This is a genomic window from Paraburkholderia kururiensis JCM 10599 = LMG 19447, from assembly GCF_003986935.1.
GTDB classification, from domain to species: domain Bacteria; phylum Pseudomonadota; class Gammaproteobacteria; order Burkholderiales; family Burkholderiaceae; genus Paraburkholderia; species Paraburkholderia kururiensis.
In genome coordinates, this window is the sequence record NZ_RJZE01000025.1 from 1 (window position 1) to 113,265 (window position 113,265).

Below are 113,265 nucleotides of genomic sequence, written 5' to 3' on the forward strand. Positions count from 1 at the left end.
TCAAGGGCGATAAGCGCGTCTTCACCGAGGCGCAATTGCGGCAGTTGCAGTGCGGCGCGTCCGAGGACATGGACTTCTGGCGACCGGATAACAGGCGTGAATCCGGCGTGGACGAACGCGACAATCACGGCAGGCTGTACGTGTATTTCACGCCGCACGACCGCGTGATGGGCGCGGTACCGCTGCAAAGCATCGGTTGGCAGGGCGTGGACGACAGACTGCTCGCCGAGCTGGGCGATACGGTCAAACAGCGCATGCTGGCACGTGGCACGCCAGTGGGCGACGCGCCGGGCGTAAAGAAGTTCGGTACGCTGCCGCCGATTCCCGAAGACAAGCTCGTACCAGGTGCGAAGCCGACAGATTTCTGGAATGGAAACCGCGATATTTTTTCGCCCCTCATGAAACTGTGGGCCGTACCCCATCCCGACAAGACCGTGACTATCAACGCGGAAGAGGTGCCGCAGCCCGTCACGGCGGAAGAAATGCGGCCGTTCGAAAACTCGCGTAAAGGAGTGGATGAAATGGGCAAGTGGGTTTCCGATCCCAATGACCCGAACGGAGGGCATTACGCTGACCCCGATTACCGTTATATGCGCTCGATTTATCAGCCGGAACGTACTGTGACGACAGAGGATATTTATAGCTCGACGCGCACGACCCGGCTTGAAACGCAGGAGGAAATGTTGCAGCGGCTCGATACCTATCACGCCGAGCCGACCAACCACAGCACGCTGCCGCAGCACGAAGCTTTCATGCGTCGCGTGGTGGCCTACGATCTGCCGGTCGGCTTTTGCGATTCGCATGAGAGGCCGGCGCTCTGGACCCGCCTGATGATGCAGGCCGACTGGACACAGGGCTATGACGATTACTTCGGGTCTGGCGCGCCTCAAAGCATCATCAAGCCGCCGCATATCGATTGGGATACGGTCGCCGACGAGCAAAGCAGGGCCGAAGCCGAACAGCTCAGGCAGCAACAATGGAAGGGGGCTTGATGAGATACGTTACAGCCACAATGGCGCTTGTCGCCCTCATGCAAGGGTGCACTGCACAGACGCCGGAGCACGCGAGCTTCGGACTCGGAGATTTCATGAGTTCGGCGCTCAAGGAATTGCCGTATGACTCGCCGCCCCAGGTCATCTACCGGATTGACGACCACCGGTTTGTAACGCTGGAACGTTACCGTGATTGCAACCACGGAGAAACCTACTACAACGACACCCGTGCCGGCATCCGGAAGCACGTGGGTCGAGGTCTGTTCGAAAACTTCCAGGGGCACGTCATTAATGCCGATCCGTCTGGAATGAACATTGTTTTGCCGCTCGCATATCCGGATGGACTGATTTGTGGTAATGGCGAAAAAGGCTGCATCGTGCCTTTATGGTATTCGACAGACGGCGGGAAAACCTTCCATTCCAAGGTGTACATGGATCACAGTTTCAACGCGTTTGAGGACTCGAAACGATACACGGTCGCCGCCACCCAAAATAAGCTCTTTGTAGTTCAGGTCGATTACGGAGACGAGAATGGCGATCCTTATGTGACAGAGTATCCGCTAGTTCCTGATATCGACCTAAGCAAGCCATATCCCCCAGGAATCCACGGCTCTACATTTATGGCCTCGAAGCGACCAGGCATTTTTTCAAAGCTCAAAACGCCATCCGGCCAGGACCGCATCATCTGCGATCCCTCGATCAAGCCGACCAATCCCGACGCGCCGCTGGCGCCGCAGTAAGGCGTCGGGCTTGATTACACAGCAACAGGAAACATCATCATGAACCCCCCCGTATGCCTCGGCGATCCAACCACGCACGGCGGCGTCGTCAAAACCGCGTCGTCAACGTTCAATCTCGATGGCAGAAAAGTCGCGCTGTGGCACGACAACATGGACTTCTGGCGGCCGGATAACAGGCGCAAATCGGGCGTGCACGAGCGCGACAATCACGGCAGGCTGTACGTGTATTTCACGCCGCACGACAGGGTCATGGGTGCCACGCCACTGCAAAGCATCGGCTGGCAGGGCTTGCCGGACAAACTGCTCTCGGAACTGGGCGATACGGTCAAACAGCGCATGCTGGCACGTGGCACGCCCGTGGGCGACGCGCCCGGTGTAAAGAAGTTCGGCACGCTGCCCCTGATCCAGAAGCCCGTGCCCGGTGTCAAGCCCGACGCTTTCTGGAACGGCAACCGGCGCACACCGCTCGGGGACTTGTGGGCAACACCCCACCCCGACAAGACCGTCACGGTCAACGCCGAGGAAGTGCCTCATCCTGTCACGGCGGAGGAGATGAAGACCTTCGAGGATTCTCGCGTGATTGCTCCTGAAATGGCCAAATGGGTGAAAGACCCCGTCAATCCGAACAAGGGGCAATACGCGGACCCGGATTACCGTTTCTTTCGCTCGATCTATCAACCGGAGTGGAAACTGGATGCCAACCCGTTGAGCCCCATTGGCGTGAGTCTGGACAAGCAGACGCAGGATGAAATGCTCCAGCAGCATGACCACTATCACGCCGAGCCGCCCAACCATAGCACCGTACCGGAGCGGCAGGACTTCATGCGCCGGGTGGTGGCCTACGACCTGCCGGTGGGCTTCTGCGACGCCTACGAAAGGCCGGCGTTCTGGACCCGCCTGATGCAACTGGCGGACTGGACCCTCGGATACGACACGTACTTTCAGACGGGCGTACCTAAAACGGTCGAGAAGCCGAAAGCGATTGACTGGGACACAGCCAGCGGCCTGAATGAAGCCGCGATAAAGAAGCTGAACGCCCAGGCGAAAGGACTATCGTCCACCAAGCGCGACGATATCGTTTATGGCGACTAGCCGAATGCGATGTGCAATTGCACTGGCAACCGTGATGGTCGTACTGCAAGGTTGCTCCGGAAAGCCCCAGGAGCCGTATGTTTTCACACTTGGGGATTTTCTCGATGCAAAGGAACTGCCTTACGATTCGCCGCCACAGGTCATTTACCGGATTGACGATCACCGCTTCGTGACGCTTGAACATTACCGGGACTGCAACTACGGACAAGCCTATTACAACGATACGCGTGCCGGCATTAAAACGGGCTTGGGCAGAGCGAGCGTCGAAGACTATCAGGGGCGGCTGATCAATGCCGATCCGACCGGCAGAAATCTGGCGTTCCCCTCAGGCGCTCCGCCTGGATTAGGCACGTCCGATCATGGTGTTGAGGTCGGATTGCTGTATTCAACTGACGGCGGAAAGACCTTTGCGGCGATGGGCTATATGAAGCATAGCTTTCATCCATTCGAAGACTCGAAAGACTATACGGTCGCAGTGACGAAGGACAGCCTGTTCATTTCCCAAAGCATCAGTAAAACAGCAGATGCCGTTGAAGTTGACCGTTATCCGCTTTTTCCTGGTTTCGTTTATGAGTCGAAGGAAAAACTTCCCGAAGGAAAACACATAGAGTTCGACACGAAGATGCCAGATGGACTGCGCACGCCATCCGGACAGGACCGCATCATTTGCGATCCGTCGATCAAGCCTACCAATCCCGACGCACCGCTGGCTCCGCAGTGAGGCATCGGGACCGATTACAAAGCAGTGACCAACATCATCATGAAAACCCCCGTATGCCTGGGCGATGCGACAACGCACGGCGGCGGCGTCAAGACCGCATACCGTTATATACGCTCGATTTATCAACCGGAGCGTACCGTGACGACGGAGGACATTTACAGCTCGACGCGCACGACCCGTCTTGAAACACAGGACGAAATGCTGGAAAGACTCGACGCCTATCTCGCCGAGCCGCCCAACCACAGCACGCTGCCGCAGCACGAAGCTTTCATGCGTCGCGTGGTGGCCTACGACCTGCCGGTCGGCTTTTGCGATTCGCATGAGAGGCCGGCGCTCTGGACCCGCCTGATGAAGCAGGCCGACTGGACGCTGGGCCATGACGATTACTTCGGGTCCGGCGTGTCTCAAAGCATCATCAAGCCGCCGCATATCGATTGGGATACGGTCGCCGAAGAGCAAAGCAGGGCCGAAACCGAACAGCTCAGGCAGCAACAATGGAAGGGGGCTTGATGAGATACGTCGCTGCCACAATCGCGCTGGTCGCTCTCGTGCAGGCGTGCACGGCGCAGCCTCCAGTGCGCCCGGTTTTCAGACTTGCAGATTTTTGGAGTTCGAAGCTCAAGGAGTTGCCGTATGACTCCCCGCCCCAGGTCATCTACCGGATCGATGACCACCGGTTTGTAACGCTGGAGCATTATCGGGATTGTTATCACGGGGACTCGTACTACAACGACACCCGTGATGGCATCCGGAAGTACCTAGGGCGAGGCCTGTTCGAAAACTTCCAGGGGCGCGTCATTAATGCCGATCCGTCCGCAACGAATATCGTTTTACCGCTCGCCTATCCACCGAGAGCCTTTTGCGGTAACGGCGAAAAAGGCTGCGTCGTGCCTTTCTGGTATTCGACAGACGGCGGGAAAACCTTCCATTCCAAGATGTACATGGATCACAGTTTCAACGCGTTTGAGGACTCGAAAGACTATACGGTAGCGGTAACAAAGGACAGTCTCTTCATTTCTCAAAGTATCAGCAAAACGACAGACGCCGTTGAAGTTGACCGTTATCCGCTCGTTCCTGGTTTTGTTTATGGAACGAAGGAAAAGCTTCCTGAAGGAAAGCGCATAGAGTTTGATACCAAAATGCCAGCCGGATTGCGCACGCCATCCGGCCAGGACCGAATCATCTGCAATCCCTCCATCAAGCCGACCAATCCCGACGCGCCGCTGGCTCCGCAGTAAGGCGTCGGGCCTGATTACACAGCAACAGGAAACATCATCATGAAACCCCCCGTATGCCTCGGCGATCCAACCACGCACGGCGGCGTCGTCAAAACCGCGTCGTCAACGTTCAACCTAGATGGCAGAAAAGTCGCCCTGTGGCACGACATCGTGTCGTGCCCGCAGCACGGCGATAACCCGATCATCGAATGCGCGGAGGGCTACAGCGAAGACGGCCGCAAATGGGCCGTCCATCTGTGCCGCACGCGCTGCGGCAGCCAGGTCATCGCCCGCAGCACGGGAATGAACATCGCATGAGCCGGACGTGGGTTATTCCGGACGTGGCCGAGCGCGATTACGACCGGCTGCCGTCGATCTGGCGGTGCGTGGTCGCCTTCATCGTCATCCAGACCGCAGGCATTCTCATCACCGTACTGACGTGGGAACAGGGCAAGCCGGTCATGTCCGGCCTCTTCTTCGTACGCGCCCTGCTGATGCCTCTGCTGGTGTGGGGCGCGGTGTGCGGGATCATCTATTCCGGTTACGAAGATTCCATCGGTTGCGCGGACTGGTGGAATTTCCTGTGCCGCAGCGCGCACGTGGACTGGCGCTACTGGACACAGGCGCATGTCGCCATCGTGCGCAGTATTGCGCTGACGCCCGAGCCTGAACTGGCCGAACGCCTGCTCGGCCTCGAAGGCAGTCCGCCGGCCAATCCAGGCGCGGTGCTGTCGTTACCGGCAGTGGACGGCGCAGCCGGAGTGTCGCGTCTCTCGCTGATCGTTGAACAACTGCTCACGCCGCTTGCGAGCAGCGTTTCGCGGCTTGCACAGAGCCGGACGGTCGAAGTCATCCTGCAATCGGCGGCGAAGGACGACCTCACCGAACTGCGCACCGTATGGCAGAAGCTGAACCTGTCTGACCTGGTGCAGTTTGGATGGCTGCCCTGCGATGCGGAGCACACCCGTATCGAGACATGGTTCGAAGAAGGCTGGAGCGCCGATTTCAGGCTACTGGTCGCCTGCCAGCTCCACGAGGAAGACGCGGAACCGTCGTGGTCGGAAGCCGCGGTGGCGATGCTGCTGACCCGACCCAGCGTCATCGACAGCTTCAAGGGAAAACTGCGGCCACAGGCGCGCCTGTTCCGGCCCATTCCGACGCCCGCCGATTCGGTGGAGGAATCGCTCGGGACACTGCTGGCTGCTGGACAGACGCCACGCGCGCGAATCAGGCAGGGCTGGTTGAGCGGCCTGTCGCCGCAGGGCCGTCATGCGGTGGCCGGGGCGGTGCGCGAATCGGGCCTCGATCTGCAGGTGCATGACGTGGATTGCGCGACGGGTCGACCCGGACCGGTGAGCCCGCTGCTGCTCCAGGCACTCGCCGCACAGATGGTGGCTCATGGGCAGGGCACCCAGCTGGTCGCCGCGCCGGCTGGCCAGAGGCTGACGCTGAATCTCGTCGGCGTGAATCCTTCGCCGGTGCCGGAGGTCGAGCCGCCCTACATGCGCGTGCTGAGCCTGTCGGTCACGGCGGGCGTGAGCTGCGTGCTCGTCCTGATGATGTTCCTGCTTGAGGCGGCGGGGGCATCGCCGGCATGGTTCTGGACGTGCATGTCGGGCTTCGTTCTGACGTTTCTGATCCAGGCCGGTGGTTCGATTCTGCGGCGTCGCCTGCTGGAGGACGACTTCCGCCGTGCGCTGTGGCGCTCTGGAGCGCGCGGGTGAGTGAGCGTGACCTGTGGCGGGAAATCGAGCACCGTAGTCGCACCAGGAACACAGCGCCTGCTCCGATCTCGGCCGCTTCGTCCGGGCCGCTTTCCTGCTGTTCCCGCCCCCCGCCGTGCTCAAGCCCTGAAGATCTGCGCCGTTAACGAGGTTACCGGAGCAGTTATCTGACAACTTTAGGACTTGCCGCAGCATGCGCAACATAACGGTTCGAACCAGCCTCCTCGTCGTACTCGTCATCTTCGGTTTGATGATTGTCGTGGGCGGCGTGATGGGCGTCGTCGCGTTGAAGGTGGCGAACGGCAACGCCCAGCGCCTGCACGAGCTCGCCAGCCAGACGATTCTCGCTAACGACGGCTACAAGGACAGCACTCGCACACGGGCCGCGATGGTGCGGGCCTATTCCGCGCTCAAGGAGCAGAACGACACCGCGACGCGCGATTCGGCGCTGCAAAGCGCAAAGAAGACCTTCGACCTTTCCGCGGCGGAAACCCAGGCGCTGCGCCAGGCGCCTGCCATCGAAGGCGTGCCGGACGACCTGAAGCAGCAGCTCGTGGATTCGTCCACGCAGCTCGCCGCGGTGCTCGCGCGCGCTTCGGACGCGCTGCGCAACGGCGACACGGCGGCCTACGCCGACATCAATGGCCGTGACATCACGCCCGCGGGTGCGGCCTATTCGGCGAGCGTCGAGAAGTTTCAGCGCCTTGCGAACCAGCTTTCGCAGGACACGCTCGCGCAAGGCAACGTGACCTACGCGTGGATTGTCGGCATGGTCTTCGTGGGCGTGGGGCTCGCGCTCGCGCTGATCGTCGTGACGCACTTCGCGTTGCGGCGCACGGTGTGCGCGCCGCTGGCCGAGGCGGCTGGGTTGCTGGATCGCATGGCGTCCAACGACCTGACTGTGCACGTGCCCGAGGCCGGCCGCAACGAGATCGGCCAGCTGTTCGCCGCGATGCTGCGCATGCAGTCGGGCCTCTCGCACACGGTGGCCGGCGTGCGCGACAGCTGCGAGGAAATTCACCGCGCGGCGCGCGAGATCGCGGCAGGCAACCTCGACCTGTCGAGCCGCACCGAGCAGCAATCGGCGTCGCTCGAAGAGACGGCAGCCAGCATGGAACAGCTGACTTCCACGGTGAAGCAGAACGCGGGCAATGCGTCGCAGGCAAGCGCGCTGGCCACGGGCGCCGCGGACCTCGCGCAGCGCGGCGGCGACGTGGTGGGCCGCGCGGTGCGCACCATGAGCGACATCAGCGGCAGCTCGCAGAAAATTGCCGAGATCACCGGCATGATCGACAGCATCGCGTTTCAGACCAACATTCTCGCGTTGAACGCCGCCGTGGAATCTGCGCGCGCGGGCGAGCAGGGACGCGGCTTCGCGGTGGTGGCAGGCGAAGTGCGCGCGCTCGCGCAGCGCAGCGCGAAAGCGGCGCAGGAAATCAAGACGCTGATCGCCCAGTCCATGGACGACGTGCGCAACGGCAACGACCTCGTCACGCAGGCGGGCCAGACGATGAACGAGATCGTGGATGCCGTGCGCAACGTGGCCACCATCATGGGCGAGATCACGACCGCGACGACCGAGCAGACCACGGGCATCGAACAGGTGGGCCTCGCCGTGGGCCAGATGGACCAGGTGACCCAGCAGAACGCGGCGCTCGTGGAAGAGGCTGCTGCGGCGGCCAGTTCGCTGGAGCAGCAGGCGCAGTCAATGAAGGAGGCGGTTTCGGCGTTCCGGTTGGCCAGATAAGGTGAACGTGCGGGCCGCTTTGCCGCGGCCCGTCGCTCACGCTGCCAGTCTGTTCGACGGCGCGGCTGCGTCGTCCGCGTTGAAACCCGTCAGGCAGTTCAGGTCGAGTGCGCGGATCTGCTCGGTCATGAAGTCGATGAACACGCGAATGCGTGCCGGTAGGTGTTGCCGGCTCAGATAGCAGATGTAGTGGCCGCGGTCGTCGGGCGTGTGCCCGGGCAGCGCCGCCACGAGCTCGTGGGACGCAAGGTGCTCGCGTATCTGGTAGCCGGCCATCTGAGCCATGCCCCAACCGTTGAGCACCGCCTGTAGCACCAGGTCGGCATCGTTGAAAGTGAGGCGCGCCGTCGGCATGTACTTGCGCACGCCGCCGTCCACCTTGAACTCCCATTCGAATACCCGGCCGTTGGAAAAACGGAAGTTGATGCATTCGTGCCGACTCAGGTCTTCCAGCTTCTGCGGCAGGCCGTGCCTGGCCACGTAGGATGGCGCGGCGCACAGTGCCATCTGCATCGGAATCAGCTGCTTCGCAATGATGCTGGAGTCTTCGATGCGCCCGTTGCGGAAGGCGACGTCGATGCGGTCCGACACGAAGTCCGTCGGCCGGTCGTCGAGCAGCAGATCGATGACGATGTCGGGATAGCGTTTCGTGAACGTGTCGAGCAGCGGTGCGACGACCTTCCGGCCGAAGCCCACCGTCGAGCTGATACGTACGAGCCCGCGCGGCGGCCCTTGACGCAGTTCGAGCATGTCGTTCATGGCTTCCACGATGTGCGTGACGCCCTGATGGCAGTTGTCGAAGAAGCGTTGGCCTTCGCGCGTGAGCTGGGTTGTGCGCGTCGTGCGCAGAAAGAGCCGCGTGCTCAGCTGAGCTTCCAGCTTCTGCACGTTGCGGCTCACTGCCGACCTGCCGATTCCCAGACGTTCGGCGGCGCGCGTGAAGCTGCCCTCGTTCGCCACCGCCATGAACGCGAGGATGCCCGCGTAGCTCGCGCCGAAGCTGGCGGAAAGCGCCTCGCTGCGAGCGGGCAAGTCGAGACGAAAGTCGCGTTTCGATGTGTCCGATTCACTCATTTCCGCTGCTCCCAGACAGGTCGACAGGTCGTTCATCCCGATCGTGTTCGGGGCCATGCGAGGCGAGGGCGTCAGCCTTTTCGCGCCTGCGCGAGCCACGCTTCGAGGCTGATGCCGCCAAGGCGCGCGTTGCCGAGCGGCACGAGCGACTTCTCTTCGACGTGGCCGCCGTAGTAACGCGCATCGCGATCGGTTACCACTGGCCGTGCGTCGCCCACCGACTTCAGATAGCGCGCGACGATCTGCGCAAACGGCGCGCGGTCCGGCCCGGCGATTTCGACCGTGCCGTTGAGCGGCGCCTCCAGCACAATCTGCGCGACGATAGCGGCGACATCTTCGGCGGCAATGGGTTGAAAGAGGCCGTCGCCGATGCGCACCGTGCCGTCAACCGTGCCGAAGTCCGCAATGCCGCCGATGAACTCCATGAACTGCGTCGCACGCACGGTGGTGTACGGCACGCCCGACGCTTCGATGGCCTCTTCCTGGGCGACCTTGGCCACGAAATAGCCGTTCTCCGGCATGCGGTCGCAGCCCACGATGGAAAGCGCGACGTGATGGCGAACGCCCGCGGCGACCTCTGCCTTGCCGAGATTGCGAGCCGACGTGCGGAAGAAATCGAGTACGGCCTGCGGCTCCCATGACGGCGCGTTGGCCACGTCGACCACGACGTCGGCGTCGGTCAGCACGTCGGTCAAGCCTTCGCCGGTGATGGTATTGACGCCCGTGCGCGGCGACGCGGCGATCGCCTCATGGCCCTTCTCGTTCAGCAACGTGACGACGCGCGAGCCGATCAGGCCCGAACCACCAATGACGACGATCTTCATGTGAGTTCTCCAGTTGGGAAGCAATGGAAGGCGCAATGGCGAGGCCCGTTACACCGTCGCATCGCGTGAGACTTATTGTGGAAGAATCATGTCCTGGCTATAAGGGCCAAGAATTGTCGATTGGCCTGGTCCATGTCGTTTTTGCCTCCTGTCACCTGCGAACCGGTCATGAGTGCGTCATCTGCCCCTTCCGCTTCAGCTTCGCTCACCATCGAGATCGATCGGCGCCATCAGTTGCCGATCTACCTGCAGATATGCGAGCGCTTCAGAGCCGCGATTGCCGCGGGGCATTTGCGGCCCGGCGACCGTGTGCCCGCGTTGCGGGGCCTTGCCACGCAACTCAACACAGCACGCGGCACGGTCGAACAGGCCTACACGATTCTCGTGGACGAGGGGTATCTGCAAATGCGCGGCGCGGCGGGCACGTTCGTCTCGCCGTCTTTGCCGGCGTCGCTGATGCGTCCGCCGCGTGGGCGAACCGGGCCGAGTGCGCAGTGGGCCGCGGACAACGGCACGGCGGGTGAGCCTGGTGAGCCGGACGAGCCGCAGGAAGCGCAAGCGCAGCCGCGCCAGCCGCCCATCGCGGTAGCCATGAGCGGGCAGCCGCGGCCGCTGCAGCCGGGGCTGCCCGCGCTCGACGCGTTTCCGCGCAAGGTCTGGCACCGGCTCGTTTCGCAACGCGCGCGTAGTGGCGAACGCGCGCTGCTGGCCTACCCGGACCCGGCCGGTTACCGGCCGCTGCGCGAACACATCACCACGTACCTCGCGCTGTCGCGCGGCGTGACATGCCGGCCGGAACAGGTCTTCGTGACAGGCGGCTACCGCTCGACACTCGAACTCGTGTTGCGCAGTCTGGCGCGCCCGAACGACCGCGTATGGTTCGAAGATCCCGGCTATCTGCTGGCACGCAGCTTTCTCTCCGAAACCGGCGTGCAACTCGTGCCGGTGCCCGTGGACGCCGACGGCATCGACGTCGAGCGCGGCACGCAACTGGATGCGCAGGCGCGCTTCGCACTCGTCACGCCGTCGCATCAGAGCCCGCTCGGCCACACGCTCTCGCTGCCGCGGCGCATCGCGCTGCTCGATTGGGCCGCGAGGGCGTCGAGCTGGATCGTGGAAGACGACTACGACAGCGAGTTTCGTTACGTGGGCCGTCCGCTGCCGGCGCTGAAGAGCCTCGACCGGCGCGATCACGTGATCTATTGCAGCACCTTCAGCAAAGTGATGTTTCCCGGGCTGCGCCTTGCCTACGCGGTGGTGCCGGAGCGCGCGATCGAGCGCGTCACGCGCGTGGCGTGCAGCATGAACGCCGGTTCGCCGACGCTGCTGCAGGCCGCTGCTGCGGATTTCATCGCGCAAGGGCACTTCGCGCGACATCTCAAGCGCATGCGCGCGCTGTACCTGGAGCGCCGCATGCTGATCGTGCATGCGCTGCAGCAGGCATTCGGTGAACGGCTCGCCGTGGATTTGCCGCCCGGCGGAGTCCAGTTCGCGGTGCAGTTCGCACCCGGTGCGGGCGGCCCTATCGACGACGTCGCCGTTGCCGCGCGCGCCAGCCAGGCGGGCATCGCCGTGGTGCCGCTTTCCATCTGGTATGCGAGCGGCCGTACGGAGCGAACGCCACGCGGTCTCGTCATGGGATTCGCGAACATTGCCGATGCGAGCGAGGCGCGCCGCCTCGCGCAGACATTGCGCGCATGCCTGGACGGCTGAAGTGCGTTGCGAGGGGGCGCTTTGTCGAGGCGCTCCTGGCTCCTCGCGAGGTCCGCTCGTCTTGTCCCCTGGTTGATGATTGGTGCCGAAGCGGCAACAGAGTGCGCGCCTTGCGGGCTCTACTCACCCGCGTGCCCAGAGCCTACGATGCCTGCCATGCATGCCCTGCGCGGCATCTCCCCCGGCGCAGGCTCAACCAGCGAGCACACGCCGCTCACGAGAGGACTTCATGACCCAACGTCTCAACTACTTCCCGCCCCCGGCAGAACTATCCGGAAAGCTCGTGGAGCTGGACGCGCTGAACGTGGCGTTGTGCGTCACGCCCGGTTCGTTCGACACGATGTTCGGGCTCGACAAGACTCGTCAGGAGTGACCCCCATGAAAGCGATCGTCTTCGCTGCGGCGGCCCTGATGTCGTCATGGGTTGCGGCTGTACAGCCGGCCCTTGCCGCGCCGCAGGCCAAAGTCACGCCGCTTACCACGCAACCGTTGCCCGAGTATCCCGGCAAGGAAGCCCAGATGATCGTGGTGGACTATCCGCCGGGCAGTGTGGATCCGGTTCATCGTCATCATGCGCACGCGTTCGTCTACGTGCTGGAGGGCAGCATCGTGATGGGCGTCAACAACGGCAAGACGGTGACGCTCCATGCCGGCGACACCTTCTACGAAGGTCCCGACGACGTTCACACGGTGGGACGCAATGCCAGCAAAACGAAGCCCGCAAAGTTCGTCGTATTCCTGATAAAAAATCAGGGCGCGCCGATTCTCACGCCCGAGCAGTAGTCACGCGGTGCGTCAGGCCCGGCCTGACCTGGCCGGGCCGTAATTTCGCGATCCCACGGCGCCACCCCGCCAAACGCCTCGGCGAGGAAATCGATCATCGCGCGTATCTTCGCGCTGAGATGCCGTCGGCTCGGGTACAGCGCGAGTACGTCGATATCGGGCAAGCGGTACTCCGGCAAGATCTGAACGAGCTTGCCGGCGCGCAGGTCGTTACCCACCAGAAACGTGGGTTGCCAGATCACGCCTTGTCCCGCGAGCGCCGCCGCGCGTGCGGTATCGCCGTTGTTGCTGCGCATGTTGTAGTTGACCTTCACGGCGTGCGCGCGGCCTTTGCTGTCGATGAGCTGCCACTCGTCGCCCGTGGATGCGTACAGGTAGCCGATGCATTGATGCCCGGCGAGGTCGGCTGGCGTTACCGGGTGTCCGCACCGCTTCAGGTAATCGGGCGACGCGCAGACGATGTTTCTCGATGTCGCGAGCTTGCGCGCGGCGTGGTTCGTCGAGCCCGTGCGGGAGATGCGAATGGCGAGGTCGTAGCCTTCATCGACGATATCGACCACGCGGTCAATCAGCGCAACGTCGAGTTCGACGCGCGGATACCTGCGCATGAACTCGGGCCACAGCGGCGCCAGATGCAGAATGCCGAAGCTCACAGGCGCGTTGATGCGCAGCCGTCCGCGCGGTTCCACCGACGCCGACGAAACGAGCCCTTCGGTTTCCACCACGTCGTCGAGAATCGATTTGCAGCGCGCGTAAAGCGTTTCTCCGCCTTCGGTGAGCGAGAGTCTGCGCGAGGTGCGATTGATGAGACGGGTGCCGAGATGCGCTTCCAGTTCGTTCACGTAGCGCGTCACGTTGGCGGGCGAGGTTTCGAGCGCATCGGCTGCGCGCGTGAAGCTGCCGCGGCTGACCACGGTCACGAAGACTTCATAGGCGCGCAGTCGGTCCATATCCGTCTCCGATCATTCAAGGATGCTGAATGATATACCCACGTTTTATGCCTTCTTGCGCCGGTTGCCCACGCCTATAGTGCTGCTCACCGGCCGGGGCATGGGGCTCCTGCCAGCACACTGCAGCAGGAGATGAACATGCAACGCTTGACAGGAAAAGTCGCCATCGTGACCGGCGCCAGCGCGGGAATTGGCCGTGCCACGGCGAAACTGTTTGCCGCGGAAGGCGCAAAGGTGGTGGTGGCGGCGCGCCGCGAATCCGAACTCGAAACGCTCGTTGACGAGATTGCCCGCGAAGACGGCGAGGCCGCGTTTCTCGCGGGCGACGTGCAGTCCGAGGACTTCGCCAAAGCGCTGGTCGAACTCGCCGTGAGCCGCTTCGGTCGCCTCGACATCGCCTATAACAACGCCGGCACGCTGGGCGAAATGGGCCCGACCACGGGGGTGTCCGAGGCGGGCTGGTCCGCCACGCTCGCCACCAATCTGACGAGCGCCTTCCTCGGCGCGAAGCATCAGATTCCGCAGATGGTGAAGCAGGGCGGCGGGTCGGTCATCTTCACGTCCACCTTTGTGGGCTATTCGTTCGCGTTTCCGGGTACTGCGGCCTACGCGGCGAGCAAGTCCGGCTTGATCGGCCTCACGCAGGCCCTCGCTGCGGAGTACGGACCGCAAGGCGTGCGCGTCAATGCCGTACTGCCCGGCGCCGTGGATACGCCGATGTACCGCGGCATGAACGACACCGCCGAGTCGCAGGCCTTCGTGACGGGGCTGCATGCACTCAAGCGCGTGGCACGGCCGGAGGAGCTGGCGCGCTCGGTGCTTTATCTCGCGTCCGACGATTCGTCGTTCGTGACCGGCACCGCTTCGCTCGTGGATGGCGGCGTGTCGATTACGCGGACCTGATACGCGCTTCGCGATATCGATTGGGGGCTTCTGCGTGTGCTGATGTCTCTGCCTCTGCTTTGCCTTGCTGCGCAGCGCCCCGCCTCGCAGTGCCCTTTATCCCATCGCCACGATCACATGCGCCTGAATCTTGCCGGCCACCGGGCCGTTGCCGTAGCGGTCGGCAAGGGCCTGGGCGGCGCGCTGCGTAGCGAATTCGAGCAGGCCGGCGTCGCGTGCCTCGATTTCGTTGCGCAGCGGCGTGCCTTCGCAATAAGCGATGGCGACGTCGTGTGCCGAGGCCGCGCAACTTAGCTTCTCGTGCGTCTCGATCTGGATCGTGGTGAACCCGGCTCGACTCAAGTCGTCGCGAATCAGCGCGACGTCGTGATAGCCGTGCGGCGTGCGGGCGAGAAACCGCGGCGGGTCGTGCGGAAACACGGCGGCGAGTGCGCGCGTGACCTCGTCGGCGAAGGCGTTTTCTTCGATGCGGTCCCACACGTTGAAGACGAACCGACCGCGAGGCTTGAGTACGCGACGCGCCTCGGCGTAGCCCGCTGCGCGATCGGGAAAGAACATCGCGCCGAACTGGCAGCAGACCACGTCGAACGCGGCCTCTTCGAACGGCAGGTGAAGTGCGTCGGCCTGTTTCCATTCGATGCGGCTGTCGGCGCCCTGCCGCCCGGCGGCATAGTCGAGCATGGGCTGGTTGAGGTCGGTCACGACATAGCGTGTGGTTGCGTCCAGCCTGGGCGCAAGCGCGCGCGTGACCGCGCCGCTGCCCGCCGCCGTTTCGAGCACCGAGCGAGGCGAGGCCGCCGCGACAAGCGCGGCTAGGTCGGCGGCGTAACCCTCGAAGACGAGGGGCACCATCAGCGTGTCGTAGAACTTCGGGATGGAGCCTGAAAACACCTTGTCGCGCTCGGTCATGATGCCTCCTGTGAAGGCTTTCGATGATGCCGTCGAGCATGCGCTGTGGCGCGGGCATGGGCGGCCCATGCGCTATGGTGGGCGCCCGCATGGGGCGCGTCAATTTGGGTTTTGGAGCTGGGTTTTGGCGCGGTGCCGCAGCGGGCGCGGCGGCGCGAGCCGGACCTGCGCTCGCGAGTCGACATGTCCCTGCACGGCGTGCGGCCGTGCAGGGACGGCGGGAGAGGGCGTTAGCGGTCTGCGCTGTCGCCGGAGTCCTCGGCTTGCATGAGCGCGTTATCCGACGTGACGAACATGCCGTTGGCAGTGGCCGTCGCGAAGACGATGGCTCGCGTGCCCATCACGTAGTAGGCCGTGCCGCTCACGGGCGTGGCCGAACCGGTATTGAGCGCGAAGCTCGCTGAGGCGCTCGTCAGAATGAACGGCGCCGAGCTGGCCTGCGTCCAGGTGGCGGCTGTGAGCGTGGGCGTAGCGGTGGGCGTGTTCTTCGCCGCGAAGTCGAAGTCGAACTCGCCCTGAACCGATGTGGGCGCCGACATGGCCCATCCCGACCCGCTCGGCACGATGCATTCGCCCAGCATGCCGCCGCCTACGCCGGGCACGAAGCCGCTCAGACGAACCGGCTGGCCTGCCGCGCAGGTGACGCCCGCGCTGCTGCTCGTCGCCGTGGGGACGGCCACGCCGTTCCACACGGGCGCTGCGCCGCTCGCGGCCAGCACCGCCGAGAAGTTCGTCAACACGTTGGTCCCCGTGTTCACGCCGCCGCCTTGCATCGAAAACGCGCTGCCGCCCGTTACGAGCGCGCTCGACACGGTGCCCAGCTTGCCGGCCAGTTGCCAGGTCTGCGTGCCGTTCGTGATGGTCAGCTTGATAAGGCTGCCGCGAATGCTGCCCTTCACGTTGCCGTCGGTGGAGGTGATGGTGCCGTCGCTTGCAACCGTGAGCGCGGTGTCGGCGAAAACCGCTGCCGGCGTGACGTTCGTGGGTGCGCTCGTGATGCTGGCCGCTGTCAGCTTTGTGCCAAGTCCGGTTTCGGCCACGAGCGCCTGAAGCTGATACGCGCCGGCCGGCACCACGGAGGAGGCCGCTTCCACGGCGTCGCCCGTGGAGAGTTGCGGGCCGAACACGTCGTCGGAGCTGATGGCTTGCTGAAGCGTGGTGAGCGCTGTCGTGCAATTGCCGCCGAGCGCGGCGGCGGCCGAGGCGAGCGTCGTCGAATTGCCTGAGGTCAGGTTCGACGCCGCGGCGATGGCAGCGGCAAGGTTCGTTGTCGAGGTGATCGTGGTGGACGGGGTGCAGAGATTGTCCCCCACGGCCTTGATCGCCGATGCAATGACGAGAATGTCGCCACGATAGGTGCGCAGCGTCGTGCGGTAGCTGCTGTGCGTCAAGGCCGCGTACGAGCCGCCGTTCACCTGCGCGTAGACGGCGAGCGCGGACGTGGTGACGGGCGTGATGTCGAGGTCGGGCAACTCGTTCGCGCTGAGCTTGCCGGCTGCCACGATAGTGGCGCCGGAGCCCAGGTAGCTGGAGAGCACGAGCGAGGTTTGATTCGGATCGGTCGCGTTCGCGAAGATGGGCGTGGCGGTGGAGGGCACGTTCACGCTGCCCGTGAATGTGCCGTCGGCGCCTGCCGTCACGGTGCCGATGACGGTTGCGCCCGAGTCGCCTTGCGGCGCGCCGGACGTAAAGACGATGCGCGCGTTCGCAATCGGGCTGTCGATGGCCGCGCCGCTCAGCGCCGCCGCTGCAACGGGCGTGGGGTTCGACGCGGTCGTTCCGCTGCTGCTGCCGCCACCGCCACCGCCGCCGCAGGCGGCAAGCACGGCCATGGATGCCGCGACGGGCAGCCAGGTCAGGCGTCGAGCAACGTCGCCAGACGGCGATTGAAAACGCAAACGATTGCGTAAGCCTGCGCACTGCAGGGTCTTGATCATGGAGTCATCCTCCTTGTTATGGATACCCCGGGTAACGGCACCCTTTTTTAGAACTTCAATTAGTGGGACGAATAAAGATCGCGAGGCAGCTATCGCTACTGCGCGATACAAGGCCACGCGCATTTCCGGCAAGTTGCCGTTCATTTCGCACAAGGTTTTCTGCGCCGCTGCTGTCGATTCCCGTTCGCCCCATTCGTCGTCGTAAGAAACCGATGCGAACCTGACGAGTACCCAACGAACACCCGACCCGCACCCGACCCAAGGGAGGCCCCATGCCGCAGCAAAACGAGCAACCGGTTTCCGGCGCGACCGGTTCCAACCCCGACCCCCGGCGCTACCGCTGGACCATCGTGATGGCCGGCGCCGTCATGACCTGCGTCGCGATTGGCGCAATGTTCTCGCTCGCCATCTTTCTTGCGCCCATCACCGCCGACACGGGCTGGTCGCGCGCCGGCATTTCGAGCGGCATGACGCTCAACTTCCTCGTGATGGGCGTAAGCGGTTTCGGCTGGGGCGCGCTCAGCGACCGGCTCGGCGCGCGGCCCGTGGTGCTGGCGGGCGCGGGATTGCTGGGACTGGCGCTCACGCTCGCCAGCCGCGCCCAGTCGCTCATGCAGTTTCAACTGGCTTACGGCGTGCTGGTCGGCATGGCCGCGAGCGCGTTCTTCGCGCCGATGATGGCCGCCACCGCGGCCTGGTTCGACCGGCAGCGCAGCCTCGCGGTCTCGCTCGTATCCGCCGGCATGGGCGTGGCGCCGATGACCATTTCGCCGCTTGCCCGCTGGCTGGTGTCGGCCTACGACTGGCGCACGGCCATGTTGCTGATCGGCGTGCTCGCGTGGGTGACGTTGTTGCCGGCGGCGCTGCTGGTGCGCCGTCCGCCTGCCGTGCCCGCTGCGAGCGCCACGGCAGCCGTGCCGCTCGCCGAGGCCGAAGGCATGCGCGGCGTCGATGCACTACGCACACGCCAGTTCCTCGCACTGGGTCTGACCTACTTCGCCTGCTGTGCCGCGCATTCGGGTCCCATCTTCCACATGGTGAGCTACGCCATGCTCTGCGGCATCACACCGATGGCGGCGGTGAGCATCTACAGCGTGGAGGGGCTGGCAGGTCTTGGCGGCCGCCTGTTGCTCGGTGTGCTCGCGGACCGCTTCGGCGTGAAGCCTGTGCTCGTGGCCGGGCTGCTCGTGCAGGCCGTGGTGATCAGCGGTTATCTGTTCGCGCGCCGGCTGGAATCGTTCTATGCGCTCGCGCTGATTTTCGGTGCGGCTTACGGCGGTGTCATGCCGCTTTACGCGGTGCTTGCACGCGAGTACTTCGGAACGCGAATCATCGGGACGGTGCTGGGCGCGGCGACGCTGCTCTCGAGCATCGGCATGGCGCTGGGGCCGGTGGTGGGCGGCTGGATCTTCGACCTCTCCGGGCGCTACACGTGGCTTTATCTCGGCTCGTCGCTGGTGGGGCTGGGGGCTGTGGCTATTGCACTCGTGTTTCCGCCGCTGCCGGACCGCGAGCGGTCGGCGCAGTTTGCATAGCGCTGCGGCGTTGCACAACGACTTGCACGACCCGCGCAGCGGCCGGCCGCCACGCCATTTCCAATGGCCTGGATTTTCGCGCGCTATGCCGTCCTATCAAGGATTCCCGCAGCTTGAGCCGCTGCCATACCGCGTCGTAGAATCGCTGCACATTGCCTTGGGGGAGCCTCATACGCGCCATGATCCCGCTCATTTCCGTTACGAAGCTCAGCAAGAGTTTTCCCGGCGTGAGGGCGCTTCATGAAGTGCAGTTCGAACTCATGGCCGGCGAGGTGCACGCGCTGATGGGCGAGAACGGCGCGGGCAAATCGACGCTCATGAAGATTCTCGCGGGCGTTTATACGCGCGACAGCGGCGACATCCTCTACGACGGCCAGCCCGTCCACTTTCAAAGTCCGCGCGAAGCGCAGGCGCTCGGCATCGGCATCATTCATCAGGAACTCCAACTGATGAATCACCTCACCGTCGCGCAGAACATGTTCATTGGCCGCGAGCCGCGCAAGGGTTTCGGCCTGTTCCTCGACGAAGACCGGCTCAATGCGCAGGCACGCGAAATTCTCGCGCGCATGCACGTGAAGATCGATCCGCGCGCCATTGTCGACACGCTCACGGTCGCGAAGCAGCAGATGGTGGAGATTGCGAAGGCGCTGTCGTTCGATTCGCGCGTGCTCATCATGGACGAACCCACCTCGGCGCTCAACGACGCCGAGATTGCCGAACTCTTTCGCATCATTCACCAGTTGAAGAGCCGCGGCGTGGGCGTGATCTACATTTCCCACAAGATGGACGAACTGAAGCAGATTGCCGACCGCGTCACGGTAATGCGCGACGGCGAATATGTGGCGACCGTGAGCGCGCAGCAAACGAGCGTGGAAACGATCATCGGCATGATGGTGGGCCGCACGCTGACCGACGTGGAGCCGCCCGACAGCGCGGCCAGCAAGGGCCAGGTGGCGCTCGAGGTGAAACGGCTGAATGCCGGCCCGCTCGTGAAAGACGTGAGCTTCACGCTGCATAAGGGCGAGATACTGGGCTTCGCCGGTTTGATGGGCGCGGGCCGTACCGAAGTGGCGCGCGCGGTGTTCGGCGCCGACCCGATAGAGTCCGGCGAGATCGTGGTGAAAGGTGCGAAGGCCACCATCAGGCGGCCCAGCGACGCCGTGCGCCACGGCATCGGTTACCTCTCCGAAGACCGCAAGCGGTTCGGGCTCGCCACCGGCATGGACGTCGAATCGAACATCGTGATGTCGAACCTGCGCAAGTTCCTTGTGTTCGGCTTCTTCCTGCGCCGCGCGCAGATACGCAAGACCGCATCGCATTTCATCCGCCTGCTCGCCATTCGTACGCCTTCGGCCGCGCAGGAAGTGCGGCTGCTTTCGGGCGGCAACCAGCAGAAGGTGGTCATTGCGAAATGGCTGGAGCGCGACTGCGACGTGCTGTTCTTCGACGAACCGACGCGCGGCATCGACGTGGGCGCGAAGACCGAGATCTACAAACTGCTGCGTGCGCTGGCAGCGCAGGGCAAAGCGATCGTGATGATCTCGTCGGAGTTGCCCGAGATTCTGCGTATGAGCGACCGCATCGTCGTGATGTGCGAGGGCCGCATTACCGGCGAACTCTCCGCGAATGAAGCAACGCAGGAGCGCATCATGCAGCTCGCCACGCAGCGCGAAACGTTGAAAGCGGCGTAAGCAAAAAGAACTTCATGAGAGGTCCATGACATGACAGTGCCTACGGAAAGTTCAGCGCTGGGCGACGAGCGGCGGCCAGCGGGGCTGAAGGCGCTCAGGGCGCGTATCTTCGCGCCCGCGGCGCTGCAGAAGATGCTCGCGTTCGCAAGCCTGATCCTGCTGCTGCTGTTCTTCAGCTTCGCGTCGCCGGCCTTCATGCAGATGGACAACATCCTCGGCATTCTGCAGGCCACAGCGGTGAACGGCGTGCTCGCCATTGCCTCCACGTTCGTCATCATCACGGGCGGCATCGATCTTTCCGTGGGCACCTTGATGACCTTCACGGCCGTGATCTGCGGCGTGTTCCTCACGTACTGGCATCTGCCGATGTGGATCGGCGTGCTGGCCGCCATCGGCACGGGCGCACTGTGCGGCACCGTGTCGGGCACGCTCACGGCGAAGATGAAGATTCCGCCGTTCATCGCCACGCTGGGCATGATGCTGTTGTTGAAGGGGCTGTCGCTCGTCATCTCGTCGGACAAGCCCATCTATTTCAACGACACCGAAAACTTCTACATGATCTCGCAGGACTCGCTGATCGGTTATCTGCTGCCGAGCGTGCCCGTGCCGAACGCGGTGCTGATCCTTTTTTTTCTTGCCATCGTGAGTTCCATCACGCTCAATCGCACGGCGCTTGGCCGCTATACATTCGCACTGGGCAGCAACGAGGAAGCGGTGCGCCTCTCGGGCGTGAACGTGGACCGCTGGAAGATCGCGATCTACGGTCTGGGCGGCGCGATTTGCGGCATCGCCGGTTTGCTCATTGCCTCGCGTCTGAATTCGGCGCAGCCCGCGCTCGGGCAGGGCTACGAACTCGAAGCCATTGCGGCGGTGGTGATCGGCGGCACCTCGTTGAGCGGCGGCTCGGGAACGATTCTCGGCACCATCATCGGCGCGTTCATCATGAGCGTGCTGACCAATGGCCTGCGCATCATGTCCGTCGCGCAGGAATGGCAGATCGTGGTGACGGGCCTCATCATCATTCTCGCGGTCTACGCCGACATTCTGCGGCGCAGAAAGCGGTGACGCGCGCATCGTTCATCTGAACAAGGAAAAGACTCGAAGATTGGGAGCGGTTCAACGCGCCCACATACGGCTGGAGGTTGATAGTCCACCTTAGGAGGAGATGTCCATGTTGAGAACGAAAAGAAGAGTGATCGGCGTCGTGGCCGGGATCGGCGTGCTCGTTGCAGGAGCGGGCATGGCGCGTGCGGAGGAGCCCTATATTCCGCTCATCTCGAAGGGTTTCCAGCATCAGTTCTGGCAGGCCGTGAAAGCGGGCGCGGAAGAGTCGGCGAAGGCGCACAACGTGCGCATCACGTTCGAAGGCCCGGAAACCGAGGCCATGGTGGACAAGCAGATCGACATGCTCTCCGCCGCGCTTGCGAAGAAGCCCCAGGCCCTGGGGATTGCGGCGCTGGACAGCAAGGCCGCGATTCCGCTGCTCAAGCGCGCCCAGGCATCGAAGATTCCCGTGATCGCGTTCGATTCGGGCGTGGATAGCGACATCCCGCTCACCACCTGCGCAACGGACAACCTCGCGGCCGCAGGCCTCGCCGCCGACAAAATGGCCGCGATGATCGGCAATGCCGGTGAAGTGGGCGTGATCGTGCACGACCAGACGAGCCGCACAGGTATCGACCGGCGCGACGGCTTTCTCAACGAGATGAAGGCGAAGCACCCGAACGTGAAGATCGTTTCGGTGCAGTACGGCGGCGGCGACCACTTGAAGTCCGCGGAAATCGCCAAGGCCATGATCGAATCGCATCCGAATCTCAAGGGCATCTTCGGTGCCAACGAAGGGTCGGCGGAGGGCGCGGCCATTGGCGTGAAAGAGTCGGGCAAGAAGCTCGTGCTGATCGGCTACGACTCGGGCAAGGAGCAGAAGGACGACATCAACTCGGGGCTCATGGCGGGCGCCATTACGCAGAACCCGGTCGGGATCGGCAAATGCGTGGTGGACTCCGCCGTGAAGGCACTGAAGGGCGCGAAGCTGCCGAAGAAGGTGGACACCGGTTTCTACTGGTACGACAAGAGCAACATGAGCGACCCGAAGATCGCCGCGGTGCTCTACGACTGATCGCCTTCGCTGAACAGGCGGCACGAGAGGAAGGGCGGCTCGCCCTTCCTTTCCTTCAAATGGCACGCCATCCGCATCCGCCCCGTGCGGCGGCTTGCGACTGATCGACTACTGCGGTTCTTGCGGAGAATGCCCAGATGACGACGATTACACGGCTGTCCGTGCGGGACATCCGCTTTCCGACTTCGCGCTCGCTCGACGGCTCCGACGCGATGAACGCGGCGCCCGACTATTCGGCCGCTTACGTCATGCTCGAAACCGATTCGACGCAAGGCTTCATCGGGCACGGACTCACCTTCACGATCGGGCGCGGCAACGAAATCTGCGTCAGTGCCGTGCAGGCGCTGGCGCCGTTGATTGTCGGCAAGTCGCTCGAACAGATTGCGGCGAACATGGGCGCGTTCTGGCGCGAGTTCACCTCGGACAGCCAGTTGCGATGGATCGGCCCGGACAAGGGCGCCATTCATCTGGCCACGGCCGCTGTGGTGAATGCCGTGTGGGACCTGTGGGCGAAGGCCGAAGGCAAGCCCGTGTGGAAGCTGCTGGTCGACATGCGCCCCGAGGAACTCGTGCGTTGCCTCGACTTCCGTTACGTGACCGATGCGATCACGCCGCACGAGGCCATCGCGCTCTTGCATCGCCATGCCGCGACGAAAGGCGAGCGCGAACAGGAGATGCTCGCGCACGGCTACCCCGCGTACACCACATCCGCAGGGTGGCTGGGCTACGACGACGACAAGATCCGGCGGCTTGCGCGCGAAGGCATTGCGCAGGGCTGGACGCACTTCAAGCAGAAGGTGGGCGGCAATATCGAAGAAGACGTGCGGCGCGCGCGCATTCTGCGTGAAGAAATAGGCGAGCGCTGCAAGCTGATGATGGACGCAAACCAGGTGTGGGATGTCGATGAAGCCGTGACAAACATGCGGCGCCTGGCCGAATTCGACCCGTGGTGGATCGAAGAGCCCACGAGCCCCGACGACATTCTCGGCCACGCGGCCATTCGCCGGCGCATTGCGCCCATTGGCGTGGCCACCGGCGAGCACTGCCATAACCGTGTGATGTTCAAGCAACTGCTGCAGGCACAGGCCATCGATTTCTGCCAGGTGGACAGCTGCCGCCTGGGTGGCCTGAACGAAGTGATCGTCGTGCTGCTCATGGCCGCGAAATACGGCGTGCCCGTGTGTCCGCATGCGGGCGGCGTGGGGTTGTGCGAGTACGTGCAGCACATATCGCTCTTCGACTACATCTGCGTGTCGGCGTCGCTGGAAAACCGCGTGCTCGAATATGTAGACCATCTGCACGAGCATTTCGTCGACCCGGTGGTGATCCGCAATGGCCGTTATGTGCCGCCGCAGCGGCCGGGCTATGGCATCGAGATGCACGCGGCGTCGCTCGAGCGGCATCGGTTTCCGGATGGGCCTGTGTGGCAGGCGTAAGTGGGGTTGCCGGGCTTACCTGCTTGAACGGCCGCTTGAATCCGCCGGGCTGCCGGCACCAAACCGCTCCACCACGAAATCGATAAAACTGCGGAGCTTCGGCGACGTCTGCCGCTCGCGCAAATACAGCAGATTGAGCGGCCTTTCAGGCGCCGGAAAGGCCGGCAGCACTTCGACCATGCGCTTTGCGCGGATATCGTCGCCCACCAGAATGCTGGGCAGCATGGCGATGCCGAGGCCGCCCAGCACGGCGCGGCGCAACGCCTCGGCGTTGTCGATCCTGAGCTTGCCGTCGATGGCCACGCTCACCTGTCCGTCTGGTCCGTGAAAGATCCATTCGGGCTGCGTGGCGTGCCATTCCGAGCGCGGCGGGAACGCGTAGGTCAGACACTGATGCGAGGCTAGCAACTCAGGCGTGGAGGGCGCGCCATTCGCTTCGAGATAGGCGGGCGATGCGCAAAGCACCAGCCGATATGAGGCGAGAGGACGCGCCACCACATCGGGATTGCGCAGCGTGCCGATGCGAATGGCCGCTTCGAAACCATCGTCGATCAGGTCTGAAAGCGCGTCTGTGGCCACGATATCCAGCTTCACTTCGGGATAGCGGCTGCAATAGTCCGCCATGGCGGGAATCAGGCATTCGTTGCTGAAGACCACGGGCGCCGTCACGCGCAGGCGTCCGCGCGGCGTCGCGAGATGGTCGAGCGCAAGGCGTTCCGAGTCGTCCACGAGCCCCAGAATTTCGACGCACCGCTCGTAATACGCCTGGCCGAACGCGCTCACCTGCTGCTTGCGCGTGGTGCGGTGAATCAGCCGCGTGCCGAGCCGCGCCTCCAGCGCCTGAAGATGATTGCCGACCATGGTCGGCGACAGATCGCAGGCCACCGCAGCCCCCGTGAGGCTGCCGGTTTCGACCACGCGCACGAAGACGGTCATTGCTTTGAGAAGGTCCATTGCCCAATATTAGTGGGTTCTGTTGCAAGCTGCCCTGCGTTTATCCAGCCGCACTACGGGAATAGAGTGGCCGTGCACGATGAGCGGATCGCCCGGTCCGCATCGTTTTTTGCGCAGACCACGATGCAGAGAGACCTCAACTCGTTCAACCCGTCGCCACGGCTCGCCTTGCTCGCGACGAGCCTCGGCTTCGTCATCATCTGTCTCGACGTGACGGTCGTGAACGTCGCGCTTGCGCGCATTCGCGAGAGCCTTGCCGTTGATGCGACCGCGCTCGAATGGGTCGTCAACGCTTATACCCTGGCGTTTGCGAGTCTTCTGCTCAGTGCCGGCGCGCTGGCCGACCGGCTCGGCGCGCGGCGCGTGTTCGTGAGCGGCTTTGCGGTGTTCACGTGTGCGTCCGTGGGATGCGGTTTGTCGTCTGGCGCGGCGATGCTCGTCGTCTCGCGCGTGTTGCAGGGCGTGGGCGCGGCGTTGTGCGTGCCGTCGTCGCTGGCGTTGCTGGGCGCTGCGTTTCCCGAGGCGCAGGCGCGCGCCAAGGCCGTGAGCATCTGGGCCGGCACGGCGGCGCTCGCGCTGGGCGCGGGGCCGCTCGTGGGCGGCGTGCTGGTGGACCGTTTCGGCTGGCAGGCCATCTTCCTGATCAACGTGCCGGTTGGCGTGGCCGGTATCTGGCTCACCCTGGCCCATGCGCCGGATACCGTTCGCCAGACCGCCCGCCGCATCGATCTGTTGGGGCAGACGCTCGCGGTCGTCACGCTCGCGGCACTCACGTATGCCGTCGTGGAAAGCGGCAGGCTGGGATGGACGAGCTTCACCGTCATGACGGGGCTTATCTGTTCGCTCGCCATGGGCGTGCTCTTTGTGATCGTGGAAGCGCGGCAGGCGCAACCGCTGCTGCCGCTCGCGCTCTTTCGCCATGCCGCCGTCAACGTGAGCGCGCTGACCGGTCTCTCGCTGAACTTCGGTTACTACGGGCTCATGTTCGCAATGAGCCTGTTTTTCCAGAACGTACGCAACGACACGCCACTCGAAACGGGCCTCGCCTTCCTGCCGATGACCGCGGTCGTCACGGTCGCGAACATCGCCTCGGGCGCACTCACCGCGCGCTTTGGATACCGGCTTCCGATGATCGCGGGGCAGGTGCTGGCGGCAGCAGGGTATGGGTCGCTCGTGTTCGTTCACGCGGATAGCGGCACGCTCGTCGTCTCGCTGCCGTTGCTTGCGGTGGGCGTGGGCGTGGCGCTCGCCGTGCCGTCCATCAACACGGCGGTGTTGGCGCATGTGGGTGCATCTTCGTTCGGCATTGCGTCCGGCGTGTTGAACACCGCGCGTCAGATTGGCGGCGTACTGGGCGTGGGCGTGTTCGGCTCGCTGACCGGCTTGGCGGCGCGCGAGTGGGTAGGTGGACTGCACGTTGCGGTGGTGCTTGCGGCAGGGGTGACGCTATTCACTGCGGCGATTGCCGCGGTGGCGTTGGGGGTATCGCGGCCAACGGCCCGCGCAGGCGCGTGCGCCACGCGAGCAATTCGCAGTGTGGATTAGGTGCACGACGGCAGGCCCACGGTTGCGACCCGACGCTACGACCGGTCCAGTGTCTTCACCACCAGCGCCGCCGCAGCCGCACGCGTTTCCACATGCAGCTTGCGGAACAGATGTTCGAGGTGCTTGTTCACCGTGCGGGCCGCCATGCCCAGAATGTCGCCGATATCGCGATTGGTCTTGCCTCGCGAGACCCATAGCAGCACCTCGGCCTCGCGCGCCGTCAGCCCGAAGCGTGAGACGAGCGCGTCGCGGTGCGCGGCGTCGTCCACTTCAGTCAGGATGACGATCCATTCGCCCTGCTCGGGCGCGGGCGCGACGGTTGCCGAGCGCCGCACGTCGCCCTCCGTGAATTCGTGCACGGCCTTGGTGGGGCACCCGCGCGCGAGCCAGTCTGCGAACCAGCCGCGCAGTGTGGGCGGCAAGCGCGGCTGCGCGACGGCCTCGCCGGACGGTTGCCCATCGCGCGCGCGATAGGCTTCTATCTGACGCGCGGCCTGCGGGCTTTGCCAGCGAATCGTGCCGTCTGCCGCGACGACCAGCGCCGCGCGCGTTTCCAGCGAAAGCGCCGCATTCGCATAGAGCTGCGCGCGCGAGCGTCGCACGTGTGCGCCGATGCGCGCGCAGACTTCCTCGGGCCGCACCGGCTTCGTGACGTAGTCGATGCCGCCTACGCGAAAACCACGCACCACATGCTCGCTCTCGGTCAACGCCGTCATGAAGATCACGGGCAGATGCTCGTGCCGGCTGTCCTGCTTCATGCGGATGCAGGTTTCGAAGCCGTCCATGCTGGGCATCATCGCGTCGAGCAGTACGACGTCGGGCGTCACGCGCGCAAGGCATTTCAATGCCGCCTCGCCGCTCAGCGCGACGAGCACCGCATAGCCGTGCGCCTGCAACGTATCGGAGAGGAATGCCAGGTTGTCGGGCGTGTCGTCCACGATCAGCACGACGGGACGGTTGCCGAGCCACGCGGGCGGATCACCCACGTCGGCGCGACGATCGTTCTCGTCATGCAGTGCGGCTGCCGGGCAGTCTGTCGAGTTCATTCTCTAGATCCCTTAACTGAAAGCGCTCGGCCAGTGCGCGCAGGGCGTCAACCTGCGCGCGCAAGGCAGGGTAAGCGGCATGTGCCGCGTCGAGCTGTTCGACCACGCCTTGTACGTAGCCCACATCGAGGTGCGCGCGTATGCGTTGCAGAACCGGCTCGGGCAACGCGACCCGTGACTCGGTGCGTACGGGGCCTGCGGCGTCGGCGAGGGCTGGCACAGGCGAGGCGATCCATTCGATTGCGAGCAGTTGCGCGAGTTTGTCGAGCAGCACGTTCACCTGCAACGGCTTCACGAGATAGCCGGCACAACCGGTGGCGCTGGCGCGTTCGCGGTCGTCGGCGAACGCGTTGGCCGAGAGCAGCACGATAGGCGCGCTCGACAACTGGTTTTCGCCGATGAGCCGGCTCGTCTCGTAGCCGTCCATGAGCGGCATGGAGATGTCCATGATGATGGCGTCCGCCGCGTGCGTGCCGAGCCAGCGCAGCGCCTCGGGGCCGCTTGCTGCTTCGGCCACGTCGAAGCCGAGCGGCGTGAGCAACTGCGCGACGATGCCGCGCTGGTCCGCCAGGTCGTCCACCACGAGAATCGTGCGGCGTGCGCCCGCATAGCCCTGAATGGCGGCGAGTTCGGTGCGCGCGTCTGGCGCGCTGTGCACGGCGGGCGCGAACAGCTTCACTACGAAGCGCGTGCCGCGGCCCACCTCGCTTTCTACTTCGAGGCTGCCGCCCAGCGCATGGGTCAGCAGGCGGCAGATCGTGAGGCCGAGCCCTGCGCCGTGATCGTGCGCGTGCGCCGCTTCACCGCGTTCGAACGGCAGAAAGAGCCGCTCCATCTCGGCGGCGGGAATGCCGGGGCCGGTGTCGACCACTTCGAATTTCAGCGTATCGAGCGCGTGGCTCACGCGCAGCGTGACGGTGCCCGCAGACGTGAAGCGAATAGCATTGCCGATCAGATTGGTGAGGATCTGACCCATGCACTTCTGGTCGGACTTCACGGTGGCAGGTAGCCGCCCGATGGTCTGCACCTCGAACGACAACGCTTTTTCCAGCGCCTGCGGGCGCAGCATGGACGTGACGTGCGCAACGAAGTCGGCAAGCGGCACTTTCGCGATGTTCAGTTGCAGCTTGCCAGCCTCGATGCGCGCCACGTCGAGCAACCCGTCCACCAGCGCAAGCAGGTGCTCGCCGCTGCGGTGAATCGTGCGCACGGCGTTGTAGCGCAACGGCGAGAGTTCGTCTTTCGCCTGCAGCAGCAATTGCGCGTAGCCGAGGATGCTGTTGAGCGGCGTGCGCAGTTCGTGACTGAGGCCGGAGACGTAGCGGCTCTTCGCCTGGTTTGCGGATTCGGCGGCGGCCGTGGCGCGCTTCAGTGCCGCGTCGGTCTTCTGGTGCGCGTCGATTTCCTGCATCAAGAGTTCGTTTTGCCGTTGTGATTCTTCCTGCGTGACGCGACGGCTTTCGCGCTCCAGCACAAACCACCAGGCCGCGATGCAGCCCACGAGCGAAAGCGCGAAGAAGATCTTGAGGAAACTGCCTGCAATGGCTTGCCCCGCAGGTGAATCGGCAGCGGCGAGCGACGTGATGCTTTGCGACCAGATCAGATAGAGCACGCTGGCCAGCACCGTGAGCATCGCGAGCACGAGGCTCGCGTAGTGGATGAGCCGCATTGCAGCCGGCCCGAGCCGTGCACGCGGAAATACGCGGTGCAGGGCGAGATCGACCTGCGTGGCAAGGCGCGCATGCGGCTTGCAGCGGTCGTGGCAGCGCGAGTCGAGCGAACAGCAGAGCGAGCAGATGGTGCCGCCGTAAGCGGGGCAATGCGCGGTGTCGTCGGGCTCGAAGGTGTTTTCGCAGATCGCGCAGCGCAGCGATGTGGCGTCGCCCGTGGGCTGCGCGGCGCGCGCGAGGTAATAGCGTCCGCGTGTGGCAATGGCGAGCACCGGTGCACAGACAAACGCCACGCCGAACGCGATGAACGACGACATGGCTTCGCCCAGCGCGCCGAACGCGCCGCCGTGGGCCAGCATGCCGACGGCCGCGGCGATCAGCATGGCGCCTACGCCAACCGGGTTGACGTCGTAGAGATGCGCGCGCTTGAACTCGATGTAGCGCGGGCTGTAGCCGAGCGGCTTGTTGATGACGAGATCGGCGAACAGCGCGCCTATCCAGGCGATCGCCACGTTGGCGTACAGCGAGAGCACTTTGCCGATGGCGTCGAACACGCCCATTTCGACGAGCAGCAGCGCAATCATGACGTTGAAGACGAGCCACACCACGCGCCCAGGGTGACTGTGCGTGAGGCGCGCAAAGAAGTTCGACCACGCGAGCGAGCCGGCATACGCGTTCGTCACGTTGATCTTCAACTGCGAAACGATGACGAACAACGTCATGGCCGGCAGCGCCCAGTTGGCGAGGCCCATGCGGTCGAGCAACTGGTGATAGGCCACCAGATACATCTGCGTGGGCTGCGCGGCGTGCGCGATATCGACTTCGTACTGGATCGCGACGAACGCGAGAAAGGCGCCGCCCAGCATCTTGAGCGCGCCGGGCACGATCCAGCCGGGCCCTGCGGAAAGCAGCGCGAGCCACCAGCGCGTGCGGTTCTTTTCGGTAAGCGGCGGCAGGAAGCGCAGGTAGTCCACCTGTTCCCCTACCTGCACGATCAACGCGAACACCACGGTCGCGGCCTGGCCGAACGCGATGAGGCTGAACGCGCGGCCTTGCGGAGCAAAGCCCGCGAAGGTGGTCCATTCGGCGACGAGACCCGGGTGGTGCCACAGCACCGCGGCGTAGGGCAGCACGAACAGCACGAGCCAGAGCGGCTGGGTCCAGCTTTGCAGGCGGTTGATGAGCGTGATGCCGAACATCACGATCGGAATCACGACGAGCGAACTCAGCACATACGCGATGGCAAGCGAGATATGCAAGTACAGCTGCAGCGCGAGCGCCATGATCGCGGCTTCGAGCGCGAAAAAAATAAACGTGAAGATCGCGTAGAACAGCGACGTCACGGTGGAGCCGATATAGCCGAAGCCCGCGCCGCGCGTGAGCAGGTCCATGTCCACGCCGTAGCGCGCCGCGTAATAGCTGATGGGCAGGCTCGTCAGATAGATCAGCACCGAGACGGCGGCAATGGCCCAGAACGCGTTGGTGAACCCGTAGTTGATGACGAGGCTGCCGCCTATCGCCTCGAGCACGAGAAACGACACCGCGCCAATCGCCGTATTCGCGACGCGCAATTCCGACCAGCGGCGAAACGAGCGCGGCGTGAAGCGCAGTGCGTAGTCTTCGAGCGTTTCGTCGCCGACCCACGCGTTGTAGTCGCGCCGAACCTTGACGATGCGCTGCGTGCCGGGCGTGCGTACTGAACTCTGGTGCATCGGGTGCATCTGGGACATGAGGATGATCCGGATTGGTGCCCCACAGGTGCCGCATGGGCCGGCAAGCGGCGGGAGCCATGCCCGGAGCAAGTTACATTCCAGTGCGATAGCCGGGAATACGTCAATCGACGTATTTCGATCGTCAATTTGGCTTCCTACATTGCGTCCAACCCTCGAAACCCGTCCGCAGCACCTGCGCTGCGGGCCCACGACAAGGAGAACGTGATGTCCGCAGACGATCGAATCGACGACGACGCCAACATGCCCTCGCCGCTGCGCCGGCGCCTGCTGAGCGGCCTCGCCGCGGCCCCGCTCATGGCGCTTGGCCTGCCGCGCACCTCGTTCGCGCAGGTGCCGCCCACGGCCAAGGTGAACACGACGCATCTCGCCGTGACCGACACCACGGTGACCGTCGGCCAGTTGCACTCGGCAACGGGCACGATGGCTATTTCGGAAACGGGCTCCATTCAGGCGGAGCGGCTCGCCATCGAACAGATCAACGCGATGGGCGGCGTGCTGGGGCGCAAGATCCAGATCATCCAGGAAGACGGCGCGTCGGACTGGCCGACCTTCGCGGAGAAGTCGAAGAAGCTGCTCGAAAACGATCATGTGGCGACCGTGTTCGGTTGCTGGACCTCGGCCTCGCGCAAGGCCGTGCTGCCCATCTTCGAGAAGGACAACGGGCTGCTCTACTACCCCACGTTCTACGAAGGCCTCGAACAGTCGAAGAATGTCTTCTATACCGGCCAGGAAGCCACCCAGCAGATTCTCTGGGCGCTCGACTGGGCATCCAACACGAAGAAGGCCAAGACGTTCTTCCTGATCGGCTCCGACTACATCTGGCCGCGCACGTCGAACAAGATCGCGCGCCGCCATATCGAACAGCACCTGCACGCGAAAGTGGTGGGCGAAGAGTATTACCCGCTCGGCACCACGGAATTCAATTCGCTCATGAACAAGATCAAGCTGGCGCGCCCCGACTGCATCTTCGCAACGGTGGTGGGCGGTTCGAACGTAGCCTTCTACAAGCAGTTGAAGGCCGCGGGCATCACGCCGCAGAAGCAGTTCCTGCTCACGCTTTCCGTGACGGAGGACGAAGTGCTCGGCATTGGCGGCGACAACTTCGCGGGCTTCTATTCGTCGATGAAGTATTTCGAGTCGCTCGATAACGACAACAACAAGAAGTTCGTGGCGGCATTCAAGGGGCGCTACGGCCCGAAGTCCGTGATCGGCGACGTGACCCAGGCCGCGTACCTGGGGCCGTGGATCTGGAAGGCGGCCTGCGAGCGCGCGGGCAGCTTCGATGTGGACAAGGTGGTGGCCGCTTCCGCGGGCATCGAGTTGCCCAATGCGCCGCAGGGCTACGCGAAGGTGGACCCGAACCATCACCTGTGGAGCCGCTCGCTGATCGGCGAAGGGCAGGCGGACGGGCAGTTCAAGGTGGTCGCGCAATCGGCCCAGCCGATTCAGCCCAATCCGTTCCCGAAGGGCTACATGTAATCCCGCAACCCGCCACTGCGCGGCGGCTGCGCGCCGCCGCGCGAGGAGCGCTCGATGTCCGCTACCGACATTCTCAACATCACGCTGATGCAGGGCTTCGCGGGTCTGAGCCTCTTCAGCGTTCTGCTCCTGATGGGGCTGGGGCTCGCCGTGATCTTCGGCCAGATGGGCGTCATCAACATGGCGCACGGCGAATTCATGACCATCGGCGCCTACACGGTCTACATGTTCTCGTGGTTCGCGCAGAACGTGTGGCACGCGTTCACGCCGGTCTACTTCTTCTTCGCCATCGTGGCGGCCTTCGTGCTGGCGTTCGCAGTGGGCTGGCTCGCCGAATGGGCGTTGATTCGCCATCTCTACCGGCGCCCGCTCGACACGCTGCTCGCCACCTGGGGCTTGAGCCTCGGCATGCAGCAGGTGTTTCGCTCGACCTTCGGTCCGAAAGAAGTGAGCCCCGCGCTGCCCGACTGGCTGATGGGTTCGTGGGAACCGGCGCCGGGTCTCGACATTCCGGTGAGCGGCATGTTCGTGATGGGCCTTGCGCTCGTCATGACGGGCGGCCTGCTGCTCGCGCTGTACCGCTCGCGTTGGGGGCTGCGCGTGCGCGCCACCGTGGCTAACCGGCCCATGGCGAACGCGGCGGGCATCAACACGCGCCGCACCGACCGCATGACGTTCGCCATTGGCTGCGGTATTGCGGGCGTAGCGGGCGCGGCGTTCACGGCGATCGGCTCGACGGGGCCTACGAGCGGCTCGCTCTACATCGTCGATTCGTTTCTTGTGGTCACGTTCGGCGGCGCGGCGAGTTTGCTGGGAACCGTGGCGTCGGCATTCGGCATCGCGCAGATGCAGTCGATCAGCGAGTTCTTTCTCTCGGGGTCCATTGCGCGCGTGCTCACGCTGCTGACAGTCGTGGTCATTCTGATGCTGCGCCCGCAGGGGCTGTTCGCCTCGAAGGTGCGGCGCGCGTGAGCGCAGGGCGGCCTGCGCTGCGCTGAAGCCTTCATCGATTCACTTGTACGGAGAGAGGCACATGGAACCCATCCAACCCGCAGCGGGCGGCGTATCCGGCCCGAATGCCCGGTCTGCCCCATCCGCGCGACCCGGCCCGGAGCGCGGCGGCTGGCGCGCAGTGGCCGCGCGGCTCGATGCGTCGGGCTATGCGGGCATCGTGATACTCGCGCTGCTCATCGTGGTCGTGTTTCCGCTTGCACTCGACACGTTCCGCCTGAACCTGATGGGCAAGTACCTGACGTACGCGTTCGTCGCGGTCGGCCTCGTGATCGCGTGGGGCTACGGCGGTGTGCTGAGCCTCGGGCAGGGCGTGTTCTTCGGGCTGGGCGGCTATGCAATGGCGATGTTTCTGAAGCTGGAAGCATCGGACCCGGTGGCCACGCGCACGCAGACCACGCCAGGCATTCCTGACTTCATGGACTGGAACCAGGTCACTGCATTGCCCATGTGGTGGAAGCCGTTCCACTCATTGCCGTTCTCGATTCTCGCGGTGCTCGTGGTGCCCACGGCGCTCGCGTTCGTGATCGGCTACGCGATGTTCAAGCGGCGCGTGGGCGGCGTGTATTTCGCGATCATCACGCAGGCGGTGGCGCTCATTCTTTCGGTGCTCATCATCGGGCAGCAGGGCTACACCGGCGGCGTGAACGGCATGACCGACCTGCGCACGCTGCTGGGCTGGGACATTCGCACGGACCACGCCAAGCTCGCGCTGTACTTCGTCAACGCAGCGCTTCTGATCGGTGCGCTGCTGGCCTGCCGATGGGTGCAGCGCGGCAAGCTGGGCACGCTGCTGCTCGCCATGCGCGACAAGGAAGACCGCGTGCGCTTTTCCGGCTATGACGTGGCGATGTTCAAGGTCTTCGCGTTCTGCTTCGCGGCGCTGCTGGCAGCCATTGGCGGCGCGATGTTCACGCTGCAGGTGGGCTTCATGTCGCCGTCGTTCGTGGGCATCGTGCCCTCGATCGAGATGGTGATCTATGCGGCGGTGGGCGGCCGCATGTCGCTGGTGGGCGCAGTGTACGGCGCGATTTTGGTGAACCTCGGCAAGAGCTGGTTTTCCGAGAGCTTTCCGAACCTCTGGCTCTATCTGATGGCCGCCATGTTCATTGGCGTTGTGATGGTCTTTCCGAACGGCCTCGCGGGGCTCTATGAAGAGCACGTGAGACCGCGCGTGCGGCGGCTGCTCGGGGCGGAAAACAAGGAGGCGTGAGTCATGAGCAATACCGATTTTCTGCTGGCGATCGAAGACCTGACCGTGTCGTTCGACGGCTTCAAGGCCATCGATTCGCTGAACCTCTATATCGAGTCAGGCGAACTGCGCGTGGTGATTGGACCGAACGGCGCGGGAAAGACCACGTTGCTCGATCTTATCTGCGGCAAGACGAGGGAAACGGCGGGCAGCATCAAGTTTCGCAACGAGGAGATTACGAAGCTTGCGGAGTTTCGCCGCGTGCGCAAGGGCATTGGTCGCAAGTTCCAGACGCCCTCCATCTACGAGAACCTCACGGTGGCGCAGAACCTGGAGGTGTCGTTTCCGCGTGGTCGGTCTGTGTTCGGTGCGCTCGCTTACCGCGCGGACGACGAAGTGACAGACCGCGTGTGCGCGGTGGCCGAGGAAATCGGCCTTGCTGCGTCGCTTGATCTTGAAGCCGGCCTGCTGTCGCATGGCCAGAAGCAATGGCTCGAAATAGGCATGCTGCTCATGCAGGATCCCGAACTACTGATGCTCGACGAGCCGATCGCCGGTATGAGCGTGCGAGAACGCGAACTGACGGCCGAACTGCTGGACCGCATCTGCCGCAACCGCTCGATGATCGTGATCGAGCACGACATGGCGTTCGTGGAACGCATCGCCCACAAGGTCACGGTGATGCATCAGGGCAAGATTCTCGCGGAAGGGCCCATGGCGCAGGTGCAGGCCGACCCGCGTGTGATCGATGTCTATCTTGGCCACTGAATTGGCGTTGAACGGAGGACAGATCATGCTCGAAGTAGACGACCTTGTTGTGAGCTACGGCCAGAGCGAGGTGCTGCACGGTATCGGCTTTTCCGTCGGAAAGGGCGAAAGCGTGGCGGTGATGGGCCGCAACGGTATGGGCAAGACGACGCTCTTCAAGGCGCTGATCGGCATGCTGCCGGCCAATCGCGGCACGGTGCGCGTGAGCGGTGCGGATGTGTCGAAAGACGAGAGTTATCGCCGTGTGGCCAAAGGCATTGGGTATGTGCCTCAAGGGCGGCAGATTTTCGCCTCGCTTACCGTGGAGGAGAACATTCGGACGGGACTCGAAAACGCGGCGTCTCAGCAGGTGCCCGACGATCTCTACGCGCTTTTTCCTGTGCTGTTCGACATGCGCCGGCGCAAGGGCGGCAATCTCTCGGGCGGTCAGCAACAGCAACTCGCCATTGCGCGCGCGCTCGCCACCGACCCGAAGGTGTTGCTGCTCGATGAGCCCACCGAAGGCATTCAGCCGTCGGTCATCAAAGACATCGCGAAGGCGCTGAACCAGATTCGCGCGACGCGCGACATCGCGATCGTCGTCTCGGAGCAGGTATTGAGCTTCGCGCTCGACGTGGCTGACCGGCTGTTCGTGATCGAGGGCGGGCGCTTCGTGCATCAGAGCACCCGCGACGCCGGCGACACGGGCCGCATACGCGAATACCTCTCTGTTTAGCCCCTAACAAGTACGTGGATCAAGGAGTGAACGCAATGGCTGAAACGCTCATCAAGGTCGATCTGAACCAGTCCGCCTATGAAAACGAACAGGTTCACAACCGCTGGCACCCGGACATTCCGATGGCCTGCTGGGTGAACCCCGGCGACGATTTCGTTCTGGAGACCTACGACTGGACCGGCGGTTTCATCAAGAACGACGACAGCGCCGACGACGTGCGCGATATCGATCTCTCGATCGTCCATTTTCTGTCGGGACCGGTTGGCGTGCATGGCGCGGAGCCGGGCGACCTGCTCGTGGTCGATCTGCTCGACATCGGTGCGAAGGCCGACAGCCAGTGGGGCTTCAATGGCTTCTTCTCGAAAACGAATGGCGGTGGCTTCCTGACCGACCACTTTCCGCACGCGCAGAAATCCATCTGGGATTTCCACGGTCTTTATACGAGTTCGCGCCATATTCCGGGCGTCAACTTCGCGGGGCTGATTCATCCAGGGTTGATCGGCTGCCTGCCCGACCCGAAGCTGCTCGAAACGTGGAACGCACGCGAGACGGGGCTGATCGCGACGGCGCCGGAGCGCGTGCCGCCGCTCGCGAATCCGCCGTTTGCCGCAACGGCGCATATGGGCAAGCTGGCCGGCGAGGCGCGCGACAAGGCCGCTGCCGAAGGCGCGCGCACTGTGCCGCCGCGCGAGCACGGCGGCAATTGCGACATCAAGGACCTCTCGCGCGGATCGAAGGTGTTCTTCCCCGTCTACGTGGACGGCGCCGGCCTCTCAGTGGGCGACCTGCATTTCAGTCAGGGCGACGGCGAGATCACGTTTTGCGGCGCGATCGAGATGGCCGGCTGGGTGCACATGCGCGTGAACCTGATTAAAGGCGGCATGGAGAAATACGGCATCCGCAATCCCGTGTTCCAGCCAAGCCCGATTACGCCTGCCTACAACGACTATCTGATCTTCGAAGGCATTTCGGTGGACGAACAAGGCGGCCAGCACTACCTCGACGTGACGGTGGCGTATCGCCAGGCGTGCCTCAATGCCATCGAGTATCTGAAGAAGTTCGGCTATTCAGGGGCGCAGGCGTATTCGCTGCTGGGGTGCGCGCCGGTGCAGGGGCATATCAGCGGCGTGGTGGACATTCCGAACGCGTGCGCGACGCTGTGGTTGCCTACGCAGATCTTCGACTTCGATATCCGCCCGAGCGCTCAGGGACCGCTTCGCCACGTGCAGGGCGGTGTGGACATGCCGTGCTCGCCGGATCTCGTGAAGTCGTGAACCGCTGATTGATTCGGAGCCCAATATGCCGATCTACGACTTCGAGTGCGCAAATTGCGGGCCGTTCGCCGTCATGCGACGCATTGCAGACCGCGATATGCCCTGCCGTTGCGCGGATTGCGGTGGCGAGGCATCGCGCGTGATGACCGCGCCTGCGCTCGCATTGATGGCGGGCGCGAGCCGCATCGCGCAGGCAACCAACGAGCGTGCGGCTCACGCGCCGCGCCAGTCCGCGGACGGGCCGCCGCTTCGCCACCGGCCTGGCTGCAGTTGCTGCTCCAGTGGCCGCACGCCGCTTGCCGGTGCGAGCACGCAGACGTCGGCAGCACTCAAGCGGCCGGCGGGGCGCCCGTGGATGATCAGTCATTAGCCGCTAACCACTAACCACAGCGCGGGCCGTTGCGACGGACCGCGCACCCGGATTACGCGTCTTCAAGGAGAAACGAGTCATGCGACATGGTGATATTTCGAGCAGCCGTGACTGCGTGGGTGTTGCGGTCGTCAACTACAAGATGCCGCGCCTGCACACGAAAGCCGAAGTGCTGGAGAACGCGCGCAAGATTGCCGACATGGTGGTCGGTATGAAGCAGGGGCTGCCTGGCATGGACCTCGTCGTGTTCCCGGAATATTCGACGCACGGAATCATGTACGACCGCCAGGAGATGTTCGACACGGCGGCCACGATACCTGGAGAGGAAACCGAAATATTTTCGGCGGCGTGCCGCAAGGCCAACGTGTGGGGCGTATTTTCATTGACCGGCGAGCGGCACGAAGCGCATCCGGACAAGGTGCCGTACAACACGCTGATCCTTATCGACAATCGCGGCGAGATCGTGCAGAAGTACCGCAAGATCATGCCGTGGACGCCGATAGAAGGCTGGTATCCCGGCGACCGTACGTACGTGACGGAAGGGCCGAAGGGCATCAAGATCAGCCTCATCATCTGCGACGACGGCAACTATCCGGAAATCTGGCGCGATTGCGCGATGGGTGGCGCGGAACTCATCGTGCGCTGCCAGGGGTATATGTATCCCGCCAAGGAGCAGCAGGTGATGGTCGCAAAGGCCATGGCGTGGATGAACAACACGTATGTCGCGGTAGCGAACGCGACCGGGTGGGACGGCGTGTATTCGTACTTCGGTCATTCGGCGATCGTCGGCTTCGACGGGCGCACGCTAGGCGAGTGCGGCGAAGAAGAAATGGGTGTGCAGTACGCGGAGCTATCGCTCGGCATGATTCGCGACGCGCGGCGCAACATGCAGTCGCAAAACCATCTGTACAAGCTGCTTCATCGCGGCTACACGGGAACGCTTCATTCCGGTGACGGCGCCGACGGTGTGGCCGCGTGCCCGTTCGGGTTCTACCGGAAATGGATCGAAGACCCCGAAGGCACGCGGCGCGCGGTGGAGGCACTCACGCGCACCACGCCCGGCACGGCGGAGTGCCCGATAGAAGGTATCCCGCACGGCGAGTAGAGCCTTGGCCTCGGGCTGCGCAACGCTGGCGCAGGTTCGTTGCGTGCGGAGAAGAGCGGGCGGATTTCCGGTATCGGCCAACTTCGGCCAACGGCGCGGACTGGGTTGTAGACAGTCCAACGGCGGTTCTAGGCGAGACAACGGGCGGTCGGCGGCCTCCTAATAGGATCGCTTGCTCGCAGCCCCAGTCAGCCCGGTAATCGCCACGAGTTTTGGTGGCGCACCGTACCCCGACCGGGAAGACAATCGCAACGCCGTCTGCCCCTCGATCAATTGATGGGCAATCCAAGCTCGGTCTACAATTGGGCTAAAAAGAAGAATCCGTCCCATAAAGTTCGAGAATTCATCTTCGGCAAGAAGATCGACTCCATAGAAATGAAACGATTTACCAGAAGCGAGTAAATATCCTCTATGACCTACCACCTCAAGGAGGTTGACTACTATATCTCGCGTGGCAGGGGTATCAGGGCAATGGAAGTCTATTTGAGGTATATGTCGGATGGCCCCATCCTTACATTCGACCTTCGATGCGACTGCAAGAATTTTGTCGGGTGTGAGCGTAGCCTCAATAGCGCGAAGCTGGCTCGACGCCAAGCCTGAAGCGGGCAAGATCTGAAGATTGTCTGCAATCGGATTGTGATAAGTTGCTGCGCGGAAAATACCGATTGTCGGCGCGGCCGCGCGCATCGACATCGTCATAACGGCATCCCAAAACGGAAGAGAAGTGGCTGCCTTAAGTGACAAAGCCTGCTGGACGACATCTAGCTCTTCACTCGTCAGCTCTGCACGTTGCAGCAAAAGTGGCGCTAGATGCGGAGTAAACAGGGTGATGTTCGCGATCGTTGGGTTTGCGCGCAAAACGGCCATGAAGACGTCGTATGCGTCCGAATGATCGGGTGTCAGGGTTTCAAGATATGTCATCGATCGTATGCATTGCAGATTCAATGTGACGAAAATTTTCGTAGTTCCAACCTTCGTAGCGATACTCCGGGCCTAAAGTACGGCCAATCACGCGAACCTGTGATAGCGGTAAGTGATTCGACGGCAAATTCCCGGTTGGATTTTCGACAACCACGCACGGAAACGTTTCGATCCCGCTATCGCGAGAATAAATGGCCCGTGATGTTCCTTCTACAAGAAGTAGTTTATCGCCATAAAGCTCGACAACAGGTGGCGTGACTATAGATTTCCCTTTAGCTAGCTGAATGGCGGCAGGCGTGAAGGGTGTTATTTCAGCATTGCGGAATGCTTCATGGAGTAGATCGATCTGTTTCACCTTGAACTCACGACCGTAGCGAGCAAGCGAGTAAAGATCTTTTGTCGGAACAGTCCTAAAGGAAAGTCTCGTTCCGTTCACGCTGTACTGGCTCACCTTCCGAAGCCGACTTAGCACCTCCTTTTCGGTAATTTGCTCTAGACGTGGAGTGAAATTGATCGTTTCATCATTGCCTGCAGGATGGAGAGCTTCCGACAACGTCGCGATAACGACAGCGTCATGTGGGGCGTGATATTGAGTGATTCCGGCCTTGTGATCGTCGTCGACAGTTGGTGGTTTTACGAATGCACTGGCGTGGGCAGTTTTTCTATCGAATACGAAAGCCCGATATTTAATATCCGTGTATTGCACCTGGCAACCCAGCGCCGACAGCAAGCGCTCACGATAAGCCTCATTACCCTGCGCACTCTTGCCGTGCGGCAGACAAACTAATATAGGGACGTTGCGTAGCCTCAAATGCAAAAGCATTGGAAAAAGTGGGAAAACAAATCTACAGTCCAATTCAGAAATAATGAGCTCGCTAGCACTGGACGCACGTTCGATTAACGACGCGTTCAGCTCATCTGGACCTGGAATGATTCGACGGTTCGAACCCGAATTTCTTACATGAAGACCTTCTTCTTCAAAGAATTTCCGCGCGGCTTCCCTGCCGTTCGAAATCAATTGATCCACAGCTTCCTTTGTCATTATTGAAAAATCGGTGGCTTTCACCCCCCCTGTCGGAACCCGAATGGTGGGTATGTCACCTAACAAGGTTCCTTGAATTTCCTGATTACCGTCCACCACCGTGTCCGCGAGTCGCGAAAGCATATGTCCTGTTTCTTGCCTTGAATCGGCCTGTAATGCAAACGCCAATACTCGGCTAGCCAGCGGTACGTCCGACGGTTCTTTGTTCGTGTAAACGAAGGAGGGCAGGTTCGATAGCACACCGCCGTCCACGTATTTTTCATCTACGGGTTGAAAATATATCGGTATCGAACAGGACGCGCGAACCGCCATAGCAACGGACTCTTCGGCAGTATTCTTTGAGCTCCAAACCTTTACCGCTCGCGAGGATATATCTGTAGCAACGACCGATAAGGGAATTGGCAAATCCTTAAACCGAATAGGCCTGTCAAGGTCTTTGCCAATGACAAACCGAAGCCGCTCCTCCATCCAATCTTCGATGTATTTACTAGAATACATTCCGTCATGGAATACAACCCCACCAATATCGAGGCCGGACCATCGCCTCAACGACAAGGCCCATTCCACTATTCGAAGTAACATCCCTACTTTGCGTCGAGTCTTTGGTGCTTCGAATTTAGTAAAATCCAATTGCCTGAGCATTTCTTGAAGTTTGCTCGGCGACGCCCCGGCAGCTACCAGTGCTGCCGCGATTGAGCCCGCCGACGTGCCTGCCACTTCTACAAAACTTACGCCGGCTTGTTGGGCGACTTCGTACGCTCCTGCGAAAGCGGCAGCTCTGCAGCCACCGCCTTGGAATACCCCTAATGTTGATTGAAAGTATCTGGTCCGATTTCGCATCTCTTTTAACTCTTCTAAGGTATTGGAAGCTCTAGACGATTCATCGCGGTGAACCTGACGCAGACAAGCGTTGCTCATGACGCGAAAATGCTTACCCCCGCGGTGAGATACCCGATTCTACTGGAAACGATGAATAACAAGCGTTCGCGGTTTGCCGGTGGCGATAGGCAAACCGGTGTGTGTTCACCGTAGATGCTCTAAGAGCATGGACGGCCGGAAGACCCCCGAAAGGAGGCGCTGGTCTAACAGCCCGGCGGACGGCGGAGATGGGTCGGGTCACGCCTTTTGCATCGCGAGCACGCCCGTGACGATCGCCGCGCACGGGCGTGGGGCTCTGGTCGGCGAGAAGGAGCCTTTCACGGTTCGTGGCACTTCATCATTCAGACGAATGCTCCTGGCCAGAAGGCGGACATGTCCGAGGCTCACTCGGAGGCGGCCAGATGGCTATTACACTCACCGGGCCGGCCACGACTGTTATGCCGCGAGGCTTCTCACGTAAGACGGTCTAAAGAGAAAACGGGCGTGATCGCGCCGATAGGTTGCGACCAGGCGGGCCGGCCGTTGTCTCATCCGATTGTCCGAACCACACCCCCGTCGACCCGCAACGCCGCACCCGTCGTGGCGGACGCCTGCTCCGAGCATGCGTACACAACCATGTTTGCAACTTCGTTCGTCGTGGCGAAACGGTTGATCAGCGATGTTGGCCGCGAAGTCTTCAGGAACTGTTGTTCAGCCTGCTCTTGCGTGATTCCCTGCTCTCGCGCGGTCGCCTTCATCCAGTTCGACAGGATTTCCGAACTGGTCGGGCCGGGAAGCACGGCATTGACGGTCACGCCCGTGCCGGCAACCAGTTCAGCCAGCCCTCTCGACACCGCGAGCATCGCGGTCTTGGTCACGCCGTAGTCGATCATTTCTTTCGGGACATTCAGGCCAGACTCGCTACTGACGAACACCACGCGCCCCCAGCCCTGCTTCGCCATTTTCGGCACGTAATGGCGGGCGGTGCGAACACCGCTCATCACGTTGAGCTGGAAGAGGTCGAGCCATTCGCGGTCGTCCTGTGCGAAAAAGTCGTTCAGTCGCGCTGTCCCTGCGTTGTTGACAAGAATGTCGGCGACCGGCGCGTGTGCAAACAAGGTCGCGCAGCCTTCGGGCGTCGCAACGTCGGCGGCAACGCCAGTCAGTTCCGCGTCCGGCAGGATCGCGCGCATTTCGCGCAGCGCGGCATCGACCCGCTCCTGGGTTCGGCCGTTGACTACGACCGCAGCGCCTGCCCGCGCCAGGCCCTCGGCAATTGCGCGGCCGATTCCCGCTGTAGAGCCCGTAACGATTGCCTTGCGGCCATTGAGTTCGATCTTCATGGCACTTATCTCCGTTCTGCTTCTGCTTCGGCGGCTCGGGCGAGGCATTCAACCCATTCCTGGTGATAGCGATACAACGCGCCGGGATTCCTGCTGCCGATCAGCTCCACGAAGAACTGGCCTTGCTGCGTCTCTTCGGTCAGCAGATGACAACCATCCTGGGTCGGCGTGATCACCCAGCCGTGATAGGCGCTCGACCCGGTTTCATCGCCATCGACGGTCGTTGCCCACGCCAGCCGGCGGTTCGGCACGCACTCAGTGACGACGAGCGACATGGGATATCCGACCGTCACGCGGCTGTAGCGTGTGCCGAGCGCGAGTTCCGGTTCGCCGGACATGATCCTGACCTGATCCTCGGCCGGAAAATAGCGCGACCAGCGCTCAGCGTCGACGAGGAGTTTCCAGACCACTTCGGGCGGGGCTTTCACGTCGATGTCATTGAGCGCGTAAATTGCCGAGATACGCGGGTCATAGCGTTCCGGCCAGTTAACTTTGTCGATCATGTATCGGACCTCCGTTTTTTCGGTAGGGTTAGCTGCGGGAACGCTCACGCGCCGTGGCGACTTCGGCGAGATTCCTGAGCAGATTTTCGTGGGTGAGCCAGAACACGTCAGGTGCCTGCTTTGCGAGCTCCAGCCAGTGCGGTCCCTGCATCGTCTCCTCGGTCCACAGATGGCACCCACTTGCCGTGGGCGTGATGATCCAGGCGTGGTAGGCCCGGGACGTACTGGAAACCTTTGGATAGCCGCCCCACGCAATGCGGGTCATCGGCTCGAACTCCTGCACGGACGCGAACACATCCTGGCCGGCAAGATTCGTCTCGAATCTCGTACCCAAGCCAAAGCGATCGTCGCCGTCAAGCGGCTGCACGTGTCGGACACCGGGATAGAAAGCGGGCCACGATTTGAAATCGCTCAGCAAGGACCAGATCGTCTCGACGGATGCCGGGACCTCGAGCTCGTTGGTGAAATGGATCGGAGAGCGGCTCGGTTTCATCTCCTCGGGCCACTTGATTGTTTCGTACATGGCGATTCCCTTATGGAAGAGCGGTGGACTCGAATGCTGCGCAGGCATGAGAGGCGCGCGAGCTACTCAGGCCTTACGAGATCCTTGAAGATGAGCGGCGCCCACTCGCGGCCCCTTGCCTGTACGAGCGAGCCGCCTTCCCGGAGTGCACCCAGCCAGACCGGCGCAAAGCCGAGCCGTTCAGCGAGGTGGGCTACCGGTGCCGCCGCTCCCTCGTCGTCGCTGGATAGAAACACGACGCGCCGGCCGCCGCCGACTTTGGGGTTGGCCGCCAGCACGTGTGCAGGCAGGTGATTGAATCCCTTGACGAAGCGGGCACCCGTGAAGGCGCGCGCAATGACGGCCGATGACGGCAAGCCTCCCAGTTCCTCGACCGGCACCCCGAACGCGTTCGTCACGTCGATGAGGGTTTTGCCCTGCCAGTCCGGCAGGGCCTCCGCGACGTTGCAGTGCTCCCAGAACGGCACCGCGAGGATCAGCGTGTCGGCCTGCACGGCGTCCTGCAAAGTCTTGGGAGTGACCTTTGGGCCGATAGCCTGTGCTTCCGGTAGCAGCGCATCGGGCGCTCGCCGGCTGGCTACAGCGACTTCAATGTTTTGTCGCGCGAAGGCGCGTGCCAGCGCCTGACCCACCGCGCCGAAACCGATGATCGAATAACTCACGATCTTTCTCCTGCTTTGAGTTAGCTCGTGGAGAATAGTAATTTCGGCTCAATCGAATGATAATTTCGGCATTTGATATAGAACTTATTCCAGACTGGAATAAGTTCCGAATGCACATAGCGGGGTCGCGGATGGATCGGTTTCAGGAACTGAATGCATTTATCGCCGTCGTGGAGGCGGGGGGCTTTTCCGCAGCCGCTCGACGGCTTGGCGAGTCGCAGTCCGCCATCAGTAAAGCCGTGAACGCGCTGGAGAAACGCCTCGGCGTGGCACTGCTTCATCGCAGCACGCGCAAAGTGACACTGACCGATCAGGGGCAGCTGTACTACGAGCGTATGGGTCCACTGGTGGACGAGATCCAGGTGGCGGATAACGAGCTGACCAGCACCACGCTCGACGTTTCAGGCCTCATCAGGATCGCGGCACCCTCGACGTTTGGCCGATTGCACGTGTTGCCGCTCATTCCCGCATTGCTGGCGCAACATCCTGGCTTGCGGATCGATATGGTTCTTTCCGACGCCGTACGCGATATGGTGGAAGACAGGATCGATCTTGCGATTCGCGTGAGTCCCGTTGAAGAGCCCGATTCGGTGATGCGCCGTGTGGCTGCTACCTCGCTTGTGTGCGGCGGATCTCGCCGTTACTTTGAAAAGTTCGGTGTACCCCGTACGCCTGCCGAGCTCAAGGACCACAACTGTCTGGTCTATGGCGAGATGAGGGAGTGGCCGTTCGCAGGGCCCGAAGGCCAGTTCAATGTGCCGGTGCGCGGCAATCTGTCGTCCAACAGCGTGGAGACGATTCTTGCGGGCGTGCTGGCCGGCGTCGGCATTGGCATGTTTCACCGCGCTTCGTTAGTGGGCGAGTTTCGGCACCCGGACATCGTCACCGTACTCGATGACTTCGTGCGGCAGCCCAGGGAGGTCAGCCTTGTCTGGCCCAAGCGACGGTTTGTGCCTACCCGCGTACGCACTGCCACGGATTTTCTGGCAGATGCGCTCGCACAACGGGTTTAGCTCCACGGCGATTGGCAATTCAAGATCACGATCAAGGTCGCCGTTCACTGTGCCACCGCTGATGCCGATGTGCTCGCGCTACGGTGCGTCATCGCTCCATAACGCGTGCTGTCGGCGAGGCTCATTGTTTCGCGACACTGCACACTTTCGACGGCAACCTGCCAGGAGAGTGCGCGCGGGAAGTCAGCTTCCGGAGTCAGTCTTCATGTCTTCACTTCACGACGAACGGCCGGAATGGATGGGTGACGCGACGATCATCGCTACGGTCGCGAACGACTGCATAGGGTCGTGCTATGCCTCTTGCGTCGAACGCGCAGCCGAGGCGATTGCCGCGCTCGGTTGTCGGACTCTGGTCGGCGGCAGCCTTGGCCGTTCGACATCGTCCCTGACTCGTCGACAATTCGGTTCGTCGCCTTTTCTCGCATCGGCCCGGTCATCCCTGTTGACGGCGGAAAACCCTGATGGAACCTTCTATGGCATGCGCTCGATGGGAGGATCTTTGCGTTCGGTATCCAATCAGACATCCTCGCGAGCCGAGGTCTCTTCACCGGTAGACAACCGGAGTCATTCCGGCCTGATAGCCGCGCGAGTCGCTCAGTGGGACGATACCGACAGGTATCTATCCAAATTCTGCACCGCAGAGTCTTTTCAGCTTTCCTTCTGACGCGCCAACGAAGAGTAGCCACCAAGTGCCTGCATCGACCTTATCAAAACATCTGCGCTTTGCGGCGGCGGCCGCGAGCTATTGGTCAACGCATACACCCAGTTTTCCGTCGGCGACACGATGGGCCGCATCTGCACCTTTCCTGCTGATGCACCTGCTTGCGCCGTGAAGCCATCGACAACTGCGATACCCACGTTCGCTTCGACCAGCGCGCGCGCCAGCGCGTATGTCTTCACTGATGCCTTGATTTCGGGTTCGATGCCATCGAGCCATCCCATGACGGTGACGCCCAGTGGCGAAGCGGTATCGAGCGCGATAAACGGCTGGCCCGCGAGATCGGCGGGTACCGCTGGGCGGTCGAGCACCCTCTTTGGCCACCAGTCCGGTGGAGCGATGACATACAGGTCGAAATTGCAGACGGGCGTGGTCACGAGATTGGGCTGAGAGATTGCCTGCATCGTGAAACCCATATCGATCTCGCCGATCAGCAGCCAGTAGATCATCTCGCGTGTAAGCGACGAGACCAGCATGCACTGTGCGTTCGGGAACGCGCGGCCCCAGTCCGCCAGCGCATAGGGCACCAGATGATGGGCAAGCGAAGACGTCGCGGCGATCCGCAACGGCGCTTCCTTGCCCGCCGACAGGTTCGCCACGACCCGGTGAACGCGCGCCAGTTGATCGTCGAGCGGCTGCAACTCTTCCTGCAAACGCAGCGCCTCGGGCGTCGGCACCAGTTTGCCTTTCGACCGCACGAACAGTGCGAACCCGAGCGTGCGCTCTGCATGCTGGAGCATCTTGCTGACGGCCGGCTGCGAGATGTTCAGCACTCTGGCTGCGCCGACCGCGCTGCCCGTCTTCATGATGGCGGAGAATACTTCGATGTGTCGAAGGCGCATGCGGGCTCCTTTTCGTGTGCAAAAAGTATATAGCCTGCGGTTATAGCCCATCGATTTTGTCTCATTCGACGGTCTCGCCATCCAGCTTCTATAGTCGTTTCCAACCTACACGCGATCGCACACCAGGAGACGCACATGGAAGCACAAGCGGTCAGTCCCGCATACACACGGATGCAGAAAACGGTTTGCCTCGCCGCCTTGTTCCTCGCATGGGCAATCGGCTATTCCGACCGGATCGTGATGAGCACCGCGATTATCCCGATCCGCCGGGAATTCGCGCTCGACGCCGGCCAGGCTGGTCTGCTGCTCAGCGTGTTCTACGTCAGCTACGCCGTGATGCAACTGCTCGGCGGCTGGCTCTCGGACCGCTACGGTTCGCGCATTGTTGTCGTTATGTGTGTGGCGTTATGGTCGCTGTTTACAGGCCTGACGGGACTGGCGTGGTCGTTCGGATCGCTACTGGTGATCCGTTTCATGTTCGGCGTCGGAGAGGGATTTTTTTCACCGGCCAGTTCGGTAACGGTCGCTGAGACGTTTCCGAAGCCGGAACGCGCGCGTGCCAAGTCGTTTCTTATTTCGACCGTCTTCCTTGGCAATGCCGCAGGCTCAGCAGGCGTCGCGCTGGCCGTCGTGTATCTCGGCTGGCGCAGCGCATTCCATATTCTCTCGGTCGTCGGTCTGGCTGTCGCCGTGATGCTGTGGCTCGCGCTGAGGGGTGGCATGGGGGGCCAACGCGGCAGGATGGCGGCGCGTCCGAAGCACCAGCTGCGTGAACTTCTCCGGCGTCCGGACGCACTGAAGCTGACTTTCATCTGGTTCGGCACCAGCATCGTCTATATCGGAATGATTTCCTGGATGCCGTCCTATCTGCTGAAGGCTTATCGCATCGATCTGCTGCATGTCGGCATTGCATCGACCATTCCGTATCTGATCGCGTTTCTCGGCACGAACGTCGTCGGCTGGCTGCTCGACCGCCACGGCAAGGGGCGTGAAAAGCACTTCATGATGGCTGGCGCACTCGGTTCCGCAGTGTTTCTCGCGCTGATGATCTCGACGACGTCTATCACGTTGCTCGTGGCGTACTGGACGCTCTGCCTGTTGTCGTTCAACTTCGTCTATGCCACGGTGTTCTCGATTCCACTCAAGTATTTTCCGGAGCATCTAATTGGCAGCGCAACAGGCCTGATGAATTTCGGCGGCCAGATTGCCGGCTCACTCGCGCCGTCCGTGATGGGTGCGTTGATCGTCGCGTTCCACGGCAGCTATCTCGTCGCGCTGTCGTTTCTGGTGTCGAGCGCGCTGCTTGCTTTCATCGTTGCCACGACGTGGCGCGCGCAGCCGCGTCTGTCCGCCTGAGCCAACCATGTACATCCATTCCGAACTCGACCTTATCGTCCACGGCGGCATGCTGATCGACGGGACGCGTGCGCCCCGCACGCGAGCCGATATCGGTATCAGAAGCGGACGAATCGCCGTTATCGGCAACCTCGCTGATTACAACGCCACCAAACGGCTCGATGCGAGCGGAAAGATCGTCGCGCCAGGCTTCATCGATTCGCATGCTCACGACGACCAGGCGGTGCTTGCGCAGCCGGACATGACGGCCAAGATCTCGCAAGGCGTGACGACGGTCGTCACCGGAAACTGCGGAATCAGCATTGCGCCGTTTCGCGACGATACGCCGCTGCCTGCGCCGCTCAATCTGCTCGATGCCGGCAACAGCGAGCGCTACGCAACGTTTGGCAGCTATCTCGCTGCGCTGCGCAGCGCGCCGTCTGCGGTGAACGTTGCACCGATGGTCGGCCATTCGACGTTGCGTGTGCTGACGATGGATACGCTCGATCGTCCCGCACGCGACTTCGAAATCGCCGCGATGCGCGAACTGCTTGAGGAAGCGCTCGCGGCAGGTGCAATAGGGATATCCACCGGCACGTACTACCCGCCCGCGGCTCACGCACCGACCCAGGAAATCATTGACGTCTGTCGTCCGCTCACCGGAACCGGCGCGGTCTATGCCACGCATATGCGCGACGAAGCGGACGGGTCGATGGAATCTCTCGAAGAGAGCTTCCTGATTGGGCGCGAACTGGGCTGTCCGGTCATTATTTCGCATCACAAACTGTTGCGGGCGTCGAACCATGGCAAGTCGGCCGTGACGCTGCCGCGTATCCGGCGGGCGATGCACGGCCAGTGCGTGGCGCTGGACTGTTATCCGTATAACGCCAGTTCCACGATGCTGCATAGCGATCCCGCGAAGCTTCGAGAACGTATCGTGATCAGTTCGAGCGAGCCGCATCCTGAGCAGGCTGGCCGGGAACTCGGCGAGATTGCTGCCGGGTGGGGCGTCTCCAGGGAAGAAGCGGCCGCGCGGCTCCAACCCGCGAACGCGATCTACTTCGGCATGGACGAAGGCGACGTGCGCGCGATCCTCGCCTTCGATGAAACGATGATCGGCTCGGACGGCCTCGCCGTCGGCGCACGGCCGCATCCACGTCTGTGGGGTACATTCCCGCGCATTCTCGGGCACTACAGTCGCGATCTGCGTCTGTTCGATCTCGAGACGGCGGTATGGAAAATGACGGGTCTGACAGCCAGGAATTTCGGACTCAGTGGGCGCGGCACGTTGGCGGTAGGCAATCATGCCGACGTCGTCGTGTTCGATCCCGCGACGATTCGCGACGTCGCCAGTTACGAAAGACCGATCCAGGCGGCCGAGGGCATCGAGGCCGTGATCGTGAACGGTGTGCTGACATGGCGCGATGGCCTGCATGCCGGCGCGCGCGCCGGGCAGGTCATCACGCGCAGGGTGTGCGCTTCATGAAAGTCCTCGTGATAGGCGCTGGCGTCATCGGGTTATCGACCGCTTACTACCTGCAGACCGATGACCACGACGTGACTGTCGTCGACAGCAACAGCGGCGTCGGCACGATGGCGAGCTACGCCAACGGCGGGCAGCTGTCGTACAGCTACGTGGCGCCGCTCGCCGGACCCGGCGTGCTCGGAAAATTGCCGGCGTGGCTGTTGCGCGCCGACTCGCCGGTGCGCTTCAGCCCGTCGCTCGATCCGGATCAATGGCGGTGGTGTCTGAGCTTCGTGCGCGCGTGCAGCCAACGGCAAAGCGACCTGACGACGCGCCGTCTGCTGGGCCTGGCGATGTTCAGCCGCGCACTGATGCATGAGTTCGTTGCCCGCGAACCGGATATCGCCTTCGACTATGCGAATAGCGGCAAACTGGTGCTTCATCGCGACTTTGCTTCATTCGACAAGGCGCGCCGACTACTCGACTACCAGCGAACACTAGGCTGTGAGCAGCAGGCCATGACCGCAGATGAATGCGTAGACGCAGAACCGGCCCTGGCGCATATGGGCAGGCATCTGGCGGGCGGCATCTATACGGCAAGTGAGGAGAGCGGCGACTGCTATCGCTTCTGCGTCGGTCTTGAGCGGCGTTTGCGGCGCGAAGGTGTGCGGTTTCGCTTCGCCACGCAAATTGACGCTCTTCGCGAAGATGGCACGGGCCGGATCGGCGCTTTCGCCGCAGCGGAAATGCTGGACGCCGAGCACATCGTGGTGGCGGCGGGAACGGCCAGTGTTGCACTGCTGCGGCCGCTGCGCATCCGGGTGCCGCTCTATCCGCTGAAGGGTTACAGCCTGACCGTGAAGGTAAGAAACCAGGCTGCGGCGCCGTCGATCAGCGTGACCGATTTCCAGCGCAAGATCGTGTATGCCCGTCTTGGCGACCGGTTGAGAATCGCCGGCATGGCTGATCTGAATGGGCAGCGGGCAACCATTGATCCATCGCGTGTGGCCACGTTGAGAACTGAGGTGGAGGCGGCGTTTCCCGAGGCCGGCCACTACGCATCAGCTGAACCGTGGGCCGGTCTGCGGCCCGCAACCCCAACGGGCACGCCGATACTCGGGCGCACGCGATATCGGAACCTGTGGTTGAACGTCGGTCATGGCGCGTTGGGCTTTACGCTGGCGCTCGGCAGCGGTAAAGGGGTGGCCGACAGAATTGCCGGCCGGGAACGCAAGTCTGCTGCGGACGAGTTCTTGTTGTGAACGAATGACTTCGACGAGCAGGACGGTGCTTACCGCAATCCAGGTCCTCACCCTGTGGGTGCCAGGAAGAGAGTCGCCTGCAACGAGCGAAGATCACGCGTATCGCCATTTCAGCCTGGTGGGTGGCCCGGCCGCTTACCGCGAGTGCGTATAGGCCAGGCATTAGTGCAGCGACTAGTCGCGCTAACCGACGCTACGGCTGCGCAGGCAGGTTGAACGGCTGACCCGGCACGTGTGCCCAACTAGCCAACACGCGTGCACCGTCCGGGCCCGCTGTCGTCGTGTGCGAAGCATAGGCGGGCAACTGGAAAGACTCGCCCGCGTGCACGACGCGTGTCGGGTGGCCGTCCACCTGCACGGTTACTACCCGCTGAAATATTACCTACGAACGGGAACATAACGTTTTCATCGGTGCAGTCTCCTGCGTGGACGCCGCTCGCGATGAGCTAGACGATGCCATGGCGTGCGCGGTCCATTGTCGACACGGCCTCTTTCAGCAGCGCGCGCAACCACGTGAGACCCGGATCCGACGTGCGATGCTTGTGCCATTGAACGGACTGCTCCATCGTGGGCACGGCGACCGGTACGTCGCGCAGCACGATGGGCAGGCTGCGCGAAGCCGCTTCGGCAAGCCGCCGGTGCATGGTGGCGATGCGGTTCGTGCCGATGAGCAGATGCGGGGGCGAGAAGAAGCTGTACGTGCTTGCCTCCACACGTCGCACGACGCCAAGCCGCTGCATGAACCAGGCTTCGAGCGCGGTCTGCCCCTCGCCTACCTGCACGACGATATGCCCGGCCCCCATGTAACGCTCATTCGTCATCTCCCCCTTTGCGAGTGGACTGTGTTCCCACACGACACAGCAGAACGTTTCCTCCAGCAGCACCTCGGCCGGATGCTCGGTCGAGCAATACTCCTTGGGGATGATGAGCAGGTCCGCTTCGCCGCGCTCCAGCACGCGGTGCGGATAGGCGACCTGCGGGCGCAGATCGAAACGGATGCCGGGTGCCTGCTCGTAGGCGAGCCTGAACAGGTGCGGAATCAGCGTCGTCATCGTGTAGTCGGACACGAACAGCCTGAACAGTCGATTGGCCTGCGCGGGCACGAATTCGGGCTGCGCTGCCACCGTCGCATCGACACGCACGAGGATGTCGCGCACGGCGTCCTTCAGTGCCTCGGCACGCGGCGTGGGCTCCATCTTGCGACCCACCTGCACGAGCAGTTCATCGTCGAAGTATTCACGTAACCGCGCAAGCGCGTTGCTGGTGGCTGACTGGCTCAGGTGGATTTTCTCGGCGGCGCGGCTGATGTTCTGCTCGCTCAAGAGCGCGTCGAGCGCGACAAGCAGGTTGAGGTCGAGCTTGTTGAACCGCATGCGTGCTGTCTCCGTGCTTCTATTTTTGTTGCGGTGTGAGAGCGGCACCAGGGTTTTGCCTGAGAGTATTCACACCATCGATATCGCGCATGGATTGAATCCATTTCTCCAATACGTCCGGCTATCTTAACCTACGTCACATCTCGACGCGATCACGCATGCATTGCATCGGGAGGCCAGCGTCAGGGCACTTTCAGCGTGCACGTACCGCGCGTACGTGCACTGTGCACACCACGCTTTCCGCTACTAAAGAGACGCCGCGCGGCACGAGCGCCGCGCAGGTTGAGGAGACAGCATGTTGAAGAATCCGGTCGCAAGGGCCATCGGCTGCGCCGTGTTGGCCGTCGTTTCGATGAACGAAGCGCAGGCATTCGAAGGCGGCGTTTCGCCGTATCCCGCGGGCGCGGTGGCCACGAATTTCGCCAATCTTCCGCCCATTCCGGGCCTGTTTGCGCTGGAGCAGTTCAACTACAGCTTTGCGAACGGACTCTACGGCAACGACGGCAAGAAGCTGCCCATCCCGTTTCATTCGTCGGTGTTTTCCGAGACCACGCGTCTGCTCGTGGCGTATCCGTTTCATTTGCTGGGCGCGAACGTCTACTCGCAGCTCGTCATTCCGGTCGTCTCGCTGCATACCAGCGTAGCGGGGCAATCGGGCACGCAGAACGGTCTTTCCAACATCACGCTGACACCGGTGCTGGTGCAATGGAACGTGTCACAAAACCTTGCGATTGCGTCGGGCATCGACGTCGCGTTCGAGACGGGTTCCTACAGCCCCGTGAAGGCGAGCGTGGCGGTGGGCTACACGTCGGTGCAGCCGGTCTTCTCCATTCGCTACAACGTGCCCAACGGCATCGACATCGGCATTGCCAACCGCCTGCTGCTCAACGCAAAGAATGGCACGACGAACTATCGCTCCGGCGACGGCTATGTCGGCGAGTTCGAGGCAGGTTGGAACTTCGGCCCGTGGAAGCTCGGCGTGGTGGGCGCGTATCTGAATCAGTTCAGCGACGACAAGGCAAATGGCGTGAACGTGGGCAACCGCATGCGCACGTTCGGCATCGGCCCCTCGCTCGTCTACGACGCGAGAAGCTGGAATATCAACCTCAATTATCAGCAGGGCGTGTATGCCGCGAATACGTCGAAGAGCAACAACGTGTGGCTGAACATCGCCATTCCCCTGTGGCCGGGCTTCGGGCGCAAGGGCTAGGCACGCTCACGCGCGCCGTCGCAGGCAATACGTCATTTCAACGAAGGCAATCCGTATGTTTCGCTACTTTCCTACCAACTACGTCTGGAATCTGTCCGTCGATCTCGCCATCGAAATGGGCGCGCGCATGGGCGAAATCGAGGACATGTGCGCGCCGCTGCAGGAGGCGTCGCGGCAGCCCGATGCGGAAGGCACGCGCGCGTTTCGCGAAGCCTGGGTCAAGACGGCCGACCGCCTGTGCGACCTGGCGTGTGAAGACGAAGCGCAAGGCCGGATGCTCTCCGCGGGCGAGAAATACCGGCGTGCCGCGATGTATCTCATCACGGCCGAGCGCATGCTCGCGCACGATGCGCCCGGGCGCATCGACCTGTACCGCCGTTCGCTCGATACGTTCGACCGGGCCATCGCGCTGACGGGCGAAAACTGCGAGCGCGTTGCCATTCCATACGGCAACGGGCACCTCTCCGGTCTGCTCGTGAAGGCGGAGCAGGCCGATGGCGCGCCCAGCCCGCTGCTCGTGCAGGTGAACGGGCTCGATTCCACGAAGGAGATGAAGTACCTCGTAGGCTTGCCGGCATGGCTCTCACGGCGCGGTGTGTCGTCGCTCGTCGTCGATCAGCCCGGCACGGGCGAAGCGCTGCGGCTTCATGGCCTGCATGCGGTCTACAACAGCGAGGTCTGGGCGAGTCCCATCGTGGACTGGCTCGAAACGCGCGACGACGTGGACGCAAAACGGATCGGCATGGAGGGAGTCTCGCTTGGCGGCTACTACTGTCCGCGCGCGGTGGCCTTCGAGCCGCGCTTCGCGTGCGGCGTGGTGTGGGGCGCCAATCACGACTGGCGCGACGTGCAGAAGAAACGCCTGCAGCGCGAAGGCAACTTCCCCGTGCCGCATTACTGGAAGCACGTGTGCTGGGTCTGGGGCGCCAAAGACATCGACGACTTCATGCGTATTGCCGAAAACGTGCATCTCGACGGCGTGGTCGAGCGCATCAAGGTGCCGTTCCTCGTGACGCACGGCTCGAAGGACTCGCAGATCCCGGTGGCCTGGGCGCATCGCACCTACGAGCAGCTCGTGAACAGCCCGAAGCGCGAACTGAAGATCTTCACCGAACGCGAAGGCGGCGTGCAGCATTCGAGCTTCGATAACTCCATCAACGCGGGGCACTTCATTGCCGACTGGGTCGCCGAAACGCTCGGCGGACGCACCGCACGCTGATCCACTTTTCTTTAGAACGCCTATCTCATGAACATCATCGGACTCGATACGCTGGTCTTCGGCGTGGACGACGTTGCCGCCTGCGGCCAATATCTGATCGACTACGGCCTGTTGCCGGTGCGCCGCGACGCAACGGGCGGGCGCTTCGAAGCGCTCGACGGCACGGGCATCGAAATCGCGCATCGCGACGATGCGCGCCTCGCGCCCTCGCTCGGCACAGCGAGCATGCTGCGCAAGACGGTCTACGGTGTGGCCGATGCCGCGACGCTCGATGCGATTGCCGGCGAACTGCGTCGCGACCGCGAAGTGCGCACGCTTGCCGACGGCTCGATCGAATCGGTGGACGACATGGGCTTTGCCATCGGCTTCCAGGTGACGAGGCGCCGTCCGCTTGCGCTGCCCGCCGAACCCGTGAACGCGCCTGGCGCGCCGGCGCTGCGCGCGCCGAACGTGGTCGGCGTGCGCGACGATGCCGCGCTTACGCCGCGTACGCTTTCGCACGTCGTCTACTTCGTGCCGGACGCCGCGCGCGCCGAGGCGTTCTACGTCAAGCGGCTCGGCTTTCGCTGCACGGATCGCTTCACGGGCGTTGGCCCGTTCCTGCAACCGGCCGGCACGCTCGACCATCACACGCTGTTCATGATCGAGACGCCTCCGTTCATGAAGGGCTGCGAACACTTCACGTTTCATATGGGCGGCCCCACCGAGGTACTTCAGGCAGGCACGCGTTTCGTCGCGAAGGGATACCAGTCGTTCTGGGGCCCGGGGCGTCACCGCTTCGGCTCCAACTGGTTCTGGTACTTCAACAGCCCGTTCGGCTGCCACGTGGAGTACGACGCCGACATGGACCTGCACGATACGGCGTGGACCGCGCGCGAGGCGCCCCTGGGCGCGGACACGTCGCAGCTCTTTCTGTTCCAGCATCGCGAGAACTGGGCGCCGGGCGCGCCGCCGCCGCCCGCCGTCAAGGCGGATTGAGCGGGCACCGCCATGTCCGGCCCATTGCTTTCCATTCGGCTTGCGAGCGTCGCCGATCTGCCCGATCCCGGCGCGCGCGGCTTCGATCCCGACGGCACGGGGCGCGACACGCTCTTCGTCGTGCGCCGCGGCGAGGCGCTGCACGCGTGGCGCGACGCATGCCCGCATTTCGGCGACACGCCGATGGCCTGGCGCAAAGACGCCTATCTGAACGGCGACGCCACGCGCATCGTCTGCCATGCGCACGGTGCGCAGTTCGACATGGCGAGCGGCGTGTGCCTGCTCGGCCCGTGCCTCGGCCAGCGGCTGATTCCTGTGCCGATAGAAGTGACCCGCGACGGCGAGATCATGCTGATCCGGCACGAGACATGACTCATCACATAACACCCAAGGAGACACCCAGATGACCACCCCTATCCAGCGCGTCCTCGTCATCGGCGGAGGCTTCTCCGGCATGGCTACGGCGATTCAGTGCGCGAAGCTCGGCATGACGGTCGATCTCGTGGAGATCGACGAGGGCTGGCGCTCGTATGGCGCGGGCATCAGCATCGGCGGGCCGACGCTGCGTGCGTTGCGCACCGTGGGTGTGCTCGACGCCTTCTTCGAACGCGGCTACGGCGGCGACGGCGTGAACCTGTTCACCGCCGCGGGCCAGCCGATCGGCACGTTGCCCACGCCGCGCGTAGCGGGCGACGACGTGCCCGGCGGCGCGGCCATCATGCGTCCCGCGCTGGCCGAGATTCTCGCCAATGCGACGCGTGCGGCCGGCGTGCACGTGCGGCTCGGTTGCACGTTCTCGCAAATCGCGCAGCGCGAAGATGGTGTGGACGTGATCTTCACCGACGGCACACGAAACACCTACGACCTCGTAGTAGGCGCCGACGGCCTCTACTCGACGGTGCGGGCCGCCGTGTTCCCGGATGCGCCAAAGCCGCGCTACACGGGCCAGGGCGTGTGGCGCGCGGTCGTGCCGCGTCCGGCGGAGATCGTCTGCGCGACGATGTGGCTCGGGCAGAAGGTGAAGGCCGGCGTCAATCCCGTTTCGCAGGAAGAGATGTACGTCTTCGTCACCGAAGACCGGCCGACGAACGAGCACATCGATCCCGCCCACTGGCCGCGCATGCTCTCGGATCTGCTGGCGTCGTTCGGCGCGCCGCTGGTGCAGTCCATCCGCGCCCAGCTCGGGCCGCAGTCGCGCTGCAACTATCGTCCGCTGGAAAGCCTGCTGCTGCCGCAGCCGTGGTTCAACGCACGCGTGGTGCTGGTGGGCGACGCGGTACACGCCACCACGCCGCATATGGCATCGGGCGCGGGCATCGGCATAGAAGACGGCATCGTGCTGGCCGAGGAACTGGGGCGCGGCGCGACAGTGCAGGCGGCATTGCAGGCTTTTCAGGCACGGCGCTGGGAGCGCTGCCGCATGGTGGTGGAAAACTCGGGGCGCCTCGGCGAGATCGAGATTACCGGCGGCGACAAGGCTGAACACACCCGCATCATGCACGAGACGCACCAGCGTCTCGCGCAGCCGATCTGACGACGGGAGTCGCGATGGAAACGAACCTTTCTGCGACACACGCGGCGCATGCCGCGCACGTCGACCTCCCGGGCGGCACCGATGCGGACACGGATTCAGCAGCCCGGTTGCGCACATCCGGCATTGTTGTCCTGATGGTCTCGCACTGTGCCGGCATGGTCGATCTGGTTGCCTTGCCGGTATGGGTGGGCACCTTGATCGGCGCATACCGGCTCGATGCAGAACAGGCCGGGCTGCTCGCCACGCTCTTTCTGGCGGGCGCCGTGGTGGCCAGCCTGTTCTTCTCGCCGCGCTTGAACCGTCTGCCGGCGCGCGTCATGGCGACGCTCGGCTTCGGCGTGGCGACGCTCGCGTTTGTCGGCGTCGTCGCGATAGACGGCTATGCGGCGATGGCGATGCTGCACGCCTTGGCCGGTATTGCCGTGGGATGCGGCTTGAGCTTTACGCACGGCACGATTGGACGCAGCCGCCATCCGCATCGCCTGTTCGCTATTGCGGGGCTCGCGCTGGGTGTGTTCGCGATCGCGTTTCTGGGCGCGACGCCTGCCTTGATCGCGCAACACGGCGGTCCCACGCTGTTTCGCGTCTTCGCGGGCGTCATGGGTGTGGCGACGGTGGCCTGCGCGCTGGCGTTTCCGTCCGTTCGCGCGCAACGCAGCACGACGACGGTGGCCGAGCCGCGCTTCGAGCGCGCGGTCTGGTTCGGCATGGTGGGCGTGGGATGCATGGGGCTCACGCAGTCGATGCTCTTCAGCTTCGTGCAGCGCATCGGACTCGACCACGGCTTCGGCTTCGGCGCGGTGACGGGCACGCTGATCGCGCTCGGCCTCGTCAACCTGTTTCCGGCGCCTGTGGCGGGGTTGCTCGAACGGCGCATTGCCGGCCGCAGGGTGGTGCAGGCCGGCCCCATCGTGCAGGCTGCGCTGGCGTTGATCATCACGCAGAGCGCGACCTTCGGGCCGTATGCAGCGGCCACCTCGGTCTTTGCCGCCGTGATGATCTTCACCCACACCTTCGCCTTCGGCATGCTCGCCCGCATCGACCGTACTGGACGCGCCGTTGCCGCGACGCCGGCCATGCTGATGACGGGCGCCGCGGTCGGGCCGCTCCTGGGCGGCACGCTCGTCAAGCACTCGGGCTACGGCAGCCTGGGCGTTGCGGCGGTCGTGATGGCGGTGGCGGCGGTGTTCTGCTTTTCGCGGCTCGAGAGCCGTCCTGATTCGCAAGGAGTCAAGGCATGAAGCCTGTTCGCCGGTTTGTCGATCTCTCCATCTATCTGGAGAACGATGTGCTGTCTGATCCGCCGCCGCTCGCGCCGAAGATCACGTACCAGAAGCACGCAGACACGTTGCCCGAGTTCATGGCCATGCTGCCGGGCACGAAGCTCGAGGACTATCCGGACGGCGAGGCCGCCGCCGCGGAATGGGTCACGCTCACCACGCACAGCGGCACGCATCTGGACGCGCCCTGGCATTTCCATTCGACCATGGACGCGAAGCTCGGCGAGGCGCGGCCGTCCATCACGATCGACGAGGTGCCGCTGGAGTGGTGTTTCCAGCCCGGCGTGAAGCTCGATTTCCGCCATTTCCCGGACGGCTACGTCGCGAGCGCCGCCGATGTCGAGGCCGAGCTGGTACGTATCGGCCACACGTTGCAGCCGCTCGACATCGTCGTCGTGAACACGCGGGCCGGCTCGCGCTATGGGCACGGCGATTACGTCAACGCAGGTTGCGGCATGGGCTACGAGGCGACGCTGTATCTGCTGGAGCGTGGCGTGCGCCTGACGGGCACCGACGCCTGGAGTTGGGACGCGCCGTTCTCCTATACCGCGAAGAAGATTGCGCAGACGGGCGATACGTCGCTGATCTGGGAAGGGCACAAGGCCGGACGCGACATCGGCTATTGCCATCTGGAGAAACTGCACAACCTCGAAGCGCTGCCGCCCACCGGCTTCACGATCAGCTGCTTTCCGCACAAGATTCGCGGCGCTTCGGCGGGCTGGACGCGTGCCGTCGCGATTTTCGATCAACCCAATGCGGAGCCCGCGGCATGAGCTTTCCCACCATTCGCCGCGTCGTGACCGGCCATGACGCCAACGGCCGGGCGATCGTCGTGTCCGATGGGCCGTTGCCTACCGTTGCAGAGATTGCCGCGATCCCCGGCACGGTGTTCCACGAAGTCTGGAGCACGTCGGAAAGTCCGGCTGTGGTGAACAACGGCTCCGACCCCACCGTTGGCGCGCTCATGTTGCCGCCGCCCAGCCAGGGCACGCGCATGCGCTTCGTCGACATTCCGCCCGACACGCCGGAGTTTCTTGCGCACGGCGCCGCGAACATGCATGCCGCGTTCAGCCAGATAGGCGATGCCGATGCGTCCACCGTCCAGGCCGATTCGCCGCATCCGCTCATGCATCGCACGGAGTCGATCGACTATGGCGTCGTGATGGAAGGCGAGATGACGTTGATTCTGGACGATGCCGAGGTCGCGCTGAAGCCGGGCAGCGTGGTGATTCAGCGTGGGACCAACCATGCCTGGGCGAATCGTTCGGGGCGTATGTGCCGGATGCTGTTCGTATTGATCGACGGCGTCTACGACCCGGCCATTGCCGCCGCGCTCGCGAGCAGAGCGCAAGGGGAGACGCAATGAAATTCAGTTCGTTGCCGGGTGGCGTGGATGGCGCCGACGGCCGCCTGCTGCTCGTGTCGCGCGACCTTCGTTATGCGGTGGAGGCCACGCCGATTGCGCCGACGTTGCTCGATGCGCTGCAACGTTGGGACGCAGTCGCGCCGCTTCTCGAGGCACGTTACGACGCGCTCAATGCCGGCGCCTTGCCCGAGGCGCGCCCGTTCGATCCGCGGGCCTGCGCCGCGCCGTTGCCGCGCAGCCCGCAATGGTGCGACGGCTCGGCGTTCCTCAACCACGGCCGCCTGATGGAACAGGCGTTCAATACGCCGCCCATTCCGGAGTTCGATACGGTGCCGGTCATGTACCAGGGCGCGAGCGACGACTTTCTTGGGCCGCATCAGGATGTGCCTTTGCCTGACGAAGACCACGGCATCGACTTCGAAGGCGAGTTCGGCGTGGTGGTGGCGAACGTGCCGATGGGCGTGTCGCCTCGCGATGCGCTTCGGCACGTCCGCCTCGTCGTGCAGCTCAACGACTGGAGCCTGCGCGCGTTCGGGCCGCGCGAGATGAAGACCGGCTTCGGTTTTTTGCAGGCCAAGCCCTCCACGAGCTTTGCGCCCGTCGCGGTCACGCCGGACGAACTGGGTGAGCATTGGCACGACGGCCGCGTGCATCTGCGTTTGCATGTGGACTGGAACGATCGCTGGTTCGGGTACCCGCATGGCGGTGAAATGAACTTCGGTTTCGGCGATCTCATCGCGCATGCCGCGCGCACGCGCAGGCTGTCGGCGGGGACGATCGTCGGCTCCGGTACGGTGTCGAACGTGGACCGCCACGCAGGGTCCGCATGCATTGCCGAGCGGCGCGTGATCGAAATGATCGACGAAGGAAAGGCGCGCACGCCGTTCATGCAGTTTGGCGACCGGGTTCGCATGACGGCTCGCGACGACGCGGGCGGCGCGCCGTTTGGGTCGATCGACCAGCAGGTGGTGCGTGCGCTTCGTGGCGCAGAAGAGGTTGCAAACGAGGCGCCGCGATCATGAGAGTGCTCGTCACGGGAGCCGGCGGGTTCGTCGGGACCGCACTCGTCCACCGGCTGCTGCGCGAAGGCATCGCGCAGCGCGGCGATCTGTCGGAACTCGTGCTGATCGATCGGCAGATGGGGCTGGCGCAAGGCGATGCTCGCGTTACCGCGGTTGCCGGCGATTTCGGCAGTCCGCAGGTGCTCGAACCGCTCCTGGCGAAACCGGTGGACGTCGTCTTTCATCTGGCAAGCGTGCCGGGCGCGCAGGCGGAAGCCGAGCCGGCCGTGGGCGACAGCGTGAATCTGTGGGGCATGCTCGCGCTGTTCGAACGTCTCGCGAAGCAGGCGGCGCAGTACGAAGGACGGGCGGCGCGCGTCGTCTACGCGAGCAGCGTCGCGGTGTTAGGCGAACCGTTGCCTTGCTCCGTCGATGAGCGCACAGCGCCACAACCGACCATCAGCTACGGCACGCACAAGCTCGTCGGCGAACTGCTCCTCGCTGACTGGACGCGCCGCGGCATGCTCGACGGCCGCTCGCTGCGTTTGCCGGGCATCGTGGCGCGGCCGGAGTTGTCGTCGGGGCATGGGTCGGCGTTCATGAGCCAGCTTTTTCGCATGGCGCAGCGCGGCGAGGCCTATACGTGCCCCGTTTCGCCCGCGGCCACCGTATGGTGGATGTCGCGAAGATGCTGCGTCGACAACCTGCTGCACGCCGCACGCATGCCGGCGGCGCATCTGCATGCCGGGCGAGTCTGGACGCCTCCGGTATTGCATCTGTCCGTGGGCCAGATCGTGGAGGCCTTGCGCCAGCGTTTCGGCGCGTTCGAGATCGACTACGCGCCCGTGGAGCGCATCGAACAGCGCTTCGGAAGGCAACCGCCACTCACGGACGACCGCGCGCTCGCGGCCGGTTTCAGGGACGATGGCACGATCGACGCGCTCGTAGAGGCCGCGCTCGAGGGGGAAGACGGAACCCTGAAATAGATGAGTGTTTGTGTTGACGCGACCGAACGTTAGATTCAGCGCCACTCAGCAAAGGGTGCGGGCTTTATGGGTCGCGGCGCAACCCTGGGGCGGGTTAAATAGCGCTGCCCTGGCCCGGAAGCGGATATGCCGCACGCCTCATACCCGTTGCCACCGTTCAGGGTCGTACAGTCACGTCTGCTCTCTACCGTGCTGTTGCTGATCACCGGGGAACGCGATCCCGGTCATGGAAGTGTTGCATCCAATGCGGAAACGGCATTGGCGTCGCAGAGACCTCATCGAGGCGCGTGAGCTGTTCAGGGGTCAGCAGAAGGTTTTGCGCATCGAGATTTTCCGCGAGCTGCTCCGGCGTTCGAGCTCCGACGATGACAGAAGTCATCTGCTCGCGCGCGAGTAGCCACGCCAGTGCGACTTGCGCTGGCATAGTCGCCAGTTCGTTGGCCACTTCACGCAATACTTCAAGGATTGGCGCGGCCCTGACCGCATCAACGGGCGGAAAGTCGAGTTTCGCACGGCGCCCCGCAGTCTCACGCGTCGGTCCGTACTTGCCGCTCAGGTAACCGCCTGCGAGCGGGCTCCAGACCAGCAGGCCCAGCTTGTTTGCCGCAGCGACAGGCATGACTTCGTGCTCGACGTCGCGACTCGTCAGCGAGTAGTGAACCTGATTGCTCGCAAGAGGTATGCGATCTGTGCGGGTCGTTATGCCGAACGCCCGCTCGATATCAGCAGCGCTGAAATTGCACACGCCGATGTGACGCACCTTGCCCTGTGTAACCAGGTCATCGAGAACACGAAGCGTTTCATCGAGCGGCACAAGTAAGTCGCGATCGTGCAGTTGGAACAGGTCGATGTGATCGCGGCCGATTCTCTTCAGACTTGTCTCCACCGTGCGCATGATGTGCGAGCGGCCCAACCCCACGTCGTTATGGCCGGAGCCGGTGCGCAGCCGGACCTTGGTCGCGACGAGCATCCGGCTTTCGTCGAGGCCCAGCACGCGTAGAACCTCCCCCACAACTTCTTCGGAGCGGCCCTGTGAGTAAGCGTCCGCCGTGTCGATCAGGTTGACGCCGCGCTCCACGGCCATCGCGACAAGCCGGGCGGCCTGAGCGCTGTCCAGTCCGGCAATGTCGCTCCAGACGCCTGAGCCGGCCCCGAACGTCATTGCGCCCAGGCTCAGCCGTGAGACGCGCAGGCCGGTTCTACCCAGTGTGCTGTATTCCATCGTGTATTCCTTGTGTGTACGGCAATGAGATGCAATGGCCTGTCCACGCGCAGTTGCCCGCGTCGGCCAATCGGCTCCGTTCAGACGGAACGTGACACAAGCTCGCCCAGAACCGTATCAAGCTCGACATCACCGCGGACTATTTCGTCAGGATTGCTCTCGAAATCGATCCAACCTTCGTTGAACCCATCCAGCATGCGCATCCGTGGCAGCGGATATTTCATGCCCTGCGAGCGGAACAGCGCCTCCCAGGTCTGCCTGTCGACCACCTCGGCGCGGACGGGGCGGCCGAGCACGCGAGCGAATGTCGACGCGAGATCGTTGGGCGATACCCGGCGCGGGCCTTCGAGCTCGACGACGCGTACGCCGCTCCACGTCTGCTGGAGAAGTTCGGCCGCAACTCGCCCGACGTCTGCGGTGCCAACCATCGGTACGGGCTTGTCGAGCGGCTGCAGGTAACTGGCGATAACACCGTCGTCACGCGCGGACGCGACGTCCCATGCCGCGTTTTCCATGAACCAGCCCGGCCGCAGGAAGGTCACCGGCATTGGCATCTCGCACAACGCCTGCTCCATCAAGGTGCGCTGAGTGAGCAAATTGCTTTCGTGCGCCTGAGCCCCGATCGTCGACAGGCAAACCACTTTTTCGGGTCGTGCCTTCACAATCGCCGTCGACACGGCGTCGATCACCGCCCGCGCCCCCGGAAATCCAGGCTCCGGATCGAACTCGGAAGGAGGCAAGATGAAAACACCCTTTGCGCCTTCGAACGCAGCGGTGAGCGACGAAGCGTCTTCCATGCGAGCCGTCGCGAGTTCGCAGCCGCGTTCCGCCCATGCTCCCGCTCGTGTGACGTCGCGCACAACGCCACGCACCGGTTGACCTGCCGCGAGAAGCCGGCGGGCAACTGCGCCGCCGACCTTGCCCGTGATTCCCGTAATCGCAAACATTGCTCGTTCTCCTTGCATGGGTAAATAAAAGTGGCGCCTCGCCGAAGCAGCGGCCGCGAGGCGCTCAGGCGCGCTGCAAACCGTCGTAAAACGCCCGCTCGAATTGCCCGTAGAGATTCACCACGCGAGCATCGTAGAAAGGCAGCATCTGTGTAAAAAGCGATCCGGCGACGCGCTTGACGGGATCCACCCAGAAGTACGTGTTCAGCAGCCCGGCCCAGCTCACGCTGCCAGCACTGCGTCCGTGTGGTCCGGGCTGGGTGTTGATGTAAAACGACAATCCCCACTTGTGCGCCGCGCCCGGAAACTGATCGAAGCTGTTCGACCACGACGGTTGGGCCGTCTCCATTTCGGTAACCTGCAGATCACCGATGTGGTTGCGAAACATCATCGCGACAGTGTCGGCACGCAGAACGCGCTCGCCGCGATACGTGCCGCCGTTCAACAGCATCTGCAGGAACGCCATGTAGTCGCGTGGCGTACTGAACAGTCCACCACCGCCCATGAAGAACTCGGGGCGCTGGTTGATCTCGAACGGCTCGGGCACCAGTAACCCGTCTGCCTGACGCCTGTGCATGGTGGCGACGCGCTGTTTTTGCGCACTGCCGATCAGGAAGCCCGTGTTACGCATGCCCAGCGGTTCGAAGATGTGCTCGCGGAAGTAGACCTCCAGCGACTGGTCCGTCACCGCTTCGACCAGCTTGCCGATCCAGTCCATGCCGATGCCGTACTCCCAGCGTTCGCCGGGCTCGAACTCGAGCGGCGCCGCGAATGCGCCGTTCATCGAGTAGCCGATGTCGGGCATGCCCGTCGCCTTCTCGTATTGGCTCAGCCTGTCGCTCCAGATGCTGTATGTGAAGCCGGAGGTATGCGTCAGCAGGTGACGCACCGTGATCGCGTTACGCGCGGGGCGCAGCTTCGGCTGTCCTGAAGCGTCGAACCCCTCGAGAATCCGGGGCGCCTTCAACTGCGGGAGGATCTCACCAGCAGGCTGATCCAGTCGCAGCTTGCCCTGTTCGACGAGTTGCATGCACGCGGTGGAAGTAATCGCCTTGGTCATCGACAGGAGCCAGAAGATGGTGTCAGGGCCGATGGCCTCCCGACCATGAATATTCGCCCGACCGCGCGCTCCCTCGTACGCGATCCCGCGTTCCGTCGCACCCATGGCGACAACACCGGCTACCGTGCCATCGTCGACGGCCCCTTGCAGGCATTGATCGATCGATGTGCAGGCCGGGTGATGGATCAGCGCCGCGTCCCCTGTCGAACGGCGTGGCGCCGCCTGTGCATGACGGCTTGCGAACCCGCCAAGCGTCGCGACGGCCAGCAGGCTCGACGCCCCTTTCAAAAGATGACGCCGATTCAGTCGAGCAGTCATTTTGCGTTCCTCTCCGAATGAATGATGTTTCGGTGAGGCGCATTCTGCGGAAATGCCGCTCGAAACCAAATGACATGGATGGCATTAGATAAGTGACACTGGGTCACTAATGAGGCATGGTTACAACCTGTATGCGGCGTGGCCGTCCGGTGCGATGATGCTGCGCTGTTCTTAAGCCGATCGCTTGCTATCCATCACCCGTAGTACGCACGAGACCATGAAATCCAGTAGCGAGAAGTTGTCCGGCGGCATTAGCGTGTTCGCTGCGGTAGTCGATGCAGGGACCTTTGCGGCCGCTTCGGAAGTCTTAGGCATGTCGCCGCCAGGCGTCAGTCGGGCGATTGCGAGGCTGGAGAAGAAATTGAAGATCCGGCTCTTCAACCGAACGACACGGTCCGTCTCCCTGACAGAAGAGGGCCGCCGCTTTTACGAGCAGGTCATGCCCCACCTCGCAGGACTGGAGGAAGCAGCCGCTGCCGCGGCAGGTGGCGCGTCGGCTGTGCGCGGAAAGCTGAGAGTCAATCTGGATCCCGTTTTCTACCGGATCATTCTCGGGCAACGGCTTGATGAGTTCATGGACGCGCACCCCGAGCTCGAAATCGAGTTCATTGCGCGAGATAGTCTGGGCGACCTCGTCATGGACGGCTTCGACCTCGCGCTACGATTCGGCGAGCCCAGGACATCCACCCTGATCGCGCGAAAACTGCTCGATAGCGGCATTGTGACGGTCGCGGCGCCGTCGTATGTCGCCCGTTGGGGATGCCCTGCCAAACCGGAAGAACTCGAAAGCGGCCACCACAGATGTCTTGAATTTCGTAATCCGCAGACGGGCAAGCCGTTCCCGTGGGAATTCCATCGCAGGCGAAAACGCATCCTGGTCGACACCCGAGGTCGCCTCACGGTCAACGATCCTGGCGCGCTTCTCAATGCATGTCTCGCCGGCTCAGGAATTGCACAGATGCTGCTGCTTGGCGCCGAGCATCTGATTGCCGAGGGTCGCCTGGTCAATCTGTTTCCGGAATGGACAGACGAGCGGTATCCCTTTTACGCCTACTACCCGTCGCGGCATCATCTGCCGGCAAAGACGAGGGCTTTTCTCGACTTTGTTATCGAGCTGACCAGCGATAACTGCCGCATCGGCACGAGCTAGTGCTGCTGCGGCGAGTTGGCGAGGCGAGGTAAGTCGGCCGGTTACCGATCGTCAGCGGTCGTCCATGTTTATGCCGCGAACGTCGACTGTTGGCCGGCTACCGCCCGACCAAAGAGCGCGACGAACACCGCCGGGCGGCCGCGCGACGCGACAGGCATAACACGACCCTGAACCGCTGGTCGCTCGATCATGATTTTCGCGTCGGGTAATGAAATACACCGGTCATTCGACCGCAGGGCCGAAATCTAAAAAATCACGGAACGCGATGTCGCGCCCTGATCAAACGACGCGTCAAACGAGACCATGTGTTGGAAGAAACCATCGCTGCTTTCCTCCGACCAGTCGATTAGCCCGCGAGTGTTTCAAGCTGGCAGTTCCAAACTCAAAAGAGCTAACAGTGCCTGGCGCCGTGCGATCGAGGCGACGTTGGCGTTGCGGTACTGCTGCGCCTGAGCATCGTTTTAGGTGCGAGATAGCGTAAACCCTGACTCATAATTCCCAATGAGTGGGAATCGCATTTTTGTCCGGCGGGAGCGACGTGGCATTCTGCGTCATCGGAATCGCATCTCTTCGGGCAAAACTCAACGTGAAACAGGAATCCAGCGTCATCGGCGCCGAGCGCCTGCTGCTCGTACTTGCTGCGCTCGCGAGCCACGGCAAGGCCATGTCCGTGAAGGACATGCTCGGCGTGACCGGCCTCGCGCAAAGCACGCTCTATCGCCAAATCGCGCTGCTTAAGCGCTGGGGCTTCGTGACGGAAGACGCGGGCTGCTATGCCCCTGGTCCTGTGAGCCTGCAGCTCGCACTCGGCTTCGACATCAATTCGATGCTGGTCGAAGCGAGTCGCGACGGCATGGCGGAGCTCTCGCGCGCGACGCAGGAGAGCGTCGGGCTCATCATCGCCGTGAACGACCAGGTGATCTGCCTCGAGATGGTCGAGAGCACGCACTCGCTGCGTTGCTCGTTCGAAAAAGGCCGCGCGGTGCCGTTGCGCGCAGGTGCGTCCGCTAAGTCGCTGCTCGCCTTCATGGCGCAGAAAACGCGCAACGAAACACTGGAGCGCCAGTTCGCCGGCGACGACGCGGCGCGGGCCGCCCTCGAAACGGAGCTCGAGCGCATTCGCGCGCGCGGTTACGCCGTGAGCGACAGCGAAGTCGATCCCGGCGTCTGGGGCGTGAGTGCGCCCGTGTTCCGGCGCATGTCGCGCGGCGCGGGCGCGAGCGCATCGATCACGCTGATGGCTCCGTCCTCGCGCGCTGCGGGCCGCGAACAACAACTCGCCGACTGGACCGTGCGCACGGCCAACAGCATCTCCACCCGACTGCAATCTGCCTGAACCTCACCCAACGACGACCACACACTCTGGAGCCCACACCATGAAACTGAAAAGCCTTCTTTCCGCTGCAACCCTTGGCATGGCGCTGATGACCGCGATCTCGCCCGGCACGGCGTCCGCGCAGGATTCGAACGTGCTCAATGTCGCGACCGACGCCACTTTCCCGCCGATGGAATTCGTCGACAAAGGCCAGCGCACCGGCTTCGACATCGACATCATGAACGCGCTGGCCAAGACTATGGGCAAGCAGGTGCAGTGGACCGACATCGACTTCAAGGGGCTGATTCCGGGTCTCGTGGCGCGCCGTTTCGACGCAGCAATCTCAGCCATCTACATCACGCCGGAGCGCGCGCAGGTTGTCGACTTCACGCAGCCGTACTTCGCGGGCGGTCTCTCCGCGCTGGTCAAGGCGGACTCGCCGATCAAGACCCTCGCCGATCTCAACGGCAAGAAAGTAAGCGTGCAGGTCGGCACGAAGTCAGTCAATTTCCTGCGTGACAACTATCCGCAGGTGCAGCGAGTGGAGGTGGAAAAGAACCAGGAGATGTTTGATCTCGTTGGTATCGGCCGCGCCGATGCCGCCGTCACTGGCAAGCCCGCCGCGTATCAGTTTGTGCGCACGCGCCCCGGTTTCCGCGTGCTCGAGAAGGAGTTGACGACCGAAGCGTACGGCATCGCGGTGCGCAAGGACGAACCGCAACTACGAGACCAGATGAACGCCGCGCTTGCGAAGATCAAGACGGACGGCACCTACGACGCCATCGTGAAGAAGTGGTTCGGCACGAGTGCCAGCACTGCGGCGAACGCCAAGTAATCCGGCGGACCTGACTCATGCAACTCGACTTCACGCCGGCGTTCGCCGGTTGGGCCGACATCGCGCACGGCGCGCTGGTCACAGTTGAAGTGACCGCCGCCGCGCTCGTGCTCTCGTGCCTGCTCGGCCTCCTGATTGGCATCGGCCGGCTCTATCCGCAACGGCGGCTCGTCTACGGCTTTTGCACCGGCTACCTGATCTTCTTCCGCGGCACACCGCTGCTCGTGCAGCTGTTCCTGCTGTTCTTTGGCCTGCCGCAGTTCAACATCCTGCTCCCCGCGTTCGTCTGCGGCATGCTCGGGCTCGGGTTGTATTCGGCGGCCTACGTCTCGGAGATCGTGCGTGGCGCGATTCAGTCCGTGGATCGAGGACAGATGGAAGCGGCGCGCTCCATCGGCATGTCGTCGGGACAGGCCATGCGCGCGATCATTCTGCCGCAGGCCATCGTGCGCATGATTCCCCCGCTCGGCAATGAGTTCATCGCGCTGATCAAGAACTCGGCCCTGGTGTCGCTACTGACGATTGACGACCTCATGCACGAAGGCCAGAAAATCATCAGCGTGTCCTACCGGTCGCTCGAAGTGTATATCGTGATCGCGCTCGTGTATCTCGTGCTCACGCAGGCGACCAACTTCATTCTTCATCGCGTCGAGCGGCGGCTGCGCGCAGGAGGCATGGTGCAATGAGCAGCGTTCAACCAATCGTCAGCATTCGTGAACTCACGAAGTCGTTCGGCGCGCATCGCGTATTGAACGGCATCGACTTCGACATCCAGCCGAGCCAGGTCGTGGTCGTGATCGGGCCGAGCGGTTCCGGCAAGAGCACGTTCCTGCGCTGCTGCAACGGGCTGGAGCAGCCCGAGCGCGGCACGATCGATATTTGCGGCCACCGGCTCGTCGATCACGGCACTGTGCTAAAGGAACGCTCGCTCAACGCACTGCGCACCGAAGTCGGTATGGTGTTCCAGTCGTTCAATCTGTTCCCGCACCTTTCGGTGTTGCACAACATAACGGTGGGGCCGCGAATGCTGCGCGGCACTTCGAAAGCCGATGCAGAGGCCGCCGCGCTCGCCTTGCTCAAGAAGGTGGGCCTTGAGCACAAGGCGCATGCAATGCCCGCCAGCCTCTCGGGCGGCCAAAAGCAGCGCGTCGCCATCGCGCGGGCTCTGGCAATGCAGCCGCGCGTCATGCTCTTCGACGAACCGACTTCGGCGCTCGACCCCGAGCTCGTGGGCGAAGTGCTGCAGGTGATGAAGCTGCTCGCCTCCGAAGGCATGACCATGCTCGTCGTCACGCACGAGATGGGCTTCGCGAAGGAAGTGGCGGACGTCGTGGTCGTGATGGACGGCGGTGAGATCGTCGAAGCGGGGCCGCCCGCGCAGATTTTCTCGACGCCCACGCAACCCCGCACGCGCTCTTTCCTGCAGGCGGTGCTGTCGCGCGCATGAACCCGACTTTGATACGCGGCGCCGCGCTCGCGGCGGCGCCGTGGAAGAACGGCGGCGGCCTCACGCGCGAAGTCGCGTCTTGTGCGCACGCCTGGCGCGCGAGCATCGCCGATATCGATTGCGACGGGCCGTTCTCGCGCTTCGAAGGCGTCGATCGCCTGTTGATGGTTCTCGACGGCGCAGGGATGACGCTCCGCGGCGTAGGTGTCCTGGGTGCGTTCGACGTTGCTCGCTTCGCCGGCGAGGCGCCGGTGACGGCGCACCTCGCAAACGGCCCGGTGCGGGTGTTTAACCTGATGACGTACCGCGGCGCGGCGCGCGCGTCGGTCGACATCGTGCGCGCGCCTGGGCGCCGGACCTTCGCCGCTGACACGGCGTTGCTGCTTTGCGCTCAGGGATCGGTCGAGGTGCGGGCCGGCCCGGCGTGCATTGCGCTGACGCCACTCGACACGCTGCGCATCGACCGGGCGAATCCCGTCGAGATCGCCATACAAGGAGACGGCGTGCTGGTGTGCACGTCGCTGGATACGGAAGCCAACTCTTGAATTCATCTCCGAAATCGCTCTTTGCAGCGCATGCGCTGCTGCCGGACGGCTGGCGCACCAACGTACTGATCGAGTGGAACGACGCGGGTACGCTCATCGCAGTTACGCCCGACACGACCACCGCGCCGGCGGATGCCGCGCGCGCAGCGGGGCCGGTCATTCCGGGCATGCCGAACCTGCATTCGCATGCGTTTCAGCGCGCCATGGCCGGCCTCACGGAATACCGCGCCAATCCCACGGACAGCTTCTGGAGCTGGCGCGACCTGATGTACCGCTTCGCCGCACGCATCACGCCCGAGACGCTCGGTGCGATAGCGCGCTGGCTGTATGTCGAGATGCTCAAGGCGGGCTATACGTCCGTCTGTGAGTTCCACTACGTGCACCACGCGCAGGACGGCGGCCGTCACGCGCATCCGGCCGAACTCGCGCAGCGTGTCGTGGATGCCGCCTGCGAAACCGGCATCGGTATGACGATGCTGCCGGTGCTCTATCAGTACAGCGGTTTCGGCGCACGACCGCCGCGCGCCGACCAGCGCCGCTTCATCAACGCGACCGACGCCTTTCTGGAGCTTCTCGGCACGCTGCGCGCCGCGCGTCCGGAGCATGGCGCGCTGCGTTACGGAATCGCGCCGCACTCGCTGCGCGCTGTATCGGGGGATTCATTACGCGCCGCGCTCGAGGGACTCGACGCAATGTCGCCCGGCGCGCCAGTGCATATCCACATTGCCGAGCAGACCGCGGAGGTCGATGACTGCGTTGCGGCGCTCGGCGCTCGGCCCGTGCAATGGCTGCTCGAGCGTTTCGATGTCGGTGCGCGCTGGTGTCTCGTGCATGCGACGCACGTCGACGAACGCGAAACGCTCGCGCTCGCGAAGAGCGGCGCGATTGCAGGCCTGTGCCTTACGACCGAAGCGAATCTGGGCGACGGCCTGTTCCCCGCAAGCGACTATCTCGATGCAGGAGGCGCATTCGGCGTCGGCTCGGATAGCCATATCGGCGTGGACTGGCGCGCGGAACTGCGCCTGCTCGAATATGGCCAGCGGCTGGCGCGGCGTCAGCGCAACGTGCTGGCCTCGCCGCAGGCATCGCATGTCGCCGACCGTCTGTTCCAGGGCGCGCTTGCGGGCGGCGCACGTGCGACCGGCCGCGCGGCCGGCGCCCTCAAGCAGGGCGCGCGAGCGGACTGGATCGTGCTCGATCCTGACCATCCCGATCTCGCGGAGCAGACCAGCGCGACGTGGCTGTCGTCCACCGTCTTCTGCGAGCACGGCGAAACACCGGTGCGCGACGTCTTCGTCGGCGGCGAGCGCGTGATCCACGAGCGCCGTCATCGCGACGAAACCAGGCTTTACGCGGACTATCGCCGGGCGTTGGCGCAGCTTCTCGCCGACGCCTGAGCGCAACCGTCAACCGATCCCAGGCACCATGAACGATCTTCTCTCACTCGAACGCGGCGATGCACCGCTGATGATTTCCATTCCCCATCTGGGCACTCAGATCCCGGATGCGCTGCGCGACCGGTACACCGATATCGCGCTGACGGTCGCTGACACCGACTGGCATCTGGACCGCCTCTACGGATTCGCCCGCGCCCTCGGCGCCACGATTCTCGGTGCGCGCGTGTCGCGTTACGTGATCGACCTGAACCGGCCGTCGAACGACGAAAGCCTTTATCCCGGGCAGACGACCACGTCGTTGTGCCCGACCGAAACCTTTCGCGGTGAGCCGCTGTATCGCGAGGGCTGCGCGCCGGACGCGGCGGAGCGCAATCGCCGAGTGGCCACGTACTGGCAGCCGTATCACGACGCCCTACATGAAGAAGTGACGCGCCTGCGCCGCCAGCATCGCAACGTGCTGCTGTGGGAAGCGCACTCGATAGCGAGCGTGCTACCGCGCCTTTTCGAAGGCAAGCTGCCGGACCTGAATATCGGCACCCAGGATGGCCGCACCGCCGCGCTTTCCGTGCAGGAAGCGGTGCAGCGCGTCGCCGCGGCAAGTCCGTTCACGTGGATTGCGAACGGCCGCTTCAAGGGCGGCTTTATCACTCGGCACGCCGGCGCGCCGCAGGACGGCGTGCATGCGGTGCAACTGGAGATGTGCCAGTCCACCTATATGAGCGAGGACGCACCGTTCGACTATCTGCCCGAAGTCGCGAAGAAAGTGGAGCCAGTGGTACGCGGCATGGTGAATGGTGCGCTCGACGCAATCGTCAAGCTGACTCCGAACGCCTCGCGGGCGAAATGAGCGCGATACTTCCTGCCGCGGGATCTCTTGGAAGTACGTTCTGAACACCACGAGCGCCCATCCGACCGAGCAGGGACGCTCTGGCCAATACACGCTTGCAGAACTTCACCAGCGCTCGGAGCAGGCGCGCGTATTCCGAATGCGGAAGTGAAAGCCCAGTAGCGTCGAAGAGAGTGAAGCGCATGGAAAAGTGCTGCGGCCCCGTGACTACGTCGGCTAAGGTCGACAGCTCAGGTCGGCGCTCTGTGCTGAAAGACCGCTTGTTGGCTTGACGAGACCCCTGAATGTCTCGCGCCTCAATCGAGTCAAGGTCCCTTTTTTGGCCGACCAGAGCCCCACGACCGTGCGCGGCGATCGTCGCGGGCGTGCTCGCGATGCAAAGGGCGTGACCCGACCCGGAGCTGCCGCTCAGCGCATCGTGCCCGTAGGCGGAAGTCGGCTGGAAACCGGCCACTCGTCTGGAATCGATACTGATGACTGCCCGCCGTCGACACAGCCAATTCGACGGGAACTGCTTCGCCGCAAACAACATGAGACAGCTGCCGCACAGACGTGGAGGGGCAAGCGCATTGAGTTGCAGAGCGAAATCTCGATGCGTCTTCGTCTAATCCGGCCTTACCCCGCAAGCGGACTTGTGGTCGCAATATCCTCGGTTACGGCCAGGAACCTCGCAATGTCACTCAGCGCACAACGATGCAACGATGAGAGCCACGGTTGTTCGACTTGTTCCCGACTCTCGGCAAGTAGCCCTCCAGCCATCGACCAGATCGATACTCTTGGCACCGTCAATGGGTTCAACTAGGCGAGGTGTGCCCAAGATCCGTTGGTCGTCTTCTGACCAGTCGTTGCACTAACGTCTGTGAGCCGCGATATCAGAATTGACGCAGAAGATTTAGCCTTTCCGTGAACATCGCTCACGAGAATCACGGTCGCGAACATTAGCCCCGCCATCCAGCAGCATTGATGATAAGTTGGGTGATCTCGTCGGGATGGGAAATCAGCGAGAGATGGCTTGCTTTGACCTCGATGGTTTTGGCGCCCATACGCTTGGCCATGAAACGCTGGAGATCGGGGTTGATCGTTCGGTCTTCAGTTGAAACCGCGTAGAAACTTGGCTTCGTTCGCCAGGCGGCCTGTGTCGTCCTGCCAGTGAGCAGAGCCTTCTGGAAAGGCTCCTGCGCGGCATACAGAACCTTGGCCTTCGCTTTCGGAAGGTCGCCTGCGAAATCGCGCAGAAACGCTTCCTCGGTAAGACGTCCTTCGTCGCCGTCGAAGACAATCCCGGCGGAGGCGGGCGGTGTTGGATATGTCCTGGCCAACGCCGTGTAATCCTCGCCAGCGTCCGGTGCCCGTGCAGCCACATAGACGAGGGCAGAAACATCTGGATGCGTACCGGCTTCTGTCACGATCATTCCCGAAAAGGAATGTCCGACCAGAACCGTCGGACCATCCTGCCGCTCCAGCACCCGCTGGGCCGAGGCAACCGCATCAGGCAATGTCGTCAAGGGGTTTTGGACAGCCGTGGCATTGAGCCCCACTGCCTGCAATCGCGATATCACTTCCGACCAGCACGACCCGTCAGCGAACAGCCCATGCACGAGGACGATATTGCGCGCCTTCCCCGGAGCAGGCGTTGCTGCTACGCTGCGAGTAGAAATAAGCGACGCGGCAGCGCCGGCAACTAGGGCGGCCGAGAAGTTACGTCTGTTAATCGTCATGACCCGTCTTCCTTCTTAAGGTTGTCTGCTTGGTGAAATGTGTCAGGCGCCGGCGGTACAGGCAGAATGATCTCCGAAGCCACCTTCCAGTCTTTGCCGATTTTTATCCAGTTGATTAACAATAGAAACGGCTTGGGGGTTCCGTCCTGACCCGCATATGAGACCGTGATATCCGCTGGCGCATAAGATTGCGCTATGTCCTTTGTCAGGCCGACGACCTTGAATTTCGAATAATCCGGCCGCAGCACGACAGGGCCGGAGGTTCCGATATCGCGCAGTTTCTGATCGATCGCCTCATTGCCCCAGAAGCCAGCCCAGTTCCCTTCCGTAGGGATCGCACTTTTAGCGACGAGAAGGGCCGAAGGAGATTGCCAGAACATCTCATGGAGCGCTTTGAAGTCGTGGCGGTTGGCTAATTGCATGAGATGGCCAAAATCCGATCGAAGTGTGTTCAGAGTCTTCGCATCCAGGGGTTCCTTATAGATGCCAGAAGTGCTCGCGAAACATCCCGTAGAGAAAGTCAGTGTGGCGACAACGGTCAATATCATTTGACGCATGATCAGATTCCGGTGGGGAGATAGATGGCTCTTTTCGGGGGCGGGCAATCGTGTGGCGACCCCATCGCAGTGCTTGCGGCGTCGGAACGAGCAAGGATTGATTGTTCTGGAAAACAAGACGGGCAGTATTACCCTCCAGACAGCGCGATGTGTGCCCGTTGTGCGACGGGATTCAGAACCAGCTTTGGCCGGCTGATTGGCTCCCATCAACCTGGCATCGTCGCGCGGCTGAGCTATGTTCGTCACCCCTTCAACTCAAAAATGCTATCAATCTCAACCGGGATGCCCATCGGCAACGAATGCACGCCCAGTGCGCTTCGAGCCGGCAGATTGTCTTGCCCAAACAGCGTCAGCAAAAGATCACTGGCACCATTGGCCACTTGCGGATGCTGAGCGAACGACTGTTCTGCACGCACGTAGACTGTTAGCCGGCTGCATCGCTTGACGTTGTCGAGTCCGCACGCCTCATCGACACAGGCCAGGATCATGAGCATCGTCAGGCGGGCCGCGTCTTGAGCTTTTTCGAGTGAAATATCGCGGCCCACGATTCCGACGATTGGCTTGCCATCTTCGAAAGGGCCGAGCCCGGATACATACAGTTGGCTCCCCGAAACGGAAACCGTTCGATAGGAGCCAAGCGGGTTGATGGGCAGTGGCAAATGTAGGCTCGCTTGCCCGAGCCGGTCAAATACGTTCATCTTCGGGCTTGACGTTAGGTGAATAGAAACAGATTTGGCCTGGACTTGGCGCGACGCAGTGAGATCGAGCATCCGATACAGCGGACGACGATCGTCGGTTGTGGCTTGATTCCGGGTATCAAGGTGAATGGCTGACTCGCGCATTGGCGCTATTCTTGCGGATGATCGCCGCACTTCCACCGAGTTGAAGTAATCGATCAGTTCGGCCAACGCATCACGTATCGAGAAGTGTGCGAGTCCCGTTCTTCAGGTGCTGATGTGTACGCACCACGGGAAAGTCAATCGCCGTGTTTGCAACGACGTTCGCGTAGTTCGTCAAGACGCTAAGTGCGATGTGCGCAACGATCTCGACGAGTTGCGCATCGGTGTAACCAGCCGCCTTGATGACGCGCAGATCTTCGTCGGATACGTGGCCACGTTCGTGCGCGACCTTCGCGGCGAACTGCACGGCAGGCGCGGCCTTTGGATCATTAGAGCCACCATTTCGATTGGCGGACATTTCCGCTTCGTCGAGCTTTGCTACGTTCTTTCCCAAATAGCTGTGCGCCGACATGCAATAGTCGCAGCCGTTGATTTCGGCGACGGCGAGAGCAATGCGCTCGCCGATTTGTACTGGAAGCTCGCCTTTTGCCAAGGCTCCGGCCAGACTGAGGTAGCCCTCGAGCGCCGCAGGGCTGTTGGCCATCAGACGAAACAGATTCGGCGTAACACCCAGCTTCTTGTTGATGGCTTCCAGGAAGGCCTGGGAAGCAGCGGGCGCATCTGCGATCGTGGCGGGCATCTGAAGACGGGACATATTGGCTCTGCCTTTGGAAACAAGAGAAATTGTCTAAAACAATGGATGCGCATGCGCCTATCGGGTGGAACACTCGGTACAGACCATCGAAGAGCGGCCCGCAGGACAGTGAGCGGAAGCCCGGATATATCGAGCCCCGCCGGAGCAACGCACTTGAAAGCGAAACGGAGGATGACGAAGCCGTCACGCCTCGCTTCGTGAACCGGCCGCGACCGGCTATTTCGCAGCGGCCTCGATCGCCTTTGCCAGTCCGTCGGGATCGGTAAGGAAAGGCGTATGTCCCGTCTGCAGGGTGTACTGCGCTCTCACGGGAGTTGCGGCAACCATCTTCGCCTGGAACGAGGGGCTGATGACCTGGTCCATGGCCGTGTGGATATAAACCTTGTCGACCTGGCCAAAGTTGGTGGATGTCAGGTGCACGGGCGTTGCTAGCGGGCCCACGGGTTCATCCAGAATCAGATTCGGGATTGCCTTGCGCAATTCGTCAGGACCTCCATTCGCAAAGAGATCCGCGCGTGCCGAATAATCGATGGAGGCAATGCCCTTTTCCTTGTCGATCTGCAGGTGCGGTCCGATTTTGGCGTCTGCATCCTTGTTGGCCATCGAAACTAGCGAGTCGCCATTTTGCGGCAGGTACGCAGCAACGAAGACCAAAGTCTTGATCCTATTTGGCGCCGTTTCCGCGGTGTCGGCGATGACGATGCCGCCGAAGCTGTGGCCGACCACGACGGCCGGGCGATGGGATTGGTTCAGCGCTGCGACCACCGTGTCGCGATAGAGGTCAAGGCTGACTTTGTCCGGTGTGGCGGGCGCGCCCGGACGGCCTGGCAGTTCAACCGCCACAACCTTATAGCCATCGGTCTGAAGCCTGGATGTGACATGTCCCCAGACCTGGGCGTCTTCGAAAGCGCCGTGGACCAGAACGATCGGGGGTTTGTGCGCAGCCATCGCATTGGTACCGAACGCGAATGCTGAAATGGAAAGAGCAGCGAGGAGGAGTTTCATCTACATTGATTCCTTAAAGAGACATGGGTGTCGATGTCGTGAATTTGAATTTGTCTTTGGAAAGATCGTTGGATGCGCGTCGCGCATCTCGATTTAACTTAGGAATCAAGATCAATGCTACGTCAGAGAGGAACTGATGGGCGCGGATCGACGAATTGTCCGCGATCTTCCGATCTTACTAATGCATCGAGGCAGGCACGGCTTTCACGCCACCTATACGACGGTGACGCTGGCGGCGGCACTCCCGCTTCCGACCCAGTCACATGGCGTAAGCGCGTGTGCTGGAACGAGAGGTTTGTTTGAAAGCGGTCTTTGCTAATTGCGTATGAGAGATATGAACCATAGTGCGTGAGAGTGTTCTTCCTTTTCAGATACGGTAGGACCTTGGCTATCTACTCTAAAGAACGTATCCGGGACTGACCATATCTCAGCGTCTGATTTGCATGATCTATCGTACGATTGACGCACTCGGACAATCGCAGCAGATCGACCCCGCTTGGGGATTGGCGCGATGCCATTGAAACGAAGCCGTTGCAATGACAGCTACTACCGACGGATCCAGCCAACGGTGTGAAACTGTCAAGGGAGCTCCGAACTTCGCGTGACAAAGGCGCCTGTCTGTGCGATTCGATGCGCGTCACGCGGTGGATAGCCGAACTCCTGCTTGAAAGCACGACTGAAGGCTGCCTCCGAACCATAGCCGGCGCTGTGGACCACTTCGGTCACCTTCAAGGTTCCTGCGCGTAGCAAGTCTGCTGCGAGCGTCAATCTCCACCGTGTCAGATAACGCAACGGTGGAAGCCCCACCACCGCCGTGAAGCGATCCGAAAACATCGATCGCGACATCATCGCCGTCTCGGCGAGCGACGAAACTGTCCATGCCCGGTTAGGTTCCAGATGCATTGCGTTCAACGCGCGGCCGACGCGTTCGTCGCTCAGTCCGGACAACCAGCCAACCCGATCGCCTTGCCGGCTGACCCACATCCGCAAGGTGCGAATAACAAGCAAATCGATAAGCCGCGAGATCATCAGCGATGACCCCGGCCCGGCGCTACGCGATTCGACGTCAAGGAAATGCGAGATGGAGGCCAGCCAGGCGGGTTCGCTGACTTTGTCGCATGTCAAATGAATCAGCCCGGGAAGCCCGGTGAGAAAAGAGCGTAACGGCGCCCCATCAAAATAGAACGATCCCGCGAGAAAGGATCCTGCCACGCCTTCGCCAGCCGCCCATTTGAACGTCTGCGCATCTCTGCTGGGGGTAAAGTCCACCACCGCCTCAAAGCGTTGATGTGCTTTCCTGCTCGGCTCGCTTCGAATCGTATGTCCGTCCGCATGAGGCAAAAGAACGAAGTCGCCTGGGCGGAGCATCACGGAGGGGCCATTGCGTTGAGACACTGACAGTTCGCCGGTGCGCAAATGCAAAAACGTCGCCGGTCCCGGCGGAAAAATCACCTCGGTGGAACTGCCCAGCTCGCCGTGGAAAACGTGGTCCCCGCGAAGGCGAATCAGCTTGAGTACCTGGGACAGGACATCGGCGTGCTCGGACTGCATGAGTTACTCCTTTAGGGCACGTCCACAAGACTGCGCCCATCAACGATGTGTGCAAGGCCAAGAGACTAACAGCTGCTTTAGGGCCAGCATCGTACCGTGAATGCCCCCTCCGATATGCGGACATATCTTCAGCCGACCGAACGCCAGACCGGGCGAGTTGTCCGATCCCAGCTTGTCTTCAGCCATTCGAGCATTTCGCACAAGTGGTCGCTTCATGGCCAACCAGAGCCCCACGACCGAGCGCGGCGATCGTCGCGGGCGTGCGTGCGATGCAAAAGGGCGTGACCCGACCCACTACGGTCAGACGCCCCCCTCCAAAGCGGTCAGTCAGTCGAATCACGGTTTTGCGAGCTGGAGCACCTTAAAGCGGCCATCGGCAAGCTCACACAACCGGCCAACAAGAGGCTGACCTGCATCGCCAGCGTCACCGTCAGGTCGGAGGCCGCGTTGATGGACCAAGCCTCGCCTTCTACAAAACGCTGCATCAGATCGGGCGGCCAGGTGCGCGCTGTTAGCCGACACTGGTTTGCGAATGGCAGCGAACCAGGCGTCCGAGGCGCCTATTTAATGAAATCCTGGATTGCGGTGACGGTGGCCTTGGGGTTTTCTTCCATCAGCCAATGGCCCGAGTCGGGGATGACGGCGCCCTGTACGTTGCTGAAGGCCGCCTTGGCGACAACGGCCATTTCCGGACCGAAAGATTTCTCGCCGCCGACGGCCAGGACAGGGATCGGCAGCGGGCCGTTGGCCAGGAACGCCTGGTTGTCGACAGCGTCCTGGTCGAACGCATGGAACTGCTCGAAGCCGTCGTGCATCGCATTCGGCCGGGCGTAGAGCCTGGCGTAGTGGACGCGGCTCGCTTCATCGAAGTTCTTGGGGTTGGCCGAGAAGTCATTCCAGAACCGGTCGAGGTAGATCCGCTCGCGACCCTTGACCAGCCGTTCCATGTCGGGTCCGCCAAACCGGAAATGCCAAAGGAGAGGATTCTTCAGAATCTCTTCCCAAGGGCCGACGCCGGGAATCGGGGCGTCCATCAGGACCAGATGCGTGACGCGTTCCGGCTGCTCGGCGACGAACGCGAAGGCGACCATGTTGCCGATGTCGTGGGCGACGACGTCGACTTTGTCCACGTGCAGCGCGTCGAGCACATCGGCCACATCGTGCCCCTGATTCTTCTTGTCGTAGCCGGTGGCTGGATGGGCGGAAAGGCCCATGCCGCGCAGGTCGGGTACGATCACCGTATGGGTTTGGGCGAGCGCGGCGGCGAGCGGTTCCCACATGTCGCCGCTTTCGCCATAGCCGTGCAACATGACCACAGCCGGCCCGTGTCCTCCGACGCGGACAAATATCCGGGTTCCGTTCGCGGCGATCGTTTCGGTTCGGAAGCTGCTCGGGTAAGGCGTCACGCCAGCCGCACAAGGTTGCGCGGCAAGTACTGAGCAGCATGCAATCAGGGACGCGAGCATTCGGATCATGATGAGCACCTTTGGGCCTGGTTGGTGGCGCTAACGATAGGTGCCCGCCGGATCGGCGGCTTGAAGAAACTTATCGAACTTGTCGCTCGATCCGCTGCCGTCAAGTTCCGAATGCGCTGCACGGCGCTAGCCGCGGGAGGATTGGCGGCCTGCGGCCATAATAGATTCGTTCAAGTTCGTGCATGAGCGGTCGGCTATGATCGGTTTTGTCACACGGTCGACCCAGATTTCTAATCGTGTGCAGTGACCTCATCACTTCACCGCGCCTCGATCGGAACAAGGGTGCCACATGACAACGCAGCTCGAAAACGCGCACGTCTCCATGCAAGATACGGAGCAAGGTAACGCCACGTTGACCGGCGACCTTCAATCCTGGGAGCGAAGCTTCCGCATCGCGATCGACACCATTCCCGGGTTGGCCTGGTTCGGCAGCGCCGATGGGCCGGTCGAATTCTTGAACAAACAGTGGTGCGAATACACGGGCATTGCGATGGACGATGCGTTGGGCTGGGGGTGGACCCGCACCATTCATCCTGAGGATTTTCCCCGTCTCGAGGCCCAGTGGAGCGATGCACTGATGCGCCGCCTGCCGGGTGAGCTCGAGGCACGCGTGCGCCGGTCCGACGGCGAATATCGCTGGTTTCTGTTTCGCTACGCGCCGCTACAGGACGATACGGGCCGAGTGCTCAAATGGTACGGGGCCAACATCGACATCGAAGCACGCAAGCTCGCTGAGAAGGCGTTGCAGGCGTCGGAGCAACTGGCTCGCGCGCAGGTCGATGCCCTCAAGAGTTCCCTCGATGCCCTCGCGATGGAACCGGACCCGAATCGGCTCGTCGCGCACAGCCTGCGGACCTTGTCTCGGCAATTCGACGCGCACAGCATGAGCGTATGGCGCCGCGATCCGGCCGACGGCACGGTTGGGCTGGCATACGCTTTCGAAGACGGTTACGTCATACCCAACACCGACTCGCGGTTCGCCGGGCTGGATCTGTCGCTACCGATGGACGAGGCCTATCCGTGGCCCGAAGTGTTCCGTTCCGGAAAGGCGAACGTTATCGAGGATATTCGGGCCGTTCCGTCCTTTCCCTTGTGCGACAGGCTGATCCCGCTCGGTATCGTCACGGTTCTTTTAGTGCCGATGGTCATCGCCGGGTGTTTGGAAGGCGCCATCGGACTTCGCTTCAAGCAGCGCCGCGCCTTCCGGAGCGAGGAGGTCGAGCTGGCCCAGGCACTGACCAATCAGACCACCCTGATGATCCGGTTGGCCGAGTTGTCGGCGCAAGGCCGGGAAACCGCGATTACGGCGGAACGCAACCGCATCGCGCGCGATATTCACGACACGCTGGCACAAGGCCTGACTGGCGTCATCGTCCAGCTAGAGGCTGCAGAAGACGCCAGCCGGCGCGGCCTCGGGCGCGACGCGGAGCGGCACGTCACATCGGCGCGCAATCTGGCGCGAGAAAGCCTGAGCGAGGCCAGGCGGTCTGTTGCGGCGCTGCGTCCTCAGCCTCTCGAGGAAGGCGCCGTCACCGATGCCCTACGCGTGCTCATCAGGCGGTTGACCGATGGCGTCGCACTCGACGCCGATTTCCGCGTTCTGGGCGTGCCTCGGGCGCTTCCGCGCGACTGGGAAGACAACCTGTTCCGGATCGCACAGGAGCTCGTGACCAACGTGCTTCGCCATGCCAAGGCGTCTCGTATCGCCGTCACCATTGCCTTCACCGAAGAGGACGTCCGGCTCGAATGTGCGGACGACGGCTGCGGCTTCGATTCGTCCGCGAAACATGAAGGCTTTGGCGTAATGGGCATACGCGAGCGTATCGACGCCATGGGGGGCCGGATGAAGTTGACGAGCTCGATCGGTCGCGGCACCGAGGTGTCGATTCGCCTGCCAACCCCTTCTGTGGTGTCCGGCGCGCCACGAGCGTGACGATGGAGCTATCGATGTCTGACACGAATCAGCAGCCGGCACCCATACGCGTTCTCATTGCCGACGACCACGTGACGGTTCGAGAGGGGCTGGCAGCGATCATCGGGCGGCAGCCGGACATGGTCGTGGTCGCGGAGGCCACCAACGGCCAGCAGTGCGTCGACCGATGGCTCGAGTGCCGTCCCGATGTGACCTTGCTGGATCTGCGCATGCCGATTCTCGACGGCGTGGGCGCGATAGAAGCGATTCGCCGCGCCGAACCCTCGGCCAGGTTGATGGTCTTGACCACGTTCGACAGCGATCACGACATCTCCCGGGCCATCATGGCGGGAGCCAAGGGATACATGCTCAAGGACGCTCAGCGTGAGGAACTGTTGGAATGCATCCGCAAAGTTCACGCCGGCAAGACTCAGATTCCTTCGTTCCTCGTTGCAAAACTCGCAGCCGGTGTCAGCGGCGAGGCGCTGACGAGTCGTGAACTCGAAGTCCTCTCCATGCTGGCGGGCGGGTGCAGCAACAAGGACATCGGGGCGCGCCTCGGCATCGGCGAAACGACTGTCAAGTCTCATCTGCGCAGCATCTTCAGCAAACTGCAGGTCCTGAGCCGCACGGAAGCGGTGGCGGTGGGCAGCAGGCGCGGCCTTATCCGGTTGTAGATTTTGGGACTTCGCACGCCTCTAGTTCGAATGGATGAGGCCCGTATGATCCGTTAGCGCGGTACGCGTGCCCGTCGACCGATCAATAGATTGCGGACGCGATCGGCGCGATAGTGTGGCCCGGCGGGAGTGAATCTCTCCAACTCGAGGGCAATGACCATGCGCGCGTCGGTTGAAAACGAGAATGTCGTTTCGATTGTCACTGAGCTTCTCCAATGTGCAAGCCGGGTGCTCGAGCGGGATGGACAGAGCGCCAGGAAGGAAATCCAGCGGGCGCTGGATCTTCTCCTGGCCTGCCAGGCGAACAACACGGGAATCCAGCCGCGCAATACTGAATATCGCGCCCAGGGGTTGGCGCTTTGGCAAGCGCGACGGGTCATCGATCATGTCGCGGGCAATCTTGAGACGCAGATTCGAGTTGAAGAGTTGGCGAGCGTGACGCGGCTCAGCAAGAGCCATTTTTTCCGGGCGTTCCGGCTCAGTTTCAGCACGTCGCCGCACGCCTACATTCTCACGCTGCGGCTCGCGCGCGCGAGAGAGATGCTGATGGCAAGCGACGAGCAGATCAGTCGCGTGGCCGCGGCTTGCGGATTTGCCGATCAAGCGCATTTCTCGAGGATCTTTCGGCGGGAAATTGGCTGCGCGCCAGGATTGTGGCGGCGCGAGCAGCGCCGATCGTCCATCGCTGACAGGGCGAGTTCGGCGCCCGGCGCCGCGCCCCGCGTCGCGCGGGCATGCTAACCGGCAAGTTCGATACATTCGACGAAAGCCGGACACCCGTGAGCATCTAAACGTATCCCAGCAATCTACACTGGGCCGCACTCGTGCATCTCGCGGCCTCTATTCACGAGGTCCAGGAGAAACGACATGGATATGCAATTGAAGAATCGGCTGGCGCTGGTGACCGGCAGCACCGCCGGCATCGGTCTTGCCATTGCACAAGGGCTCGCCGCGGAAGGCGCGCGCGTCATCGTGAACGGCAGGACGCAGGAGGCGGTCGACCGGGCTGTGCGGTCGATTGCGGAGGCGACGGGTAACAAGCCGCTCGGTTTCGCCGGCGATCTGAGCGATGCCGCCCAGGCCGAGGCACTTGTGCGTGCGTTCCCGAACGTGGAGATTCTCGTCAATAGTCTGGGCATTTTCGAGCCCAAGCCGTTCGAAGAGATCCCCGACGAGGACTGGCGCCGTTTCTTCGACGTGAACGTGCTCAGCGGCGTGCGCCTCGCGCGTATGTATCTTCCCGCGATGCGGCGCGCCGACTGGGGGCGCATCATCTTCATCTCCAGCGAGAGCGGTGTGCAGATTCCGGTCGAGATGGTTCACTACGGCGTGACCAAGACCGCGTTGCTTGGCGTGTCGCGAGGTCTGGCCGAGACCGTCGCAGGGACCGGTATTACCGTGAACAGCGTTCTACCGGGGCCTACCAAATCACGAGGCGTTACCGACTTTGTCGATGCGTTGGCACAGGGTGACGAAAAGACATTCGAGCAAGTCGAAAAGGAGTTTTTCGAAAACATTCGGCCGACGTCCCTCATCAAGCGTTTCGCCTCGCCCGAAGAGGTCGCGTCGATGGTAACGTATCTTGCCAGCCCGTTGGCTTCGGCGACGACGGGGGCAGCGTTGCGTGTCGACGGTGGCGTCGTCAAGAGCGCTTTCTAGTGTTTTATTTTTATCCGCACCCCCAATGGCGGGAGATGACCGCTCTCGCTCATCAGTAATGCTGACCGTTATGTGGCGCTTACCGAAGGTTCGCCTGGAAGAACTGAAGGGCCATCTGATCGAGTTGTGTATGGAAGGCGGCCCGGTGAAACCCGACAGCATCGACGCACAGCTCCGGCGCGCCCGCCCGCCGGGAAAATTCACGATGCGGTGATTGCCGCCCATCCGCTTGCGGGCCAGCGGCGTCTAGTCGAGTTTCCATGCGCCCACCGCTTCGGCAAGCGTGCGGGCGCGTTCGTTGAGATCCTCGGTGGTAGTCATCAGATGCTGCACCATCCCGGCGTTCTGCTGTGTGACCGCATCGATGTCCTTGATGGCCTCGTTGAGCTGCCGCACGCCGTGGCTTTGCTCGCTTGCCGAGCGGCTCATGGCGTCGCTGAGTTGCGCGACTTCGTGCGCGGCGCTCACCACTTCGTCCATGGCGCTGCCCACGTCGGTACATAACCTCGCGCCCTCGGCAATCGTGCCGCGCGCGCTTCCAATCAGCGCTTCGATTTCGCGCGCCGCCTGGGCGCTGCGTTGCGCGAGGCTGCGTACTTCGCCGGCCACCACCGCGAACCCCTTGCCTTGATGGCCGGCGCGCGCGGCTTCCACGGCAGCATTGAGCGCCAGGATGTTGGTCTGGAACGCGAGTTCGTTCACGACGGACACCACGGCGCTGATCTGCTGCGAATCGCGGGCAATGGAATCCATCGAATCGATCACAGCACGTACGCGCGTGCGGCTGGCATGCGCCAGTTCCGATGCCTGGCCGGCGAGCCGGTTGGTCTGCTCGGCCACCTGCGCGCTGCGCTGCACGCCTTCGCTGATCTGCTGCGTCGTCGCCGCGGTTTGCTGGATGGCCGCTGCCTGCGATTCGGCGCCGCTCGACAGGCGCGCGTTCTGGGTATGCAGGCGACTCGCGCAATCGTCGACGGCCGCCGCTTCGCGGGTCACGGCGCTCAGCGTTCCGACGAGCCCTTGCTGCATCTGGGCGAGTGCGGCGAAGAGGCGCCGTGCCTGGGTGCGCTCATCCACGACGATGGCTTCGCGCAACTCGCCGAGCGCAATCGCGTGCACGGTTTGCATGGCGTGGTCGAGCGGCCGGACCACCTTGGCGCCGAGCCAGCGCCTTCCGGCAAACGCAAGCATGACGCTCGCGAGAGCAAGCGCCGCGAAGCTCCAGAGCGCGACGGCTTCAAGGCGATGCACGCCGGCAACGTAGGTTGCGAGCGCACCGTCGGGTGGCGCGCTCGCCGCGCTGGCCGCCGCTTCGGCGAGCGTGGCATACGCGTAGGCACACGCCGCGCCGCCGGCAGCAATCGTCAGCGACATCGCAAGTCCCGCGCCGACGATCAGCGTGAGCGCGGCGGGAATGCGGACGTTCCTCATCTCGATCTCGGCCTCCGGCGTCAGAACTTGTGTACCAGACCGGCGATCTCGGTCGTGATGTTCTTGCCTGCGCCTACGGCGATGCCGGGTCCTGCGGCGTCGGCCACGGTGAATGCCGTCGTGCCGTGATTGCGCACGCCCGCCACGCCGGCGTAGAAGCCGGTGCGCTTCGAGAACGGATAGTCGTAGCGCAAGGCCCATGAGAGCGCATGCCCGTCGCCGCCGGAGCGAAGCCAGTACTGCCCGAAGCTTGCCAGCAGCGAGCCGCCCACGACATGACGAATCAGGGCATTCACTTCATAGAAGTCGTGATTCGGTGTTGCGTAGGCGCTTGAAATCGATGTGCTCACGCCCGTGGCGTTGCGGTGCATTTGATAGAGCGCCGCGGTTTTCACCACGCCGAAGTCGTATGACGCGCCGATCAGATAGAAGCGTCCCGTGCCGACAGGCGTCGTTGCGCTGAGCGTGGCGCGGGGTGCGAAGCGCTGCTGCAGATAATCCGCGTCGGCGGAAAACGCGCCGGCCTTGAAGCTCACGCTGGCCGAAAGCGTGTCGCCGAGCGAAGCCGGCATGCCGCCCGATCCGTTCGCGCCACGCGCATAGAGGGCGCGCAGCGTGAAGCCCGCCATCTCCGGCGACGTGTAGCGCAGCGAGTTGGCCGTGCGCGCCGAGGGCACGAATACGTAATTGTTGGTGGCGTTACCCCAGGCGAGCGCATTGAGTTCGCCGAGCGAGTACGTCACGTAGGTCAGGAACAACGGCGTGTAGTTGTTGCCGGCCTGGATCTGGCCGAACGGGCCCTGCACGCCTACCCACGCCTCCCGGTTGAACAAGGTCGTGCTGTTGGCCATGGCGCCTGAATTCGAATTGAAGCCGTTCTCCAGCTTGAAGACCACGTTGTAGCCGCCGCCGATGTTCTCCTTGCCGAGCAAGCCCCAGCGCGAGGGCGCAACGGAACTCGTCGCTTCGCGCACGACGGTCTTGCCGCCTGCGTTGGCGGCCTGGATCGCCGTATCGATGATTCCGTAGAGCGTGACGGCCGACTGGGCGTGGGCGCTCGTCGCGTTGAGCGCGGCAACGGCGGCAAGGGCGGCGGTGGCGAGTGGGGCAAATTGCGGCTTCATGTCGTCTCCTGAACGGTGCCGTCGGGATGCGGCACTCTCTGAGGGCAGGAGTTTTGTGTATGAAGCAATCGAAGTCAATAAAAAATATACAAAACTATAGAAAACACCAGGTTGTATATTTGACGTGAAATCTGCGGACGAACGGCTGCCGCGCCCGGGGCGACGGGGCGCGGCAGTACGGCAGGCAAGACGGGAGGGCGGTCAGCGGGAAGGCGGGAACAGATCGGCGTCCGCGAGGATGATGTCCGCTGTCTGGTGGTAGTGCGTGGTGAGGAGCTTGATGGCGAGCGCCGCGTCGCCGGCTACGACCGCGTCGAGCATGGCTTTGTGCTCGGCGCCTTCGTGGCGTCGCGGAAACACTCGCCGCACGGAAAGCTGCCGGTAGCGGTAGAGCTGGTCGGCAAGCTGGTCGCAAAAGCTGATGAGCCAGCGTGACTGGCACCCGCCGATCAGCGCGCGATGGAACTCGCGGTGGCGGCGCTCCCACTCGGGGTTCTCCTTGTACTCGGTTTCGCTGAGCGAGCGCGGCACCTTGGAGAGCCGGTGATAGGCCAGCACAACGGCTTCTTCCCACTCCACCGAGCGGCTCGCGAAGGCTTCGCGCAGCGCGACTTCCTCCAGCCAGCAGCGCGTTTTCGTGATTTCCTGAAGGTCGCTCGCGCTGATGCCCGCTACCGCGAAGCCACGCTGGTCGCGCCGTTCCACGAGTCCATCCGACGTCAGGCGATTGAGCGCCTCGCGAACGGGGGTCTGTCCGGCCTGGTACTGCTCGCAAAGGAACTCGATCTGCAGCCGGCGTCCCGGCTCCAGCTTGCCGTCGAGCAGGTCTGCGCGGATGCGGTCGTACAGGTTCGTGGCGAGCGTGGCGGCGCTGGCGTTGGCGCCGCCCGCGCCTGCGGGCGTTACGGGAGAGATCGCTGTGCGTGACAACTTCACACCTTCAGAGGTTTCGTCTGGCGCAAAGTATATCTGATCCGCGCGCGGTTCCGGTGCGATCTGACTGTTTTGGGGTTTTCCCTTTGAAAATACATAAAAACGTCGACATGAGAGTTTTGTATATATTATGATCGGCAACAGGTCGAATCGCTGGAGGCATAGGAATGGAGACATTGACGCTGGATCAAGCCAATCGCATCGTCGCGGCGGCGCTGCAGGCGGCCCGCCGCGACGGATTGCGGCCCATGGCGCTCGTCGTGCTGGACGAGGCGGGCCAGGTGAAGCTGGTGACGCGCGAGGATGGCGCCACGCCGCTTCGCGTGGATATCGCGCACGGCAAGGCCGCAGCGGCGTTCGGCATGGGCATCGCATCGCGCACGCTGCACGAGCGCGCCAGTGGCAACCCGGTGTTCTTCAACGCCATCGCGCCCGCGTGCGGCGGCAAGTTCATCGCGCAGACCGGTGCGGTCGTGATCGTCGCGCCGAACGGGCAGACCATCGGCGCGATAGGCGCAAGCGGCGGCACGGGGGACGAGGACGAAGCCATCTGCATCGAAGGTCTGCGCGCAGCGGGCTTCGCGCACCGTTGACGCGAGGCGCGCCATGCAAGTTGCTTACCGTTGCGCATGCCACGGCATCGACATCCACGCGCACGTCGTGCCCGCCGAATTTCCGCGCTATCTGGGCGCGAGTGCGCCGCGCGACTGGCCGTCCATGCAGCCGGCGCACGCCTGCCACCGCCACGTGGTGATCGACGGCAAGATCTATCGCACCGTGTCCGACCTGTGCTGGGACACGGATAAACGCCTTGCCGACATGGACAGCCAGAACGTGGCCGTGCAGGCGATCTCGCCCATGCCCGAGTTGCTCTCCTACTGGATGGCGGCCGCCGATGCGCTGCCGCTGTTGCAGTACCTCAACGACACGATCGCAGGCATGGTGGAGGCGAGCGGCGGGCGACTCGTCGGGCTCGGCGCGGTGCCGCTGCAGGACGTGGACGCGGCGATCCGCGAACTCGAACGGCTGATGGCGATGCCGGGTGTTGCGGGCGTGGAAATTGGCAGCAACATTAATGGCGCGCCGGTGGGCGCTCCGCAGTTCGACGCGTTTTTCGAAACCTGCGAAGCGCTTGGCGCGGCAGTATTCGTCCATGCGATCAGACCGGCTGGCAAGGAGCGTCTCGTCGGTCCCGCCCAGCTGGTGCAGGCGCTCGCTTTTCCGTCCGACGTCGGGCTCGCCGCCGCTTCGGCCATCACGTCTAACCTGATCGTGCGGTATCCGAAACTTCGTATTGGTTTCAGTCACGGCGGCGGTACCCTGGCTTCGCTGCTGCCCCGCCTCGAACAGGCCAGCCGCGTTTTCGCGCCGCTGCGCGAGACGCTTCAGGCTGCGCCGCGCGAGCAGGCACGCGGCCTCTGGTACGACTCGCTCGTGTTCGATCCGGCCACGCTGCGCCATCTCGTCGAAACGTTTGGCGACACGCGCGTGATGCTGGGTACCGATTACCCGTTCGCGTTCCGCGAGCACGATCCCGTGGGCGGCGTAGTCCGACTCGGGCTCGACGCCGCGGCCGCCGAACGGCTCATCTATCGCAACGCCCGGGAATTTCTGGGCATCAGCAACGGAGCATGACATGACGCAGTGCCTCGTCACCGGCCTGAGAGGCATCGAGATCGGCGTACCGGATCTCGAACTGGCCGCGGCCTTTTACGCACACACCTGGCATCTCACCGAACTCACGCGACGCCCGGAAAAAGTCTACTTTCGCGGCACGGGTGCCGCACACCACATCCTCACGCTCGCGCAGAGCGAACGTGCCGACGTGCGCGCCATCGAGTTCAGTGTGGCCGACGTCGCGCACCTCGATACGCTCGCGCAGTCCATCGTCCTGCATGGCGGCACCGTGATCTCCGGTCCCGCACCCACGACGATGCCAGGCGGCGGCTCGATGCTCGAAGCACTCGATCCGCAGGGGCGCGTGCTGCGCTTCATCGCGGGCGCGCGCAGCCATGCGGATACGCAAAGCGTGAAAGACCGTCCCATCAAGATCACGCACGTCGTGCTCAACAGCGAGAACGTGGCGGTCGCGCAGGCGTTCTTCGAAAATGCGCTGGGCTTCAGGCTGTCCGACCGCACGCGCATCATGGCCTTCATGCGCTGTTCGAGCGATCACCACAGCATCGCGCTCGCAGATGCGCAGGAGAACACGCTCAATCACATCGCTTTTCTGATGCCGGACCTCGATTCCGTGATGCGCGGCGGTGGCCGTATGAACGACGCGGGCTATCCGGTGGAATGGGGCGTGGGGCGCCACGGGCCGGGCAACAACGTGTTCGCGTATTTCCTCGGGCCCGCCGATTTCGTCATCGAATACACAGCCGAGGTGCTACAGGTGGACGACAGCTACCGCACAGGCGGCCCGGACGACTGGAAGTGGCCGCCGGGGCGCATCGATCAGTGGGGCGTGGGGCGCGCGCCGTCCGAGCGCCTCAAGACCGCGCAGAAAACCATCTTCTTTCGCCGGCCGCAAGGTGTTGGGCACTGAGCGACAACTGAGCGGCATCTGCCCTGAAAGAACGTTTCCCTCAACCGATTGATTCATCCGATAACTCGAATACATCATGAAACTGGTTACTTTCCGATCGGGCGACACCACGCGCCTGGGTGTTCTGGACGGCGAGCATGTCGTCGACCTCAACAAGGCCGACGCCCGCGTGCCGGCGGATCTGCGCGCGGCGCTCAAGGCTGGCGTGGACCTCAACGCGGCCGCACAACGTGCTATCGCGAGCGGCGAGCATCGCGCGCCCTACGCGTCGCTCGAACTTGCGCCCGTCGTGCCGGAGCCGGGCAAGATCGTCTGCCTCGGCCACAATTACTACGACCACGCGAAAGAGGGCGGCAATCTGAAGCCCGTTTATCCGCTCATCTTCTTTCGCGGCGCCTCTTCGCTGATCGCGCACGAAGACCCGGTGATCCGTCCGCGCGTATCGGAAAAGCTCGATTACGAGGCCGAACTCATGATCGTGATCGGCAAGCGCGCGCGCCACGTGAAGCGCGAAAACGCGCTCGACTACGTGTTCGGCTACGCATGCTTCAACGACGTTTCGGTGCGCGACTATCAGAAGCGCACGACGCAGTGGACCATCGGCAAGAACTTCGACGGCACGGGCGCGTTCGGCCCGTGGCTCGTGACCGCCGACGATCTGCCGCCCGGTGGCGAAGGCCTCACGTTGCGCCTCATCCTCAACGGCCAGGTGATGCAGCAGGCGAGCACGAGCGACATGATCTGGGGCGTGGCCGAAACCATCGAGCTGCTGACCGAGTGCCTGACGCTCGAACCCGGTGACGTCGTGGCGATGGGCACGCCCGCCGGCGTGGGCTGGGCGCGCGATCCTTCGGTGTGGCTCAAGCATGGCGATGTGGTGGAAGTGGACATCGAACGCGTGGGCCGTCTGCGCAACACGGTGCAGGACGAAGCGGGTGCGTGACGATGGCGACAAGTAACCATTACGAAGTGATCGTGGTCGGCTTCGGGCCGTCCGGCGCCGTGGCAATCGCTTTGCTCGGGCAGCTTGGCCGCAAGGTACTGTGCGTGGACCGCGCGCGCGAGGTGTACGACAAGCCGCGCGCCATCGCCGTGGATCACGAGATCATGCGCGTGTTCCAGGGCCTTGGCGTGGTGGACCGCATTGCCGAACACATCGCCGTGTTTCCGCCTTCGGAGTACTACGGCGTGGACGGCCAGCTCATCAAACGCATCGACACGGTGCCCAAGCCCTGGCCCCTCGGCTACATGCCGACCATGGTGTTTACGCAGCCTCCGGTGGAAGCCGCGCTGCGCGAGCATGCGAGCGCGTATGAATCGGTGGAAGTGGCGCTCGGCACGGAACTCGTGGACTTCGAACAGAGCACGCACGGCGTGAGCGTTCAGTTGAAGGACGACACGGGTGCCGCGCGCGCGGTCACGTGCGATTACCTGATTGGCTGCGACGGCGCTTCGAGCACGGTGCGCACGCAACTCGGCATCGCTTACGAAGACCTCGTGTTCGACGAGCCGTGGCTCGTGGTGGATGTGCGCGTGAACGAAAGCGGCCTTGCGAAGCTGCCGAAGGTGGCGGTGCAGTACTGCGAGCCGTCGCGGCCGTGCACCTATGTCGTCGGGCCGGGCGCACATCGTCGGTGGGAAATCATGCTGATGCCCGGCGAAGACCCGCGCGAGATGCAGACCGAGGCACAGGTGTGGAAGCTGCTGTCGCGCTGGCTTTCGCCTGAAGACGGTCAACTGTGGCGCGCCGCGAGTTATCGCTTTCATGCGCTCGTCGCGCAGGAATGGCGGCGCGGACGCATTTTCATTGCCGGCGACGCGGCGCATCAGCAGCCGCCGTTCATTGGTCAGGGGATGTGCCAAGGCATTCGCGACGTGGTGAATCTCGTCTGGAAGCTCGACGCCGTGATGAGCGGCACGGCCCAGCCCGCGCTGCTCGACAGCTACGCCGCGGAGCGCGGCCTGCACGTACGGCAGCTCACCACGCGCATCAAGGAACTCGGCAAGGTGATCTGCGAGCGCGACGTTGCTGCAGCACGCGAGCGCGATGCACGCCTCTTGCGTGAAGCGGCCGGCCAGATCAGGACGATTGCGCGCCAGGACATCGTGCCGAAGCTCGAAGCGGGTTTGCTTGCGAGCGCCGCGCATGCTGCCAACGGCACGCTGTTTCCGCAGCCGCGCGTGCGTGTTGATGTCGTGGTTGCCGACGGTGGCGATGGCGCCAATGCGGCCTTGCTCGATACCGTGGTGGGTGGCCATTGGCGCATCGTCACGCTGGGTAGCGAGCCGGTTTCACAGGCGGCGCGCGATGCCGCGCAGCGCATCGGCGCGCAGCTCGTCGAACTCGTGTCGGACGGCGACGTGAATCGGGCGGCCGCATGGCCCGGCGTGCATCGCGTCGTGGAAGTGGATGGCGTGCTCGCGGCCTGGTTCCGGCGCAACGAATGCAGCGCGGCGATCGTGCGTCCCGACCACTACGTCTACGGCGTAGCGAGCGATGCGGCGACGCTCGCCGCATCGCTCGAGGAACTGGAGACCGCCCTGCACGGCTGACACCTCGCAAGCGGAGCGCGGCCTTCACCACGCCCGCGCCCCGCATGCACCCACCGGTGAAGCCGCCCTCAAGAGGCGGCGCCGAAACTACACAACACGGAGACAATCTTGGCAACGTCCATCAATGTGAGGGAGGAGCTGGCGCAAGCGCGCATCGGCGCCTTCCATCTGCGTTTCGCCGTACTCGTCGCGTTCATCATGTTCTTCGACGGCTACGACCTCTTCAACGCCGCCTATGTGATTCCGCTCGTGCGCCACGCGTGGCAGCCCACACCCGCCATGATCGGCATGATGCTGTCGAGCGGCATAGTCGGGCTGTCGATCGGCTCGGTTCTGCAGGGCTTGATAGCCGACCGCATCGGCAGACGCAAGGTGATGCTCGGCGCGCTCTGGATGCTCACGGCGGCCAGTGCGGTGCTCGCCACCCTGGTGCATTCGGCCGTGGCTTTCGCGCTGGCGCGTCTCGTTATGGGCACCGCGCTCGGCATGGTCACGCCGCTTGCGCTTACCTGCATCAACGAATGGGCGCCCCGGCGCAACGCCAACGCCTTCGCGACGTGGGTGTTCCAGTTCGGTTTTTCAGCCGGCGGCATTTTTGCCGGCATTGCGGGCATTACGCTCACGCCGCATTTCGGCTGGCAGTCGCTCTATTTCGTGGGCGTGCTTTCGGCCTTTGTCGCGCTTGCGGCTTCGCGATGGCTACCCGAATCGGCGCAGTTTCTCGCGCTGCGCGGCCGCATGGACGACGTGCGCGCGCTGCTGACAGCCGTGCGGCCCGAGCGTGCCCAGGTCTATCGCGACGCCGCGATCCAGCCGATGAAGCCGGCTTCGCGTGCGGGTTCGGTCGTCGATCTGCTGTCGCGCGAGTATCGCCACAACACGCTCGTGCACTGGATTGCAGGCGCGCTGAGCCTCTTCTGCATTCACGGGCTCACGGGCTGGCTGCCGTCGCTCGTGGTGGCGGGCGGCGGCGCGGTGTCGTCGGCGTTCGGCTACGGCACGCTCGTGATGATCGCCTCGGTGTTCGGCGGCATTTCGATGGGCTGGCTCGCCGACCGTCTGCAAAGCCGTATTCGCGCGATGGTGGTGGGCTACCTCGCCGCGGGCGTCTTCATGGCGGCGCTTTCCGTGGCGTTGGGCAAACCCGTCGCAATGGTGCTGGTGGCGGGCGCGGGCTTCTTCGTCTTCGGCGCGCAGGCGGTCATGAACAACTACCAGGCCATGTGCTACCGCACGGAGATTCGCGGTACGGGCATGGGCGTAGCGGTTGGACTAAACCGCATAGGCGGCATACTCGGACCCGTCATCGTGGGCGTGGCCGCTTCCATCAATCCCGACCCGATGTGGACTTTCGCGCTATTTACCTGCGCGCTGGTGCTGGCCGCTGGCGTGATCGCGCTAGGCCGCACCGAGATTGCCGCGCTGCCCACGGCCGAGGCGAGCGAGGTGAACGACACGCAATGCGCCGGGGAGGTCGTGGCGCCAGGAGCGCGACACGATCCCGGCGTGGCCGGCTGAAGCGCAACGCACGACGTGCAACGCCGCGTTCGCCTGCACGCGCCGTTGCACAACGAGAGGCCGCCCGACGATGAGGCGGCTTTTTTACATGCGACGCAAAGCGACCCAACTCGACCCGCCTGCTTCGACGAGCCGGCTGCCAACCGGCCCGACCCGATGCCCACCGGGCATCGTCGGCTTCGTCATTGAGGATGCGGCGCCCACAGCGGGAAGGCGAGATTCAGCCAGACGTTGCTGCTCTTCGACGTATTGGCCGCATACACGCCTTGCTGGTAATTCATGCTGATGTTGTACCAGCGGCCGTCGTACGCGATGGACGGGCCGATCGCGAAACTCCGATACCGGTTGCCGCCCGAGGCCACCGTCACGCCGTTGAGCTCGTCGTCGCCGAACTGGTTCACGTAGGCGCCCACCACCCCCAGCTTCCACTTGCCGAAGTTCCATCCCGCCTGAAACTCGCCGGCATAGCCCGTGCCCGAGCGGTAACCGGTGTCGCCGTTTTTCTGGTTGAGCATGAGGCGGCTGGACAGACCGACGTCGATGCCGTTCGGCACGTTGTAGCGGATCGACAGCACGGGCTGTATCGACAGGTATCCCTCGGCCACGCTCGTCTTCGTCGGGCTGTAGGAGCCCGTTTCGAAGGCGAAGTCGAGACCGGGCGAAATCGCGAAATTGGGCGTGACGTCCCATTTCAGGATCACCGGCGAAACGGTGATGTTGGACAGGCCGTTCTGCGTCGACTTGTTGCCGGCCACGTCGGTGTGCAGCCATACCACCGGCACGACGAGCTGCGAGTACACGTTCGCGCCCAGCACGGTCACCGGATAGGCGACGAGCACGCGCGTCGTTTCCGAGAACGCCGACGAATGAAACGGAACCGGCAGCTTCTTGCCGTCGTTTCCGTAGAGCCCGTTTGCGAAGCTGTAGTTGAACTGCTCGAGCGCGAAGATGCCCGGTATGGGCGGCATCGAGCCGATGTTGGTGCCCGCCGCGCCGGCCGGATAAGGCGCGACGTTGCCCTCGAAAGCGTGCGCCTTGCCCGCGAAACCTGCGGCCGCGATGGTGCCCGCCGCGACGGCGGCGATCGTTCTCGTATTCATGTCGTCTCCTCGACAGTCTTGTTGATGTAATGGCCCGGGCGGTGTCGTGAGTGAACACGCGCCCGGGAGGTGAAACGGCTTCAGAAGGGGTAGTGGCGCGGTGCGGTCTGTAGCGTGAGCCAACGCAGATCGGTGAAAGCGTCGATGCCGGCCTGGCCGCCGAAGCGGCCCCAGCCGGATTCTTTGACGCCACCGAACGGCATCTGGGCTTCGTCGTGCACCGACGCGCCGTTGACGTGGCAGATGCCCGTCTGGATGCGCTGGGCCACGCGCCAGCCGCGCGCGACGTCGCGCGTGAACACGGCCGAAGACAAGCCGAACGCCGTGTCGTTCGCGCATGCGATCGCGGCTTCTTCGCCCGCCACGCGCACGATTGCCTTGACCGGCGCAAAAGTCTCTTCGTGGTAGATCTTCATCGCAGGCGTGACGCGATCGAGCAGCGTGGCCGGCATGAGCACCGTGCCGGCCTTGCCGCCGCAAACGAGCGTTGCGCCCTTGGCCAGCGCATCGTCGATCAGCGCGTTGCAGCGATGGACCGTGGTCATGTCTACGACGGAGCCCAGCACGACCGCGCCGTTACGTGTATCGCGCGGGTCGCCCGACGGCAACGACGCGGCTTTCGCAGCCAGGCGGGCGACGAAGTCGTCTGCGATGGCGTCGTCCACGACGATGCGTTCCGTGGACATGCAGATCTGGCCGGAATTGGCGAACGCACCGAAGGCGACCGCGGCCACGGCATCGTCGAGGTCGGCATCGTCCAGCACGAGGGCCGGCGCCTTGCCGCCCAACTCCAGTACGGCCGGTTTCAGGTAACGGGCGCAGGTGAGCGCAATGAGGCGGCCGACGCGCGTGGAGCCGGTGAAGTTGACGCGACGCACGGCAGGGTGGCCGATCATTGCTTCCACGACGGCCGCTGCGTCGTCCGGGGCGTTCGTCACGAAGTTCACCACGCCGGCCGGCAGCCCGGCATCCTCCAGTGCTTCGACAATCAGGCTGTGCGTTGCGGGACACAGCTCGCTTGCCTTGAGCACGACGGTGTTCCCGCAGGCGAGCGGCACGGCGATTGCCCGCACGCCGAGAATGACGGGTGCGTTCCATGGGGCTATGCCGAGCACCACGCCCGCCGGCTGGCGAACGGCGAGAGCGAGATTGCCGGGCAGGTTCGAAGGGATGAGTTGCCCTTCGATGCGCGTAGTGAGGGCGGCCGCCTCCTGCAACATGTCGGCGGCCAGATGCACGTTGAACGAGGCCCACAGCGCAGTCGCGCCGGTTTCCCCGGCCATGGCCGTGGCGAATGCGGGGGCTCGCGCGCGCAGTACGGCGGCCGCGGCGAGCAGCAGGGCGCGGCGCTCGCCTGGGCTTGATGCCGACCACGCGGGAAAGGCGTCGGCGGCACATTGCACGGCGCTCATGGCGTCTTCGGGCGCCGCCGCAGCGGCCATCGTCGCCACAGTGCCGTCCAGCGGATTGCAGCGCTCGAAGGTCGCGCTGTTGCGTGCGGGCCGCTTCTCGCCGCCGATGATCAATTGAACTCTCGTGGGCATGTGCTTGATAGTTTCGGTGTGGGTGGGAGGACGTGAGCGCCCCTCGTTGCGCGCGGGAAAAAAGCGTGCGTGTAGCCACGCGCAGCCGAGGCTGCGCGGTCCAGAGAAGCGTGGAATGATCGCGAGGCCGATGAACGGCCTCGGGGCCGTCTGCGGTGTTTATCGGGCGAGCGCTTTAGCGCTCACCCATTGGCCGTGGAATCCTTCGTGCACGCGGCACGGGAATTTCACGACGGCGACGGGGCCGGCACTCAAGCGCAGCGCATCCAGAATCACGAGGTCTGTCCGGTTTTCCGCGCGGCGTCCCACCATGCTGAGCAGCCACCCGTCGCCTTCGGCCGCGTCGGCACTGCGCGGCACGAAGTGGGGCTCTTCGGGGGACGAGTCCGCGCCGGCATACCAGAAGTCGAGCTTGCCGGCCGCTTCGTCGAGGTGCGCGAGACACGTGAACGGCGGCCCTTTGGGACCCCACGGCAGCATCGGTCCCAGGTCTGTGTTGGAGGTCCCGAACCAGTAATGCCGCGTGCGTTTCATGGCGTAGCGAGGGTCGATGGCCGGCATTTCGCCTACATGCTCGATGAACCGCTTCACTTCGAAGCCGTCGTGCGGGAGGCTGAGTTCCAGCGTCCAGCGCTCTCCGAACGGCGGCTTTTCTTCTGCCGACGGGTCGTGCAGATCCGGAAACTGGCTGAGCCATCCGGACTCCGTAATGAAGTGTTCGAGATGAAGCCGCGTGCCGTGCGGACCGTCCTCTTCCCATGCGTTGAACGTGTGCGTCTGAAAAACCGGCCGCGCGCTCCTGAACCAGCGGATCTTGCCGACGCCTTCGCGGCGCGGGATTACGGCGACCCAGGTGGTGCGGGTGTTGTCCCAGTGCCAGTACGGCTCGCCGCGCTGGATGCGCGCGAGTTCGCTCGTCATCGGGCAGATGACGAAAGCGATGTAGTGGCGCGACACGAGCATGTCGTGGACCATCGAGCAATAGGGCGCCTTGAAGCGTTCGGTGCGGGCCAACGTGCCTTCGGGGGCGATCGTGTAAATCTCGATCCACGGGTCCGGTACGCCTTCCGTGTTGTAGCCGAACGCGATGCACTCGCCTGTCTCGGGGTCCAGCTTGGGGTGCGCCGTGAAGGTGCGGCTCTTGAGTGCGCCGTTGAAGTCGCGTTCGCCGAGCGTTTCGAGCGTCTCGGGATCGAGTTCGTAAGGACGGCCCGACTCCTTCAACGCGTAGAGCTTGCCGTGATGCCAGAGCACCGAGGTGTTGGCCGTGTTGTTGTCGCAGCCGGCCACTTCCGGCGAATCGGTAAACGAGTTGCGATAGGCGCCGAACAACGCGCGCCGGGCCTGTCGTTCCCGCTGGAATTTTTCCGTGCGCACGTAGCGCGTCTTCAGATCCGCGTGCCCGTTCTCGAAGCGCACGCAGTGCACCATGCCGTCGCCATTGAGAAAGATGTCCTTGCCGTGCAGCGGCGGATAGCAGTGGTCTGCGCTGTTGCGGAAGTACGCTCCGTTCAGAGCGGCCGGAATCTGGCCGATGACTTCCAGATCGTGCACGTCGGCTTCGATGCGCACAGGGGCGGCGTAACCGCGGAACACGATATCGTCCGGAAACTGCAGACCGGGGGTAAGCGCAGTGGAATCCATGAATGGCTCTCTGTGGTGATGGGTAAATCAGACGAACATCGCGAGCATGCCGAGCGCGTCGGCGGGGCGCGGCACGCTGAAGCTGACGTCGCGCCAGTCCGACGCGGCCGGGCGCGCGAGACAGCGTTGGTGCCAGTCCTGTAGCCGGGGCCACGGGGCGAGCGAAATCGCGCATTGAGGGGCGAGGTCCATGACCGTTGCCACGTTGAGATCGGCTACGGTGAAGCGCTCGCCCAGTAGCCAGGGTTGCCGGCTCAAGTGCTGGTCGAGCACGGTCCATGGGCGTGCCAGCTTGCGCAGCGCGATGGCGGCCTCTGCTTCGCGGCGTCCTTCGGGGGCGAACAGTGTGCGGTTGACACTGGCGAGCAACAGCGGCTTTTCCACCTCCGTCACGACCCAGAAGCTCCACTGCGTGGCGAGCGCGTCTTCGCGCCAGTCTTTGGGTCCCACGTCGTCGCCGTAGCGGCGGGCGAGGTACAGATTGATCGCCATCGATTCGTAGATCACGAAGTCATCGTCGCGCAGCACCGGCACGCGGCCGTTGGGATTGATGGCGAGGAATTCCGGCGTGTGGGTGCTGCCGTCGAGGAAGTCGACCGGCTCGTGCCGAAAGGCGACGCCCAATTCCTTGAGCATCCAGATCGAGCGATGAGCGCGCGAGGCCATCGCGCCGTAGAGCGTGAGCATTCGTCGTCTCCTTGTCGTTCAGGCTTGCGCGCCCGCGAGCGTTGCGCGGTGGCGCATCTGGCTGCGCACTTGCGACATCAGCGCGACGGCCAGCAGCGCCATGGCGCATGCCACCGCGCCAAGACCGGCGTAGCCGGCGGTCTGCACCACGACACCGCCGAGTGCAGGACCGATGCAGGAGCCCGCCATCGTCATCGCCGGGGTGGCCGCGGCAGCGCGGCCCGTGCTGTCCAGCCGGTTCATGAGGCCGAAGAGGAACGTGTGCGTGAAGATCACGACCGACACGAACAGCGACGACGCGACGGCGTAAGGCCAGAATGTGGCGCTGTTCGACAGCGTGAGGGCGAGCGCGGCCTGCACCATGGGCCCGGCCGCGCCCACCGCTACCGACGAGATGCGCCGTTGCCACCAGGCCGCGAGCAATCCCGGCAGCAGGTTGACGAGTCCCATCACGATCAGCACGCCGTGAACCTTCTCTGCGCCAAAGCCGTGGGCGATGCCGATGCGCTCCATGAAGCTGAACACCATGGCCTGGGTGAGCGTCAGGCAGATCACCACGCCGATCAGCAGCCGCGCAGCGGCCGGTACCTGCGCGGACGATTCGCGCGCAGTTGCCGTGTCGGCACGAGGCACTTTCGGAAAGGCGACGAACGACACCAGTGCCACGAAAGCCATCAGGGCCGCAAAGATTTCGAAGAGGAAGGTGGACCCTCCCTTTGCGATCCAGCCCGGCATGATGCCGAGAAACAGCAGGGCGAAGAGCCCCATGGCCGCGTTCACGAGACCGAACATGCGATGAGGATTGGCGCTGCGCCCGATACACCCGTGCGTGAACGACAGGGCCGTCCCCACGCCGAAGCCTGCGCTGGCGTGACAGAGCGCAACGGCCGCGAAGCTTTCCGGCGCCATCGGCCAGTAGCTTGCCAGCGCGAAGCTCGCAGCTGCGAGACCAAAGCCGCAACTCGTCGCGAGGCGATGCGCAAGGCGGTTGAAGAGGCGCGCGCTGATGACGCTGGCAACCAGCGCGCCGAGCATGAACAGCGTGACGGTGAGACCCGCCTGAGCCGGAGGGAAGCGATGGTGCTGCATCAGGGCGCCAACCCACAGCGGCAAGGCCACCATGTCGATCATGCCGATGACGTGGGCCAGGGTCAGGACGGCCCGGCCTGCGGGCGTGTCGGGGGTGCTCATGCGCGTCTCCATGGTGGACCGCCGTCTGGAAGCGGTCTTGTTGTTGTCCGGTGCCGTGACCGGATGGGTGCAGGAGCAGATGTTAGGAAGGTGCAGCTACAAAGAAAAACACTTCTTATCGTTGATTTGCATCAACGCTATCGATACCTTTGGAGGCTCTCCGTTACTCCACCTACGGTGTTTCATGCGCCTCGATCGATTCGACCTCAATCTGCTCATTGCGCTGGAGGCGTTGCTGGAAGAACGCAATGTCACGCGCGCCGCGGCCCGCATGCACGTGGGGCAATCCGCAGCCAGCGCCGCGTTGGGACGCCTGCGCGATCACTTTGGTGACGAGCTGCTGATGCCGGTGGGACGCCGGCTCGTGCTGAGTCCTCTCGCGCAGACGCTTGTCCAGCCGGTGCGCGACACGCTGCGCCAGGCGAGAGAAACGCTTGCGTACCGCACCGGGTTCGATCCGGCACAGGCGCAATGCCGCTTCCGCGTGGGTGCGTCGGACTACGTCACGACCGTGCTGCTGGCTGGGCTGATGCAGACCCTGGCCGTTGAAGCGCCAGGCGTGGTACTCGACATCCGCAATCCGCCGGCTTCGCTGGAAAGCGCGATGGAGCAGGCCATGGTCGACCTGCTCGTCATGCCGCAGCAATACGCGCGTCCGTTGCCTTTTCCTCAGGAGGCTTTATTCGAGGACGAGCATGCGTGTCTGCTCTGGTCGGGACACGTGTTGGCGGATAAGCCAATGAGGTTCGAAGACTACGTGGGGCTCGGGCACGTAGCCGTGCGTTTCGGCGACGCACGCAGCATGACGTTCGAGGACTGGTTCCTGCCGCGCTACGGGCAACAGCGGCGCATCGAAGCGACGGTGGACAACTTCAGCACGCTCGGTTACCTGGTAGTGGGAACGCAGCGCGTGGCGACGCTTCACTGGCGCATGGCCGTGCACTTTGCGCAGCATCTGCCCGTCGTGGTGCGAGACGTGCCTGTCGATATGCCGCGCGTGGTCGAGACGATGGTCTGGCCACATCACCTTGACCAGGACCCGGCGCATGGCTGGCTGAGGAGGCGGATCGCGGAATTCGCCGCTACGTTGCCGATGCCGCGCGGTCAGTCCGGCGTGTAGTGGTCGCGCGGTGGTCGCGCGTGCAGGCGAGGGCAATCCGCTGGCCGATACTTTTTGCAGGGCGCTGCCGAAGTCGATTGGTCGGTGATGGCGTTATTCCGCAATAACGTGTTCCGGCTATACGGCGGGATAACGAAATTGAGGGGCTTTCTTTCAATCCGTACAACATCGTGGAGCGTGCCGGGCTGATGTTGTTCGAGGGTAGTCCAGAACATCGCGAGTACCTGCTTGTACGAAACCCATTTTTTGGGGCACCGATGTCAACCGATAGCTGACCAGACTTGCGTTAAAGCGATAGCTGACTTCTAGCGTCAAGTTTCGCTTTATGCGTCACGCTTGTCGAATAAAGCAAAAGCAGACAAAAACTAAGCCATAAGTTGATCGTCAGGTTAAGTGTGTGGCCCGGTGCGGTAGACGCTGAATAAACCAAAAACATGTAATAATTTGCGGAAATAAAGCAAAAGGTGGGGTTGATTGAGTTTCGACGCAAGATGTTGATTTGTAGTGGTATTTTATGTGAGCAATTTACTGAATAAAGCAGATATTGAGCGTTCTGCGATCGTAACGCGCTGGTGGCAACGCTCCAACGGGTTCTTAAGCAAAATGTGGTGCCCCCGAGCTTCGGCGGGGCGGGTTTCCGAACTACGACACAAGAGAGCCACATCGAGGCGCATGCTGCCACGCCAGCAAGGCAAACGAATCTTGCGAAATGCCTCTCCAAGATGAAGCGCGGCACTTCGTCGGTCATGGGCCAGGTGGAGCGCGCTCTTGTCCATGTGTTCTACTTGTCGAACGCAGACCTGGAAAATCAGTTTCATCAAAAGCTGCCACTGCAAAGCGCTGATTGTCAACGATAGAGAAGCTGAAGTCGGCTGTCCGCTTCCGGCCGCGCCCCGACCGACGATACCGCCTCGACTCAAAAGTAAACGCGAGGCCATCGACGACTTGTTTCATCGAGTACGACAAACGTTGGATCAAAGTCCGGCATCCTGACTAGAGCGTAAGGCGCTGCAAGGCCGACACGAGGGGCCGGTGCACCGAATCGCACCGGCCCCTCGCACAGCCAGTTCAGCCGGGCCCGAAGGCTGACCAGAGCGCCCTCGACGGCTCAGTGTCCATTGAGACTACGTTCCCAGTTGCTTTGCAACGGACGCGTCACCAGGCAGACCGCTTGATCGAATATCAAGGCGCTCGAGTAAAGTCGAACGCGTTGGTCAGATCGCCCGTGGCTGGGCGGAAGCCCGCCAATGGCTTCAGGTTGAACCGCCTGGTAATGAACTTCAGGATTGAAGCCGTATCGTAGTAGGTGTGGTCGACATAACCCTTCTTCGCGTAAGGCGAGATCACGACGGCAGGGATACGTGAGCCGGGGCCCCAGCGATCGCCCGCGGGCGGTGCGACGTGGTCGAAGAAGCCGCCAAATTCGTCTGTCGTCACGATGATCGCCATATGCGCCCATTGCGGACTCTTCTGCAACGTGCTTATCACGTTGGCGAGGTCGGCATCGGCACTTTGCACGTCGGAGTAGCCGGGGTGCGCATTCAGGTTGCCCGCGGGCTTATAGAACGACACGGCAGGCAAGGTTCCGTTTGCCGCATCGCTCAGCATGTTCGTGGCATCTTGCAGGTGGTTTGCACGTTCGGCTTGCCCCTGCGGCGTGGTCGGGTCGAAGCGGCTGTAATAGTTGAATGGCTGATGATGAGGCTCGAAATCCGGTTGGCCCGGCGTTTCCGTCCAGATCAGCTTGTAGTTCTTGCTGTCACGTACGGTGAGGCCTTCGACCAGCGCATTGTTCCATTGACCGGCATACCATTTCCAATTAACGCCTGCCGTGGTCAGCGTGTCGCCGATGGTGGTGAATTTGCTGGAGTCGATCGGCGGCAGCACGGCGGAGCCCTCGTAGGCGTCGCCAGCGGGATTGGCCAGCCGTACATCCTGCCCGGGCGCCGAGGGCGCTGCACTTGGCTGATAGGGCGGTAGGATCGTATTGACCGCATAGCCGTCGGGGGTCACTGAGCCATCGTGAACAAATTTGACTTGCCCCTGATTCGCACTGGTCGGTGAGGTCGGATCGATCTGAAGCGCTTTGCCACTGGCGTCCACGGTCGCAATCTCGCTCGCCGGCGCGTTGGGGTAGGTTGGGGCGCAGGCGCACACGAGGTATTGGTGATTCAGGAAGGAGCCGCCAAACGCGCCCTGGAAGAAGTTATCGGCCAGCGTGTATTGCTGGGCGAGCTTATAAAGGCTCAAGCTCGAACCGTCGTAGTAGCCCATGACGTAGCCACCGCGGTTCGAGTAGGTGGCGAACATGTTGTTGGCGCCGCCATTGATCTGCATCTGGTGTTGATAGAAGCGATGGACAAGGTCTGGCCCGACCACGCTCATGGTGCTGTTGATCGGCGCCGCGTCCAGGCGGAAAGGCGCATTAGGCAAGGTGCTGACGAGACCCAGTGATGGATCGGTCTCACTTCCCCAGACGGCAGGCAGTTTCGTCAGCACGGTTTTGCCGTCGAAATTGACCTGGGCGTTCGAAACCGACACATTAGCAATGCCGTTCGCACCGGGGAAGTTGCCGAACAGATTGTCGAACGAGCGGTTTTCCAGATAGACGACCACAACGTTCTGGATTTTGTCGATGCTCGTCGCGGCCTGCGCAGTGGCAGGCGTGTCATTGCTAGAGCCGTTGCAGCCGGCCAGAGATACGAGCAGGACCGATGCAGCAACAGCGCTGCGAACAGCAAGGGTCAACGCTCGCAAACGATTCGCTTCCATGGTTAATGCCTTATTTTCTAGAAATAGTAAATGAGCGTGGCGATACTGCCCTCGCTCCCATCACCCCAAAGTGGACAAAAACGCCAAGCAGAACGGACGAATTAGCCGCGACGGCGAAGCTTATGCGTCGACCGTGACAATTTCGCAAAAAAACATTGGGGGGCTGTGAATAAATATGCAGACCTCCGGCTGAGCCGGGAATCCGAATGGTGACTACAAAATAAACTGATTCCTCTATCAGAATATTTTGATCACAACGCATTTTGATATTGTGCCTTCCGGAAATGTGGCTAATCACGAAGGCCTAATATCCATATAGGCAAGTTTCCGCAAAAAGAAATACTGATATCGCATCGCCCCTTCAGAATCCGGACGGTTCTCCGGGTACGTCCGGACATTCCGATTGGGGGATACATGCAGAAGACGACTCTTGCACGACTGCTGTGCGCGCTGACCTTCGTCGCCGTGCTCGGTGCGTGCGGCAGCAGCGCGGACGGCACGGGCAATTCGGGCAACCATAGCAACGGCAATTCCACGACGCCTGCGCAGCCCACGGCGAACCGCGCGCTCGTCATCGAACTCGACGGCTTCACTTACGCGGCATTGTCCACGGGCATCGCCAACGGTTCGCTGCCCAATCTCGCGAAACTGCACGCCACGCCTGCGTATAGCGGCGGCGTCAACGGCACGCCTACGCAACAGCCGAATCTCGACACGCCCGGCTGGGCCACGTTATTGACGGGCACGTGGGGCAATCGCCACCAGGTGCTGTCGGATCTGCCGAATCAGGCGCTTCAGGCGCCCACCGCGTTCGAGATGCTGAAGGCCGCGCATGCGGGCGCGCTCGGTGTGGCGGCCGGTTCGGCAGGACTCGCATCGCTGCTCGCGGCCGATCGCAACGCCGGCAACCTCGATACGCTCGCGAACTGCCAATCGGTCGACAGCTGCGTGACGCAGCAGAGCGTCGCGATGATCGACAACGGTTACGCGCTCGTCGTCGCGCAGTACCACTCGGCGCAGGACGCGGCATTGAACTACGGTCTCGGTGCGGCGGCCTACGCGGCCACGCTGAAGCAGCTCGACGCGGCCGTGGGCGCGCTCGTCGCTGAAACGGCGAAGCGGGCGAATGAAAACTGGCTGATCGTCGTCACGGGCGGCCACGGGTTGAACGCGGCGGGCGGCAACGATGGCTTGCCGCTGTTGCCCGAATCGACCACCTTCGTCGCGATGAACCAGCCCGACAACGGCCGGCTCGGCGGCACCACGCCGCCCACGTCGCTCGCCGATCTCCAGAAGCACGCGAGCATTGCCGACATCGCGCCGACCGTGCTCGCGCAGTTCCACGCGCAGCCGGCCTCGTCCGCCTACGGCATGGACGGCGGCGAGATCATCGGCGCGCAGCCCGTATCGCAGCTCGCCGCAACCACGAGCGCCGATGGCCAGAGTCTCGTGCTGTCGTGGGTGGCGCCCGCGACCGGCTCGATCACGCTGTGGCGTGCGGGCAAGCAGATCGCAACGCTGCCCGCCGGCACCACGAGCTACACCGACAGCCAGCTTGGCCTGACCGCGGCCGGCACCTACAGCTTCGACTACGTGGTGACAGCTGGCGGCGCGTCGGTCGCAGGCATCGAGCAGATCGCGTTCGTCCCGCCACCCCCACCGCCGCCCCCGCTTGCGACGACGCTGAAGAACGGCCTCGCGTCGTACTACCCGTTCGGCGCGCTGCCGGGCCTCGATTCACAGAACGCAAGCACGATGAGCCCGTTCGCTTCCGACGCGAACGGCGGCTCGCTGGCTACCGATCCGTTCGGCGGGCAGGGGTTGCAGGTGACGACCCAGACCGTCGATGCCAGCGGCTACGACGGCTACAAGCTCGTGCAGAACGCCGATATCGCGACGCAGCCGCAGTTCACGATCGGTATGTGGCTGAAGACGCCGTGTAGCGACGTCGTCAGCTACGGCACGCCGGTCTTCGCCAACAAGAACTGGCAGAGCGGCAAGAACCCGGGCATTGCGATCGGGTTGTTCCCGCAGGCGTCCGGTGCGTCGTCGGGCACCTGCAACATCCAGTACAACGCGGGCGACGGCACGAAGCGCAACGACCTGAAGACGATGAGCGTGACCGCCGGCAAGTGGGTGTACGCGGCCTTCGTGATCGACACCGTCGGCAGCACGATCACCGCGTACACGTTCGACCCCGTGATGGGCGAGCAGAAGCAGAGCACGCCGCTCACCGTGTCGCTCGCCGCGCTGCCAGGCCTCGGCACCAAGACCTTCGGCGTGAACGAAGACGGCACCGGCCAATACCACATGCTTGCCTGCGGCCAGCCGGCCAGTGCCTACAGCGGCGGCTACACCGTGGGCGCATGCACGACCGTTGCACCGAACGTCGAAAGCTTCTCGGACATTGCGATGTGGAACCGCGTCGTCACGGAAGCGGAGCTGCAATCCATCGCGGGCTCGGGCAAGCCGCTCTCCTCGATTCTTCACTGACGGAGTGCCCACATGAACGCGATCCCTCTGCGTCGCCGCGGCGGCACCTGCCGCATCCGTACCGTGCTCGCCGTCTGCGTGCTGGGTGGGCTGAGTGCGCTTGTTACCGGATGCGGCGGCAACGCCTCGGACAACGCTACCCCGAGCGCCGCAAACGCAAACGCGAACGCCGCGCTGGCGGGTGCCGGCGCGGCGAGCGCACCGGTACCAATCGTCGCGCTGCCTGGTGCCGGCCCATGCCCTGCATCCGGCACGACCGCGCTGCAGTCGCCTTCACTGAATTCCCAGTTGCGCTGCGCGCCGTGACGCGCACGCCTTTGCGAGACGACCTCTTTTCCCGATCATGACGCTCATCGACCGCCGTTCGTTTCTCCGTGCCGCCGCTGCCGGCACGGCCTTCGCCATGTTCCCGCCCGCGATCCGGCGCGCGCTCGCGATTCCGGCCCACAACCCGACCGGCACGATCAACGACGTCCAGCACGTCGTCATCTTCATGCAGGAAAACCGCTCGTTCGACCATTATTTCGGCACCATGCCCGGGGTGCGCGGCTTCGGCGATCGCCTGACGATTCCGCAGCCGGGCGGCGCGTCCGTCTGGCAACAGGGCGACGGCGCGCGCACCTTGCTGCCGTTCTATCTCGACAGCACGAAGGGCAACGCGCTGCTGGTCGGCGGCGCGCACTCGTGGACCGACGCGCATGCGGCCTGGGACAACGGCCGGATGACTGCGTGGCCCGCCTCGAAGGGCGAGATGTCGATGGGGTATCTGCTGCCGTCCGACCTGCCGTTCCACTTCGCGCTGGCGAATGCATTCACGATCTGCGACGCGTATCACTGCTCGTTGCACGGCGGCACGAACTCCAATCGCATCTTCCAATGGACCGGTACGAACGGCCCGACGGGGTCCAATACGGCGGTGGTGAACAACAACGGCTGGGACAGTCTCGGCGCGTCCGCCACGGGGCTGTCGTGGACCACGTATCCGGAACGCCTGCAGGCGGCGGGCGTGAGCTGGAAGGTCTACCAGAACATGCCGGACAACTACACCGACAATCCGCTTGCCGGTTTTGCGACCTTCCGCAAGGTCAACGAGACCGTGCCGGGTTCGCCGAATGCGCCGTATTCGTCCGCGATGGAAGCGCTGTCGCCGCTGTACAAGGGCATCGGCAACACGATGCCCGACGGCGGCTTCCTGCAGGCACTCGCAGACGACATCGCGGCCGGCCAGATGCCGCAGGTGAGCTGGATCGTGTCGCCGGCGGCGTACAGCGAGCATCCGGGTGTATCGACGCCGGGGCAAGGCGCGTACTACCTGCAGCGTCTGCTGGACACGCTCACCGCGAACCCGGACATCTGGAGCAAGACCGTGCTGTTCGTGAACTACGACGAGAACGACTGCTTCTTCGATCACATGCCGCCGCCGAACCCGCCGTCGCGCAACGCGGACGGGACGTACGCGGGCAAATCGACCGTGGCCACGCAGTACGAGTATTTCACCGTGCCGAACCCGCCCGGCGACGAGTCGCCGCTTGCGCCCGACGGTCGCCCGTACGGCCCGGGCCCGCGCGTGCCGATGTTCGTCGTCTCGCCGTGGAGCACGGGCGGCTGGGTCAACTCCGAAGTGTTCGACCATACGTCGGTGCTGCGCTTTCTCGAGCAGCGCTTCGGCGTGCAGGAACCGAATATCAGCGCGTGGCGCCGTGCGGTGTGCGGCGATCTGACCTCGGCCTTCAACTTCAGGAATCCGAATGCGAGCCCGGCGACGTCGCTGCCGGCGCCGAGCAAGGCTACGGCCGATGCGCAGAACACGCAGCAGAGCCTGTTGGGCGCAGTGCCTGTGCCGGTGGCCAGTGCGCAGCAGATGCCGACGCAGCCGCAGGGCACACGCCCGTCGCGCGCGCTGCCGTATGAGTTGCACACCAGCGCGAATGCCGACGTCGCGGGCGGCCTGCTGTGGCTGACGTTCAGCAATACGGGCACGGCAGGCGCGGTATTCCACGTGTACGACAGGTTGCATCTGGACCGCGCGCCCCGCCGTTACACGGTCGAAGCAGGCAAGCAGATTTCGGACGCCTGGAAGGCGGTTGCCGACGACGCGGGCAACTACGACCTCTGGGTGCTCGCACCGAACGGCTTTCTGCGCGAATTTCGGGGCAATGTGGCGAAGGCCGCGAGCGGACCGGCGGCGGAGATCCGCGTCTGCTACGACCCGGCGAACGACGCCGTGTACCTGACCATCATGAACGTCGGCAATGCGACGAGTCAGGTGACCGTTGCGTCGAACGCGTATCGCACGGATGGACCGTGGACCTACGCCGTGCCCGCCGGCATGCAGGTTGAGCCGTACTGGACGCTCGCCGCGTCGAGCGGCTGGTATGACTTCACGCTGACGGCCGAAAACGGCCTGGCGCGGCGCTATGCCGGCCGCGTGGAGACTGGGAAGGACAGCATCACGGACCCGGCGATGGGCTCGGCCTGAGGAAGACTGGGTAAAACTCACGCCGGTTCGCCGCAGCCCGCGACATTGGCGATGAATGCCGAGATGAGCCGCGTGCCGGCACGCGCGTCGAGGTAATACAGGTACTCGTGCATGGACGGCATGTCGTCGACGATGGCCACCGCGCGCAGATCCGGATGCGCGCCCACTTCGCCGCGCGGCATCAGCGTGCAGCCCATATCGCACCGGACTGCCTCGCGCACCGCTTCGCGGCTGCCCAGTTCGATCGCGTTCGGAGGCAGGTCGACGCCCGCCTGCTTCAGGACGTGCTCCATGAGTGCGCGTGTGCGGGAACCCGATTCGCGCAGCAACAGGGCGTGTCCGGCCAGTTCCGCGAGCGAGATCGCGTCGCGCAAAGCAAACGGATGAGAGGCGTGCACGACAGCGACGAGCGGGTCGTTCGCTATCGTGCGCCGCACGAAGCGCGGATCGTCATTCAGTTGCGACGACACGGCAATGTCGACGCGAAAATCGGCGAGTGCGTCGAGCACCTGTTGCGAGTTGCCAATTTCGATATTGATCCTGACGCCCGGGTACTGACGTCGGAACGCGGCTATCGAAGGCAGGATATAAAACGGGCCCGTCGTGCCGACGCGCAAGGTGCCGGTGCGCAACTCCTGTTCGTTGCGCAGCGCGAAGTCGATGTCGTTCTTGATCTGCAGCATCTGGCCGATCATCGGCATCAACGCGGCGCCCATGTCGCTCAAGTCGAGACGATTGCCGCGGCGATAGAAGAGCTCGACGCCATAATGACGCTCGAGTTGCTGGATGCGCGAGGTGATGGTGGGCTGGCTCACGTCGAGGCGCTTCGCAGCGGCGGTCACGCTGCCTTGACGAGCGGTTTCGTAGAAAGCGGCAGCAAGCAGCGCGAGCATGGTAGGGCCAAGGGAAAAATGCGTGGATATTACCGGGGACACATGACAAATGGATGCCAGCTGAATGTAAGGGTATGTCCGTGGCGGATCAGTCAGCCTGTGGATCACGTCCGACATCGCGGTAGCCAGCAGCACGCATCCCGATCGGCTTAGCGCTCGCGCCGCTCAGCGCCGGGACGGACAGGAACGGTGCCGCCAGACATCCTTCTGGCGCATCCCTAGATCGTGCCGTACAGCGCGCGCGGCCGGTCGCGCAGCGTACGCGACAGCACGTCCAACGCACGCGCGAGTTCTTCGCGCGACGTTGCACACGCAAGGTTCACGCGCACGCCGTGCTCGATGGTCTGGCGATCCACCGCGAACGCCGACGCGGGCATCGTGTTGACCCCACGCGCCAATGCATTCGCCGCGAAATCGTCCGAGCGCCATGGCTCCGGTACGCGCAGCCATATGAACATGCACGCGGGGTCGCTCTTCAGCAAGTCCCTCGGCAACAGCTCCCGCGCAAGTTCCTGGCGCGCCTGCAGTTCGGCGCGCTGCGCCTCGAGTATGGTCTGGGCGGTGCCGTCTTCGATCCACCGCGTGGTGACTAGCGTGGAGAGCGGAGCGGGCATCCACGCCGTCGTGCGGACCGCTTCGGCCGCGAGCGCTGCGCCATGCGGCGGCGTCAGCAGATAGCCTACGCGCAGGCCCGGCGCGAGAATCTTCGACGTCGAAGCCACATGGAAGGTCAACTCCGGGCACAGGCTCGCGATGGTGGGCAGCCGCTTGCGCAACAGCGGGCCATAAACGTCGTCCTCGATGATCGCGACGTGATGACGGCGCGCGATGTCGACGAGCGCGATGCGCCGCTCGAGGCTCATCGTGACCACGCCTGGATTCTGCAGGTTCGGCACCGTGAAGATCGCCTTCACGCGCATCCGCTTGCACGCGTCTTCCAGATGTCCGGGCAGCAGGCCGTCGTCGTCGCTTGGAATGCCGACCAGCTCGAACTGGAAGACAGGCGCCAGCGCTTTCAGCCCGTAGTAGGTGAGCTTGTCGGACAGGATCACACCTTCGTGTCCCATCAGACTGCTCAACACCGCATAGAGCCCGTGCTGCGCGCCGCTCGTTACGACGAGATTGTCCGCGAGCGGCGCGAAGCCGGGCGCCGCTATCCATTGGGCGCCGGCGGCACGCGCCCAGTCCGGTCCCTGGGGCGGCTGATACTCCTGGGTTTGCGCGAAGCGCGGGTCGCGCGCGATGGTTCCCATCGTGCGTGCAAGCTGCGCGAGAAATTCGCCGGTCGCGGGGCGGTTGACGGTGAGATCGATCACCGCGTTCGTTTCGCCGCCCGCCGCACTCGTGCCGCGCTGCTGCGTCGTCTTGACGGCGGGCATCGCACCGCCGGTCACGATCGAGCCGCGCCGCTTGCTTGCCACGATCAGTCCGCGCGCCTGCAGCTCCTTGTACGCCCTCGATACCGTCGACACGTTGATGCCCAGTTCCAGCGCCAGATCGCGCTGTGGCGGCAGCCGGCTGCCGGGCGGATAGCGCCCATTGCGCACCTGTTCCTCGAGGTTGCGCGACACCTCCAGATAAGTCGCCTGCCGTCCTTTTGTCTGGATCTTACCGTCTTGATTTGTGTGGTTCTCGTCAGCTTTCATGCAAGTAGTGGCTCCATACAAAACTCCGTCGGCCCGTTCGGCAGGTAGTCGTGGC

General features: G+C 63.2%; 102 protein-coding genes. 65 read left to right on the forward strand and 37 right to left on the reverse strand.

Going from position 1 to position 113,265, the window contains the following annotated elements; translation table 11 throughout:
• The 9 genes from PKKP23_RS26025 to PKKP23_RS26065 form a co-directional block, all read left to right on the forward strand.
• Positions 1–992 (forward strand): T6SS effector phospholipase Tle3 domain-containing protein (locus tag PKKP23_RS26025; protein ID WP_126879004.1); only part of this gene is annotated, 992 nt, incomplete at its 5' end.
• 95 nt (positions 993–1,087) lie between these two features.
• Complete coding sequence (locus tag PKKP23_RS26030; RefSeq protein WP_233411337.1) at positions 1,088–1,732, forward strand: T6SS immunity protein Tli3 family protein; 645 nt, start codon at positions 1,088–1,090, stop codon at positions 1,730–1,732.
• A 39-nt stretch (positions 1,733–1,771) separates the two neighbouring features.
• Positions 1,772–2,824: a T6SS effector phospholipase Tle3 domain-containing protein gene (locus tag PKKP23_RS26035; RefSeq protein ID WP_240659142.1), complete on the forward strand. Its 1,053-nt coding sequence runs from the start codon at positions 1,772–1,774 to the stop codon at positions 2,822–2,824.
• A gap of 4 nt (positions 2,825–2,828) precedes the next feature.
• Positions 2,829–3,545, forward strand: a complete 717-nt coding sequence (locus PKKP23_RS26040; protein ID WP_126879084.1) for a T6SS immunity protein Tli3 family protein — start codon at positions 2,829–2,831, stop codon at positions 3,543–3,545.
• A 24-nt stretch (positions 3,546–3,569) separates the two neighbouring features.
• On the forward strand, positions 3,570–4,055 hold the full coding sequence (locus PKKP23_RS26045; RefSeq protein ID WP_240659144.1) for an effector protein Tle3 domain-containing protein: 486 nt from the start codon (positions 3,570–3,572) through the stop codon (positions 4,053–4,055).
• Entirely contained in the window at positions 4,055–4,783 is a 729-nt protein-coding gene (locus tag PKKP23_RS26050) for a T6SS immunity protein Tli3 family protein (protein ID WP_240659145.1), read from the forward strand. Before PKKP23_RS26045 ends, PKKP23_RS26050 begins: the two co-directional genes overlap by 1 nt.
• A gap of 39 nt (positions 4,784–4,822) precedes the next feature.
• Positions 4,823–5,080, forward strand: a complete 258-nt coding sequence (locus tag PKKP23_RS26055) for a PAAR domain-containing protein (RefSeq protein ID WP_126879007.1) — start codon at positions 4,823–4,825, stop codon at positions 5,078–5,080.
• The gene (locus tag PKKP23_RS26060; protein ID WP_240659146.1) at positions 5,020–6,486 is read left to right on the forward strand and encodes a hypothetical protein; all 1,467 of its coding nucleotides are present in this window, start codon (positions 5,020–5,022) and stop codon (positions 6,484–6,486) included. The genes PKKP23_RS26055 and PKKP23_RS26060 overlap by 61 nt, the downstream gene beginning before the upstream one ends.
• Positions 6,487–6,679: 193 nt before the next feature.
• A complete protein-coding gene (locus PKKP23_RS26065) occupies positions 6,680–8,233 on the forward strand; it encodes a methyl-accepting chemotaxis protein (protein ID WP_126879008.1) in 1,554 nt (517 codons plus the stop codon).
• A 36-nt stretch (positions 8,234–8,269) separates the two neighbouring features.
• On the opposite strand, the gene PKKP23_RS26070 is transcribed toward PKKP23_RS26065, so the two are convergent.
• Both PKKP23_RS26070 and PKKP23_RS26075 read right to left on the reverse strand, forming a co-directional pair.
• Positions 8,270–9,307: a LysR family transcriptional regulator gene (locus PKKP23_RS26070; RefSeq protein WP_126879009.1), complete on the reverse strand. Its 1,038-nt coding sequence runs from the start codon at positions 9,305–9,307 to the stop codon at positions 8,270–8,272.
• Between the two features lie 71 nt (positions 9,308–9,378).
• Entirely contained in the window at positions 9,379–10,131 is a 753-nt protein-coding gene (locus tag PKKP23_RS26075; protein WP_126879010.1) for an SDR family oxidoreductase, read from the reverse strand.
• Between the two features lie 168 nt (positions 10,132–10,299).
• Between PKKP23_RS26075 and pdxR the strand changes: the two genes are divergently transcribed.
• The 3 genes from pdxR to PKKP23_RS26085 all read left to right on the forward strand — a co-directional run bounded on the left by pdxR (position 10,300) and on the right by PKKP23_RS26085 (position 12,627).
• The gene (gene pdxR, locus PKKP23_RS26080; RefSeq protein WP_126879011.1) at positions 10,300–11,844 is read left to right on the forward strand and encodes a MocR-like pyridoxine biosynthesis transcription factor PdxR; all 1,545 of its coding nucleotides are present in this window, start codon (positions 10,300–10,302) and stop codon (positions 11,842–11,844) included.
• A gap of 229 nt (positions 11,845–12,073) precedes the next feature.
• Complete coding sequence (locus tag PKKP23_RS33815; RefSeq protein ID WP_161978144.1) at positions 12,074–12,217, forward strand: hypothetical protein; 144 nt, start codon at positions 12,074–12,076, stop codon at positions 12,215–12,217.
• A gap of 5 nt (positions 12,218–12,222) precedes the next feature.
• Entirely contained in the window at positions 12,223–12,627 is a 405-nt protein-coding gene (locus PKKP23_RS26085) for a cupin domain-containing protein (protein WP_126879012.1), read from the forward strand.
• Here PKKP23_RS26085 and PKKP23_RS26090 read toward each other — a convergent pair.
• Positions 12,594–13,577, reverse strand: a complete 984-nt coding sequence (locus PKKP23_RS26090) for a LysR family transcriptional regulator (RefSeq protein WP_240659147.1) — start codon at positions 13,575–13,577, stop codon at positions 12,594–12,596. The genes PKKP23_RS26085 and PKKP23_RS26090 overlap by 34 nt on opposite strands.
• 138 nt (positions 13,578–13,715) lie before the next feature.
• Here PKKP23_RS26090 and PKKP23_RS26095 point away from each other — a divergent pair, with 138 nt between their 5' ends.
• Entirely contained in the window at positions 13,716–14,480 is a 765-nt protein-coding gene (locus PKKP23_RS26095) for an SDR family oxidoreductase (RefSeq protein WP_026121441.1), read from the forward strand.
• A 96-nt stretch (positions 14,481–14,576) separates the two neighbouring features.
• On the opposite strand, the gene PKKP23_RS26100 is transcribed toward PKKP23_RS26095, so the two are convergent.
• Together PKKP23_RS26100 and PKKP23_RS26105 are read right to left on the reverse strand one after the other, a co-directional pair.
• The gene (locus PKKP23_RS26100; RefSeq protein WP_126879013.1) at positions 14,577–15,389 is read right to left on the reverse strand and encodes a class I SAM-dependent methyltransferase; all 813 of its coding nucleotides are present in this window, start codon (positions 15,387–15,389) and stop codon (positions 14,577–14,579) included.
• A 230-nt stretch (positions 15,390–15,619) separates the two neighbouring features.
• Complete coding sequence (locus tag PKKP23_RS26105; RefSeq protein WP_126879014.1) at positions 15,620–17,326, reverse strand: hypothetical protein; 1,707 nt, start codon at positions 17,324–17,326, stop codon at positions 15,620–15,622.
• Between the two features lie 272 nt (positions 17,327–17,598).
• Between PKKP23_RS26105 and PKKP23_RS26110 the strand changes: the two genes are divergently transcribed.
• The 5 genes from PKKP23_RS26110 to PKKP23_RS26130 all read left to right on the forward strand — a co-directional run bounded on the left by PKKP23_RS26110 (position 17,599) and on the right by PKKP23_RS26130 (position 24,107).
• A complete protein-coding gene (locus tag PKKP23_RS26110) occupies positions 17,599–18,861 on the forward strand; it encodes an MFS transporter (protein ID WP_205703018.1) in 1,263 nt (420 codons plus the stop codon).
• 179 nt (positions 18,862–19,040) lie between these two features.
• Positions 19,041–20,552, forward strand: coding sequence for a sugar ABC transporter ATP-binding protein (locus PKKP23_RS26115; RefSeq protein WP_126879015.1), 1,512 nt, complete (start codon positions 19,041–19,043; stop codon positions 20,550–20,552).
• Positions 20,553–20,582: 30 nt separating this feature from the next.
• Positions 20,583–21,617, forward strand: coding sequence for an ABC transporter permease (locus PKKP23_RS26120; RefSeq protein ID WP_017774831.1), 1,035 nt, complete (start codon positions 20,583–20,585; stop codon positions 21,615–21,617).
• A 106-nt stretch (positions 21,618–21,723) separates the two neighbouring features.
• Positions 21,724–22,671 carry an ABC transporter substrate-binding protein gene (locus PKKP23_RS26125; RefSeq protein ID WP_126879016.1) on the forward strand — a complete coding sequence of 316 codons (948 nt, stop codon included), beginning with the start codon at positions 21,724–21,726 and terminating at the stop codon, positions 22,669–22,671.
• 137 nt (positions 22,672–22,808) lie between these two features.
• A complete protein-coding gene (locus PKKP23_RS26130; protein ID WP_126879017.1) occupies positions 22,809–24,107 on the forward strand; it encodes an L-fuconate dehydratase in 1,299 nt (432 codons plus the stop codon).
• Positions 24,108–24,122: 15 nt separating this feature from the next.
• Here PKKP23_RS26130 and PKKP23_RS26135 read toward each other — a convergent pair whose 3' ends face one another.
• Positions 24,123–25,061, reverse strand: coding sequence for a LysR family transcriptional regulator (locus tag PKKP23_RS26135; protein WP_126879018.1), 939 nt, complete (start codon positions 25,059–25,061; stop codon positions 24,123–24,125).
• Positions 25,062–25,184: 123 nt separating this feature from the next.
• On the opposite strand from PKKP23_RS26135, the gene PKKP23_RS26140 reads away from it, so the two are divergent.
• Complete coding sequence (locus PKKP23_RS26140; RefSeq protein WP_126879019.1) at positions 25,185–26,606, forward strand: MFS transporter; 1,422 nt, start codon at positions 25,185–25,187, stop codon at positions 26,604–26,606.
• A 35-nt stretch (positions 26,607–26,641) separates the two neighbouring features.
• Here PKKP23_RS26140 and PKKP23_RS26145 read toward each other — a convergent pair whose 3' ends face one another.
• Entirely contained in the window at positions 26,642–27,652 is a 1,011-nt protein-coding gene (locus PKKP23_RS26145; protein ID WP_240659148.1) for a response regulator transcription factor, read from the reverse strand.
• Positions 27,615–31,052, reverse strand: coding sequence for a hybrid sensor histidine kinase/response regulator (locus PKKP23_RS26150; protein WP_126879020.1), 3,438 nt, complete (start codon positions 31,050–31,052; stop codon positions 27,615–27,617). The genes PKKP23_RS26145 and PKKP23_RS26150 overlap by 38 nt, the downstream gene beginning before the upstream one ends.
• Positions 31,053–31,259: 207 nt before the next feature.
• Between PKKP23_RS26150 and urtA the strand changes: the two genes are divergently transcribed.
• The 8 genes from urtA to PKKP23_RS26190 all read left to right on the forward strand — a co-directional run bounded on the left by urtA (position 31,260) and on the right by PKKP23_RS26190 (position 38,969).
• A complete protein-coding gene (gene urtA, locus PKKP23_RS26155; RefSeq protein WP_042300195.1) occupies positions 31,260–32,534 on the forward strand; it encodes an urea ABC transporter substrate-binding protein in 1,275 nt (424 codons plus the stop codon).
• A gap of 54 nt (positions 32,535–32,588) precedes the next feature.
• Positions 32,589–33,506 carry an urea ABC transporter permease subunit UrtB gene (gene urtB, locus PKKP23_RS26160; RefSeq protein WP_017774839.1) on the forward strand — a complete coding sequence of 306 codons (918 nt, stop codon included), beginning with the start codon at positions 32,589–32,591 and terminating at the stop codon, positions 33,504–33,506.
• Positions 33,507–33,567: 61 nt separating this feature from the next.
• A complete protein-coding gene (gene urtC / locus PKKP23_RS26165; protein ID WP_126879021.1) occupies positions 33,568–34,758 on the forward strand; it encodes an urea ABC transporter permease subunit UrtC in 1,191 nt (396 codons plus the stop codon).
• Positions 34,759–34,761: 3 nt separating this feature from the next.
• Positions 34,762–35,505: an urea ABC transporter ATP-binding protein UrtD gene (urtD, locus tag PKKP23_RS26170; protein WP_017774841.1), complete on the forward strand. Its 744-nt coding sequence runs from the start codon at positions 34,762–34,764 to the stop codon at positions 35,503–35,505.
• Between the two features lie 25 nt (positions 35,506–35,530).
• The gene (urtE, locus tag PKKP23_RS26175) at positions 35,531–36,220 is read left to right on the forward strand and encodes an urea ABC transporter ATP-binding subunit UrtE (RefSeq protein ID WP_126879022.1); all 690 of its coding nucleotides are present in this window, start codon (positions 35,531–35,533) and stop codon (positions 36,218–36,220) included.
• Positions 36,221–36,255: 35 nt separating this feature from the next.
• A complete protein-coding gene (gene fmdA / locus PKKP23_RS26180; RefSeq protein WP_126879023.1) occupies positions 36,256–37,494 on the forward strand; it encodes a formamidase in 1,239 nt (412 codons plus the stop codon).
• Between the two features lie 25 nt (positions 37,495–37,519).
• On the forward strand, positions 37,520–37,864 hold the full coding sequence (locus PKKP23_RS26185; RefSeq protein WP_126879024.1) for an FmdB family zinc ribbon protein: 345 nt from the start codon (positions 37,520–37,522) through the stop codon (positions 37,862–37,864).
• Positions 37,865–37,943: 79 nt separating this feature from the next.
• Positions 37,944–38,969: an aliphatic amidase gene (locus PKKP23_RS26190; RefSeq protein ID WP_126879025.1), complete on the forward strand. Its 1,026-nt coding sequence runs from the start codon at positions 37,944–37,946 to the stop codon at positions 38,967–38,969.
• 159 nt (positions 38,970–39,128) lie between these two features.
• Here the strand turns inward: PKKP23_RS26190 and PKKP23_RS26195 are convergent, their stop codons facing one another.
• From PKKP23_RS26195 to PKKP23_RS26220, 6 genes are all read right to left on the reverse strand, one after another.
• Entirely contained in the window at positions 39,129–39,890 is a 762-nt protein-coding gene (locus tag PKKP23_RS26195) for a primase 1D-like protein (RefSeq protein ID WP_126879026.1), read from the reverse strand.
• Positions 39,877–41,850, reverse strand: coding sequence for a patatin-like phospholipase family protein (locus PKKP23_RS26200; RefSeq protein ID WP_126879027.1), 1,974 nt, complete (start codon positions 41,848–41,850; stop codon positions 39,877–39,879). The genes PKKP23_RS26195 and PKKP23_RS26200 overlap by 14 nt, the downstream gene beginning before the upstream one ends.
• A gap of 488 nt (positions 41,851–42,338) precedes the next feature.
• A complete protein-coding gene (locus PKKP23_RS26205) occupies positions 42,339–43,133 on the reverse strand; it encodes an SDR family NAD(P)-dependent oxidoreductase (RefSeq protein WP_126879028.1) in 795 nt (264 codons plus the stop codon).
• 5 nt (positions 43,134–43,138) lie between these two features.
• The gene (locus PKKP23_RS26210; RefSeq protein WP_126879029.1) at positions 43,139–43,636 is read right to left on the reverse strand and encodes an SRPBCC domain-containing protein; all 498 of its coding nucleotides are present in this window, start codon (positions 43,634–43,636) and stop codon (positions 43,139–43,141) included.
• 28 nt (positions 43,637–43,664) lie between these two features.
• Positions 43,665–44,159 carry an SRPBCC domain-containing protein gene (locus PKKP23_RS26215; RefSeq protein WP_126879030.1) on the reverse strand — a complete coding sequence of 165 codons (495 nt, stop codon included), beginning with the start codon at positions 44,157–44,159 and terminating at the stop codon, positions 43,665–43,667.
• 62 nt (positions 44,160–44,221) lie between these two features.
• Positions 44,222–44,821 carry an NADPH-dependent F420 reductase gene (locus PKKP23_RS26220; RefSeq protein WP_126879031.1) on the reverse strand — a complete coding sequence of 200 codons (600 nt, stop codon included), beginning with the start codon at positions 44,819–44,821 and terminating at the stop codon, positions 44,222–44,224.
• 131 nt (positions 44,822–44,952) lie between these two features.
• Between PKKP23_RS26220 and PKKP23_RS26225 the strand changes: the two genes are divergently transcribed.
• On the forward strand, positions 44,953–45,834 hold the full coding sequence (locus tag PKKP23_RS26225; RefSeq protein ID WP_126879032.1) for a LysR family transcriptional regulator: 882 nt from the start codon (positions 44,953–44,955) through the stop codon (positions 45,832–45,834).
• Positions 45,835–46,039: 205 nt separating this feature from the next.
• The gene (locus tag PKKP23_RS26230; protein ID WP_126879033.1) at positions 46,040–46,498 is read left to right on the forward strand and encodes a hypothetical protein; all 459 of its coding nucleotides are present in this window, start codon (positions 46,040–46,042) and stop codon (positions 46,496–46,498) included.
• On the opposite strand, the gene PKKP23_RS26235 is transcribed toward PKKP23_RS26230, so the two are convergent.
• Positions 46,483–47,394: a LysR family transcriptional regulator gene (locus PKKP23_RS26235; RefSeq protein ID WP_126879034.1), complete on the reverse strand. Its 912-nt coding sequence runs from the start codon at positions 47,392–47,394 to the stop codon at positions 46,483–46,485. The genes PKKP23_RS26230 and PKKP23_RS26235 overlap by 16 nt on opposite strands.
• A gap of 135 nt (positions 47,395–47,529) precedes the next feature.
• On the opposite strand from PKKP23_RS26235, the gene PKKP23_RS26240 reads away from it, so the two are divergent.
• From PKKP23_RS26240 to PKKP23_RS26250, 3 genes are read left to right on the forward strand one after another with little or no spacing between them, the layout of a single operon-like run.
• Positions 47,530–48,750 carry an MFS transporter gene (locus PKKP23_RS26240; protein ID WP_240659149.1) on the forward strand — a complete coding sequence of 407 codons (1,221 nt, stop codon included), beginning with the start codon at positions 47,530–47,532 and terminating at the stop codon, positions 48,748–48,750.
• Between the two features lie 7 nt (positions 48,751–48,757).
• Positions 48,758–50,215 carry an N-acyl-D-amino-acid deacylase family protein gene (locus tag PKKP23_RS26245; protein ID WP_126879035.1) on the forward strand — a complete coding sequence of 486 codons (1,458 nt, stop codon included), beginning with the start codon at positions 48,758–48,760 and terminating at the stop codon, positions 50,213–50,215.
• Positions 50,212–51,456 (forward strand): D-amino acid dehydrogenase, encoded by a 1,245-nt coding sequence (locus tag PKKP23_RS26250; protein ID WP_126879036.1) that lies wholly within the window; start codon positions 50,212–50,214, stop codon positions 51,454–51,456. The genes PKKP23_RS26245 and PKKP23_RS26250 overlap by 4 nt, the downstream gene beginning before the upstream one ends.
• 446 nt (positions 51,457–51,902) lie before the next feature.
• Here the strand turns inward: PKKP23_RS26250 and PKKP23_RS26255 are convergent, their stop codons facing one another.
• Positions 51,903–52,829, reverse strand: a complete 927-nt coding sequence (locus PKKP23_RS26255; RefSeq protein WP_126879037.1) for a LysR family transcriptional regulator — start codon at positions 52,827–52,829, stop codon at positions 51,903–51,905.
• A 295-nt stretch (positions 52,830–53,124) separates the two neighbouring features.
• Here PKKP23_RS26255 and PKKP23_RS26260 point away from each other — a divergent pair, with 295 nt between their 5' ends.
• From PKKP23_RS26260 to PKKP23_RS26305, 10 genes are read left to right on the forward strand one after another with little or no spacing between them, the layout of a single operon-like run.
• A complete protein-coding gene (locus PKKP23_RS26260; RefSeq protein WP_017774860.1) occupies positions 53,125–54,039 on the forward strand; it encodes a SphA family protein in 915 nt (304 codons plus the stop codon).
• 55 nt (positions 54,040–54,094) lie between these two features.
• A complete protein-coding gene (locus PKKP23_RS26265) occupies positions 54,095–55,258 on the forward strand; it encodes an alpha/beta hydrolase family protein (protein WP_126879038.1) in 1,164 nt (387 codons plus the stop codon).
• A 27-nt stretch (positions 55,259–55,285) separates the two neighbouring features.
• A complete protein-coding gene (locus tag PKKP23_RS26270) occupies positions 55,286–56,236 on the forward strand; it encodes a VOC family protein (protein ID WP_126879039.1) in 951 nt (316 codons plus the stop codon).
• A gap of 12 nt (positions 56,237–56,248) precedes the next feature.
• Positions 56,249–56,608: a Rieske (2Fe-2S) protein gene (locus PKKP23_RS26275; RefSeq protein ID WP_026121446.1), complete on the forward strand. Its 360-nt coding sequence runs from the start codon at positions 56,249–56,251 to the stop codon at positions 56,606–56,608.
• A gap of 31 nt (positions 56,609–56,639) precedes the next feature.
• Positions 56,640–57,770: an FAD-dependent oxidoreductase gene (locus tag PKKP23_RS26280; RefSeq protein WP_126879040.1), complete on the forward strand. Its 1,131-nt coding sequence runs from the start codon at positions 56,640–56,642 to the stop codon at positions 57,768–57,770.
• A gap of 14 nt (positions 57,771–57,784) precedes the next feature.
• Positions 57,785–59,011 (forward strand): MFS transporter, encoded by a 1,227-nt coding sequence (locus PKKP23_RS26285; protein WP_126879041.1) that lies wholly within the window; start codon positions 57,785–57,787, stop codon positions 59,009–59,011.
• Positions 59,008–59,823 carry a cyclase family protein gene (locus tag PKKP23_RS26290; protein ID WP_126879042.1) on the forward strand — a complete coding sequence of 272 codons (816 nt, stop codon included), beginning with the start codon at positions 59,008–59,010 and terminating at the stop codon, positions 59,821–59,823. The genes PKKP23_RS26285 and PKKP23_RS26290 overlap by 4 nt, the downstream gene beginning before the upstream one ends.
• Complete coding sequence (locus PKKP23_RS26295) at positions 59,820–60,416, forward strand: cupin domain-containing protein (RefSeq protein ID WP_126879043.1); 597 nt, start codon at positions 59,820–59,822, stop codon at positions 60,414–60,416. The genes PKKP23_RS26290 and PKKP23_RS26295 overlap by 4 nt, the downstream gene beginning before the upstream one ends.
• On the forward strand, positions 60,413–61,438 hold the full coding sequence (locus tag PKKP23_RS26300) for a fumarylacetoacetate hydrolase family protein (RefSeq protein WP_126879044.1): 1,026 nt from the start codon (positions 60,413–60,415) through the stop codon (positions 61,436–61,438). Before PKKP23_RS26295 ends, PKKP23_RS26300 begins: the two co-directional genes overlap by 4 nt.
• Complete coding sequence (locus tag PKKP23_RS26305; protein WP_126879045.1) at positions 61,435–62,403, forward strand: NAD-dependent epimerase/dehydratase family protein; 969 nt, start codon at positions 61,435–61,437, stop codon at positions 62,401–62,403. Before PKKP23_RS26300 ends, PKKP23_RS26305 begins: the two co-directional genes overlap by 4 nt.
• Positions 62,404–62,605: 202 nt before the next feature.
• On the opposite strand, the gene PKKP23_RS26310 is transcribed toward PKKP23_RS26305, so the two are convergent.
• The 3 genes from PKKP23_RS26310 to PKKP23_RS26320 all read right to left on the reverse strand — a co-directional run bounded on the left by PKKP23_RS26310 (position 62,606) and on the right by PKKP23_RS26320 (position 65,950).
• Positions 62,606–63,625 carry an aldo/keto reductase gene (locus tag PKKP23_RS26310; protein WP_126879046.1) on the reverse strand — a complete coding sequence of 340 codons (1,020 nt, stop codon included), beginning with the start codon at positions 63,623–63,625 and terminating at the stop codon, positions 62,606–62,608.
• 80 nt (positions 63,626–63,705) lie between these two features.
• Positions 63,706–64,572, reverse strand: a complete 867-nt coding sequence (locus PKKP23_RS26315) for an NmrA family NAD(P)-binding protein (protein WP_126879047.1) — start codon at positions 64,570–64,572, stop codon at positions 63,706–63,708.
• 64 nt (positions 64,573–64,636) lie between these two features.
• The gene (locus tag PKKP23_RS26320) at positions 64,637–65,950 is read right to left on the reverse strand and encodes a serine hydrolase domain-containing protein (RefSeq protein WP_126879048.1); all 1,314 of its coding nucleotides are present in this window, start codon (positions 65,948–65,950) and stop codon (positions 64,637–64,639) included.
• A 217-nt stretch (positions 65,951–66,167) separates the two neighbouring features.
• Here PKKP23_RS26320 and PKKP23_RS26325 point away from each other — a divergent pair, with 217 nt between their 5' ends.
• From PKKP23_RS26325 to hutG, 8 genes are all read left to right on the forward strand, one after another.
• Positions 66,168–67,100, forward strand: a complete 933-nt coding sequence (locus tag PKKP23_RS26325; protein ID WP_126879049.1) for a LysR family transcriptional regulator — start codon at positions 66,168–66,170, stop codon at positions 67,098–67,100.
• 586 nt (positions 67,101–67,686) lie between these two features.
• A complete protein-coding gene (locus PKKP23_RS26330; RefSeq protein ID WP_026121448.1) occupies positions 67,687–68,436 on the forward strand; it encodes an IclR family transcriptional regulator in 750 nt (249 codons plus the stop codon).
• 40 nt (positions 68,437–68,476) lie between these two features.
• Positions 68,477–69,250 (forward strand): transporter substrate-binding domain-containing protein, encoded by a 774-nt coding sequence (locus PKKP23_RS26335; protein WP_126879050.1) that lies wholly within the window; start codon positions 68,477–68,479, stop codon positions 69,248–69,250.
• 17 nt (positions 69,251–69,267) lie between these two features.
• Positions 69,268–69,936, forward strand: a complete 669-nt coding sequence (locus PKKP23_RS26340; RefSeq protein ID WP_017774876.1) for an amino acid ABC transporter permease — start codon at positions 69,268–69,270, stop codon at positions 69,934–69,936.
• Complete coding sequence (locus PKKP23_RS26345; protein ID WP_017774877.1) at positions 69,933–70,697, forward strand: amino acid ABC transporter ATP-binding protein; 765 nt, start codon at positions 69,933–69,935, stop codon at positions 70,695–70,697. Before PKKP23_RS26340 ends, PKKP23_RS26345 begins: the two co-directional genes overlap by 4 nt.
• A complete protein-coding gene (locus PKKP23_RS26350; protein WP_126879051.1) occupies positions 70,694–71,242 on the forward strand; it encodes a HutD/Ves family protein in 549 nt (182 codons plus the stop codon). The genes PKKP23_RS26345 and PKKP23_RS26350 overlap by 4 nt, the downstream gene beginning before the upstream one ends.
• Positions 71,239–72,639 carry a formimidoylglutamate deiminase gene (locus PKKP23_RS26355; protein ID WP_126879052.1) on the forward strand — a complete coding sequence of 467 codons (1,401 nt, stop codon included), beginning with the start codon at positions 71,239–71,241 and terminating at the stop codon, positions 72,637–72,639. The genes PKKP23_RS26350 and PKKP23_RS26355 overlap by 4 nt, the downstream gene beginning before the upstream one ends.
• A gap of 28 nt (positions 72,640–72,667) precedes the next feature.
• Complete coding sequence (gene hutG / locus PKKP23_RS26360) at positions 72,668–73,486, forward strand: N-formylglutamate deformylase (protein WP_126879053.1); 819 nt, start codon at positions 72,668–72,670, stop codon at positions 73,484–73,486.
• Positions 73,487–74,424: 938 nt separating this feature from the next.
• On the opposite strand, the gene PKKP23_RS26365 is transcribed toward hutG, so the two are convergent.
• From PKKP23_RS26365 to PKKP23_RS26395, 7 genes are all read right to left on the reverse strand, one after another.
• A complete protein-coding gene (locus PKKP23_RS26365) occupies positions 74,425–75,204 on the reverse strand; it encodes an alpha/beta fold hydrolase (protein WP_017774881.1) in 780 nt (259 codons plus the stop codon).
• The gene (locus tag PKKP23_RS26370; RefSeq protein ID WP_126879054.1) at positions 75,201–75,761 is read right to left on the reverse strand and encodes a hypothetical protein; all 561 of its coding nucleotides are present in this window, start codon (positions 75,759–75,761) and stop codon (positions 75,201–75,203) included. The genes PKKP23_RS26365 and PKKP23_RS26370 overlap by 4 nt, the downstream gene beginning before the upstream one ends.
• A 242-nt stretch (positions 75,762–76,003) precedes the next feature.
• Positions 76,004–76,459, reverse strand: a complete 456-nt coding sequence (locus PKKP23_RS26375; RefSeq protein ID WP_026121451.1) for a RidA family protein — start codon at positions 76,457–76,459, stop codon at positions 76,004–76,006.
• A 214-nt stretch (positions 76,460–76,673) separates the two neighbouring features.
• A complete protein-coding gene (locus PKKP23_RS26380; protein ID WP_126879055.1) occupies positions 76,674–77,255 on the reverse strand; it encodes a carboxymuconolactone decarboxylase family protein in 582 nt (193 codons plus the stop codon).
• A gap of 216 nt (positions 77,256–77,471) precedes the next feature.
• Positions 77,472–78,260 (reverse strand): alpha/beta fold hydrolase, encoded by a 789-nt coding sequence (locus PKKP23_RS26385; RefSeq protein ID WP_126879056.1) that lies wholly within the window; start codon positions 78,258–78,260, stop codon positions 77,472–77,474.
• Between the two features lie 579 nt (positions 78,261–78,839).
• Positions 78,840–79,811 (reverse strand): AraC family transcriptional regulator, encoded by a 972-nt coding sequence (locus PKKP23_RS26390; RefSeq protein WP_017774886.1) that lies wholly within the window; start codon positions 79,809–79,811, stop codon positions 78,840–78,842.
• 560 nt (positions 79,812–80,371) lie between these two features.
• On the reverse strand, positions 80,372–81,286 hold the full coding sequence (locus PKKP23_RS26395; protein WP_205703019.1) for an alpha/beta fold hydrolase: 915 nt from the start codon (positions 81,284–81,286) through the stop codon (positions 80,372–80,374).
• Between the two features lie 289 nt (positions 81,287–81,575).
• On the opposite strand from PKKP23_RS26395, the gene PKKP23_RS26400 reads away from it, so the two are divergent.
• The 5 genes from PKKP23_RS26400 (at position 81,576) to PKKP23_RS33820 (ending at position 85,748) form a co-directional block, all read left to right on the forward strand.
• Complete coding sequence (locus tag PKKP23_RS26400; protein ID WP_126879057.1) at positions 81,576–83,219, forward strand: sensor histidine kinase; 1,644 nt, start codon at positions 81,576–81,578, stop codon at positions 83,217–83,219.
• Between the two features lie 14 nt (positions 83,220–83,233).
• Positions 83,234–83,875 (forward strand): response regulator, encoded by a 642-nt coding sequence (locus PKKP23_RS26405; protein WP_026121453.1) that lies wholly within the window; start codon positions 83,234–83,236, stop codon positions 83,873–83,875.
• 153 nt (positions 83,876–84,028) lie between these two features.
• Positions 84,029–84,616 carry a helix-turn-helix domain-containing protein gene (locus tag PKKP23_RS26410; protein ID WP_126879058.1) on the forward strand — a complete coding sequence of 196 codons (588 nt, stop codon included), beginning with the start codon at positions 84,029–84,031 and terminating at the stop codon, positions 84,614–84,616.
• A gap of 126 nt (positions 84,617–84,742) precedes the next feature.
• Positions 84,743–85,534: an SDR family NAD(P)-dependent oxidoreductase gene (locus PKKP23_RS26415; protein ID WP_017774891.1), complete on the forward strand. Its 792-nt coding sequence runs from the start codon at positions 84,743–84,745 to the stop codon at positions 85,532–85,534.
• Between the two features lie 58 nt (positions 85,535–85,592).
• The gene (locus tag PKKP23_RS33820; RefSeq protein WP_161978145.1) at positions 85,593–85,748 is read left to right on the forward strand and encodes a hypothetical protein; all 156 of its coding nucleotides are present in this window, start codon (positions 85,593–85,595) and stop codon (positions 85,746–85,748) included.
• 32 nt (positions 85,749–85,780) lie between these two features.
• On the opposite strand, the gene PKKP23_RS26425 is transcribed toward PKKP23_RS33820, so the two are convergent.
• The 3 genes from PKKP23_RS26425 to PKKP23_RS26435 form a co-directional block, all read right to left on the reverse strand.
• Positions 85,781–86,965, reverse strand: coding sequence for a methyl-accepting chemotaxis protein (locus tag PKKP23_RS26425; RefSeq protein WP_126879059.1), 1,185 nt, complete (start codon positions 86,963–86,965; stop codon positions 85,781–85,783).
• Between the two features lie 20 nt (positions 86,966–86,985).
• Positions 86,986–88,089, reverse strand: coding sequence for a porin (locus tag PKKP23_RS26430; protein WP_126879060.1), 1,104 nt, complete (start codon positions 88,087–88,089; stop codon positions 86,986–86,988).
• Positions 88,090–88,290: 201 nt separating this feature from the next.
• Positions 88,291–89,025 carry a GntR family transcriptional regulator gene (locus PKKP23_RS26435; RefSeq protein WP_017774895.1) on the reverse strand — a complete coding sequence of 245 codons (735 nt, stop codon included), beginning with the start codon at positions 89,023–89,025 and terminating at the stop codon, positions 88,291–88,293.
• Between the two features lie 164 nt (positions 89,026–89,189).
• Here PKKP23_RS26435 and PKKP23_RS26440 point away from each other — a divergent pair, with 164 nt between their 5' ends.
• The 6 genes from PKKP23_RS26440 (at position 89,190) to PKKP23_RS26465 (ending at position 95,641) form a co-directional block, all read left to right on the forward strand.
• Positions 89,190–89,615, forward strand: a complete 426-nt coding sequence (locus PKKP23_RS26440) for a GlcG/HbpS family heme-binding protein (protein WP_126879061.1) — start codon at positions 89,190–89,192, stop codon at positions 89,613–89,615.
• 13 nt (positions 89,616–89,628) lie between these two features.
• Positions 89,629–90,657: an amidohydrolase family protein gene (locus tag PKKP23_RS26445; protein WP_126879062.1), complete on the forward strand. Its 1,029-nt coding sequence runs from the start codon at positions 89,629–89,631 to the stop codon at positions 90,655–90,657.
• 1 nt (position 90,658) lies between these two features.
• Complete coding sequence (locus PKKP23_RS26450) at positions 90,659–91,570, forward strand: VOC family protein (protein ID WP_126879063.1); 912 nt, start codon at positions 90,659–90,661, stop codon at positions 91,568–91,570.
• Between the two features lie 76 nt (positions 91,571–91,646).
• On the forward strand, positions 91,647–92,513 hold the full coding sequence (locus tag PKKP23_RS26455; RefSeq protein ID WP_126879064.1) for a fumarylacetoacetate hydrolase family protein: 867 nt from the start codon (positions 91,647–91,649) through the stop codon (positions 92,511–92,513).
• Between the two features lie 2 nt (positions 92,514–92,515).
• Positions 92,516–94,123: a bifunctional 3-(3-hydroxy-phenyl)propionate/3-hydroxycinnamic acid hydroxylase MhpA gene (mhpA, locus tag PKKP23_RS26460; protein WP_420873252.1), complete on the forward strand. Its 1,608-nt coding sequence runs from the start codon at positions 92,516–92,518 to the stop codon at positions 94,121–94,123.
• Positions 94,124–94,231: 108 nt separating this feature from the next.
• A complete protein-coding gene (locus PKKP23_RS26465; protein ID WP_126879066.1) occupies positions 94,232–95,641 on the forward strand; it encodes an MFS transporter in 1,410 nt (469 codons plus the stop codon).
• Between the two features lie 182 nt (positions 95,642–95,823).
• Here PKKP23_RS26465 and PKKP23_RS26470 read toward each other — a convergent pair whose 3' ends face one another.
• From PKKP23_RS26470 to PKKP23_RS26490, 5 genes are all read right to left on the reverse strand, one after another.
• Positions 95,824–96,741 (reverse strand): SphA family protein, encoded by a 918-nt coding sequence (locus PKKP23_RS26470; RefSeq protein ID WP_126879067.1) that lies wholly within the window; start codon positions 96,739–96,741, stop codon positions 95,824–95,826.
• Between the two features lie 80 nt (positions 96,742–96,821).
• Positions 96,822–98,285, reverse strand: a complete 1,464-nt coding sequence (locus PKKP23_RS26475) for an aldehyde dehydrogenase (protein ID WP_126879068.1) — start codon at positions 98,283–98,285, stop codon at positions 96,822–96,824.
• A 159-nt stretch (positions 98,286–98,444) separates the two neighbouring features.
• On the reverse strand, positions 98,445–99,929 hold the full coding sequence (locus PKKP23_RS26480) for a carotenoid oxygenase family protein (protein WP_126879069.1): 1,485 nt from the start codon (positions 99,927–99,929) through the stop codon (positions 98,445–98,447).
• 27 nt (positions 99,930–99,956) lie between these two features.
• Entirely contained in the window at positions 99,957–100,616 is a 660-nt protein-coding gene (locus PKKP23_RS26485; RefSeq protein ID WP_126879070.1) for a glutathione S-transferase family protein, read from the reverse strand.
• A gap of 18 nt (positions 100,617–100,634) precedes the next feature.
• Complete coding sequence (locus PKKP23_RS26490) at positions 100,635–101,807, reverse strand: MFS transporter (RefSeq protein WP_126879071.1); 1,173 nt, start codon at positions 101,805–101,807, stop codon at positions 100,635–100,637.
• Positions 101,808–101,991: 184 nt separating this feature from the next.
• Between PKKP23_RS26490 and PKKP23_RS26495 the strand changes: the two genes are divergently transcribed.
• Positions 101,992–102,927, forward strand: a complete 936-nt coding sequence (locus PKKP23_RS26495) for a LysR family transcriptional regulator (RefSeq protein WP_161978146.1) — start codon at positions 101,992–101,994, stop codon at positions 102,925–102,927.
• 1,182 nt (positions 102,928–104,109) lie between these two features.
• Here PKKP23_RS26495 and acpA read toward each other — a convergent pair.
• Entirely contained in the window at positions 104,110–105,699 is a 1,590-nt protein-coding gene (acpA, locus tag PKKP23_RS26500) for an acid phosphatase (RefSeq protein WP_126879073.1), read from the reverse strand.
• A gap of 414 nt (positions 105,700–106,113) precedes the next feature.
• On the opposite strand from acpA, the gene PKKP23_RS26505 reads away from it, so the two are divergent.
• Genes PKKP23_RS26505 through PKKP23_RS26515 form a run of 3 tightly spaced genes read left to right on the forward strand, consistent with a single transcriptional unit; the run spans position 106,114 to position 110,671 of the window.
• Entirely contained in the window at positions 106,114–108,192 is a 2,079-nt protein-coding gene (locus tag PKKP23_RS26505; protein WP_126879074.1) for a LamG domain-containing protein, read from the forward strand.
• Positions 108,193–108,204: 12 nt separating this feature from the next.
• Entirely contained in the window at positions 108,205–108,498 is a 294-nt protein-coding gene (locus PKKP23_RS26510) for a hypothetical protein (RefSeq protein WP_126879075.1), read from the forward strand.
• Between the two features lie 37 nt (positions 108,499–108,535).
• Complete coding sequence (locus PKKP23_RS26515; RefSeq protein ID WP_126879076.1) at positions 108,536–110,671, forward strand: phosphocholine-specific phospholipase C; 2,136 nt, start codon at positions 108,536–108,538, stop codon at positions 110,669–110,671.
• 17 nt (positions 110,672–110,688) lie between these two features.
• Here the strand turns inward: PKKP23_RS26515 and PKKP23_RS26520 are convergent, their stop codons facing one another.
• Together PKKP23_RS26520 and PKKP23_RS26525 are read right to left on the reverse strand one after the other, a co-directional pair.
• The gene (locus PKKP23_RS26520; RefSeq protein WP_338120179.1) at positions 110,689–111,681 is read right to left on the reverse strand and encodes a LysR substrate-binding domain-containing protein; all 993 of its coding nucleotides are present in this window, start codon (positions 111,679–111,681) and stop codon (positions 110,689–110,691) included.
• Between the two features lie 101 nt (positions 111,682–111,782).
• On the reverse strand, positions 111,783–113,210 hold the full coding sequence (locus PKKP23_RS26525; protein WP_126879077.1) for an aminotransferase-like domain-containing protein: 1,428 nt from the start codon (positions 113,208–113,210) through the stop codon (positions 111,783–111,785).
• Positions 113,211–113,265 lie beyond the last annotated feature (55 nt).

Excerpts from the sequence above, each read along its gene's own strand:
- PKKP23_RS26030 (WP_233411337.1), top strand. The coding sequence starts at position 1,088 with ATGAGTTCGGCGCTCAAGGAATTGCCGTATGACTCGCCGCCCCAGGTC.
- PKKP23_RS26035 (WP_240659142.1), top strand. The coding sequence starts at position 1,772 with ATGAACCCCCCCGTATGCCTCGGCGATCCAACCACGCACGGCGGCGTC.
- PKKP23_RS26040 (WP_126879084.1), top strand. The coding sequence starts at position 2,829 with ATGCGATGTGCAATTGCACTGGCAACCGTGATGGTCGTACTGCAAGGT.
- PKKP23_RS26050 (WP_240659145.1), top strand. The coding sequence starts at position 4,055 with ATGAGATACGTCGCTGCCACAATCGCGCTGGTCGCTCTCGTGCAGGCG.
- PKKP23_RS26055 (WP_126879007.1), top strand. The coding sequence starts at position 4,823 with ATGAAACCCCCCGTATGCCTCGGCGATCCAACCACGCACGGCGGCGTC.
- PKKP23_RS26065 (WP_126879008.1), top strand. The coding sequence starts at position 6,680 with ATGCGCAACATAACGGTTCGAACCAGCCTCCTCGTCGTACTCGTCATC.
- PKKP23_RS26070 (WP_126879009.1), bottom strand. The coding sequence starts at position 9,307 with ATGAGTGAATCGGACACATCGAAACGCGACTTTCGTCTCGACTTGCCC.
- PKKP23_RS26075 (WP_126879010.1), bottom strand. The coding sequence starts at position 10,131 with ATGAAGATCGTCGTCATTGGTGGTTCGGGCCTGATCGGCTCGCGCGTC.
- pdxR (WP_126879011.1), top strand. The coding sequence starts at position 10,300 with ATGAGTGCGTCATCTGCCCCTTCCGCTTCAGCTTCGCTCACCATCGAG.
- PKKP23_RS33815 (WP_161978144.1), top strand. The coding sequence starts at position 12,074 with ATGACCCAACGTCTCAACTACTTCCCGCCCCCGGCAGAACTATCCGGA.
- PKKP23_RS26085 (WP_126879012.1), top strand. The coding sequence starts at position 12,223 with ATGAAAGCGATCGTCTTCGCTGCGGCGGCCCTGATGTCGTCATGGGTT.
- PKKP23_RS26090 (WP_240659147.1), bottom strand. The coding sequence starts at position 13,577 with ATGGACCGACTGCGCGCCTATGAAGTCTTCGTGACCGTGGTCAGCCGC.
- PKKP23_RS26095 (WP_026121441.1), top strand. The coding sequence starts at position 13,716 with ATGCAACGCTTGACAGGAAAAGTCGCCATCGTGACCGGCGCCAGCGCG.
- PKKP23_RS26100 (WP_126879013.1), bottom strand. The coding sequence starts at position 15,389 with ATGACCGAGCGCGACAAGGTGTTTTCAGGCTCCATCCCGAAGTTCTAC.
- PKKP23_RS26105 (WP_126879014.1), bottom strand. The coding sequence starts at position 17,326 with ATGATCAAGACCCTGCAGTGCGCAGGCTTACGCAATCGTTTGCGTTTT.
- PKKP23_RS26110 (WP_205703018.1), top strand. The coding sequence starts at position 17,599 with ATGCCGCAGCAAAACGAGCAACCGGTTTCCGGCGCGACCGGTTCCAAC.
- PKKP23_RS26115 (WP_126879015.1), top strand. The coding sequence starts at position 19,041 with ATGATCCCGCTCATTTCCGTTACGAAGCTCAGCAAGAGTTTTCCCGGC.
- PKKP23_RS26120 (WP_017774831.1), top strand. The coding sequence starts at position 20,583 with ATGACAGTGCCTACGGAAAGTTCAGCGCTGGGCGACGAGCGGCGGCCA.
- PKKP23_RS26125 (WP_126879016.1), top strand. The coding sequence starts at position 21,724 with ATGTTGAGAACGAAAAGAAGAGTGATCGGCGTCGTGGCCGGGATCGGC.
- PKKP23_RS26130 (WP_126879017.1), top strand. The coding sequence starts at position 22,809 with ATGACGACGATTACACGGCTGTCCGTGCGGGACATCCGCTTTCCGACT.
- PKKP23_RS26135 (WP_126879018.1), bottom strand. The coding sequence starts at position 25,061 with ATGGACCTTCTCAAAGCAATGACCGTCTTCGTGCGCGTGGTCGAAACC.
- PKKP23_RS26140 (WP_126879019.1), top strand. The coding sequence starts at position 25,185 with ATGCAGAGAGACCTCAACTCGTTCAACCCGTCGCCACGGCTCGCCTTG.
- PKKP23_RS26145 (WP_240659148.1), bottom strand. The coding sequence starts at position 27,652 with ATGAACTCGACAGACTGCCCGGCAGCCGCACTGCATGACGAGAACGAT.
- PKKP23_RS26150 (WP_126879020.1), bottom strand. The coding sequence starts at position 31,052 with ATGTCCCAGATGCACCCGATGCACCAGAGTTCAGTACGCACGCCCGGC.
- urtA (WP_042300195.1), top strand. The coding sequence starts at position 31,260 with ATGTCCGCAGACGATCGAATCGACGACGACGCCAACATGCCCTCGCCG.
- urtB (WP_017774839.1), top strand. The coding sequence starts at position 32,589 with ATGTCCGCTACCGACATTCTCAACATCACGCTGATGCAGGGCTTCGCG.
- urtC (WP_126879021.1), top strand. The coding sequence starts at position 33,568 with ATGGAACCCATCCAACCCGCAGCGGGCGGCGTATCCGGCCCGAATGCC.
- urtD (WP_017774841.1), top strand. The coding sequence starts at position 34,762 with ATGAGCAATACCGATTTTCTGCTGGCGATCGAAGACCTGACCGTGTCG.
- urtE (WP_126879022.1), top strand. The coding sequence starts at position 35,531 with ATGCTCGAAGTAGACGACCTTGTTGTGAGCTACGGCCAGAGCGAGGTG.
- fmdA (WP_126879023.1), top strand. The coding sequence starts at position 36,256 with ATGGCTGAAACGCTCATCAAGGTCGATCTGAACCAGTCCGCCTATGAA.
- PKKP23_RS26185 (WP_126879024.1), top strand. The coding sequence starts at position 37,520 with ATGCCGATCTACGACTTCGAGTGCGCAAATTGCGGGCCGTTCGCCGTC.
- PKKP23_RS26190 (WP_126879025.1), top strand. The coding sequence starts at position 37,944 with ATGCGACATGGTGATATTTCGAGCAGCCGTGACTGCGTGGGTGTTGCG.
- PKKP23_RS26195 (WP_126879026.1), bottom strand. The coding sequence starts at position 39,890 with ATGACATATCTTGAAACCCTGACACCCGATCATTCGGACGCATACGAC.
- PKKP23_RS26200 (WP_126879027.1), bottom strand. The coding sequence starts at position 41,850 with ATGAGCAACGCTTGTCTGCGTCAGGTTCACCGCGATGAATCGTCTAGA.
- PKKP23_RS26205 (WP_126879028.1), bottom strand. The coding sequence starts at position 43,133 with ATGAAGATCGAACTCAATGGCCGCAAGGCAATCGTTACGGGCTCTACA.
- PKKP23_RS26210 (WP_126879029.1), bottom strand. The coding sequence starts at position 43,636 with ATGATCGACAAAGTTAACTGGCCGGAACGCTATGACCCGCGTATCTCG.
- PKKP23_RS26215 (WP_126879030.1), bottom strand. The coding sequence starts at position 44,159 with ATGTACGAAACAATCAAGTGGCCCGAGGAGATGAAACCGAGCCGCTCT.
- PKKP23_RS26225 (WP_126879032.1), top strand. The coding sequence starts at position 44,953 with ATGGATCGGTTTCAGGAACTGAATGCATTTATCGCCGTCGTGGAGGCG.
- PKKP23_RS26230 (WP_126879033.1), top strand. The coding sequence starts at position 46,040 with ATGTCTTCACTTCACGACGAACGGCCGGAATGGATGGGTGACGCGACG.
- PKKP23_RS26235 (WP_126879034.1), bottom strand. The coding sequence starts at position 47,394 with ATGCGCCTTCGACACATCGAAGTATTCTCCGCCATCATGAAGACGGGC.
- PKKP23_RS26240 (WP_240659149.1), top strand. The coding sequence starts at position 47,530 with ATGGAAGCACAAGCGGTCAGTCCCGCATACACACGGATGCAGAAAACG.
- PKKP23_RS26245 (WP_126879035.1), top strand. The coding sequence starts at position 48,758 with ATGTACATCCATTCCGAACTCGACCTTATCGTCCACGGCGGCATGCTG.
- PKKP23_RS26250 (WP_126879036.1), top strand. The coding sequence starts at position 50,212 with ATGAAAGTCCTCGTGATAGGCGCTGGCGTCATCGGGTTATCGACCGCT.
- PKKP23_RS26255 (WP_126879037.1), bottom strand. The coding sequence starts at position 52,829 with ATGCGGTTCAACAAGCTCGACCTCAACCTGCTTGTCGCGCTCGACGCG.
- PKKP23_RS26260 (WP_017774860.1), top strand. The coding sequence starts at position 53,125 with ATGTTGAAGAATCCGGTCGCAAGGGCCATCGGCTGCGCCGTGTTGGCC.
- PKKP23_RS26265 (WP_126879038.1), top strand. The coding sequence starts at position 54,095 with ATGTTTCGCTACTTTCCTACCAACTACGTCTGGAATCTGTCCGTCGAT.
- PKKP23_RS26270 (WP_126879039.1), top strand. The coding sequence starts at position 55,286 with ATGAACATCATCGGACTCGATACGCTGGTCTTCGGCGTGGACGACGTT.
- PKKP23_RS26275 (WP_026121446.1), top strand. The coding sequence starts at position 56,249 with ATGTCCGGCCCATTGCTTTCCATTCGGCTTGCGAGCGTCGCCGATCTG.
- PKKP23_RS26280 (WP_126879040.1), top strand. The coding sequence starts at position 56,640 with ATGACCACCCCTATCCAGCGCGTCCTCGTCATCGGCGGAGGCTTCTCC.
- PKKP23_RS26285 (WP_126879041.1), top strand. The coding sequence starts at position 57,785 with ATGGAAACGAACCTTTCTGCGACACACGCGGCGCATGCCGCGCACGTC.
- PKKP23_RS26290 (WP_126879042.1), top strand. The coding sequence starts at position 59,008 with ATGAAGCCTGTTCGCCGGTTTGTCGATCTCTCCATCTATCTGGAGAAC.
- PKKP23_RS26295 (WP_126879043.1), top strand. The coding sequence starts at position 59,820 with ATGAGCTTTCCCACCATTCGCCGCGTCGTGACCGGCCATGACGCCAAC.
- PKKP23_RS26300 (WP_126879044.1), top strand. The coding sequence starts at position 60,413 with ATGAAATTCAGTTCGTTGCCGGGTGGCGTGGATGGCGCCGACGGCCGC.
- PKKP23_RS26305 (WP_126879045.1), top strand. The coding sequence starts at position 61,435 with ATGAGAGTGCTCGTCACGGGAGCCGGCGGGTTCGTCGGGACCGCACTC.
- PKKP23_RS26310 (WP_126879046.1), bottom strand. The coding sequence starts at position 63,625 with ATGGAATACAGCACACTGGGTAGAACCGGCCTGCGCGTCTCACGGCTG.
- PKKP23_RS26315 (WP_126879047.1), bottom strand. The coding sequence starts at position 64,572 with ATGTTTGCGATTACGGGAATCACGGGCAAGGTCGGCGGCGCAGTTGCC.
- PKKP23_RS26320 (WP_126879048.1), bottom strand. The coding sequence starts at position 65,950 with ATGACTGCTCGACTGAATCGGCGTCATCTTTTGAAAGGGGCGTCGAGC.
- PKKP23_RS26325 (WP_126879049.1), top strand. The coding sequence starts at position 66,168 with ATGAAATCCAGTAGCGAGAAGTTGTCCGGCGGCATTAGCGTGTTCGCT.
- PKKP23_RS26335 (WP_126879050.1), top strand. The coding sequence starts at position 68,477 with ATGAAACTGAAAAGCCTTCTTTCCGCTGCAACCCTTGGCATGGCGCTG.
- PKKP23_RS26340 (WP_017774876.1), top strand. The coding sequence starts at position 69,268 with ATGCAACTCGACTTCACGCCGGCGTTCGCCGGTTGGGCCGACATCGCG.
- PKKP23_RS26345 (WP_017774877.1), top strand. The coding sequence starts at position 69,933 with ATGAGCAGCGTTCAACCAATCGTCAGCATTCGTGAACTCACGAAGTCG.
- PKKP23_RS26350 (WP_126879051.1), top strand. The coding sequence starts at position 70,694 with ATGAACCCGACTTTGATACGCGGCGCCGCGCTCGCGGCGGCGCCGTGG.
- hutG (WP_126879053.1), top strand. The coding sequence starts at position 72,668 with ATGAACGATCTTCTCTCACTCGAACGCGGCGATGCACCGCTGATGATT.
- PKKP23_RS26365 (WP_017774881.1), bottom strand. The coding sequence starts at position 75,204 with ATGACGATTAACAGACGTAACTTCTCGGCCGCCCTAGTTGCCGGCGCT.
- PKKP23_RS26370 (WP_126879054.1), bottom strand. The coding sequence starts at position 75,761 with ATGCGTCAAATGATATTGACCGTTGTCGCCACACTGACTTTCTCTACG.
- PKKP23_RS26375 (WP_026121451.1), bottom strand. The coding sequence starts at position 76,459 with ATGAACGTATTTGACCGGCTCGGGCAAGCGAGCCTACATTTGCCACTG.
- PKKP23_RS26380 (WP_126879055.1), bottom strand. The coding sequence starts at position 77,255 with ATGTCCCGTCTTCAGATGCCCGCCACGATCGCAGATGCGCCCGCTGCT.
- PKKP23_RS26385 (WP_126879056.1), bottom strand. The coding sequence starts at position 78,260 with ATGAAACTCCTCCTCGCTGCTCTTTCCATTTCAGCATTCGCGTTCGGT.
- PKKP23_RS26390 (WP_017774886.1), bottom strand. The coding sequence starts at position 79,811 with ATGCAGTCCGAGCACGCCGATGTCCTGTCCCAGGTACTCAAGCTGATT.
- PKKP23_RS26395 (WP_205703019.1), bottom strand. The coding sequence starts at position 81,286 with ATGATCCGAATGCTCGCGTCCCTGATTGCATGCTGCTCAGTACTTGCC.
- PKKP23_RS26400 (WP_126879057.1), top strand. The coding sequence starts at position 81,576 with ATGACAACGCAGCTCGAAAACGCGCACGTCTCCATGCAAGATACGGAG.
- PKKP23_RS26405 (WP_026121453.1), top strand. The coding sequence starts at position 83,234 with ATGTCTGACACGAATCAGCAGCCGGCACCCATACGCGTTCTCATTGCC.
- PKKP23_RS26410 (WP_126879058.1), top strand. The coding sequence starts at position 84,029 with ATGACCATGCGCGCGTCGGTTGAAAACGAGAATGTCGTTTCGATTGTC.
- PKKP23_RS26415 (WP_017774891.1), top strand. The coding sequence starts at position 84,743 with ATGGATATGCAATTGAAGAATCGGCTGGCGCTGGTGACCGGCAGCACC.
- PKKP23_RS33820 (WP_161978145.1), top strand. The coding sequence starts at position 85,593 with ATGCTGACCGTTATGTGGCGCTTACCGAAGGTTCGCCTGGAAGAACTG.
- PKKP23_RS26425 (WP_126879059.1), bottom strand. The coding sequence starts at position 86,965 with ATGAGGAACGTCCGCATTCCCGCCGCGCTCACGCTGATCGTCGGCGCG.
- PKKP23_RS26430 (WP_126879060.1), bottom strand. The coding sequence starts at position 88,089 with ATGAAGCCGCAATTTGCCCCACTCGCCACCGCCGCCCTTGCCGCCGTT.
- PKKP23_RS26440 (WP_126879061.1), top strand. The coding sequence starts at position 89,190 with ATGGAGACATTGACGCTGGATCAAGCCAATCGCATCGTCGCGGCGGCG.
- PKKP23_RS26445 (WP_126879062.1), top strand. The coding sequence starts at position 89,629 with ATGCAAGTTGCTTACCGTTGCGCATGCCACGGCATCGACATCCACGCG.
- PKKP23_RS26450 (WP_126879063.1), top strand. The coding sequence starts at position 90,659 with ATGACGCAGTGCCTCGTCACCGGCCTGAGAGGCATCGAGATCGGCGTA.
- PKKP23_RS26455 (WP_126879064.1), top strand. The coding sequence starts at position 91,647 with ATGAAACTGGTTACTTTCCGATCGGGCGACACCACGCGCCTGGGTGTT.
- mhpA (WP_420873252.1), top strand. The coding sequence starts at position 92,516 with ATGGCGACAAGTAACCATTACGAAGTGATCGTGGTCGGCTTCGGGCCG.
- PKKP23_RS26470 (WP_126879067.1), bottom strand. The coding sequence starts at position 96,741 with ATGAATACGAGAACGATCGCCGCCGTCGCGGCGGGCACCATCGCGGCC.
- PKKP23_RS26475 (WP_126879068.1), bottom strand. The coding sequence starts at position 98,285 with ATGCCCACGAGAGTTCAATTGATCATCGGCGGCGAGAAGCGGCCCGCA.
- PKKP23_RS26480 (WP_126879069.1), bottom strand. The coding sequence starts at position 99,929 with ATGGATTCCACTGCGCTTACCCCCGGTCTGCAGTTTCCGGACGATATC.
- PKKP23_RS26485 (WP_126879070.1), bottom strand. The coding sequence starts at position 100,616 with ATGCTCACGCTCTACGGCGCGATGGCCTCGCGCGCTCATCGCTCGATC.
- PKKP23_RS26490 (WP_126879071.1), bottom strand. The coding sequence starts at position 101,807 with ATGAGCACCCCCGACACGCCCGCAGGCCGGGCCGTCCTGACCCTGGCC.
- PKKP23_RS26495 (WP_161978146.1), top strand. The coding sequence starts at position 101,992 with ATGCGCCTCGATCGATTCGACCTCAATCTGCTCATTGCGCTGGAGGCG.
- acpA (WP_126879073.1), bottom strand. The coding sequence starts at position 105,699 with ATGGAAGCGAATCGTTTGCGAGCGTTGACCCTTGCTGTTCGCAGCGCT.
- PKKP23_RS26505 (WP_126879074.1), top strand. The coding sequence starts at position 106,114 with ATGCAGAAGACGACTCTTGCACGACTGCTGTGCGCGCTGACCTTCGTC.
- PKKP23_RS26510 (WP_126879075.1), top strand. The coding sequence starts at position 108,205 with ATGAACGCGATCCCTCTGCGTCGCCGCGGCGGCACCTGCCGCATCCGT.
- PKKP23_RS26515 (WP_126879076.1), top strand. The coding sequence starts at position 108,536 with ATGACGCTCATCGACCGCCGTTCGTTTCTCCGTGCCGCCGCTGCCGGC.
- PKKP23_RS26520 (WP_338120179.1), bottom strand. The coding sequence starts at position 111,681 with ATGTCGGACGTGATCCACAGGCTGACTGATCCGCCACGGACATACCCT.
- PKKP23_RS26525 (WP_126879077.1), bottom strand. The coding sequence starts at position 113,210 with ATGAAAGCTGACGAGAACCACACAAATCAAGACGGTAAGATCCAGACA.